This is a genomic window from Agromyces salentinus (assembly GCF_009749395.1).
GTDB lineage: Bacteria > Actinomycetota > Actinomycetes > Actinomycetales > Microbacteriaceae > Agromyces > Agromyces salentinus.
This window is the reverse complement of the sequence record NZ_WBIR01000008.1, coordinates 54,528-169,870: the sequence shown is the minus strand read 5'-3', so window position 1 is coordinate 169,870 and position 115,343 is coordinate 54,528. Positions and strand designations below refer to the sequence as shown.

Annotated in this window: 96 protein-coding genes and 1 pseudogene (2 of these 97 cut by a window edge); 54 read left to right on the top strand and 43 right to left on the bottom strand. The window is 71.2% G+C overall.

From position 1 onward, the window contains the following. The 4 genes from GQQ95_RS10380 to GQQ95_RS10365 all read left to right on the top strand — a co-directional run. A protein-coding gene (locus tag GQQ95_RS10380) for an extracellular solute-binding protein (protein WP_246205376.1) crosses the window boundary here: on the top strand, positions 1–591 show its 3' portion. 579 nt of this gene lie to the left of the window's left edge; the window shows 591 of its 1,170 coding nt (coding positions 580–1,170); its start codon lies off the left edge, out of view; the stop codon is at positions 589–591. A 73-nt stretch (positions 592–664) separates the two neighbouring features. Next, positions 665–1,612, top strand: a complete 948-nt coding sequence (locus GQQ95_RS10375) for a carbohydrate ABC transporter permease (RefSeq protein ID WP_157427593.1) — start codon at positions 665–667, stop codon at positions 1,610–1,612. A gap of 5 nt (positions 1,613–1,617) precedes the next feature. Further along, positions 1,618–2,553, top strand: a complete 936-nt coding sequence (locus tag GQQ95_RS10370; RefSeq protein ID WP_425482568.1) for a carbohydrate ABC transporter permease — start codon at positions 1,618–1,620, stop codon at positions 2,551–2,553. Continuing rightward, complete coding sequence (locus tag GQQ95_RS10365; RefSeq protein ID WP_157427592.1) at positions 2,553–3,554, top strand: glycoside hydrolase family protein; 1,002 nt, start codon at positions 2,553–2,555, stop codon at positions 3,552–3,554. The genes GQQ95_RS10370 and GQQ95_RS10365 overlap by 1 nt, the downstream gene beginning before the upstream one ends. Positions 3,555–3,565: 11 nt before the next feature. Here the strand turns inward: GQQ95_RS10365 and GQQ95_RS10360 are convergent, their stop codons facing one another. Both GQQ95_RS10360 and GQQ95_RS10355 read right to left on the bottom strand, forming a co-directional pair. Beyond that, complete coding sequence (locus GQQ95_RS10360; RefSeq protein WP_157427591.1) at positions 3,566–4,303, bottom strand: aspartate/glutamate racemase family protein; 738 nt, start codon at positions 4,301–4,303, stop codon at positions 3,566–3,568. Positions 4,304–4,448: 145 nt separating this feature from the next. Then, positions 4,449–5,474 (bottom strand): SDR family NAD(P)-dependent oxidoreductase, encoded by a 1,026-nt coding sequence (locus tag GQQ95_RS10355; protein ID WP_157427590.1) that lies wholly within the window; start codon positions 5,472–5,474, stop codon positions 4,449–4,451. A 48-nt stretch (positions 5,475–5,522) separates the two neighbouring features. Between GQQ95_RS10355 and GQQ95_RS10350 the strand changes: the two genes are divergently transcribed. Then, positions 5,523–5,870 carry a MerR family transcriptional regulator gene (locus GQQ95_RS10350; RefSeq protein WP_157427589.1) on the top strand — a complete coding sequence of 116 codons (348 nt, stop codon included), beginning with the start codon at positions 5,523–5,525 and terminating at the stop codon, positions 5,868–5,870. 91 nt (positions 5,871–5,961) lie between these two features. Here GQQ95_RS10350 and GQQ95_RS10345 read toward each other — a convergent pair whose 3' ends face one another. From GQQ95_RS10345 to GQQ95_RS10320, 6 genes are all read right to left on the bottom strand, one after another. Then, positions 5,962–6,231 (bottom strand): hypothetical protein, encoded by a 270-nt coding sequence (locus GQQ95_RS10345; RefSeq protein WP_157427588.1) that lies wholly within the window; start codon positions 6,229–6,231, stop codon positions 5,962–5,964. Between the two features lie 57 nt (positions 6,232–6,288). Further along, positions 6,289–7,914 carry an AMP-binding protein gene (locus GQQ95_RS10340; RefSeq protein ID WP_157427587.1) on the bottom strand — a complete coding sequence of 542 codons (1,626 nt, stop codon included), beginning with the start codon at positions 7,912–7,914 and terminating at the stop codon, positions 6,289–6,291. Positions 7,915–7,999: 85 nt separating this feature from the next. Next, complete coding sequence (locus tag GQQ95_RS10335; RefSeq protein ID WP_157427586.1) at positions 8,000–9,211, bottom strand: acyl-CoA dehydrogenase family protein; 1,212 nt, start codon at positions 9,209–9,211, stop codon at positions 8,000–8,002. A 3-nt stretch (positions 9,212–9,214) separates the two neighbouring features. Beyond that, positions 9,215–10,288 carry a phosphotransferase family protein gene (locus GQQ95_RS10330; RefSeq protein ID WP_157427585.1) on the bottom strand — a complete coding sequence of 358 codons (1,074 nt, stop codon included), beginning with the start codon at positions 10,286–10,288 and terminating at the stop codon, positions 9,215–9,217. A 142-nt stretch (positions 10,289–10,430) separates the two neighbouring features. Continuing rightward, a complete protein-coding gene (locus tag GQQ95_RS10325) occupies positions 10,431–10,892 on the bottom strand; it encodes an acyl-CoA thioesterase (protein ID WP_157427584.1) in 462 nt (153 codons plus the stop codon). A gap of 104 nt (positions 10,893–10,996) precedes the next feature. Next, a complete protein-coding gene (locus GQQ95_RS10320) occupies positions 10,997–11,641 on the bottom strand; it encodes a QsdR family transcriptional regulator (RefSeq protein ID WP_157427583.1) in 645 nt (214 codons plus the stop codon). Positions 11,642–11,731: 90 nt separating this feature from the next. Between GQQ95_RS10320 and GQQ95_RS10315 the strand changes: the two genes are divergently transcribed. The 3 genes from GQQ95_RS10315 to GQQ95_RS10305 all read left to right on the top strand — a co-directional run bounded on the left by GQQ95_RS10315 (position 11,732) and on the right by GQQ95_RS10305 (position 15,851). Beyond that, positions 11,732–12,991 carry an acyl-CoA dehydrogenase family protein gene (locus GQQ95_RS10315; RefSeq protein WP_157427582.1) on the top strand — a complete coding sequence of 420 codons (1,260 nt, stop codon included), beginning with the start codon at positions 11,732–11,734 and terminating at the stop codon, positions 12,989–12,991. A 288-nt stretch (positions 12,992–13,279) separates the two neighbouring features. Then, positions 13,280–14,518, top strand: a complete 1,239-nt coding sequence (locus tag GQQ95_RS10310) for an acetyl-CoA C-acetyltransferase (protein WP_157427581.1) — start codon at positions 13,280–13,282, stop codon at positions 14,516–14,518. A gap of 67 nt (positions 14,519–14,585) precedes the next feature. Next, positions 14,586–15,851 carry an acyl-CoA thioesterase/bile acid-CoA:amino acid N-acyltransferase family protein gene (locus GQQ95_RS10305; protein WP_170297038.1) on the top strand — a complete coding sequence of 422 codons (1,266 nt, stop codon included), beginning with the start codon at positions 14,586–14,588 and terminating at the stop codon, positions 15,849–15,851. Positions 15,852–15,899: 48 nt separating this feature from the next. On the opposite strand, the gene GQQ95_RS10300 is transcribed toward GQQ95_RS10305, so the two are convergent. The 3 genes from GQQ95_RS10300 to GQQ95_RS10290 form a co-directional block, all read right to left on the bottom strand. After that, a complete protein-coding gene (locus tag GQQ95_RS10300; RefSeq protein ID WP_157427579.1) occupies positions 15,900–16,379 on the bottom strand; it encodes a MaoC family dehydratase in 480 nt (159 codons plus the stop codon). After that, a complete protein-coding gene (locus GQQ95_RS10295; protein ID WP_157427578.1) occupies positions 16,376–17,125 on the bottom strand; it encodes an SDR family oxidoreductase in 750 nt (249 codons plus the stop codon). Before GQQ95_RS10295 ends, GQQ95_RS10300 begins: the two co-directional genes overlap by 4 nt. 90 nt (positions 17,126–17,215) lie before the next feature. Next, positions 17,216–18,421, bottom strand: coding sequence for an alcohol dehydrogenase catalytic domain-containing protein (locus tag GQQ95_RS10290; RefSeq protein ID WP_157427577.1), 1,206 nt, complete (start codon positions 18,419–18,421; stop codon positions 17,216–17,218). A gap of 253 nt (positions 18,422–18,674) precedes the next feature. On the opposite strand from GQQ95_RS10290, the gene GQQ95_RS10285 reads away from it, so the two are divergent. Then, a complete protein-coding gene (locus tag GQQ95_RS10285; protein ID WP_157427576.1) occupies positions 18,675–19,856 on the top strand; it encodes a serine hydrolase domain-containing protein in 1,182 nt (393 codons plus the stop codon). Between the two features lie 545 nt (positions 19,857–20,401). On the opposite strand, the gene GQQ95_RS10280 is transcribed toward GQQ95_RS10285, so the two are convergent. The 3 genes from GQQ95_RS10280 to GQQ95_RS10270 all read right to left on the bottom strand — a co-directional run bounded on the left by GQQ95_RS10280 (position 20,402) and on the right by GQQ95_RS10270 (position 25,052). After that, a complete protein-coding gene (locus tag GQQ95_RS10280) occupies positions 20,402–22,549 on the bottom strand; it encodes an ABC transporter ATP-binding protein (protein ID WP_157427575.1) in 2,148 nt (715 codons plus the stop codon). Continuing rightward, positions 22,546–24,279 (bottom strand): ABC transporter ATP-binding protein, encoded by a 1,734-nt coding sequence (locus tag GQQ95_RS10275; RefSeq protein WP_157427574.1) that lies wholly within the window; start codon positions 24,277–24,279, stop codon positions 22,546–22,548. Before GQQ95_RS10275 ends, GQQ95_RS10280 begins: the two co-directional genes overlap by 4 nt. Positions 24,280–24,563: 284 nt before the next feature. Then, entirely contained in the window at positions 24,564–25,052 is a 489-nt protein-coding gene (locus GQQ95_RS10270; RefSeq protein WP_157427573.1) for an NUDIX hydrolase, read from the bottom strand. Positions 25,053–25,156: 104 nt separating this feature from the next. Between GQQ95_RS10270 and GQQ95_RS10265 the strand changes: the two genes are divergently transcribed. Continuing rightward, complete coding sequence (locus GQQ95_RS10265; RefSeq protein WP_157427572.1) at positions 25,157–26,893, top strand: acyl-CoA dehydrogenase family protein; 1,737 nt, start codon at positions 25,157–25,159, stop codon at positions 26,891–26,893. Positions 26,894–27,011: 118 nt separating this feature from the next. Here GQQ95_RS10265 and GQQ95_RS10260 read toward each other — a convergent pair whose 3' ends face one another. After that, positions 27,012–28,064, bottom strand: coding sequence for an N-acetylglucosamine kinase (locus GQQ95_RS10260; RefSeq protein ID WP_246205374.1), 1,053 nt, complete (start codon positions 28,062–28,064; stop codon positions 27,012–27,014). A gap of 171 nt (positions 28,065–28,235) precedes the next feature. On the opposite strand from GQQ95_RS10260, the gene GQQ95_RS10255 reads away from it, so the two are divergent. The 10 genes from GQQ95_RS10255 to GQQ95_RS10210 all read left to right on the top strand — a co-directional run bounded on the left by GQQ95_RS10255 (position 28,236) and on the right by GQQ95_RS10210 (position 38,120). Further along, on the top strand, positions 28,236–29,525 hold the full coding sequence (locus GQQ95_RS10255; protein ID WP_157427571.1) for a sugar ABC transporter substrate-binding protein: 1,290 nt from the start codon (positions 28,236–28,238) through the stop codon (positions 29,523–29,525). A 73-nt stretch (positions 29,526–29,598) separates the two neighbouring features. After that, entirely contained in the window at positions 29,599–30,501 is a 903-nt protein-coding gene (locus tag GQQ95_RS10250; protein ID WP_246205380.1) for a carbohydrate ABC transporter permease, read from the top strand. Between the two features lie 134 nt (positions 30,502–30,635). After that, on the top strand, positions 30,636–31,427 hold the full coding sequence (locus GQQ95_RS10245; RefSeq protein ID WP_246205379.1) for a carbohydrate ABC transporter permease: 792 nt from the start codon (positions 30,636–30,638) through the stop codon (positions 31,425–31,427). A 5-nt stretch (positions 31,428–31,432) separates the two neighbouring features. Then, positions 31,433–33,091, top strand: coding sequence for a glycoside hydrolase family 3 N-terminal domain-containing protein (locus tag GQQ95_RS19455; RefSeq protein WP_246205372.1), 1,659 nt, complete (start codon positions 31,433–31,435; stop codon positions 33,089–33,091). Then, positions 33,088–34,428 carry an anhydro-N-acetylmuramic acid kinase gene (locus GQQ95_RS10235; protein ID WP_157427570.1) on the top strand — a complete coding sequence of 447 codons (1,341 nt, stop codon included), beginning with the start codon at positions 33,088–33,090 and terminating at the stop codon, positions 34,426–34,428. The genes GQQ95_RS19455 and GQQ95_RS10235 overlap by 4 nt, the downstream gene beginning before the upstream one ends. Further along, entirely contained in the window at positions 34,425–35,405 is a 981-nt protein-coding gene (gene murQ, locus GQQ95_RS10230; RefSeq protein ID WP_157427569.1) for an N-acetylmuramic acid 6-phosphate etherase, read from the top strand. Before GQQ95_RS10235 ends, murQ begins: the two co-directional genes overlap by 4 nt. Before the next feature lie 16 nt (positions 35,406–35,421). After that, the gene (locus GQQ95_RS10225; RefSeq protein WP_157427568.1) at positions 35,422–36,306 is read left to right on the top strand and encodes a MurR/RpiR family transcriptional regulator; all 885 of its coding nucleotides are present in this window, start codon (positions 35,422–35,424) and stop codon (positions 36,304–36,306) included. Positions 36,307–36,403: 97 nt separating this feature from the next. Continuing rightward, positions 36,404–36,580: a hypothetical protein gene (locus tag GQQ95_RS10220; protein WP_157427567.1), complete on the top strand. Its 177-nt coding sequence runs from the start codon at positions 36,404–36,406 to the stop codon at positions 36,578–36,580. A gap of 122 nt (positions 36,581–36,702) precedes the next feature. Next, the gene (locus tag GQQ95_RS10215) at positions 36,703–37,293 is read left to right on the top strand and encodes a hypothetical protein (protein ID WP_157427566.1); all 591 of its coding nucleotides are present in this window, start codon (positions 36,703–36,705) and stop codon (positions 37,291–37,293) included. A gap of 323 nt (positions 37,294–37,616) precedes the next feature. After that, positions 37,617–38,120 carry a hypothetical protein gene (locus GQQ95_RS10210; protein ID WP_157427565.1) on the top strand — a complete coding sequence of 168 codons (504 nt, stop codon included), beginning with the start codon at positions 37,617–37,619 and terminating at the stop codon, positions 38,118–38,120. Positions 38,121–38,210: 90 nt separating this feature from the next. Here the strand turns inward: GQQ95_RS10210 and GQQ95_RS10205 are convergent, their stop codons facing one another. From GQQ95_RS10205 to GQQ95_RS10190, 4 genes are read right to left on the bottom strand one after another with little or no spacing between them, the layout of a single operon-like run. Beyond that, entirely contained in the window at positions 38,211–38,504 is a 294-nt protein-coding gene (locus GQQ95_RS10205; RefSeq protein WP_157427564.1) for a DUF1905 domain-containing protein, read from the bottom strand. Positions 38,505–38,513: 9 nt separating this feature from the next. Beyond that, positions 38,514–39,485 carry an NINE protein gene (locus GQQ95_RS10200; RefSeq protein ID WP_157427563.1) on the bottom strand — a complete coding sequence of 324 codons (972 nt, stop codon included), beginning with the start codon at positions 39,483–39,485 and terminating at the stop codon, positions 38,514–38,516. After that, positions 39,482–40,312, bottom strand: a complete 831-nt coding sequence (locus tag GQQ95_RS10195) for a sulfite exporter TauE/SafE family protein (protein WP_246205371.1) — start codon at positions 40,310–40,312, stop codon at positions 39,482–39,484. Before GQQ95_RS10195 ends, GQQ95_RS10200 begins: the two co-directional genes overlap by 4 nt. A 37-nt stretch (positions 40,313–40,349) precedes the next feature. Next, on the bottom strand, positions 40,350–40,925 hold the full coding sequence (locus GQQ95_RS10190; protein WP_157427562.1) for a VanZ family protein: 576 nt from the start codon (positions 40,923–40,925) through the stop codon (positions 40,350–40,352). A gap of 347 nt (positions 40,926–41,272) precedes the next feature. Here GQQ95_RS10190 and GQQ95_RS10185 point away from each other — a divergent pair, with 347 nt between their 5' ends. After that, entirely contained in the window at positions 41,273–41,476 is a 204-nt protein-coding gene (locus GQQ95_RS10185; RefSeq protein ID WP_129520071.1) for a cold-shock protein, read from the top strand. 159 nt (positions 41,477–41,635) lie between these two features. Here the strand turns inward: GQQ95_RS10185 and GQQ95_RS10180 are convergent, their stop codons facing one another. Continuing rightward, positions 41,636–42,502 carry an NAD-dependent epimerase/dehydratase family protein gene (locus GQQ95_RS10180; protein ID WP_157427561.1) on the bottom strand — a complete coding sequence of 289 codons (867 nt, stop codon included), beginning with the start codon at positions 42,500–42,502 and terminating at the stop codon, positions 41,636–41,638. A 65-nt stretch (positions 42,503–42,567) separates the two neighbouring features. On the opposite strand from GQQ95_RS10180, the gene GQQ95_RS10175 reads away from it, so the two are divergent. From GQQ95_RS10175 to GQQ95_RS10160, 4 genes are all read left to right on the top strand, one after another. Further along, a complete protein-coding gene (locus GQQ95_RS10175; protein ID WP_157427560.1) occupies positions 42,568–43,224 on the top strand; it encodes a UdgX family uracil-DNA binding protein in 657 nt (218 codons plus the stop codon). A gap of 167 nt (positions 43,225–43,391) precedes the next feature. Continuing rightward, the gene (locus GQQ95_RS10170; protein ID WP_425482569.1) at positions 43,392–44,498 is read left to right on the top strand and encodes a fatty acid desaturase family protein; all 1,107 of its coding nucleotides are present in this window, start codon (positions 43,392–43,394) and stop codon (positions 44,496–44,498) included. Positions 44,499–44,625: 127 nt separating this feature from the next. After that, the gene (locus GQQ95_RS10165) at positions 44,626–44,832 is read left to right on the top strand and encodes a cold-shock protein (RefSeq protein WP_157427558.1); all 207 of its coding nucleotides are present in this window, start codon (positions 44,626–44,628) and stop codon (positions 44,830–44,832) included. A gap of 176 nt (positions 44,833–45,008) precedes the next feature. After that, positions 45,009–45,374 (top strand): TFIIB-type zinc ribbon-containing protein, encoded by a 366-nt coding sequence (locus tag GQQ95_RS10160; RefSeq protein ID WP_157427557.1) that lies wholly within the window; start codon positions 45,009–45,011, stop codon positions 45,372–45,374. A gap of 336 nt (positions 45,375–45,710) precedes the next feature. Here GQQ95_RS10160 and GQQ95_RS10155 read toward each other — a convergent pair whose 3' ends face one another. The 3 genes from GQQ95_RS10155 to GQQ95_RS10145 all read right to left on the bottom strand — a co-directional run bounded on the left by GQQ95_RS10155 (position 45,711) and on the right by GQQ95_RS10145 (position 48,614). Next, positions 45,711–46,418, bottom strand: coding sequence for a type 1 glutamine amidotransferase domain-containing protein (locus GQQ95_RS10155; protein WP_157427556.1), 708 nt, complete (start codon positions 46,416–46,418; stop codon positions 45,711–45,713). Between the two features lie 61 nt (positions 46,419–46,479). Further along, positions 46,480–47,310 (bottom strand): aldo/keto reductase, encoded by an 831-nt coding sequence (locus tag GQQ95_RS10150; RefSeq protein ID WP_157427555.1) that lies wholly within the window; start codon positions 47,308–47,310, stop codon positions 46,480–46,482. A 41-nt stretch (positions 47,311–47,351) separates the two neighbouring features. Then, the gene (locus GQQ95_RS10145; RefSeq protein ID WP_157427554.1) at positions 47,352–48,614 is read right to left on the bottom strand and encodes an MFS transporter; all 1,263 of its coding nucleotides are present in this window, start codon (positions 48,612–48,614) and stop codon (positions 47,352–47,354) included. A gap of 175 nt (positions 48,615–48,789) precedes the next feature. Between GQQ95_RS10145 and GQQ95_RS10140 the strand changes: the two genes are divergently transcribed. After that, entirely contained in the window at positions 48,790–49,248 is a 459-nt protein-coding gene (locus GQQ95_RS10140; RefSeq protein ID WP_157427553.1) for a MarR family winged helix-turn-helix transcriptional regulator, read from the top strand. A 194-nt stretch (positions 49,249–49,442) separates the two neighbouring features. On the opposite strand, the gene GQQ95_RS10135 is transcribed toward GQQ95_RS10140, so the two are convergent. After that, positions 49,443–49,859, bottom strand: a complete 417-nt coding sequence (locus tag GQQ95_RS10135) for a VOC family protein (RefSeq protein ID WP_157427552.1) — start codon at positions 49,857–49,859, stop codon at positions 49,443–49,445. A 172-nt stretch (positions 49,860–50,031) separates the two neighbouring features. Here GQQ95_RS10135 and GQQ95_RS10130 point away from each other — a divergent pair, with 172 nt between their 5' ends. The 9 genes from GQQ95_RS10130 to GQQ95_RS10090 all read left to right on the top strand — a co-directional run bounded on the left by GQQ95_RS10130 (position 50,032) and on the right by GQQ95_RS10090 (position 57,370). Next, a complete protein-coding gene (locus GQQ95_RS10130) occupies positions 50,032–50,433 on the top strand; it encodes an ArsR/SmtB family transcription factor (protein WP_157427551.1) in 402 nt (133 codons plus the stop codon). Next, on the top strand, positions 50,430–50,912 hold the full coding sequence (locus GQQ95_RS10125) for an SRPBCC family protein (RefSeq protein WP_157427550.1): 483 nt from the start codon (positions 50,430–50,432) through the stop codon (positions 50,910–50,912). The genes GQQ95_RS10130 and GQQ95_RS10125 overlap by 4 nt, the downstream gene beginning before the upstream one ends. 38 nt (positions 50,913–50,950) lie before the next feature. Next, complete coding sequence (locus GQQ95_RS10120) at positions 50,951–51,391, top strand: VOC family protein (protein WP_157427549.1); 441 nt, start codon at positions 50,951–50,953, stop codon at positions 51,389–51,391. Between the two features lie 189 nt (positions 51,392–51,580). Further along, a complete protein-coding gene (locus GQQ95_RS10115; protein ID WP_157427548.1) occupies positions 51,581–52,465 on the top strand; it encodes a PhzF family phenazine biosynthesis protein in 885 nt (294 codons plus the stop codon). A 62-nt stretch (positions 52,466–52,527) separates the two neighbouring features. Beyond that, positions 52,528–53,130: a hypothetical protein gene (locus GQQ95_RS10110; protein ID WP_157427547.1), complete on the top strand. Its 603-nt coding sequence runs from the start codon at positions 52,528–52,530 to the stop codon at positions 53,128–53,130. A gap of 182 nt (positions 53,131–53,312) precedes the next feature. Then, a complete protein-coding gene (locus tag GQQ95_RS10105) occupies positions 53,313–54,302 on the top strand; it encodes an aldo/keto reductase (RefSeq protein ID WP_157427546.1) in 990 nt (329 codons plus the stop codon). A 333-nt stretch (positions 54,303–54,635) separates the two neighbouring features. Then, positions 54,636–55,412: a hypothetical protein gene (locus GQQ95_RS10100; RefSeq protein ID WP_157427545.1), complete on the top strand. Its 777-nt coding sequence runs from the start codon at positions 54,636–54,638 to the stop codon at positions 55,410–55,412. A 207-nt stretch (positions 55,413–55,619) separates the two neighbouring features. Then, positions 55,620–56,540 carry an AEC family transporter gene (locus GQQ95_RS10095; protein ID WP_157427544.1) on the top strand — a complete coding sequence of 307 codons (921 nt, stop codon included), beginning with the start codon at positions 55,620–55,622 and terminating at the stop codon, positions 56,538–56,540. Between the two features lie 41 nt (positions 56,541–56,581). After that, the gene (locus GQQ95_RS10090; RefSeq protein WP_170297037.1) at positions 56,582–57,370 is read left to right on the top strand and encodes a DUF1353 domain-containing protein; all 789 of its coding nucleotides are present in this window, start codon (positions 56,582–56,584) and stop codon (positions 57,368–57,370) included. Positions 57,371–57,389: 19 nt separating this feature from the next. Here GQQ95_RS10090 and GQQ95_RS10085 read toward each other — a convergent pair whose 3' ends face one another. After that, on the bottom strand, positions 57,390–59,450 hold the full coding sequence (locus tag GQQ95_RS10085) for a hypothetical protein (protein ID WP_157427542.1): 2,061 nt from the start codon (positions 59,448–59,450) through the stop codon (positions 57,390–57,392). A gap of 409 nt (positions 59,451–59,859) precedes the next feature. Here GQQ95_RS10085 and GQQ95_RS10080 point away from each other — a divergent pair, with 409 nt between their 5' ends. Next, positions 59,860–62,400 (top strand): DEAD/DEAH box helicase, encoded by a 2,541-nt coding sequence (locus GQQ95_RS10080; RefSeq protein ID WP_425482567.1) that lies wholly within the window; start codon positions 59,860–59,862, stop codon positions 62,398–62,400. Between the two features lie 23 nt (positions 62,401–62,423). On the opposite strand, the gene GQQ95_RS10075 is transcribed toward GQQ95_RS10080, so the two are convergent. Next, on the bottom strand, positions 62,424–63,350 hold the full coding sequence (locus GQQ95_RS10075) for an EamA family transporter (protein ID WP_246205369.1): 927 nt from the start codon (positions 63,348–63,350) through the stop codon (positions 62,424–62,426). Positions 63,351–63,722: 372 nt separating this feature from the next. Between GQQ95_RS10075 and GQQ95_RS10070 the strand changes: the two genes are divergently transcribed. From GQQ95_RS10070 to GQQ95_RS10040, 7 genes are all read left to right on the top strand, one after another. Further along, positions 63,723–68,234, top strand: coding sequence for an ExeM/NucH family extracellular endonuclease (locus GQQ95_RS10070; protein ID WP_246205368.1), 4,512 nt, complete (start codon positions 63,723–63,725; stop codon positions 68,232–68,234). Between the two features lie 71 nt (positions 68,235–68,305). Next, positions 68,306–68,917 carry a hypothetical protein gene (locus tag GQQ95_RS10065; protein WP_157427539.1) on the top strand — a complete coding sequence of 204 codons (612 nt, stop codon included), beginning with the start codon at positions 68,306–68,308 and terminating at the stop codon, positions 68,915–68,917. Positions 68,918–69,041: 124 nt separating this feature from the next. Next, a complete protein-coding gene (locus GQQ95_RS10060) occupies positions 69,042–69,740 on the top strand; it encodes a YcnI family copper-binding membrane protein (protein ID WP_157427538.1) in 699 nt (232 codons plus the stop codon). After that, positions 69,740–70,387 (top strand): copper resistance CopC family protein, encoded by a 648-nt coding sequence (locus GQQ95_RS10055; RefSeq protein ID WP_157427537.1) that lies wholly within the window; start codon positions 69,740–69,742, stop codon positions 70,385–70,387. The genes GQQ95_RS10060 and GQQ95_RS10055 overlap by 1 nt, the downstream gene beginning before the upstream one ends. A gap of 45 nt (positions 70,388–70,432) precedes the next feature. Further along, positions 70,433–72,463, top strand: coding sequence for a DNA helicase RecQ (gene recQ / locus GQQ95_RS10050; protein WP_157427536.1), 2,031 nt, complete (start codon positions 70,433–70,435; stop codon positions 72,461–72,463). Positions 72,464–72,599: 136 nt separating this feature from the next. Continuing rightward, positions 72,600–73,001 carry a DUF7144 family membrane protein gene (locus GQQ95_RS10045; protein WP_157427535.1) on the top strand — a complete coding sequence of 134 codons (402 nt, stop codon included), beginning with the start codon at positions 72,600–72,602 and terminating at the stop codon, positions 72,999–73,001. A gap of 203 nt (positions 73,002–73,204) precedes the next feature. After that, positions 73,205–75,346: an acyl-CoA dehydrogenase family protein gene (locus tag GQQ95_RS10040; protein WP_157427534.1), complete on the top strand. Its 2,142-nt coding sequence runs from the start codon at positions 73,205–73,207 to the stop codon at positions 75,344–75,346. A gap of 77 nt (positions 75,347–75,423) precedes the next feature. On the opposite strand, the gene GQQ95_RS10035 is transcribed toward GQQ95_RS10040, so the two are convergent. Further along, positions 75,424–76,257, bottom strand: a complete 834-nt coding sequence (locus GQQ95_RS10035; protein WP_157427533.1) for an ABC transporter permease — start codon at positions 76,255–76,257, stop codon at positions 75,424–75,426. Beyond that, positions 76,254–77,354: an ATP-binding cassette domain-containing protein gene (locus tag GQQ95_RS10030; protein WP_157427532.1), complete on the bottom strand. Its 1,101-nt coding sequence runs from the start codon at positions 77,352–77,354 to the stop codon at positions 76,254–76,256. Before GQQ95_RS10030 ends, GQQ95_RS10035 begins: the two co-directional genes overlap by 4 nt. Before the next feature lie 76 nt (positions 77,355–77,430). Between GQQ95_RS10030 and GQQ95_RS10025 the strand changes: the two genes are divergently transcribed. Then, complete coding sequence (locus GQQ95_RS10025; protein ID WP_157427531.1) at positions 77,431–78,216, top strand: TetR/AcrR family transcriptional regulator; 786 nt, start codon at positions 77,431–77,433, stop codon at positions 78,214–78,216. Here the strand turns inward: GQQ95_RS10025 and GQQ95_RS10020 are convergent. After that, positions 78,194–78,364 carry an HPP family protein gene (locus GQQ95_RS10020; protein ID WP_157427530.1) on the bottom strand — a complete coding sequence of 57 codons (171 nt, stop codon included), beginning with the start codon at positions 78,362–78,364 and terminating at the stop codon, positions 78,194–78,196. The two genes, GQQ95_RS10025 and GQQ95_RS10020, sit on opposite strands and share 23 nt — an antisense overlap. Before the next feature lie 47 nt (positions 78,365–78,411). After that, positions 78,412–79,422 (bottom strand): malate dehydrogenase, encoded by a 1,011-nt coding sequence (locus GQQ95_RS10015; RefSeq protein WP_157427529.1) that lies wholly within the window; start codon positions 79,420–79,422, stop codon positions 78,412–78,414. Positions 79,423–79,566: 144 nt separating this feature from the next. Between GQQ95_RS10015 and pip the strand changes: the two are divergent. Together pip and GQQ95_RS10005 are read left to right on the top strand one after the other, a co-directional pair. After that, a pseudogene (gene pip / locus GQQ95_RS10010) lies at positions 79,567–80,517 on the top strand (prolyl aminopeptidase); the annotation flags it as partial. A gap of 309 nt (positions 80,518–80,826) precedes the next feature. Next, positions 80,827–82,041, top strand: a complete 1,215-nt coding sequence (locus tag GQQ95_RS10005; protein ID WP_170297036.1) for a CDP-glycerol glycerophosphotransferase family protein — start codon at positions 80,827–80,829, stop codon at positions 82,039–82,041. A gap of 31 nt (positions 82,042–82,072) precedes the next feature. On the opposite strand, the gene GQQ95_RS10000 is transcribed toward GQQ95_RS10005, so the two are convergent. Both GQQ95_RS10000 and GQQ95_RS09995 read right to left on the bottom strand, forming a co-directional pair. Beyond that, entirely contained in the window at positions 82,073–83,332 is a 1,260-nt protein-coding gene (locus GQQ95_RS10000; RefSeq protein WP_157427527.1) for an O-antigen ligase family protein, read from the bottom strand. Further along, positions 83,332–84,783 carry a hypothetical protein gene (locus GQQ95_RS09995; RefSeq protein ID WP_157427526.1) on the bottom strand — a complete coding sequence of 484 codons (1,452 nt, stop codon included), beginning with the start codon at positions 84,781–84,783 and terminating at the stop codon, positions 83,332–83,334. Before GQQ95_RS09995 ends, GQQ95_RS10000 begins: the two co-directional genes overlap by 1 nt. A gap of 167 nt (positions 84,784–84,950) precedes the next feature. Between GQQ95_RS09995 and GQQ95_RS09990 the strand changes: the two genes are divergently transcribed. Continuing rightward, entirely contained in the window at positions 84,951–86,786 is a 1,836-nt protein-coding gene (locus GQQ95_RS09990) for a right-handed parallel beta-helix repeat-containing protein (protein WP_157427525.1), read from the top strand. On the opposite strand, the gene GQQ95_RS09985 is transcribed toward GQQ95_RS09990, so the two are convergent. The 6 genes from GQQ95_RS09985 to GQQ95_RS09960 all read right to left on the bottom strand — a co-directional run bounded on the left by GQQ95_RS09985 (position 86,783) and on the right by GQQ95_RS09960 (position 102,202). Next, a complete protein-coding gene (locus GQQ95_RS09985; protein ID WP_157427524.1) occupies positions 86,783–88,168 on the bottom strand; it encodes an MATE family efflux transporter in 1,386 nt (461 codons plus the stop codon). The two genes, GQQ95_RS09990 and GQQ95_RS09985, sit on opposite strands and share 4 nt — an antisense overlap. A gap of 7 nt (positions 88,169–88,175) precedes the next feature. After that, the gene (locus GQQ95_RS09980) at positions 88,176–92,123 is read right to left on the bottom strand and encodes a LamG-like jellyroll fold domain-containing protein (protein WP_157427523.1); all 3,948 of its coding nucleotides are present in this window, start codon (positions 92,121–92,123) and stop codon (positions 88,176–88,178) included. 221 nt (positions 92,124–92,344) lie between these two features. Further along, positions 92,345–97,441: a PKD domain-containing protein gene (locus GQQ95_RS09975; protein WP_157427522.1), complete on the bottom strand. Its 5,097-nt coding sequence runs from the start codon at positions 97,439–97,441 to the stop codon at positions 92,345–92,347. Positions 97,442–97,566: 125 nt separating this feature from the next. After that, positions 97,567–100,827 (bottom strand): LamG-like jellyroll fold domain-containing protein, encoded by a 3,261-nt coding sequence (locus tag GQQ95_RS09970; RefSeq protein ID WP_157427521.1) that lies wholly within the window; start codon positions 100,825–100,827, stop codon positions 97,567–97,569. Between the two features lie 133 nt (positions 100,828–100,960). Next, entirely contained in the window at positions 100,961–101,674 is a 714-nt protein-coding gene (locus GQQ95_RS09965; RefSeq protein WP_157427520.1) for a hypothetical protein, read from the bottom strand. A 72-nt stretch (positions 101,675–101,746) separates the two neighbouring features. Next, entirely contained in the window at positions 101,747–102,202 is a 456-nt protein-coding gene (locus GQQ95_RS09960) for an FAD synthase family protein (protein WP_157427519.1), read from the bottom strand. A gap of 235 nt (positions 102,203–102,437) precedes the next feature. Between GQQ95_RS09960 and GQQ95_RS09955 the strand changes: the two genes are divergently transcribed. From GQQ95_RS09955 to GQQ95_RS09940, 4 genes are read left to right on the top strand one after another with little or no spacing between them, the layout of a single operon-like run. Then, positions 102,438–103,604 (top strand): DUF1972 domain-containing protein, encoded by a 1,167-nt coding sequence (locus GQQ95_RS09955; protein WP_157427518.1) that lies wholly within the window; start codon positions 102,438–102,440, stop codon positions 103,602–103,604. After that, positions 103,601–104,698: a Gfo/Idh/MocA family protein gene (locus GQQ95_RS09950; protein ID WP_157427517.1), complete on the top strand. Its 1,098-nt coding sequence runs from the start codon at positions 103,601–103,603 to the stop codon at positions 104,696–104,698. The genes GQQ95_RS09955 and GQQ95_RS09950 overlap by 4 nt, the downstream gene beginning before the upstream one ends. After that, positions 104,695–105,597, top strand: a complete 903-nt coding sequence (locus tag GQQ95_RS09945; RefSeq protein WP_157427516.1) for a hypothetical protein — start codon at positions 104,695–104,697, stop codon at positions 105,595–105,597. The genes GQQ95_RS09950 and GQQ95_RS09945 overlap by 4 nt, the downstream gene beginning before the upstream one ends. Before the next feature lie 8 nt (positions 105,598–105,605). Continuing rightward, the gene (locus GQQ95_RS09940) at positions 105,606–106,688 is read left to right on the top strand and encodes a glycosyltransferase family 4 protein (protein WP_170297035.1); all 1,083 of its coding nucleotides are present in this window, start codon (positions 105,606–105,608) and stop codon (positions 106,686–106,688) included. Here the strand turns inward: GQQ95_RS09940 and GQQ95_RS09935 are convergent. From GQQ95_RS09935 to GQQ95_RS09925, 3 genes are all read right to left on the bottom strand, one after another. Next, positions 106,682–108,139 carry a sugar transferase gene (locus GQQ95_RS09935; RefSeq protein ID WP_246205365.1) on the bottom strand — a complete coding sequence of 486 codons (1,458 nt, stop codon included), beginning with the start codon at positions 108,137–108,139 and terminating at the stop codon, positions 106,682–106,684. The genes GQQ95_RS09940 and GQQ95_RS09935 overlap by 7 nt on opposite strands. A 598-nt stretch (positions 108,140–108,737) precedes the next feature. Further along, positions 108,738–109,433: an alpha/beta fold hydrolase gene (locus GQQ95_RS09930; RefSeq protein WP_157427513.1), complete on the bottom strand. Its 696-nt coding sequence runs from the start codon at positions 109,431–109,433 to the stop codon at positions 108,738–108,740. Then, a complete protein-coding gene (locus GQQ95_RS09925) occupies positions 109,418–110,371 on the bottom strand; it encodes an EamA family transporter (RefSeq protein WP_157427512.1) in 954 nt (317 codons plus the stop codon). The genes GQQ95_RS09930 and GQQ95_RS09925 overlap by 16 nt, the downstream gene beginning before the upstream one ends. A gap of 182 nt (positions 110,372–110,553) precedes the next feature. Here GQQ95_RS09925 and GQQ95_RS09920 point away from each other — a divergent pair, with 182 nt between their 5' ends. Beyond that, positions 110,554–111,594: a zinc-dependent alcohol dehydrogenase family protein gene (locus tag GQQ95_RS09920; protein ID WP_157427511.1), complete on the top strand. Its 1,041-nt coding sequence runs from the start codon at positions 110,554–110,556 to the stop codon at positions 111,592–111,594. Positions 111,595–111,654: 60 nt separating this feature from the next. Here GQQ95_RS09920 and ypfJ read toward each other — a convergent pair whose 3' ends face one another. Further along, positions 111,655–112,542, bottom strand: a complete 888-nt coding sequence (ypfJ, locus tag GQQ95_RS09915; protein ID WP_157427510.1) for a KPN_02809 family neutral zinc metallopeptidase — start codon at positions 112,540–112,542, stop codon at positions 111,655–111,657. Positions 112,543–112,629: 87 nt separating this feature from the next. Between ypfJ and GQQ95_RS09910 the strand changes: the two genes are divergently transcribed. Beyond that, complete coding sequence (locus GQQ95_RS09910; protein WP_157427509.1) at positions 112,630–113,643, top strand: PHP domain-containing protein; 1,014 nt, start codon at positions 112,630–112,632, stop codon at positions 113,641–113,643. Positions 113,644–113,781: 138 nt separating this feature from the next. On the opposite strand, the gene GQQ95_RS09905 is transcribed toward GQQ95_RS09910, so the two are convergent. Beyond that, entirely contained in the window at positions 113,782–114,042 is a 261-nt protein-coding gene (locus GQQ95_RS09905) for a hypothetical protein (protein WP_157427508.1), read from the bottom strand. A gap of 401 nt (positions 114,043–114,443) precedes the next feature. Between GQQ95_RS09905 and GQQ95_RS09900 the strand changes: the two genes are divergently transcribed. Then, positions 114,444–115,343, top strand: partial view of an ABC transporter substrate-binding protein gene (locus GQQ95_RS09900; RefSeq protein WP_157427507.1) — the 5' portion only. 741 nt of this gene lie beyond the right edge of the window; 900 of the gene's 1,641 nt are visible here — the first part of the coding sequence; it begins with the start codon at positions 114,444–114,446; its stop codon lies off the right edge, out of view.

The window sequence follows — 115,343 nt, the reverse complement described above, 5'->3', positions numbered from 1 at the left end:
AACGGGCCGGAAGCGCTCGAGTGGGCCCAGTGGTTCCGTGGACTCGTCGACAGCGGCTACATGGCGCAGACCTCCGGGGAGGACGCCACGGCCGACTTCGTCAACGGGACCAGCGGCATCCTGTACACCGGCAACTGGGCCGACGCCACGGTTCGCGATGCGTTCGACGACGCCGTCGTGCTGCCGCCGCCCAACTTCGGCGACGGCCCCAAGATCGGTGCCGGCTCCTGGCAGTGGGGGCTCACGACCGGCTGCGACGAGGTCGACGGCGCCCGCGCCTACCTCGAGTTCGCCCACGACACGAAGTACTTCGTGGAGTACGGCGAAGCCACCGGCCTCATTCCCGCGACGCTCGACGCAGCCGAGGAGATCCCGGCGTTCGCCGAGGGTGGCGACAGCCGCATCTACCTCGAACTCGCGAACCAGTTCGCCGTCGTGCGCCCCGAGACGGCCGCGTACCCGTTCATCTCCTCGGTGTTCCAGAAGGCCACGCAGGACATCCTGTCCGGCGGCGACCCGCAGGCCATCCTCGACAAGGCGGTCTCGGACATCGATCGTGACATCGAGCAGAACGGCGGCTACACGTTCTGATTCGGAACGTCGCCGCTCGTGGGCGCGGCGCCGGCCACCGTGCGCCGCGCCCACTGACATCACAGAGGCAACCATGACCACTCGCACCACTGCACCCCCACGCCAGGCAGCCGCATCCGACGGCACCGGGCAGCACCGGCCGTCCCGCACGCTGAAGGGCGAACGCACCGCGGCCGCGTGGATGATCAGTCCGGCACTGGTGCTGTTCATCCTGTTCCTGATCATCCCCATCGTGCTGGCGTTCGGGCTGGCCTTCACGAACACCCGCCTGATCTCGCCCCGCCCGGGTGAATTCGTCGGCCTGGACAACTTCGCCTACCTGTTCACGGATCCGGTGTTCTGGGCGTCCGTTCGGAACACCTTCGCCTTCGCCCTGGTCGTCGTCCCGGTGCAGGCCGGCTCGGCGCTGCTCCTCGCCCTCCTCGTGAATGCGAAGGTCCGCGGCACGAACTTCTTCCGAACCGTGTACTTCCTCCCGGTGGTGACCTCGATGGTCGTCGTCTCGCTCCTCTGGCGGTTCATGTACGAGAAGGACGGGTTGATCAACCAGTTCCTCGGCCGCGTCACCGGCGGGGCATACGACCCGATCGACTGGCTGAACGACCCGGTCTGGGCCCTGCCCGCGATCATGTTCATGTCCATCTGGCAGGGCGTCGCCTTCCACATGGTGATCTGGCTGGCCGGGCTGCAGACCATTCCGGCCGAGCTGTACGAGGCGTCCGAGATCGACGGGGCGAACAAGCTCCAGCAGTTCCGATACGTCACCTGGCCAGGACTCCGGCAGACCGCGACGCTGATCCTCGTCACCATCACGATCGCGTCGTTCAGCCTGTTCACGCAGATCGCCGTGATGACCCAGGGCGGCCCGCTCGACAGCACGACCACCGTCGTCTACCAAGCGGTCCGAACCGGGTACCAACAGCTCCAGACCGGGCTGGCCTCGGCCATCTCCCTCGTCTTCTTCGCCATGGTGCTCGTCATCTCGGGCATCCAGCGCTACCTCACCCGCGAAAGGAGCTGAGGCTCGTGACCGCCACCGAAGCCCTCGTCCTCCCGGACGTCGACACCCCCGACCGCGCGACCAGGAGCCGGCCGCCCGCGAGGAGGCGAGTGGGCATCACGGTCGTCCGCGGCGCACTCGCCGTGTTCTTCGCACTCCCGATCGTCTTCATGCTCATCTCGTCGCTCAAGCCCGACCTGCAGATCTTCGCCGACCTGGGATCCTGGCGTGCGCTCGCGCCGGTCGGCGACGTGTCGCTCGACAACTACACCGGCGTCTTCGACCGGGTGCCGTTCTGGCAGTTCCTCCTCAACTCGGTGGTCATCTCCTGCGCGACCGTGGTCCTCGGCGTGCTCATCAACAGCATGGCCGCCTTCGCCCTGTCGCGGTTGCGGTGGCGAGGACGGGGATTCGTCCTCACCGTCATCCTCGCGACCCTGATCGTGCCGTTCGAGACGCTCGCGCTGCCGCTGCTGTGGTGGGTCAACAAGCTCCCCGCATTGGAGGCCGACGGGTTCAGCCTCGCGTTCACCCAGGGCTGGCTGAACACGTACCACGTGCAGATCGTCCCGTTCATCGCCAACGCGTTCTCGGTGTACCTCTTCTACCAGTTCTTCTCCTCGATTCCGCGGGAACTGGACGAAGCGGCACGGGTCGACGGCGCCGGCTGGTTCACCATCTACTCCCGCATCGTGATGCCGCTCTCGGGGCCGGCCATCGCGACGGTGTCGATCCTGACCTTCCTCCCGGCCTGGAACTCCTACCTGTGGCCGCTGATGGTCATCCAGAGCGAGGAGTTGCGGCCCGTCATGGTGGGGCTCCAGTACTTCTTCCAGCTCAACGTGTCGTGGGGTCAGGTCATGGCGTACTCCTCACTCATCACGGTGCCCGTCGTGGCGCTCTTCATCGCGTTCCAACGTTCCTTCATCAACTCGATCGCATCCTCAGGAGTCAAAGGCTGATGCCGTACACGCTTCCCGACGTCTGGACCTGGGACATGTGGTTCGCAGACGACGGAACGAACCACCACGTGTTCTACCTCAAGGCCTCACGGGCGCTCGGCGACCCGAACCGGCGCCACTTCCACGTGACCATCGGGCATGCCGTCTCCGACGACCTCCGGACCTGGCGCGAAGTACGTGATGCGCTCATCGTCTCGGACGAGCCGGCGTTCGACGACTGCACGACCTGGACCGGCTCCATCGTCCGTGATGCGGATGGCGCCTGGCGGCTGTTCTACACCGGCACCTCGAAGGCCGAAGGCGGCCTCGTCCAACGCGTGGGGACGGCGACCTCGACCGACCTCTCCACGTGGCGGAAACAGCCGGGCGCCGTCACCGAGGCAGACCCCCGGTGGTACGAGAAGTACGGGACCGGTCAGTGGTTCGACGAGGCCTGGCGCGACCCGTGGGTCTCTCCCGCCCCGGACGGACCGGGATGGCGCATGCTCGTCACGGCTCGCGCGAACACGGGCGACGCCGACGACCGCGGGGTCATCGGCGTCGCGACCTCGGACGACCTCGTCACGTGGTCGGTGCAGCCACCGGCCTCGACGCCCGGGGCCGGATTCGGGCAGCTGGAAGTCCCCCAGGTGGCGTGGATCGACGGTCGCGGCGTGCTCATCTTCAGCTGTCTCGCGAACGAGATGAGCGCGTCGCGCCGGTCCCCGGGCGGAGGGGGTGTCTGGGCCGTCCCCCTCACGGACGGGGAGGCGCTCTTCCCGATCGAGCGCGCGGTCCGCCTGACCGACGAGACGCTCTACGCGGGACGCCTGGTTCAGGATCGGGACGGCGGGTGGGTCCTCTTCGCCTTCCACCACGTCGACGCCGGCGGCAACTTCGTCGGGTCCCTCTCCGATCCGATGCCCGTGTCATGGGCGCCCGACGGTCGACTCCGAGTGAGCGACGGGCGGTTCGATCATCTCCTCGACCACGAGGAGGTCATCCAGCCGACGGGCGGGTAGCCCCGCAGCCGTCAGATGAAGCCGTCGTAGGCGCGCCTGACGACGCTCGAATGGATCCAGTCGATCAGGGTGACGAAGTCCCACACCGGAAGGCCCGTGGCATCCTGGATCTGCTTGGCGTACGGGGGCATGTCGCTGCATTCGAGGAGCAGGGCGCCGATGTCGGGGTTGGCCCTCACGAGCTCCACGGCCGCCCCGACGACCTCGTCGCGCACCTGATCGAGGTCCATCCAGCCCTGGTCCTCGAGGATCGCTCCGCGGAAGCCGGGACTGTGCTCCATGCCCGCCACGACGATCGGTGCGTCCTCGCGGATGCCGACCGCGGCCAGCATCCGCTCGTCGAGGCTGCTCCGCTTCGCGCAGAGGATGCCCAACCGTTGCCGCGGCTGCAGCGCTGCGAGCACCATCGGCACCTGGCAGAGGCTGGACAGGAACACCGGCACCGGCAACGCCTCGGCGAGCTCGCGCTGGAAGCGGGCGAAGTACCCGCACGCGCCCACGATCGCACGGCAGCCGTCTGCGACGAGCTCTCGCGCGGCGGCGAGGATCGGCTCGAGCAGGGTCGGATCGCCACCGATGAGCCGCGGGCTGTCGGCGCCTTCGACGACCTTGAACCGGACGGGGTAGCCATAGGTCGACGCGTTCGCGACGTTGCCGGGGATGATGGGGTAGCCGGTGTTCAGCAGCAGGATGCCGACCGCGTGCCCCGCCATCACCTGTGCGGCGGGCTGGTGGATGATCGTGCCCATGCTGCTCCTCACCACGCGTCGGCCATTGACGAATGAAGCCAGACCTCACGGTACCGCGGGGCGCGCCGAGGTGGGCATGTCCCGGCGGCATCCGGGTCGCGTGCCCGGTGACGGTGACCGCCACCCGGCGTCGACCCGCGAGCGCTCAGCCTGCGCGCGAGGCCTGCGGGCCCGAGTGGGACGTTCCGGAGGCCGGTGCCGTTCCGGAGGCAGGCGACGTTCCGGAGGCCGGTGCCGTTCTGGAGAGGTACCGGACTCCGGTCAGTCGTTCGGATGCGTCCCACAGCTCGACGGCCGACCGAAGGTCCGTGGCTCGGCGGGCGTACGGGACGCCGACGGCATACGGGTTCGCCTTCGATCCGCCCGGGCCCCAGAAGAGCTGCGGCGAGACGCCGTCGCTCAGGGCGGCGGCCAGGACGCCGATGTCCGCAGGCTCGGGCTCCCGACCGATCACGCGGGCGAGGATGCCGGTCGCCGCCCGCGTCGCGCGCGACGGATACGTGGTGTGGAGGGGCGTGCGCGCCATGCCGGGGTGCGCACCGAAGCTCCTGGCTGCGCTGCCGGTCGCCTCGAGTCGCCGGTTCAGCTCGACGGCGAACATCGCATTGGCGAGCTTGGACCGGATGTACGCGCGGCCGGGCGAGTAGCCCGACGCGTCTGCCAGACGGTCCAGGTCCAGCTTCCCGCTCGGGTAGAGCGACGAGGAGACGGTGATGATCCGTGCGCTCGCCGCTGACCGGAGCGCGGGAAGCAGCCGCCCGGTCAGGGCGAAGTGGCCCAGGTGGTTCGTGGCGAACTGGCGTTCCGTGCCGTTCCGATCCCGTCCGAACGGGACGCTGCTCATGGCGGCGTTCAGGACGAGCGTGTCGAGGGGGTCGCGTCCGACGAGATCGGCGAATCGATGGATGGAATCGGGGTCGATCAGGTCGAGCGGGAGGACCCGGATGCGGTCCTGCGGAAGTCGGTGCTCGGCGAGGAGCGCCTGCCGCACCTGCTCGCCGCGCTCGGTGCCGCGGGCCCCGACGATCACGGTCGCGCCCCGGGCGGCGAGGGTGCGCGTGGTGATGGCGCCGAGGCCGCCGGTGCCGCCGGTCACGACCGCCCGGTGCCCGGTCAGGTCCCTCGTGGTGGACAACGGATCGGTCAGCCGTACGCGCATGTTGTTCGTCATGTCGGCAGCGTAAAGTCTGACATCAACGTCAAGGTCAAGGGGAGCGGCATGAGGATCGGCGAACTGAGCGAGCGCACCCGGACCAGCCCCCGATCGCTGCGATACTACGAACAGCAGGGACTGCTGACGTCCGACCGCGAGCACAACGGATACCGGGACTACGGCGCGAACGCCGTCGCCACGGTGCAGACCATCCGCTCGCTCATCGAGATCGGGCTGCCCACGGCACTCGTGAAGGAGGTGCTGCCCTGCACGGTCGGCGAGAAGTCCGAGGCGGCCTGCCCCGAGCTGCTCGCTCGGATCGCCGCACTCCGCGAGGACGTGCGTTCGAGGGCCGAGCGGTTGAAGGACGTCGAGACGGCGTTGGGCTCCTACCTGGAAGCCAACTCGCGCTGACGCGCTGACGTGGGTGCTCGCGCTGACGCGGTGCACCCACGGACGGTCGCGCCCGCTCGAGGGTCCTCGAGCGCCCGGGCGACCCGGTCCGCTACCAGATGGTGCCGCCGCCGATCGAGATGCCGCCCCACGTGAGCGCGATGAAGATCGCGGCGAACACGACCGGTGCGATGCCCTTGCCGCTGCGCGACAGCCCCTTCAGGAGGGCGATGACGGCGAGGACGGCCGCGATGATCGAGAGGCCACCGCCGAGGATCAGGCCGATGAACAGCGGGATGGGCATGAGCACGAGGCCCGCCAGTGCGACCCAGAATGCGGCCCAGGCAGTCGGATTGGAGCGACGTTCGACAGAGGAGGACATACTCCAGTATCTCGTGTCCGGGGCCCGCGGGGCTCATCGCATCGCGGCGCCCGGGGCTCACCGCGTCCCGGCGCCGGGAGCGGGCACCGTCTCGGGGGCGTACTGCTCGACGAGCTGGCGCTTGAGCACCTTGCCGCTGCCGCCGAGCGGAAGCGACTCGACGACGTGCACGACGCGTGGGTACTTGTACGCCGCGATGCGCTCCTTCGTGAACGCGACGAGCGCCTCGGGCTCGACCTCGTGCCCGTCGAGGGCGACGACCGCGGCGTGCACCTCCTGCCCGTGCGTGTCGTCGGCGATGCCGAAGACGGCGGCGAGCGCGACATCCGGATGCCGCATCATGACGGCCTCGACCTCGGTGGGGTACACGTTGTAGCCGTTGCGCACGATCATGTCCTTCTTGCGGTCGACGATCGTGATGATGCCGTCGACGATCGTGCCGAGGTCGCCCGTGCGGAACCAGCCGTCGACGACGGCCTCGGCCGAGGCGTCCGGTCGCCCGAGGTAGCCCTTGAAGAGGTTGTGGCCGCGCACGACGATCTCACCCAGCGCGCCGGGTTCGTCGAGCATGGCGATGCGGCCCTCGACCTCGGAGTCGGCGATGGCGGCGTCGATGCCCCAGTAGGTGCGGCCGACGGTACCCGGTCGGATCGGCTCGCCGACCATGTTGAACGACACCGTCGGCGAGGTCTCGGTGAGGCCGTAGCCCTCGTGCACCTCGGCGCCGTACGCGCGCTCGAAGGCCTCGAGCAGCGCGACCGGCAGCGCGGCGCCGCCCGAGACGGCGTAGCGCAGCGGCGGCCGTTCCTCCGCGCGGGCCGCGGCTTCGACCATGCCGACGAACATGGTCGGCACGGCCGTGAAGACGGTCGCCCCATGCGCGTTCATGAGCGCGAGCGCCTCGTCGGGGTCGAACTTCGGCAGCAGGATCACGGAGGCGCCCTTGCGGAACGAGATGTTCATGACCGCGGTCTGCCCGAACGTGTGGAAGAGCGGCAGTCCGCCGAACACGACGTCGTCGGCGCGCATGTCGAACGCGTCGATGAGCGCGCAGTGCACCTGCTCGACGATCGCGAGGTGCGAGCCGACGGCGCCCTTCGGCGTGCCCGTCGTGCCGCTCGTGTAGAGGATGGTCGCGGCATCCGTCGGGCGCACCGACACATGCCGTTCGATGGGGTCGGATGCCGCGGCCTCCGCCTCGAGCCGCGGCAGGTCGGGTCCGCCCGACTCGACGGGCGGCGTCAGCACGGTGACGAGCGGGACGCCGGCGGAGGTCGCGGCGGGCACGGCCTCGGCGAGCATCGGCCCGGCGGCGACGAGCACGTCGGCGCCGGAGTCCCGCAGCACGTACTCGATCTCCTCGGCCTTGAAGAGCAGGTGCACGGGCACGACGATCGCGCCGAGTGCGAGGGCGGCGTAGTAGACGCGCGCGAAGTCGGGCACGTTCGGCACGAGCATCGCGACCCGGTCGCCGCGACCGATTCCGCGGTCCCGGAGGGCGCCGGCGTAGGCGCGGCTCTGGTCCCACAGCGTGCCGTAGTCGATCGTCTGTCCCATGAAGTGCAGCGCGGGCCTGGTCGGCATGCGTGCCGCCGACTCGGCGAGCATGCTCGCGACCGAGAGAGTGCCGAAGCCGTCGCCGTCGACGGCGGGGTCGGCGGGGTGGGAGTGCGTGGGGGTCATGCTGGGGTTCCTTTCATCGTCGTTGATGGAGCAGGGAGGGCCGGTCGGGCGGTTGGCCGGTCGCCGTGAGGGGCAGCAGCGGCCGTCAGCGCCGTGGCGCCTTCAGCTCGGCACGGCCGAGGGCGTTCAGGTGCACCTCGTCGGGCCCGTCGGCCAAGCGCAGCGAGCGGGCGCCGGCGAACATCTCGGCGAGCGGCTGGTCGCCCGAGACGCCGGCGGCGCCGAAGAGCTGGATGGCGCGGTCGAGGATCTGCTGCACGGCCCGCGGCACGGCGATCTTGATGGCCTGGATCTCGGTCATCGCCCTGCGGTTGCCGACCGTGTCCATGAGCCACGCGGTCTTCAGCACGAGCAGGCGCAGCGACTCGACCTGGATGCGGGACTCCGCGACCCATTCGCGCACGACGCCCTGCTCGGCGAGCGGCCGTCCGAACGCGACCCGGGCGTTCGCACGCTCCTGCACGAGGGAGAGGGCGCGCTCGGCCATGCCGATGGCGCGCATGCAGTGGTGGATGCGGCCGGGCCCGAGCCGAGCCTGCGCGATCGCGAACCCCTCGCCCTCGCCGGCGATGAGGTTCGCGGCCGGCACGCGCACGTCGTCGAAGGCGATCTCCGCGTGACCGCCGTGGTCGCGGTCGTCGTAGCCGAACACGGTGAGCGGGCGGATGATGCGCACGCCCGGAGTGTCGCGGGGCACGAGGATCATCGACTGCTGCCGGTGCCGCTCGGCGTCGGGGTCGGTCTGGCCCATGACGATGAAGATCGCGGCATCCGGGTTCATCGCGCCCGTGGACCACCACTTGCGGCCGGTGATCACGTACGAGTCGCCGTCGCGGCGGATGCGGGTCGCGATGTTCGTCGCGTCCGACGACGCGACATCCGGCTCGGTCATGCAGAAGGACGAGCGGATGTCGCCCGCGAGCAGCGGCTCGAGCCATTCCGCCTGCTGGTCGGGGGTGCCGAAGTCGGCGAGGACCTCCATGTTGCCCGTGTCGGGCGCGGCGCAGTTGAACGCGACGGGTGCGAGCCGCGGCGACCATCCGGTGCGCTCCGCGAGCGGCGCGTACTGCACGTTCGTGAGGCCGGCGCCGCGCTCGCCGGGGAGGAAGAGGTTCCAGAGGCCCTCGGCGCGGGCGGCGTCGCGCAGTTCCCCGACCACGGGTCGGAAGCTCCACTCGCCCGGCGTCGCGGCGAGCTGCTCGTCGAGCACCCGCTCGGCCAGGATCGCCCGCTCGTGCACGAACGCCTCGACGCGGTCGATGAGGTCGAGCGTGCGCTGGTCGTGGCTGAATTCCATGCGTCAGACTCCCGTGTTCGTCGTGGTCGAGTCGGTGGCGTGCGCGAGGCCCGTGCTCGCGAGCGGCTCGACGAGTTGGCCGATACGGTCGAATCCGTCGCCGAGGGTCTGGCCCTGCCGGTAGCGGTAGTGGATGCCCTCCAGGATGACGGCGAGCTTGTACGCCGCGAACGCGCGGTACCAGGTCAGGTCGGGCGTGCGGATGCGGGCTGCCTCGGCGTAGTGGTCGACGAGCTCGTCGAACTCGGGATAGCCCGCGGCGGGGTCGACCGCGCTCCGGGTGAGGCCGACGGCGTCGGGTGCGAGCGAGGCGATGTTCCAGTACATGCCGAGCATGCCGAGGTCGACGAGCGGGTCGCCGAGCGTGGCCATCTCCCAGTCGAGGATCGCGGCGATGCGCGGCGCATCCGCGGGCCCGGCGATGATCGCGTTGTCGAGGCGGTAGTCGCCGTGGACGATGCCGCTCCGGATGTCGCCGGCCGGCGGCATCCGCTCCTCGAGCCGTTCCTGGAGGCGGTCCAGCTCCGGCAGGTCACGGCTGCGCGAGGCCTCGAGCTGGCGTCGCCAGGTGCGCAACTGCCGCTCGAGGTAGCCGTCGGGGCGACCGAAGTCGGCGAGGCCGACGGATGCCGCGTCCAGCGTGTGGAGCCGCGCGAGCGTCGCGGCGAACTCGAGCCCGAGGCCGTGCAGACCCGACGCGGTGTACTCGGCGTTCTGGCGGGGGCTCGCGAGCACGACGCCGTCGACCACGTGCATGACGAAGAACGGGGTGCCGGTGACGCGGGCGGCCTCGGTGTCGTCGACGAGGTCGACCACGGGCGGCACCGGAACGCCCGAGCCGGCGAGGGCGCCGATCACGCGGTGCTCCCGACCCATGTCGTGAGCGCTCGCGAGCACGTGGCCGAGCGGCGGGCGGCGCACGATGAGCGGTACGCGCGGGCCGTCGACGCGGTAGGTGAGGTTGCTGCGCCCGCCGGCGATGAGGGTCGCGGTCGGCGAGGCCCCGACGAGGTCGGGGTGCGCCTCGGAGAGCCACTCGGAGAAGCCCGCGAGGTTCAGCCCTGGGGTGTCGGTCATCGTCGATCGCCTTTCCGGCACCGCCGTGGTGCCCGCACCCGTGGTGCGAATGCGAGTGCCGGGAGCGACTCGCAACGACAGCATACCGCGCGGTCGGTATGTTCGTGAAACGGGAGCACGCGGCATCCGCTCGATGCGCGCGTCAGGCGAGCAGGCGGGTCTCGATCGCCGAGCGGATGCCGGTCGGGATCGGTACCGGTCGCCGCGTCGCGGCGTCGACGAAGACGTGCACGAACCGGCCCTCGGCGATCGGGCCGTCGTTGCCCCCGTTGCCCTCGCCGGCCTCGCCCTCGGCGGCGTCGCCCCCGCCGCCCGCGCGGTGGATGCCGAGCGACCACGTGATGCTCGACGTCCCCAGTCGCTCCACGCCGATCGCGACCTCGAGCGGCTCGGGGAAGCTCGCCGACGCGCGGAACTCGCAACTCGACGAGACCACGAGCCCGATCGGCGCCCCGCCGTGGGGGTCGAGGCCGGCGTGCTCGATCATCCAGGTGTTCACGGCCGTGTCCATGGCCTCGTAGTAGACCGTGTTGTTCACGTGCCCGTACTGGTCGTTGTCGTTCCAGCGGGTGGTGAAGGGGCGGCGCTCGGGTCGGTGCGTCATCGTCAGCGCTTTCGTCGGTCGGTGGCCGTCGATCGGGTGCGTCGGCCGGGGTGTCGGATGGGGCGTGTCGTCGGCCGTCGGCCGTCGGCCGTCGGTCGGCGTCGTCAGTCGGCGCGGAGCAGGATGCGGAAGGCGCGGCGGGCGCGCGCCTCGCTGGGGGTGTCGCCGGCGATGAGGTCGGCGTAGGTGAAGGACTCCGAGACGCGCACGAGGAGGTACGCGAGCTCGTCGGGGGTGATCGCGCCGCCGAGCGGGCGCTCGCCGAGTTCCCGCTCGACGAGCCAGCGCGCGGTGGCGACGTAGCGTCGCTGGATCTCGCTCTCGGTCGTGGTGAGCAGGCGCAGGGCGCGAGCCGGTTCGCGGCGCAGGAAGTCACGGAAGTACTGGGCGCTGATCAGGGCTCCGGCGAAGCTCGAGAGCTGTTCGGCCACGCGCTCGGCGCCGTGCAATGACTCGGTCGCGTGCTCGGAGAGCACGAGCGTCGGGACGGCGAGCGACCAGAGCACCTCGCTGAGCAGCGCGTCGCGGTTGCCGACCCAGCGGAAGAGCGAGGTGCGGTCGACGCCGAGCGTCGTGGCCAGCGCCCCCATGTCGATGCGGCGGCCCTCGATGAAGGTCTCGCGGGCGAGGTCGAAGGCGCGCACGGCGTCGGCGTGCCGGCCGTCGGCGAGGCGCTCGGAGAGCCAGGAGGGCGCGGCGTGCAGGCCGACCTCGGCGATCTCGTGGGTGGGGGCGCTCGTCGTCGACATGCCGGAACTCTAACCCGCGTTCGAGGATTCACATGCAACATTCTGGAAAATGATGCAGGATGGTCGTGTTCACCGACGAACGGAGAAGCGATGACGCTCACACTCGACCCGCAGTCCACTGCAGGCACCCCTTCCGACGACGCGGCCGCGGCCGGCGCGGCCGCCACCGTGCTCGACGCCGACTTCTACGGCTTCATGCGCCGGCTCACGCCCGTCGAGCAGGCCTCGGTCGCCGAGATCCGCGACTACCTCGAGCGCGAGGTGCGCCCCGGCGCCGACGACCGCTGGGAGGCGACGACGAGCCCGCGGCACCTCATCCCCGGCTTCGCGGAGCTCGGGCTCTTCGGTTCCGGCATCCCCGAGGTCGCCCACTTCGAGAACTCCGCCGTCTACCGCGGTTGGGTCGCCCTCGAGATCGCGCGCGTCGACCCGTCGACCGCGACCTTCATCGGCGTGCACTCCGGCCTCGCGATGAACGCGATCGCCGTCGGCGGCTCACCCGAGCAGAAGGCCGAGTGGCTCGAGCCCATGGCCCGCGGCGAGCTCATCGGCGCCTTCGGACTCACCGAACCGCTGCACGGCTCCGACACCGCCAAGGGCCTCGAGACCACGGCGACCCGTCGCACCGGCGCCGAAGGCACCGACGAGTGGGTGCTGAACGGGGCCAAGCGCTGGATCGGCAACGCGACCTTCGCCGACGTCGTCGTCATCTGGGCGCGCGACACCGCCGACGACCAGGTCAAGGGCTTCCTCGTGCGCCAGCCGGCCACGGGCTTCACCGCGACGAAGATCGAGCGCAAGCAGTCGCTCCGCGCCGTCGAGAACGCCGACATCGTGCTGGAAGACGTCATCGTGCCCGAGGCCGACCGGCTCCAGGAGATCCACGGCTTCCGCGACGTCGCCATCGTGCTCCGCCTCACCCGAGCGGATGTCGCGTGGCAGGCGATCGGCGTCGCCGTCGGCGCCTACGAGGCAGCCCTCGCGTACACGAAGACGCGCGTGCAGTTCGGCAAGCCGATCGCCTCCTTCCAGCTCGTGCAGCAGAAGCTCGCCGACTCGCTCGCCGACATCACGGCGTCGATCGCGCTCTGCGTGCGCGTCAGCGAGATGCTCGACGAGGACGCCCAGAAGGACCACCACTCCGCCATGGCCAAGGCCTTCGCGACGAAGAAGATGCGCGAGGTCGTCGCCCGCAGCCGCGAGCTCATGGGCGGCAACGGCATCCAGCTCGACCACGGCGCCGCGCGCTTCTTCGCCGACGCCGAGGCCGTCTACACGTTCGAGGGCACGTACGACATGAACACGCTCATCGTCGGCCGCGCCATCACCGGCATCGCGGCGTTCGTCTGATCGGTCGTCCGCCGGATCCGCCCGCTCGCGGCATCCGCTCGCCGAGACCGGCTCCGGTGGTCGAGGAGGCGCGCCAGCGCCGGCTCCGGTGGTCGAGGAGGCGCGCCGGCGCCGGCTCCGGTGGTCGAGGAGGCGCGTCGGACCGGCTGCGGCGGTCGAGTAGGCGCGCCAGCGCCGTATCGAGACCCGCGACCTCGCATGCGGCATCCGCCCCCCACGCGGCATCCGCCCGCCCTTCACCCCGTCCACACCCTTGACCCCCGCACCACCGCCCGAGAGGATCACCCCATGACCGAGGCCTACATCGTCGCCACCGCCCGCTCGCCCATCGGCCGCGCCCGCAAGGGATCGCTCGCCGGCCTCCGGGGCGACGACCTGACCGCCCGCATGGTCGAGGCGGCGCTCGCCAAGGTGCCCGCGCTCGACCCGGCACGCGTCGAAGACCTGATGCTCGGCTGCGGCATGCCGGGCGGCGAGCAGGGCATGAACATGGCCCGCATCGTCTCGGTGCTGCTCGGCCTCGACGGCGTGCCCGGCACGACCGTGAACCGCTACTGCTCGTCGAGCCTGCAGACCACGCGCATGGCGTTCCACGCGATCAAGGCGGGGGAGGGCGACGTGTTCGTCTCCGCCGGCGTGGAGTCGGTGAGCAACTCGATGCGCGGGTCGAGCGACTACATCCCCGGCGAGAAGCTCACGAACCCGCGATTCGACGAGGCGATGGCACGTACCGAGGCGCGCGCCGTCGGCGGGGCGGATGCCGCGGGCCTGCGCCCGTGGCGCGACCCGCGTGAAGACGGGCTGCTGCCCGACGCGTACATCGCGATGGGGCAGACGGCCGAGAACGTCGCGGAGCTCCGCGGCGTCACGCGCGACGAGCAGGACGCCTTCGCGGCCCGCAGCCAGCAGCGCGCCGAGGCCGCGATCGCGTCGGGGTTCTGGGCGAACGACATCACGCCGGTGACCCTCGACGACGGCACGGTCGTCTCGGCCGACGACGGCCCGCGCGCGGGCGTGACGGTGGAGGCGCTGGCCGGGCTCGACCCGGTGTTCCGTCCCGACGGCACGGTGACGGCGGGCAATTGCTGCCCCCTCAACGACGGCGCCGCGGCCGTGGTCGTCGTCTCGGACCGCATCGTCGACGAGCTCGGACTCACGCCCCTCGCGCGGATCGTCTCGACCGGGGTCAGCGGCCTCTCGCCCGAGATCATGGGTCTCGGCCCCGTCGAGGCATCGCGCCGGGCGCTCGCGCGCGCCGGCCTCTCGATCGAGGACATCGACCTCGTCGAGCTCAACGAGGCGTTCGCGGCCCAGGTGATCCCATCGGCGCGCGAGCTCGGCATCGACCCCGAGCGGCTCAACGTGCACGGGGGCGCGATCGCCGTGGGGCATCCGTTCGGCATGACCGGTGCCCGCATCACGTCGACGCTCATCAACGGGCTCGCCGCGACCGGCGGCCGCTACGGCCTCGAGACGATGTGCGTCGGCGGCGGCCAGGGCATGGCCCTCGTGCTCGAGCGCGTCTAGCCCGCGGCAGGCGCGGGTCGGCCGGCTCGTTATGCTGCGAGGAGCGATCAGACGCGAGGGAGCCCGATTGCGCCGTCCATCTGCACTCACCGCGGTCGTGCTCACCGTTGCGCTCGGCGTCGGCCTCGGCGGGTGCGTCTTGGGGGCGTCAGAGCCGGCCCCTCCGGCCGAGATCGTCGTGACCGAGCTCGACGGTCCGTTCGCGCCGCTCGGCATCCAGTTCACCGGCCTTCCCGCCGGTGAACTCGTGACGCTCACGTCGACGGCGGAGCTGCCCGCCGCGTGGTACTCCTCAGAGGCCGAGTTCCGCGTGGGCGACGACGGCACGGTCGACCTCGCAGCCGTGGCGCCCGAGTCCGGCGACTGGGCCGGCGCCGACAGCATGGCCCCGTTCTGGTCCATGCACGGCACTCGCACCGCGCGCTGGGACATCTGGGACGAGGCCTTCGACGTCGAACTCACCGTGCGAGATGCAGCGGGCGAGGAATTGGCGCAGACGGTCGTGACTCGTCCTGGGACGGCGCCGGGCGTCGCAGTCAGCGAAGTGAACGAACCGGGCATCGAGGGTGTCTTCGCGTTGCCGTCCGTGGAGCATGCCGATATGGCGGCCGACACCGCAGGCGCCGCCGTGGCGCCGCGGCCCGGCGTGCTCGTCTTCACCGGATCCGACGGCGGCCTCGACGGTGCGGCGGCAACCGCCCGCTGGGTCGCCGGCCTCGGCTACCCGGCGCTCGGGATCTCCTACTTCGGTGGGGAGGGGCAGCCGGAGGCGCTTGAGAACGTGCCCGTCGAGACCTTCGAGGCGGGCCTCGCCTGGCTTCGTGCACAGCCGGAGGTCGACCTCGACCGTGTCTTCACGTTCGGCATCTCGCGCGGCGGCGAGATGGCGCTCTGGCTCGCGACGGAGCATCCCGACCTCGTGACCGGCGCCATCGCGCCCGTCGGTGCCGGTGCGGTCGTGTGCGGCTATCCGCAGGGCATCGCCTGGACTCGCGGCGGTGAGGCTCTGGCCGGAGACTGCACGATGTCCGTCGTCGGGTCCCCGTCGACGCGGCTCGACGTTGCTGCGATCGACGGGCCTGTGGTGCTCGCGTGCGGTACGGACGACGAGCTCTGGGACTCGTGTGCTGCTCTCGACGACATCGTCGACCGGCGAAGCGCGACCGATGCCACGACCCTCGCCACTCGCGGCGAGGGTGCCATGCACGCCGTCTCGTGGCCGCCATACCTGCCGCTCTTCTTCGGAGCGTCGGTCACGCCCCAGCAGATCGCGGCGACGCGCGCGGTGCAGCAGGACTTCTGGCGCGACGTCGTCTCCGTGCTCGCCGAGTGACCGAGCGGATGCCGCGGCGAACGCCCGCGGCATCCGCCCGCCGTCTGCTCAGGCCGCGGGCACGATGAGCGTGACCCACTGCGCGATGAGCGCGGGCCGCTCGGAGCCCTCGATCTCGATCGTGAGGTCCTGCACCACCCGGATGCCGCTGCCGGTGGCCTCGGCCGATGCCAGCGTGCCGACCGCGCGGACGCGCGACCCAGCCGCGACCGGCTGCAGGAAGCGCACCTTCTCGAACCCGTAGTTGACGCCCATGGCGACGCCGTCGACCTCGAGCAGCGGGGTCGCGAGCGCGGTGAGCAGCGAGAGCGTGAGGAACCCGTGCGCGATCGGCGCGCCGAACGGGCCGGCTTCGGCGCGTTCGACGTCGACGTGGATCCACTGGTGGTCGTCCGTGGCATCCGCGAACCGCTCGATGCGCGACTGGTCGATCTCGAACCACTCGCCGGGCCCGAGCGAGGAGCCGACGGCGTCAAGCAGGTCGGCGGGCGTCCCGAGCGTGAGCGGGGAACCGGTCGTGGCGCTCATGCCTTCGGCCCTCCGGCGACGTAGAGCACCTGGCCGGACACGAACGAGGCCGCCTCGGAGCAAAAGAACGACACGGCGGCCGCGACATCCTCAGGCTGGCCGACGCGGCCCACCGGGATCTCCTTCGCGGCGCCCTCCAGCAGCTGCTCGTTGGTGATGCCCATGCGCTCGGCGGTCTGGCGGAGCATGTCGGTGGCGATGAAGCCGGGCGCGACCGAGTTCGCGGTCACGTTGTAGCGGCCGAGCTCGATCGCGAGGGTCTTCGTGAAGCCCTGCATGCCCGCCTTCGCCGCCGCGTAGTTGGCCTGGCCGCGGTTGCCGAGGGCGGAGGTGCTCGAGAGGTTGACGATGCGGCCCCACTTCGCCTCGACCTGGTGCGCCTGCACCGCCCGCGTCATGAGGAACGCTCCGCGGAGGTGCACGGCGAGGACGGCGTCCCAATCGTCGTCGGTCATCTTGAAGAGCAGGTTGTCGCGGAGGATCCCGGCGTTGTTCACGAGGACCGTGGGCGCACCGAGCTCGTCGGCGACGCGGGCGACGGCGTCGGTGACGGCGGCCGAATCGGCGACGTTCGCACCGATGGCGATCGCGCGGCCGCCGGCCTCCTCGATGGCGGCGACGGTGTCGGTGCAGGATGTCGCGTCGAGGTCGAGCACGGCGACGGCGTATCCGTCGGCGGCGAGGCGGATGGCGGTCGCGGCTCCGATGCCGCGGGCGGCTCCGGTGACGATGGCGGTGCGGGTCATGCGTCGTTCCTTTCGTGGAGTGGATGGTGCTGGGTCGGCGGGTGTCCTGTCGAGGCCGTCGGGCGAGGGTGCCGTCGGGCCTCGCCCGCGTCAGTCGAGGGTGATCAGTTGGCGGAGCTCCCCGCCGGCGGCGAGTCGGTCCATCGCCGTGTCGAGTTCGTCGAGGCGGATGCGCGAGGACACGAGCCGCTCGAGCGGCAGGCGACCCGCTCGCCACAGCTCGACGTACCGCGGGATGTCGCGCGCCGGCACCGCCGATCCGAGGTAGCTGCCGATGACGGTGCGCGCCTCGGCGGTGAGCGTCAGGGGCGAGAGGTCGGCCCGCGCATCGGGCGCCGGGAGGCCGACGGTCACGGTCGTGCCGCCCGGTGCGGTCAGCGCGAACGCGGTCTCGAACGCCCGGGCCGAGCCGGCGGCCTCGATGACGAGGGGCGCTCGCGCCGCGGCATCCGCCGGGTCGGTGCCGCTGGTCGAGCTGCTCGTGTCGTTGCCGGTGGTGCCGGTGTTGCCGGTGGTGTTGCCGCTGCCGGTGCGGGCGTCGGATGCCGCGCGCAGCGCCTCGTCGGGCGCGTAGGCCGCGGCCGCGCCCAGGCTGAGGGCCGCCTCGAGCTTGGCCGGGAGCGCGTCGACGCCGATCACCTCGTGGCCGAGCGCGACCGCGACGAGCAGGGCCGCCATGCCGACGCCGCCGAGGCCGACGATGGTGACGCGACTGCCGGGCGCCGGCCGGCCGGCGTTGATGATCGCGCCGCCGCCCGTGAGCACGGCGCAGCCGAGCAGCGCCGCGATCTCGGCCGGCACGTCGTCGTCGACGGGCACGACCGAGGTGCGGCTGACGACCGCATGGCTCGCGAACGCCGAGACGCCGAGGTGGTGGTGCACGGGCAGTCCGTCGCGATGCAGTCGGATGCCCCCGCCGACGAGCGTGCCCGCTCCGTTGGCCGCGCTGCCGGTGCGGCAGGGCAGCCGCCCGTCGCTCGCGCACTCGGGGCAGTCACCGCAGCGGGGGAGGAAGGTCATGACGACGCGCGTGCCGGGAGCGACATCCGTGACGCCGTCGCCGACCTGCTCGACGATGCCGGATGCCTCGTGGCCGAGGAGCATCGGGGTAGGCCTGCGGCGATTGCCGTCGACGACGCTGAGGTCGGAGTGGCAGACGCCGGCGGCCTCGATGCGCACGAGCAGCTCACCCGGGCCGGGCGGGTCGAGCTCGAGCGGGCCGACCGTGAACGGGCGCGATCGGGCGAAGGGCGCTTCGGCCCCGGATGTCTCGAGCACCGCTCCCGTGATCTGCATGCGCGTCCTCCTCGACGTGCCGGGCGGGTCGTCGCGACCCGCACGTGACAAGCATACCGACCGCGCGGTATGCTCGCGAATCAAAGCGTCCGTGCCGTGCGCTGCTGGGTGATCAGGTCGTTTCGATGGGTGTCTCGCAGGCGCGTTCCGAGACCGCCATCCGTCCTCCGCCAGCCGCAGTGCGAACTCGCAGCCCCCATCCCACATCAACGATCCGCAATCCCAATCGACACTCGACCGAGGAGCCTCGACGATGAGCCTTCCCCTTCCCACCGACGGGCCCGTCCCGATCCATGGACACGCGCACGACGACTTCGCCGTCCTCCGCGACGAGTTCGAGCGACAGCTCGCCTCCGGCGAGGAGCTCGGCGCCTCGCTCGCGGTGATCGTCGACGGCGAACCGGTGGTCGATCTCTGGGGCGGCTGGGCCGACCCCGAGCGCGCGACCGAGTGGCAGCGGGACACGATCACGAACGTCTGGTCCATCTCGAAGACCGTGACCGCACTTGCCGCGCTCGTGCTCATCGACCGCGGCGAACTCGACCCCGAGCAGCCCGTCGCCCACTACTGGCCGGAGTTCGCCGCCGCAGGCAAGCAGGGGGTGCTCGTAAAGCACGTGCTCATGCACACCTCCGGGGTCTCGGGATGGGCGGCCCCGATCGTTGGTGCCGACATCCTCGATGCGGATGCCGCGGCCGCACGCCTCGCGGCCCAACCCTCGTGGTGGCCGGCCGGCACCATGTCGGGCTACCACCTGCTCGGATACGGGCACCTCGTCGGCGAGCTCGTGCGACGCATCACCGGGCTCTCGCTCGGCGAGTTCGTCGCCCAGGAGCTCGCGGGCCCGCTCGGCGCGGACTTCTGGCTCGGGCTGCCCGAGTCCGAGGACCACCGCGTGAGCAATGTCGTGCCGCCACCGCACATGACGCTGGACTTCTCGGCGATCCCGCCGGAGTCGCCGGCCTTCAAGACCTACACGGGGCCGGCGCTCGGCGCCGAGTTCACGTGGACGCGCGAGTGGCGCGCCGCCGGCATGGGCGGGGCCGGCGGCCAGGGTAACGCTCGCTCGGTGGCGCGCCTCAACGCGCTCGTCTCCAACGGCGGCGAGCTCGACGGCGTGCGACTGCTCTCACCCAGGACGATCGACCGGATCTTCGCCGAGCACACCGACAACGTCGACCTCGTGCTGGGGCTGCCGCTGCGCTTCGGGCTCGGCTTCGCGGTCGCGAACCCCGTGAGCACGCCCGCGATCCCCGACGGTCGCGTCGCCTACTGGGGTGGATGGGGCGGCTCGATCGTCATCGACGACGTCGACCGTCGAACGACCTTCGCCTACGTCATGAACCGGATGTCGCCGGGCATCATCGGCTCGCCGCGGAGCGAGGCCTACACCCGCGCGGTCTACGCCGCGCTCGGCGTGCCCGCCCGGGGCTGAACGTCGCCGGCCTACGGCCTACGCGCCCGGGCGGCTCCCGGCTCCCGCGACGCTGTGCGGGTTCACGGTACCCGGGCAAGCGTCGCGTACCCGCAAGAGGTCGCGGGAGGAGCGGGCGACTGAGGATGCCACGCGCGCGGTGCCGACGGTTCCTGAGTGCTGAATCGGCGGTGGAGTGCCCGAACGGCGGGGCCGTATGCGCACTCCCACGCCGATTCGGCACTCCCGGGGGCGGCGGGACGGCGGCAGCGATCGTCGGCGGGGCGGGCCAGCACACCGGTCCGGATGCTGCGCGGCGTCCGGGCGGACGGGCGGGACCGCATGCGCACTCCCGCGCCGATTCGGCACTCCGGGTGAGGAAGCGCGGCACGCTGAGCCGCGCAACGAGAGAGCCCGCGGATGGGCACTCCCACGCCGATTCGGCACTCCGGGTGAGGAGGCGCGGCGCGCTGAGCTGCGCGAACGAGAGAGCCCGGGTGCGACATCCGAAGATGTCGCACCCGGGCTCGAACCCGTGAAGCCAGGCGAGGCCGGCCGGCGGTGACTCAGGCGCCGGGCGCCGAGCCCGCCCCAGAGCCGGAGCCCGAGCCGGAGCCCGCGCTGCCACCGGCCGGCTCGTCGCCGGAACCGTCGACGGCCGCGAACGAGCCGGTCTGCGAACCGACGAGCGCCGGGTCGAGACCCTGGCCCTCCGCGATCGCCGCCTCGGCGTCGACGTCGGCCGCGGCCTGCTCGAACTGCGAGTTGTACAGGCGCCAGTACGCACCCTCGCGAGCGATGAGCTCGTCGTGGCTGCCCTGCTCGACGATGTCGCCGTGCTCCATCACGAGGATGAGGTCGGCGTCGCGGATGGTCGACAGTCGGTGTGCGATCACGAACGACGTACGTCCTTCACGCAGCGCGGCCATCGCGTTCTGCAGCAGCAGCTCGGTGCGGGTGTCGACCGAGGAGGTCGCCTCGTCGAGGATCAGCACCGACGGCTGGGCGACGAACGCCCTGGCGATGGTGATGAGCTGCTTCTCGCCCGCCGAGACGTTGGACGCCTCCTCGTCGAGCACGGTCTCGTACCCGTCGGGCAGCGAGTGCACGAACCGGTCGACGTAGGTCGCCCGTGCCGCGGCCATGATCTCCTCGTCGGTGGCCGTCTCGCGTCCGTAGCGGATGTTCTCCAGGATGGATCCGGCGAACAGCCACGGGTCCTGCAGCACCATGCCGGTCTTCGCCCGCATGTCGCGACGCGTGAGCTCGGCGATGTCCTGGCCGTTCAGCAGGATGCGCCCGCCGTCGAGCTCGTAGAACCGCATGATGAGGTTCACGAGCGTCGTCTTGCCGGCACCGGTCGGCCCGACGATCGCGACCGTCTGGCCGGGCTCGACGCGGAACGACAGGTCGCGGATCAGCGGGTGCTCGGGCGCGTACGAGAACGACACGTGGTCGAACTCGATCGTGCCGTCGCCGTCGACCGGCTTGGGGGCGTCGACCGCGTCGGGGTCCTGCTCGTCGGCGTCGAGCAGCTGGAACACGCGCTCGGCGGAGGCCGTGCCGGACTGCACGACCGCGGCCATGCCGCCCAGCTCCGAGAGGGGCTGCGTGAACTGCTGCGAGTACTGGATGAACGCCTGCACGTCGCCGAGTCGCAGCTGGCCGCTCGCGACCATGAGGCCGCCGAGCACCGCGATGCCCACGTAGGTGAGGTTTCCGATGAACATCATGCCCGGCATGATGATGCCCGAGAGGAACTGCGCCTTGAACGAGGCCTCGTAGAGTTCCTGGTTCTCGGCCTTGAACTTCTCGTGCGCGTCCTTCTCGCGACCGAAGACCTTGACGAGCGCGTGACCGGAGAAGGACTCCTCGACGCGGGCGTTCAGCCGCCCGACCTTGCGCCACTGGATGCCGAACGCCTTCTGCGACTTCGGGCCGATGACGCCGAAGATCACGCCCATGAGGGGCAGCGACACGAGTGCGACGATGGCGAGCTGCCAGGAGATCGAGAACATCATGATGAGCACGCCGACGACGGTGAGCACCGCCGTGATGGCACCCGACAGCGACTGCTGCATCGTCTGCGTGATGTTGTCGATGTCGTTCGTCACGCGCGAGATGAGCTCGCCGCGCTGGACCTTGTCGAAGTAGCTGAGGGGCAGGCGGTTGAGCTTGGCCTCGACGTCTTCGCGGAGCTTCCACATGGTGCGCACCATGATGACGTTGACGACGTAGCCCTGCACCCAGGTGAGGATGGCCGAGACCACGTAGAGCAGCAGCACGACGATGAGGATCTGGCTGAGCTTGACGAAGTCGATGCCCTCGCCGGGAACGGCCCCGGCCGTCTCGACGATGTTGGCCAGGTCGTTCTGTCCATCGGCGCGGAGGAACTCGACCGCCTGCGCGTTGGTCATGCCCGCGGGGAGCTGGGAGCCGATGACGCCGGCGAACAGCACGTTCGTCGCATCGCCGAGGATCCTCGGGGCGATGACGGCGAGCACGACGCCGGCCGCGCCGAGGAGCGAGACGAAGGTGAAGGCGACGGCGTGCGGCTTCAGCAGGCCGATCAGTCGCCGGAAGCTCGGGCCGAACTGCGCGGCCTTGCCGGGCGCGACGCTGTCCCAGTCGCCGGAGTTCAGGCGCGCCTGCTCGGCGAGCTCGAGCTCGTACTTCTCCTCTTCGGAGATCGGGGTGGTGGATTCGGTGGTCATCGGGCTGCCTCCGCGCCGAGCTGGGATTCGACGATCTCGCGATAGGTGTCGGATGTCTCGAGCAACTGCTCGTGGGTGCCGATGCCGACCATCGCGCCATCGTCGAGCACGACGATGCGGTCGGCGTCGGTGATGCTCGAGACGCGCTGGGCGACGACGATCTTGGTCACCTCGGGCAGCTCGCGCCAGAGTGCGTGCCGCAGGTTCGCATCGGTCGTGAGGTCGAGCGCCGAGAACGAGTCGTCGAACACGAGGATGTCGGGACGGTGCACGATCGCACGGGCGATCGCGAGGCGCTGGCGCTGGCCGCCGGACACGTTGGTGCCGCCCTGCGCGATGCGCGCGTCGAGGCCGCCCTCCATCTCCGCCACGAAGTCGCGACCCTGCGCGATCTCGAGTGCGTGCCACAGGTCTTCGTCGGTCGCCTCCTCGCGGCCGAACCGGAGGTTCGAGGCCACGGTGCCGCTGAAGAGGAACGGGCGCTGGGGCACGAGGCCGATCGACTGCCAGAGCACGTCGAGGTCGGCCTGGCGCACGTCGACGCCTCCGACCGCGACGGAGCCGCCGGTGGTGTCGAACAGTCGCGGGATCAGCGAGACGAGCGTGGTCTTGCCCGCACCGGTGGAGCCCACGATGGCCACGGTCTCGCCGCGGCCGGCGCGGAAGCTGATGCCGTCGAGCACCGGGTGCTCCGCGCCCGGGTACGTGAACGAGACATCCGTCATCTCGATCGTGCCCGGAGCGGGCAGCGCGGTCACGGGGTTGGACGGCCGCTCGAGGGTCGACTCGCTGCCGAGCACCTCGGCGATGCGATCGGCCGAGACCGCCGCGCGCGGGATCATGATCGTCATGAAGCTCGCCATGAGCACGCCGGTGAGGATCAGCCCGACGTACTGCATGAACGCGAAGAGCGTGCCGATCTCGACGTCGCCGGCGTCGACGGCGAACGAGCCGAACCACACCACGCCCACGATCGTGACGTTGAGGACGAGCATGAAGAGCGGGAACAGCAGCACGAAGAGCGACCCGACCCGGCGGCCGACCACCATGATGTCGGTGTTCGCGGTGCGGAAGCGCTCCTCCTCGATGGGCTCGCGCACGAACGCGCGCACCACGCGGACGCCCGTGAGCTGCTCGCGCATGATGCGGTTCACGTTGTCGAGCTTGTGCTGGAAGCTGCGGAACAGCGGCACCATGCGGCTGACGATGAGGATCGCGATGACGAGGAGCACCGTGACCGCGACGGCGATGATCCACCCGAGCCCGACGTCCTGCTGCAGGGCGAAGATGATGCCGCCGATCGCGAGGATCGGTGCGGTGACGAGCATGGTCGCGCCCATCATCGCGAGCATCTGCACCTGCTGCACGTCGTTCGTGTTGCGCGTGATGAGCGAGCCGGGGCCGAACTTCGAGACCTCGCGCTCGGAGAAGGCGCTCACCTTCTCGAAGACGTCGTTGCGGATGTCGCGGCCGGCGCCCATCGCAGCCTTCGCCGCGAAGAAGGTGGCGATGATCGAGGCGACGATCTGCCCGAGGGAGATCACGAGCATGAGCCCGCCCGTCGACCAGATGTACTCGGTGTCGCCCTTGGCGACGCCGTTGTTGATGATGTCGGCGTTCAGATCTGGAAGGAGGAAGGTGGCGATCGCGGAGAGGATCTGGAAGACCAGCACTCCCGCGAGGAGCCACGCGTACGGCTTGAGATAACGGACGAGGAGTTTTCCGAGCATGGCATCTCCGGTGCAGGGTGGGGCGGATGAGCCGACGGATGTCGCGGCACGACGAGTCGTGCCTCAGCGGAGTCGGCGGATGGCACGCGCCAAGCCCACCCCCGGGCCTCGCGCAGCGCTACAGCCTCGCACGCGAGTGGCTCGGAGGCAAGCGCAGGAGGCGCTTCGTTCGGCTCGTTCTCGGAGGGCGAACACCGGCCGGATTCGCCACCCGATCAGGGCCAGCCCAGTCTCGCCGAGGCCACCGACATTCCTCCGCGGCATCCGCTCGCCGTCGGCCCTGCCTAGCCCTCGCCGGCGGCCGACAGGTGCGCGAGCAGCGCGTCGAGCGCGGGGCGCTGGCCCTTCACGAGCTTCACGCCCGCCTCGGCGATGGGCACCCACGCCGCGGCATCCAGTTCGGGGAACGCCTGCCGCCGGCCCGACCGAGGCGGCCACTCGATCTCGAAGAGGTTGCTCGTGATCGACGAGGCGTCGAAGTCGGCCTCGCCCGCGAACACGGCGACGGTCTTGCCCGAGGTGTAGCGGAAGACGCCGAGCTCGACGTACGCGACGTCGGGCGCCGGGCTGCCCAGCTCCTCGGCGAACTCGCGCCTGGCCGCGTCGATCGGAGCCTCGTCGGTGAACGCGCCCTTCGGGATCGACCAGGCCGCCTCGTCCCGCCCTCGCCAGAACGGGCCGCCCATGTGCCCGAGCAGCACCTCGACGTCACGGGGGTCGGATGCCGCGCCGCGGCGTCGGTGCAACAGGATCCCCGCGCTGGTCTCGGCCATGCGCACACGCTACCGGTGCCCGCCCACGCGGGCGGCCGGCCCTCCGCGTCGCGGCACTCGTCGCCGACCACGCGCTCGACGAGAATGTGCCGTGGAGGTCGAAGATGATCAGCACCCACGAGGTCGCCAACCAGGTCCCGCCGCGCACCGACGTCGACGAGTTCGCCGCGAACGCCCCGCTCGTCGAGGCGGTCGCCAGATGGGGTCGCGCCGCCCACGGGGCATCCGCCGACGCTGCGCCAGCCGATGGCAGCGGGGCATCCGCCGACGCTGCGCCAGCCGAGGGCAGCGGGGCATCCGCCGACCTGCACGCGATCGGCAGACTCGTCGGCTCGCCCGACTTCCAGCGCGACGCCGAGCGCGCGAACACCCGCCCGCCGGTGCTGCACTCGCATGACCGCTGGGGCCGCCGCATCGACGAGGTCGAGTACGACGACGCCTACCACCGGGTCATCGCGGCGGCGGTCGGGGCCGGCGCGCACACCTCGGCGGCGGCCGATCCGGGGCCGGGTGCCAATGTCGACCGCGCCGCCGCGTTCCTCCTCTTCGCGCAGGTCGAGCCGGGGCACGCATGCCCGGTGTCGATGACCCATGCCGCTGCGCCGGTGCTCGAGCACGCGGCATCCGGCCTCCGAGACGAGTGGATGCCGCGCCTGTTGAGTCGTGCGTACGAGCCCGATCTCGTCGCCGGCAAGGCGAGCGCGCTGGTCGGCATGGCGATGACCGAGAAGCAGGGCGGGTCCGACGTGCGCGCGAACACGACGCGCGCCGAGCGCCGTGGCGGCGAGGGCGACGGCGGCAGCGGCAGCTGGGGCGCCGAGTACGGCCTCACCGGTCACAAGTGGTTCTGCAGTGCTCCGATGAGCGACGCGTTCCTCGTGCTCGCGCAGGCGCCGAGCGGCCTCAGCTGCTTCTTCGTGCCGCGCGTGCTGCCGGGCGGCGAGCGCAACGCGTTCCGCATCCAGCGGCTGAAGGACAAGCTCGGCAACCGGTCGAACGCGTCGAGCGAGATCGAGCTCGAGGGCACAGGCGGATGGCTCGTCGGCGAGGAGGGGCGGGGCGTCGCCACCATCGTGCAGATGGTCACGCGCACGCGCCTCGACTGCGTGATCGGCACGGCGGCGGGCATGCGCCAGGCGGTCGCGGAGGCGGCGTGGCACGTCCGGCATCGGCGCGCGTTCGGCGCGCTGCTCGTCGACCAGCCGGCGATGGCGGCGGTGGTCGCCGACCTCGCCTTCGAGTCGGAGGCCGCGACCCTGACCGCCATGCGGCTGGCTCGCGCGTACGACGACGACGCAGGCGAGGGCGAGCAGGCGTTCCGGCGCCTCGCGACCGCCGTGGCGAAGTACCAGGTCTGCAAGCGCGGCGCGTCCCATGCCGCCGAGGCGCTCGAATGCCTCGGCGGCAACGGCTACACCGAGGCGTTCCCGCTCGCCCGCCGCTACCGCGAGCAGCCGCTCCTGGCGATCTGGGAGGGCTCGGGAAACGTCATCGCGCTCGACGTGCTGCGCGTGCTGGCCCGCGAGCCCCGGGCGTTCGAGGCGTTCTTCGATGAAGTCGGCGCCGCCGCGGGCGCGAGCCGAGCGTTCGACGCGGCGCTCGCCGAGGCCGTCGCGCTCGTGCGCGAGGTCGCGACCATGGACCCGGATGCCGCGGCCGGCGTCGCCCGCGAGCTCACCGAGCGGCTGGCCCTCGTGCTGCAGGCGTCCCTCCTGTTGCAGTACTCGCCCGCGCCGGTCGCCGAGGCGTTCGTGCGCTCGCGGCTCGGACGGGAGGGCGGGTCGCAGGTCGGGGCGCTGCCGCGCGGGGTCGACGTCGCGGCCCTGCTCGCCCGGGCCTGACGGGCGCCCCGCACGGCGCCCGGAAGCGGGGCGCGCGGGGCGCGGTGCCCGAGATGCGGGGGCCGCAAGCGGACGGGTCCGCGGCGCAACGTGCCGCAAGCCGCGGCTCCCGCGTCGCTCAGCGCCAGACGAACGGCGGATGCGCCGCGGGCCGGCCGCCGGTCGCGATGAGACGTGCGAGCCGCACGGCGCCGTCGAGCGGCGAGCCCAGCGGCGCCCGCAGCGAGGCATCGGGCGCGAGCCGCGCGAACTCGGCCTCGAAGCCCTCGCGGTAGGCCCCGTCGGCGGAGAACACGCCGCCGGTCCACGAGGCGAGGCGGGGCAGGTCGGGGTCGAGGGCGGCGACGAGCGTGGCCGCCACCTCGGTGCCCGCGGTGCGCATGATGACGGATGCCGCGGGGTCGCCGCCGGCCGCCAGGGCGGCGACCTCTGGCGCGAAGCCGGCGATCACGCCCGCCCGGTCGGCGCGGGTCAGGAGTTCGCCCGGCCAGGTCGGCGCCGGCCCGAATCTCGCCTCGGCCGCGTGCAGCAGCGCGGTGGCGTCCGCCGTCACGCCGTCGTGCGTGCGGATGGCAGCCTTCAGCGCCTCGATGCCGATCCACACGCCGGAGCCGCGGTCGTCCCAGAGGTGCCCCCAGCCGCCGACGCGGCGCCAGACGGCATCGAGGTCGGTGCCGAGCGCGATGGCGCCGGTGCCGACGGCGACGACGGCGCCCGCCCGGCCGCCGAGGGCGCCGAGGTGCGCGGTGAGCGCGTCGACGGCGAGCGCGACGGGGACGCGGGCCGGAGTCGTGGAACCGGTCGGCGCGGCGGCCCCGCCGACGACCGCCGACAGGCGCCGCGCCGCGGCATCCGGATCCGGAACGAGTGAGGCGAGCCCCGTCGCGCCGATGCCGACGGCCGTGATCGCAGCATCCGGCCACTCGCTCCGCGCCGCGTCGATGAGCGAGGCGGCGACGTCGATCACGGTCGAGCCGGCGGATGCCACGGCCACGCGACCGCCCTCGAGGACGCGTCGCCGCTGCCCGAAGGGCAGGCCCAGGGGCTCGAGCGCGGCCCGCGAGCCCGTGCCGCCGAGGTCGATGCCGAGCACCCAGCCGCCGTGCCCGGGCTCGGCCCCGGGCAGGGACTCGGGCACCCCGGCGGGGTCCCCGTTCGCGGCGCTGGTCACGAGGCGAGCCTACGGCTGCGGCATCCGTGACGCGGAGGTTTCGAACCGGTCACGACTTTGGAAAGAACTTGCAAACAATGCATCGCTCACGAATACTACTTCCAGAGTCAGGTTCCAGGACGCCGGGTGTGGCGGTTCGTCCGAGACAGATCCATCAACGAGGAGGCATCTATGAAGAAGCGACTGCTGCCCGTCGCCGTGCTCGCCACGGCCGTGTTCGGGCTCAGCGCCTGCGCGGGCGGTTCGAACGGCGACGAGAACGGGTCCAACGCCGAGGGCCAGACGCTCGACGTCTGGATCATGGAGGGGACGAACCCCGACTCCGAGGCGTTCTTCGACGAGGTCGGCGCGGCGTTCACCGAGGAGACCGGCGCCGAGCTCAACGTCGAGTTCGTGCAGTGGGCCGACGCGCACGACCGCTTCGTCACGTCGATCGCCGGCGGTACGACGCCCGACGTCGCCGAGACCGGCACCACGTGGACCGCCGAGTTCGCCGACTCCGGTGCGCTCGAGCCGATCGGCGACTTCGTCGCGGACGAGAACCTGGGCGACGACCTGGTCGAAGGCCTCGTCGAGGCCGGCACCTACGACGACGAGCTCTACGGCATGCCCTGGTACGCCGGCGTGCGCTCGCTCGTCTACCGCTCCGACATCTTCGAGGAGCTCGGCCTGTCGGCCCCCACCAGCTGGGACGAGATCGTCGCCGCGGGCGAGGCCATCAAGGCCGCGCACCCCGAGATGCTCGCCTTCGCCGTTCCCGGCGACGCCGAGTTCGGGGTCTACCCCTGGGTCTGGGGCGCGGGCGGCGAGGTCTCCGAGAAGAACGGCGACACCTGGGAGTCCGGCATGGCCAGCCCCGAGTCGCAGGAGGGCATCGGCTTCTACACGGGCCTCGCGACCGAGCACGGCTTCTCGTCGGCCGGTGCGACCACGTGGAAGGAGACCGACGTCCTCGACAACTTCGCGCAGGGCAACGTCGCCATGGCCCTCATGGGTTCGTGGACCCCGTCGGCGATCATCGAGAAGAACGCCGAGCTCGAGGGCAAGTTCGCCGCGACCCCGATCCCGGGCAAGGACGGCGGCATCGCCCCGTCGGTGCTCGGCGGCTCCCACCTGTCGATGTTCAGCACCGCCGAGAACACCGATCTCGCGTGGGAGTTCATCAAGATGATGACGACGGGCGAGTTCGCTGAGCAGTGGGGCGAGCAGTCGGGCTACTTCCCGGGCCAGCAGTCGCTGCTGACCGAGACGATGGGCTCCGACGACCCGCTCGTCGCGCCCTTCGCCACGCAGCTCGTCGACGGCGGCGGCACGGTCCCCGTGACGCCCTCGTTCGGCGCCGTGCAGGCCAAGAAGACGACGAACACCGCCATCCAGGCGATCCTCTCCGGGCAGAAGACGGTCGAACAGGCCACCTCCGATGCCGCCGAGGAGATGGACGAGATCATGAACGGCAACTGACCAGGTGTCGACCACGATCCAGGCTCCGACGCCCGCGCCGGGGGGCACCACCCCCCGGCCGGGCGCCGGCCCCGTGCACCGAAACCGGCTGATCGCCTCGTCGCGGCCGTGGCTGCTGCTCGCGCCCGCGCTCGCCGTGCTGGCGGTGCTGCTGCTCTGGCCGCTCGTCCGGGTGTTCCTCTTCTCACTGCAGGACTACGGCCTGCGCCAGATCGTCTCGGGGGAACCGAACTGGATCGGCCTCGCCAACTACGGCGAGATCCTCGCCGATCCGACGCTCTGGGGCGTCGTACTGCCGAACACCGTCGGGTTCGCGGTGCTCGCCGTGACCTTCACCGTCGCCCTCGGCACGGGCGTCGCGGTGCTCATGGCCTCGCTCGGCGGCTTCTGGCGCACCGTCGTCGGCAGCGCCATCATGATCGCCTGGGCCATGCCCGCCGTGACCGGGACCTACGTCTGGGTCTGGATCTTCGACGCCGACCGCGGCATCTTCAACCAGACCCTGCAGGCGCTCGGCCTCCAGGACGAGCCGGTCAACTGGTTCACGAACCGCTACAGCTTCTACGCGATCGTGCTCCTCAACGTGGTCCACCACGGATTCCCGTTCGTCGCGATCACCATCCTCGCGGGGCTGCTCGGCGTGCCGAAGGAGATGCTCGAGGCCGCCGAGATGGACGGCGCAGGCCCGTGGCGACGCTTCTTCCAGGTCATCGTGCCGAACCTCCGCCAGGTCTTCAGCGTCGTCATCATCCTGTCGACCATCTGGGACTTCAAGGTGTTCGCGCAGGTGTACCTCATGCCCGGCGGCAACGGCACGAATCGCGAGGCGTTGAATCTCGGGGTTTGGTCGTACGTCGAGTCGTTCGGGCAGAACCGGTACGGATTCGGCTCGGCCATCGCGGTGCTCCTCACGGTGCTGCTGCTCATCATCACCGTCATCTACGTGCGCACGATGCTGAAGGAGGACGAGCTGTGAGCACCTTCACGCCCGCCCCGACCACCACGCCCGCGGCATCCGGAGCCGTGCCGCCCGAGAGCCCGGAGGCGCCGCGCGCCATTCCCGCCTCGCGCCGCTCGGCCCGCAAGACCCGTTCGGCGGCCGGCAAGGCCGTGCTCGTCGTGCTGCTGCTCGCCTTCACGCTCTTCCCGGCCTTCTGGATGCTCTCGAGCGCGTTCGACGCGAAGGCCGGCGCGGGCGGGCAGACGCTCCTGCCGCGCGAGTGGTCGCTGGAGAACTTCCAGTACGTGCTCACCGACGGCGGCTTCGATGTCTACCTGCGCAACTCGGCGATCGTCGCGGTGGTCACGGTGCTCGCGAGCGCCGTGCTCGCGCTGCTCGCCTCGGTCGCCGTGGCGCGCTTCCGCTTCAGGTTCCGCACGTCGATGCTCCTCATGATCCTCGTCGTGCAGATGGTGCCCCTCGAGGCCCTCGTCATCCCGCTCTTCGTGCAGGTGCGCGACCTGCAGCTGCTGAACACGCTGCTCGGCCTCATGGTCGTCTACGTCGCCCTCTCGCTGCCCTTCGGCATCTGGATGCTGCGCGGCTTCGTCGCCGCCGTGCCGGTCGAGCTCGAGGAGGCCGCCTACCTCGACGGTGCGAGCTGGGGCCGGATGTTCCGCTCGGTGCTGCTCCCGCTCGTGATGCCCGGCCTCGTCGCGACCTCCGTCTTCTCGTTCATCACCGCGTGGAACGAGTTCATCTTCGCCATGACCCTGCTGGGCGGCGCGTCCGAGAACTACACGGTGGCCATCGGCCTCAAGCAGTTCTTCGGCGAGCACACCAACGAGTGGGGCTACATCATGGCCGCGTCCACGATCATCACCGTCCCGGTCATGATCTTCTTCGTCATCGTCCAACGTCGCCTGTCGAGCGGCCTGGTTGCCGGCGCGGTCAAGGGGTGACCGCCGTGGACGATCCCACCATCAGGGGACTGGTGGGCGGGGTGCTCTGGCCGGGATTCCTCGGCCGGAGCATCCCGGATCCCTTCCGTCGCGAGCTCGACGAGGGAGGGCTCGCGGGTCTCGTGCTCTTCGCGCACAACCTCGGCGATGACGGCGAGCGGATGTCGCTCGCGAGCGCCCTCCGCGATCGTGATCGGCCGCTCGTGGTGGGCATCGACGAGGAGGGCGGCAACGTCACCCGCGCCGAGTCCGCCACCGGGTCGACGCTGCCGGGGGCCGCGCAGCTCGGATTCGTCGACGACCTCGCGATCACCGAGGCCGTCGGCGCAGAACTCGGCCGCCGCTCGCTCGAGGTCGGCGCGAACATCGTGCTCGCCCCCGTCGCCGACGTGAACACCGACCCGCGCAATCCGGTCATCGGCGTGCGGTCCTTCGGCGCTCGGCCCGACCTCGTGGCGCGGCACGCGATCGTTCAGGCCCGCGGCATCCGCCTGGCCGGTGCCGCTGCCGCCGCCAAGCACTTCCCGGGTCACGGCGACACCCACCTCGACTCCCACCACGCCATGCCGACCCTCGAGATCGGCCTCGACGAGCTCGAGCGCACGCACCTGCCGCCGTTCCAGGCGCTGGTCGACGCCGGCGTTCCCGCGATCATGACCGCGCACGTCGTCGTCCCGGCCTGGGGGCCTTCGCCGTCGACCCTGAACCCGGTCGCCCTCGGGCGCCTGCGCGCGATGGGGTTCGAGGGCGTCATCATCACCGACGCCCTCGACATGGCCGCCGTGCGGGAATCAGTGGGGGCGGGACCCGGCGCCGTGCAGGCGCTGCTCGCCGGCGCCGACCTGCTCTGCATCAGCAACCCCACGAACCTCGGCGCGGCGGCGGCACCCGACCAGGACGCCCGCGACTTCCTCGAGGTGCAGCACGCACTGCTGGCGGCGGTCGAGGACGGCACCCTGCCGGTCCCGGTGCTCGAGCGCGCCGCCGCGCGGGTGCGGACGCTCGCGGCGTCGCTCTCGACGGCCGGTGGGGCGGAGACGGCCGAGGCCCGTGGCGCGGGGGTTCGCGCCGCGGGCCTCGGCGACCGCGACGGAGCGGGCCGGGTCGACCGCGGCGGAGCGGGCCTCATCGACCGCTTCGAACCGGTGGATGCCGCGGCCGTCGCCCGGGCGGCGATCACGCTCGACGGCGTGGTGCCCCCGACGCCGGCCCCACGCACGGTGTTCGACCTCCGGGGCAGGTCGACGCTCGCCGTCGCGAGCGACCGGGACTTCTTCGAGACCGCACTCGCCGCGGGCGGGGCCGTGCTGCGCGGTGACGCCGCCGTCCCGGGTTCCGGGCCGCTCGTGGTGCTCGTCGACCGCGTGGGCAGCGACGATGGCGAGCAGCGCGGCCGGGTCGCGAACATCGCCCGCATCCGGCCCGATGCCGTGGTCGTCGACGTCGGGGTTCCTGGTGCCCCCCTGCCGCTGCCGACCGCGCACACACGGGCGGCGAGCCGACTCGCGGCGGATGCCGCGGCGGTCGTCCTCGCGGAGGGCGCCGAGCGCGTCGACCCCGCAGAGGGCGCCCAGGGCGCGGAGCGCGTCGACGGCGCGCCGGGCGCCGACGCCCCGCAGTCCCGGAGCGCCGCGGCCGCTCCGGCACCGGAGGCCTCCCCGTGATCGTGCTCTCGCTGCAGTCCGGCACCTCCGCCGACGGGATCGATGTCGCCGTCGTCGAGGTCGTCGCGCGTGACGCGACGCTCCTGCTCGACTCCGGCTCACCCATCGATCCGTCGATTCCTGCCCTTCCGACCGGCGTGCAGGGCGAAGATCGACGGATCGAGCCACCGATGGAGGCCGGGGCAGGACCCGGACCCACGTCCGGGCCCGTGGACCTCGTCATGACGCCGCTCCACACCGCCACGCACGACTTCGACCCCGGTCTCCGCGCGCTGTTGCTCGACGTCATCGGGGGCCGGCCGGCGACGGCGGGCGAGTTCACGGAGCTCACCACGCGGCTCGGCCAGGCGTTCGCCGAGGCGGCGGCGCGCGGCATCCGCGATGCCGGTGCGACGCCCGACCTCATCGTGTCGCACGGCCAGACCGTCTTCCACTGGGCCGAGCACGGCCACGCGCTCGGGACCCTGCAGCTCGGCGAGCCCGCCTGGATCGCCGAGCTCACGGGCACGCCGGTGCTGTCGGACCTGCGTGCCGCCGACATCGCCGCGGGAGGCGAGGGCGCACCGCTCATGGCCCTCTTCGACCGGGCCTGGCTCGCCGCCGAGGCCACGACCTCGGGCCGCGTGATCGCGACCGTGAACCTCGGCGGCATCGCGAACGTGCAGCTCGTGCATCCGGGCGGCGACGTGCTCGCGTTCGACAGCGGGCCCGGCAACGGGCTCATCGACGCGGTCGTCGCGAGGGGCACCCGCGGAGCGGAGGCGTTCGACCGCGACGGCGTCCTCGCGTCGGCCGGGCACGTGGACCACGCCGTCCTCGACGCGCTGCTGCGGCATCCGTACCTCGCGGCCGCCCTGCCCAAGTCGACCGGTCGCGAGACGTTCGACCTCGGCGTCGTGGACGACGCGCTGGCGACGGCCGATGCGGGCGGGCTCCCGCTCGAGGACCTCGTCGCGACCCTCACAGAGTTCACCGCGCGCACCGTCGTCGATGCGATCCCGGATGCCACGGCCGAGGCCGTCTGCTCGGGAGGCGGCGCCCGCAACCCGGTGCTTCTCGAACGCCTGCGCGAACTCGCCGCCGAGCGCGGCATCCGCCTGACCTCGAGCGCCGACCGCGGCGTCGACCCGGCGTTCAAGGAGTCGCTCATGTTCGCGCTGCTGGGCTTCTTCAGCTGGCACGGCGTGCCCGTCGCGCTCTCGACCGTCGGCGCACGCATCGCCGGGCGCCTGACGCCCGGCCGCGGACCGCTCGACCTGCCCGCGCCGCTCGCCGGCGTGGCATCCGTCACCATCGCGTCGCCTGACGCACGCACCGAAACCGGGGGAGCACCATGACCTGGTCCGCACCGAAGCCCACGCGCGAGCACGTCGAACTGCGCGACCTGCTCGACGGCCTCTCGACCGAGGAGGTCAACGACGCGCACGCCGAGTTCGACCTGATGCCCACCGAGGCGCAGGTCGGCGCAATGCTCGAGGAGAGCAGCGTGGCCGTCGCCGCGGTGGCCGAGGTCATGCCGCAGATCGCGGTGGCGGTCGACGCGATCGTCGCGCGCCTGCGCTCGGGCGGGCGGCTCGTGTACCTCGGTGCCGGCACTGCTGGGCGGATGGGCGTGCTCGACGCGAGCGAGATCCCGCCGACGTTCGGCACCGACCCCGCCCTCGTCGTCGGCGTCATCGCCGGCGGCGATACCGCGCTCCGCTCCGCGGTCGAGAACGCCGAGGACGACGCCCGACGCGGCGCCGCCGACCTCGCCGCGATCGGACTCACCGCCGCCGACGCGCTCGTGGGCATCTCGGCCTCCGGCCGCACCCCCTACGTCGTCGGCGCCATCGAGCACGCGCGCGGCCTCGGCGCCTTCACCGTCGGCCTCGCCTGCAACCGAGACTCGGAGATCGGCCGCGCCGCCGACCTCGCGATCGAGACCGTCGTGGGCCCGGAGATCGTCGCCGGGTCCACGAGGCTCAAGGGCGGCACTGCCCAGAAGCTCGTGCTCAACGCCATCTCGACCATCGCGATGGTCCGCCTCGGGAAGGTGCACGGCAACCTCATGGTCGACGTGCAGGCCACGAATGCGAAGCTGCGCGCGCGCGCCGAGCGCATCGTCATGCAGGCGACCGGGGCGGATGCCGCCGCGGCATCCGCTGCCCTCGAATCAGTCCGCGGCAACGTGAAGGCCGCCATCCTCGTCACCCTCACTGGGGTCGCGCCGGAGGTCGCCCTCGCGCGCCTCGCCGCGGAGGATGGAGTGCTGCGCGATGCTATCTCCAGCGTGAACGGCGGCTCGGCGCATGTCGACTCAGCCTCGGAGTGAGAAGGGTCCCCACCGGATGTCGGCGAACGTGCTCTCGGAGGTCCGCCAGGCCCTACCCAACCTCAGCTCGGCCGAGGCGCGCGTCGCCGACGCGATCATCGCCGACCCGGGCATCGTCGTCGACCTCACGATCACCGAGCTCGCGATCGTCTGCAACACGTCGCTCTCCACCGTGGCCCGCTTCTGCCAGACGCTCGGCTACAGCGGGTACCGGGAGTTCCGCATGGAGGTCGCCGGAGCCCTCAGCCGGGAGGCGGCCGAACGCGATCGATTCGGGCTCGCCGACTCCGACATCGGCGCCGACGACTCGGCCGAGGACGTCGTGGCCAAGATCGCCTTCCACGAGGTCCTCGCGATCGAGCAGACCGTGAAGGGCCTCGACACGGTCGTGCTCGACGGCGTCGTCGACGCCATCATCGGCGCGGGTCACGTCGACCTCTACGGGTTCGGCGCGAGCGGGCTCACCGCGCAGGACCTGCAGCAGAAGCTCGGGCGCATCGGCATCTCGGCGGCCTGCTCCGTCGACGTGCACCTGGCCCTCGTCAGCGCGGCCCTTCGGAAGCCGACGGATGTCGCGATCGGCATCTCGCACTCCGGCCTGACGGCCGAGACCCACCACACGCTCGAGGTCGCCCGCGACGCCGGCGCCACGACCGTGGCGATCACGAACTCGCCGGACTCTCCGCTCGCCGAGCTCGCCGACTTCGTGCTCACCACCCGGGCCCGCGAATCGACCTACCGCATGGGCGCGATGTCGAGCAGGATCGCGCAGCTCGCGCTCGTCGACTTCCTGTTCGTGCGGGTCGCCCAGCGCCGTGAGGACGTCGCCGTCCCGCTCCGGCGCACGCGCGAGGTGACCGCGAGCCACCGCATCCCGTCCCGGCGCCGCACGGCGGGCTGACGGCCCGATTCGCTTCGCGGCAGCGCTGAGCGGCCCGGGGACCGCGCGAGGGCGTGTGCAACGAAGGATGTCGGATGTCGCGCGTACCGTGTGTGCCATGACGAAGCAGATGCAGCAGACCCTCGTGCCCGAGATGGCCGACGAACTCTGCCCGCGCTGCGGCTCGGAGGCCGTGCGCGTGGCCGACCTGATCACCCTGAGCGGCGACCCGCTGTTCGACTGCCGTGAGTGCGGCTTCGAATGGGGCGAACTCCTCCGCGACCTCATGGCCTGAGACGGGCGGGGGGCGGGGGTTCGCCCCGCCACCTGTCCTCAACGGGCGGAGGTGCTGCGCGGGGCGTTCCCCTTGTGGACAACGACGTGAACCGGGTCCGGCCCTCGCCTAGGGTGTTCCGCATGCCCTCGACGAGTCCGACCCGCAGCCGGGCCCGAGCCCGAGCGGTCGCGCTCGGCGCCTCGGCACTGCTCGCCCTGACGCTCGCCGGCTGCGCCCCCGGCTCGGAGCCGGCGCCGACTCCGTCTCCCGCGCCGGGTACGACGGATGCCGCGGAGCCGATCTTCGCCTCCGACGAGGAGGCGCTGGCAGCGGCCGAGAAGGCCTACGAGGCGTACGAGTATTTATCGCTTGAGATCGGCCAGGATGGTTCCTTCGACGTCGAGCGGATTCTTCCACTCGTCACTGAAAAGTACGCGGCAGAAGTGATTGAGGGGTTCGAAGCGTTCCGCGAAGCCGGACTTCGGACGACCGGCAGGAACGTGATCGACTCGGTCTCCTTGGTTGAAACCAACAACCAGTCGGGAGATGTCTCGATATACCTCTGTCGAGATGTCTCGGGGACTGCCGTGATCAATAGTGCCAATGAAGACGTCACGCCGGCGGATCGAGATCTTCGCATGCCGATGGTGGCGAAGTTGACCTTCGATCCGGAGTCGGAGGCCCTTTTGGTGGATGGATCTGAGCTGTGGCCCGGCGACGACTTCTGCTGAGCGCCGCCACAATCATTGGCTTCGCGGCGGCGCTTGTGTTGGGCGGTGGCTCGGCTCTGGCCGCTGGGTGTACACCGATTCTTGCGGCGGCGGGATGCCCCCCGATTGGCGCCGAGAATTCCGGATCAGAAACCATCCTCGACGGGACCATCACCGGCGGTGGCGATGCCAGCGGAGCTGAGCCCGATCGACCGAACGACGAAGCCGGCTCAGAGAACGGTGCCGATGCCGACTCCAGGCCCACCCCGCCACCACCGCCCGTCCCCGACTTCTGCAGCCCGATCGACCCGGTCGCGCCCTGTGTCGTCGATCCGACGGCGCCGGTGGAGCCGGCCGCACCCGTGGTCGTCACCCTGCGCGACATCGCCTCGTTCCGGCCCGCGGTTCCGGACAACGGCATGGAACCCGATGGGTGGGCGGTCGTCGGACTTCCGGCGAACTTCGTGGCCGCGGCATCCGCTCACGTGATCTCGGGCACCCTGCTCGGCCGGCCGGCGGATGTCCGATTCACGCCGGTCGGGTACCGCTGGACGCACTCCGACGGAGGCATTGTCGACTCGGCAACGCCCGGCGCGTCCTGGTCCGACCTCGGGCAGTCGGAGTTCTCGGCGACGTCGACGAGCCACGTCTACGAGATGTCGGGCGAGCACACCGTGCGACTCGACGTGGAGTTGAGCGCGGAGTACCGCTTCGCCGGATCGGGCTGGCTGCCGATCGACGGCACCCTGAGCGTCGCCGGCGAGGACCAGCGAGTGCTGGTCGGCGATTTCGACACGGTTCTCACGAACGGCGACTGCGAGTCGAACCCGTCCGGCCCCGGCTGCTGAACGAGTCGCGAACTCGCACGTCGGGATCGGATTCGCGCGAGCACGACAGCCAGCGCGGCCATCGGCGCGTGCAGGCGCTCGGGCTCGGCCTCAGAGGTCGAGCACGGTGAGCGACACGGGCACGTCGCCGCCCTCGACGAGGCCCTCGGCGACGCGCACGGCCTTCTTCATGGGCAGGATGTAGCAGCCGACCTTCGAATCGGGGAAGACCGAGGTCGTCCAGGTCGAACCGCCGACGCTCACGCGCACCCGCACGGAGCCGAAGCCCCTCGGCGGGCGGGGGATCTCGCGGATGTCCTCCGACGCCTCCTCGGGAACGGTGACGAAGTACCACCCGCCCTGCGACGCCCATTCCCAGAGCGGGGCGGTGAACTCGAAGCGCATGGGGGCAGGCTAGCCGAGGCCGCCGACGGCGCCGAGGCTCGCGGCCAGGTTCGCGATCGCGAGGGCGGTGCCGATGCCCGCCAGCATGCCGAAGGCGACGAGCACGCCGCTGACGATCCACGCGATGCGCCGATGCTCGTCGAAGCCGGCGAGGGCGCGTCCCTCGGAATCGCGCTGCAGGCCGAGGAGCACGAGCACGAGGTCGACCAGCGTCCACACGCCCAGGCCGCCGGCCGTCAGCAGCTTGGCCACCGCAGTGCCGATCTTGCCGAGGTAGAACCGGTCGACGCCGAGCGACCCGATCAGCATCGCGAACAGCCAGGTCAGCAGGAACGACTTGTCGCCGGGGGCGGCATCCGATCCGTTCGAGCCGGCGGATGCCGCGGGCCGCCCGTCGTTCGGCGGGAGTGGCGCGGTCGTGTGCTCGCTGGGCTGAGCGGAGTGGGTGATCTGCTGTGGCGCGGCGAACGGCATCCGAAGGGTCGCGGACTCGACCTCCGCTGCCGTGGCCGGTCGCACGCTCGTCGCCTCCGACACGGTGTCCTCCGAGACGGCGTCCCGGGCGACGGCCTCCTGCGGGGCAGCCTTCTGCGGGGCCGGAGCCGAGCCGGTCATCGGCGACGGCTGGAAGACGGGGGCCGGTGCGAACGAGGGCACCGAGGTGAACGACGGCGGGGACGCGAATGCCGGGATGGATGCGGAGGTCACGGCAGCAGCCGGCCGCCGCGGCTGGACGAAGGGTTCGCCGAGTGGACCCGCGCCCGTGCCGGTGCGTGCGTCGGCGTTCGAGCCCGTGGCCCGGGTCGCCCCGCTGTCCCCGACGGATGCCACGACCGCGTCGACGCCGTTGCCCGCGTCGACGGCTTCGTTGGCCTGACGAGGTGTGGTGTGCGGGGTCCACGCCCTGCCGTCCCAGTAGCGCAGCGCCGCGGCGTCCGCTTCGTCGTCGTACCAGCCGGCTGCGCGTCGCACCTCGGTCATCGTTCACCTTCCGGGGGAGTGCTGGAGTGTTGGAGCCGGATCGCCCGCACCGCGAGCTGCACGGCCGCGATCACGACGAATGCGGCGAAGAGTCGTGCCGACCACTCGGGGGACAGGAGGAACGCGATCGCCACGCCGCCGAACGACGCGATGGTGGCTGCGAGACCGATCACGATCGCCTCGCGAAGGTCGACGAGCTTCGCGCGGGAGTTCGCGACCGTGCCGCTGATGGCGGTCGGGATCATCACGGCGAGCGACGTGCCCTTGGCCATGAGGTCGCCCATGCCGAAGAAGGCGATGAACGCCGGCACCATGATCACGCCGCCGCCGATGCCGAAGAGACCGGACGCGATGCCCACCGCGATGCCGAGACCGAACAGGGCGAGGTCGGGCAGCAGTTCGAACCCGACCTGTCCGCCGCCGCGCTCGGGGACGACCAGCAGCATCCGCACGGCGACGCCGACGAGCAGCGCGATGAAGAGCCAGCGCAGCCAGACGAGCGGCAGGCGCCGCAGTAGCCAGGCGCCGACCCAGGAGCCGAGCACGCCGCCGACGGCGACGAACAGGGCGGCGACCAGGTCGACCTCGCCGTTCACGAGGTACGTGATCGAGCCGGCGATCGACGCCGGGACGATGGCCGCGAGCGAGGTCGCCGTCGCGCGCCGCTGGCCCATGCCCGCGAACACGATGAGGAGGGGCACCATGAGGATGCCGCCGCCGACGCCGAACGCCCCGGAGAGCAGTCCGCCCGCGGCGCCCACGAGCGCCAGCCGCATCCATCGCCCGCGATGCGCCGAGGGTGCGTCGGGCGTGGTCGGGGAGGGCACCAGCCCACTGTAGTCGCCGGGCGAGCGGGGACGAAGGTCAGGCCACGTGCTCGTTCGCGGGCACGAGTTCGCCCGCGTGCGCCGGGTCGGCGGCCGTCGGCTGCGTGTCGACCGCCGGGCCGGTCGGCGGGAACGAGCTCGAACTCGTGGACGTCGGATGCGAAGTCGACATGTGGCTCGCCGGAGCGACGGAGATCACCGCCGTCGCGCGGCGAACGCCGCGCGACGCCAGGACGAGCCCGACGCCGACGGTGGCGCCCAACGTGTTGAGCAGGAGGTCGCGGGGGTCGGAGACCCGATCGGGGAGCACGAGTTGCCCGAGCTCGATGAACGCGGTGAATCCGAAGCCGGCCAGCAGTGCCAACGGCCAGCGCCGTCTGGGGATGAGCAGCGCCGCCAGCAGCCCGACCGGGATGAACAGCATCACGTTGAACGCGATCTCGCTGATGTACCCGGTCGACCAGGTCGCGGGCGAGGTCCAGGCGTCGAGGTTCACGATGCCGCCGTCGAGCTCATGTCCCTCGGTGCTGCTCCAGGGGGCGGGGCCGATGGTCAGCCAGAGCACGCCGATGGCGTAGGCGGCGGCGGCGAATCGCAGGGGGCGGCGGTTCATCCGACGATTCTCCACCGAAACGGGTCGTTCCGTCCCCCATCCCGAGCATGTTCCCAGACCGGGCACAGGGTTCGCATATCACGAACTCATCACGTAGTCTGTACAGCCGCGAGGAAACCGATAGGCTAGCCGGACGATTCCTCCATCAAGCGGGCGCTCGCCCGTAGCTCAAACTGATTGCCCGGAGGCGGACTGTTCCGCGTGGCATGACCCGATACGAGAAGGCGGATGCCGGTGTGCACCCCCGCCCCTCGCCCCGCTCTGACGGCACCGTGTCGTCGGGGTCGCGATCGGCAACGATCGCATCGGGTCCGCAAGTGCGGCCCGCAAGACAGAAGGACAGCAGTATGGCAACCGGAACCGTCAAGTGGTTCAACGCCGAAAAGGGCTTCGGCTTCATCGCTCCCGACGACGGCTCGGCCGACGTCTTCGCGCACTTCAGCGCCATCACGGGCAACGGCTACCGTTCGCTCGAAGAGGGCCAGAAGGTCGAGTTCGAGGTCGCCCAGGGCCCCAAGGGTCTGCAGGCGGAGAACATCCGCGGTCTCTGACCCGCGACGTTCGTAGTTTCGAACGCCGCCGCTCCACTTCGGTGGGCGGCGGCGTTCGTCATTTCACGGGCGAGTCGGAGCCGCCGCGGTCACGGATGCCGATCACGGATGCCGCTCGCGGCATCCACTCGGTTCGACCGGTTCTGCCCGATGCGTCGATCACGGTTGCGCCGCGGCATCCGCCTCGACGTGATCGCGCCAGGAGTGACGCGGCTCGTACCCGAGCAGTCGCCGCGCCTTGTCGATCGAGAGCAGCGTGGTGTTGGCGCCGAGGTCGCCGCGGACTTCGACCCCCGGGAACACCTCGGCCACGAGCTCGGCGTTCGGCCGCGACATGACGGTGTCCGCCGCGGCGACGATGAACCGGTCGAATCCGGGTGACGCGACCTCGAGCGCCCGGCTGACGGCCTGTGCACCGTCGCGCGCGTCGATGTAGCCCCAGAGGTTCCACTTGCGCAGCGTCGCGTCCGCGTCGAACGACGGGAAGGCGGCGTAGTCCTCGGGGTCCATGACGTTCGAGAACCGGAGCGCGGTGATCGAGAGCTCGGGGTCTCGCCGTACGAGCTCGATGGCCATGGTCTCCTCGAGGTGCTTCACGAGCGAGTACGTCGACTCCGGCCTGGCCGGGTACTCCTCGTCGACCGGGATGTACGGCGGCGGCACGTCGAACGGCAGGCCGAGCACGGTCTCGCTCGACGCCGTGACGATGCGGGTGACGCCGAGGCGCTTCGCCGCCTGCAGCACGTTGAACGTGGCGAGCATGTTGTTGCGGAACGTCGCGGCGTCGCTCGCGAGTCCGGGAGCCGGAATGGCGGCGAGGTGCACGATCGCGTCGGCGCCGCCGTGCACGTCGTCGACGCCGGCGATGGCGTCGATCACCTGCCCGTAGTCGGTCAGGTCCACCCTGACGACCGTTCCGCGTTCGCCCTGCTGGTCGAGGTTCACGACCTCGTGACCCTCCTCGCGGAGCGTCGAGACGACGGTGCGGCCGAGCTTGCCGGATCCTCCGGTGACGATGATGCGCATCGCCCCAGTCTCGCAGCCGCGCAAGCCCCTTGTCCTGCCCTTGCGCCGGTCGTACGCTCCCGGGCATGAGCGACGACGTGGAACGGCCGGGCGCCGATGCATGGGTTCCCGAGGGCGGCTCGGTCGACGAACTGCGCCGCGCGGCTCCCGAGTGCCGCGGCTGCGAGCTCTGGCGGGATGCCACGCAGGTGGTGTTCTCCAAGGGACGCGAGTCGGCGCGGCTCATGCTGGTCGGCGAGCAGCCAGGCGATCGGGAGGACCTCGCGGGCGAACCCTTCGTCGGGCCCGCCGGCCGCCTGCTCGCGGACGCCGTCGACGCGGCCGGCATCGCCCGCGATCGCGTGTACGTGACGAACGCCGTGAAGCACTTCCGCTTCGAGCTCCGCGGCAAGCGCCGCATCCACGACAAGCCGGGCGTGGCGCACATCCTCGCCTGCCGGCCGTGGCTCGAGGCCGAGTTCGACGCCGTCGCCCCCTCGGTGGTCGTCGCGCTCGGGGCCACGGCCGCACGATCGGTGCTCGGGCGCACGGTCCGCATCGGCGAGGTCCGGGGCCGGGTCATGCCCCCGGATGCCGCGGGCGCGCCGTCCGCACTGCCGGCACCGGTGCTCGTGACGACGCATCCGTCGGCGCTGCTGCGCATCGAGGACCCGGCCGATCGGGCCGCGGCCTTCGAGGCGCTCGTCGACGACCTCCGCACCGCGGCCGACGCGGCCGGATGAGGGCCGGACGGGTCCATCGTCTGAGCCGCATCCATGCACAGAAGAGATGCCGGACGGGGCATATTTCCGGCGTTTTTTCCCAGCCGGTTCCCATGGAAAAGCCATAGCGTTCGAGCATCTTCAGCGGGCAGTCGCCCGCGACCAACGGCTGGGAAGTCGATGACCAGCTGGGAACGATCATCACTCACACCGAAACACTCGGTGCGATTCGGGCTACGAAGCCCCGCACCGGTTCTGCGGATGTCACGCGCAGCTTCACCGCCCTTTCCCGAGTCGTCCGAGAGTCCGGCCTGCTGAACCGCGCACGCTGGTTCTACGCCGGTCTGGTGACGGCTCTCCTGCTCGCGCTGGGCGGGGTGATCACCGGGTTCATCCTGCTCGGCGACTCCTGGTTCCAGCTGCTCATGGCCGGCGCGCTCGGCCTGATCCTCACCCAGTTCGCCTTCCTCGCGCACGAGGCCTCGCACCGCCAGGTGCTCGAGTCCGGGCCGGCGAACGACCGCGTCGGCCGCATCCTCGCCGCCGGCGTCGTCGGCATCAGCTACTCGTGGTGGATGACGAAGCACACGCGTCACCACGCCAACCCGAACAAGATCGGCAAGGACCCCGACATCGAGTGGGACACGATCTCGTTCACCGAGGCCGATGCCGCCAAGCAGAAGGGCCTGCTCGCCGCGATCACGCGCAAGCAGGGCTACCTGTTCTTCCCGCTGCTCACCCTCGAGGGACTGAACCTGCACGGCCGCTCCATCGCCACGCTGCTCGAGCGCCGCCCGGTGAAGGGCCGCTGGATCGAGCTCAGCCTCATCGCCGTGCACTTCATCGTGTACTTCGGCGCCCTCTTCTGGGTGCTGCCGCTCGGCATGGCCTTCGCCTTCATCGGCGTGCAGATGGCCGTGTTCGGCGTCTACATGGGCGCCTCGTTCGCGCCCAACCACAAGGGCATGGCCCTGATCCCCGAGGACTCCAAGCTCGACTTCTTCTCCAAGCAGGTCCTGACCTCGCGCAACATCTCGGGCGGCCTGTGGGCGAGCACGCTCCTCGGCGGCCTGAACTACCAGGTCGAGCACCACCTCTTCCCGAACATGCCGCGTCCGCACCTGGCGAAGGCCCGTGAGATCGTGCGTGAGCACTGCGCGACGATGGGCGTTCCGTACACTGAGACCACACTCGTGCAGTCGTATGGCATCGTCATCCGCTATCTGAACGAGGTCGGGCTCGCTGCTCGCGACCCGTTCGACTGCCCCATGGTCAACCAGTTCCGTCGGGCCTGACCACATCATTCGGGCCGATCGGCCCGATCCAGAAACTTCCGGCTGCGGACATCGCGACCGGAACCCGCGCGGCAAGCCGCGCACACCGCATCACCTCGGTGAGGCGGGATGAATGAAGGAATGCATTATGGCTACCGGAACCGTCAAGTGGTTCAACGCCGACAAGGGCTTCGGCTTCATCGCTCCCGACGACGGCAGTGCTGACGTCTTCGCGCACTTCAGCGCGATCGCGTCAGGCGGCTACCGTTCGCTCGACGAGAACCAGAAGGTCGAATTCGAGACCGCCCAGGGACCCAAGGGCCCCCAGGCCGAGAACATCCGCGTCATCGCGTAGTTCTCGACGAACGTGATCGGCGCCTCGCGCCGGTCGACGAGCGGATGCCACGGTCGCCCGCCTCCTCGTGAGGCGTGCGCCGGGGCATCCGCTCGTCGTGTTTTCGGGCGTCTTCGAAGGTTCGCTCCCTAGGCTCGCCCTCGAGACCCCGTGCAACCCCGACCGAGGAGCCCCCAATGCAGTGCCCCAATGACGGAGCCGTGCTCGTGATGAGCGAGCGCAGCGGCATCGAGATCGACTACTGCCCCACGTGCCGCGGAGTGTGGCTCGACCGAGGCGAGCTCGACAAGATCATCGAGCGCGCCGCCGGCGACCTCGGCGCAGCGCCCGCCGCACCTGCGGCCCCGACCGCCCCCGCAGCGCCGGCGCAGCCCGGCTACCGCCAGCCGCAGCAGCCCCAGTACCAGCAGCCCCAGTACCAGCAGCCCGCCTACGGGCAGCAGTCGTACGACGCCAACCGCGGGTACGACAACCGCGGCTACGGCGACCAGGGCTACCGCAAGAAGAAGAAGGACAACTGGCTCTCCGAGCTCTTCGACTGAGTCGGGGCCCGGCAGGTCCGACCAGACGAACGGATGCCGCGGCGCGGCGCTCATCACGAGCGCGGCGTCGCGGCATCCGTCGTTTCGGCCTCGGTGGCACCGCCGAAGTCGGGGCATCCGCCGCACAGAATCTGACGCCGGGTACCAGTCGTCCGGAATTCAGGCGAACGGCGACGGCATCCGTCGTCCGGAATTCAGGCGAACGGCGCCGGCTCAGGACGGTTCCGCGGGATTTCGTCCTGAGCTGCGCGCGTCCGCCTGAATCCAGCGAGTCACCCAACCGGGCACGGCTCAGACAGAGGCGACCCAGCCGCGCGCGACAGCAGCGTGGGCGACTCAGCCGCGCGCGGCAAGGGCCTCGACGACGCGGCCGGCGACCGACGCGCTCGACTGCGGGTTCTGGCCGGTGATGAGGTTGCCGTCGACGACGACGTGGTCGCTCCAGGGCGCCGCCGACTCGATGACCGCCCCGCGCTCGCGCAGGCGCGACTCGACGAACCACGGCGTGTTCTCGCCGGTGCCGCCCGTGCGCTCCTCCTCGTCGGTGAAGACGGTGAGGCGGCGACCCGCGAAGGCGAAGGATCCGTCGGGCCGGGTCGCCGACAGCAGGGCGGCCGGGCCGTGGCAGAACGGGGCGATGACGGCGCCGGCCTCGTCCGCGGCGACGAGCACGCGGCCGACCTCGGCGTCGAACGCGAGGTCCGTCATGGGGCCATGGCCGCCGGGCAGCACGACCGCGTCGTAGCCGGCCGGATCCACCTCGGCGATCGCGACGGGTGAGCCCAGTTCGGCCGAGATCGAGCCGAGGTAGGCGGTGAACTCGCGGGCACGCTCCTCGCCACCGGTCTGCGACGGGTCGAGGCTCCCGGCGTCGACGGTGGGCGCAACGCCGCCGGGCGTCGCGAACGTGACGGTGTGGCCTGCCGCGACGAGGTCGCGGTGGGCGGTGACGAGCTCCTCGGCCCAGAAGCCGGTCGGGTGCTCGGAGCCGTCCTTCATGGTGAGGCTCGAGGCGGCGGTGACGATCATCAGGATGTTGCTCATTGACGGTTCCGTTCTGGTTGGGCGGTTGGTGGTGGTCTGGTGTGCGGGTGGATCGGCCCGGCTAGGCGGCGTTGAACTCGGCCGGGTGCGGGCCGGTGCGTCCGCCACGGTCGAGCGCGTCGATGGCGTCGAGCTCGAGTTCGGTGAGTTCGAACCCGAACACGTCGAAGTTCTCGGCGATACGGCTGGGCGTCACCGACTTCGGGATCACGATGCGGCCCTGCTGCAGGTGCCAGCGCAGGACGACCTGCGCCGGCGTTCGGCCGTGGCGTTCGGAGATCTCGACGACGGATGCCTCGTGGAGCACGGCGCCCTGCGCGAGCGGGCTCCAGGCTTCGGTGGCGATGCCATGTCGTGCGTCGGCGGCGATGACCGCGGTGTTCGTCATCGCCGGATGCAGCTCCACCTGGTTCACGGCGGGAACGACCTCGCTCGCCTCGACGAGCCGGTCGAGGTGCTCGGGCTCGAAGTTCGAGACGCCGATCGCGCGGGTGCGGCCGTCGGCGAGCAGTCGCTCGAGCGCACGCCAGGTGTCGAGGTAGCGGCCGCGTTCGGGCGTCGGCCAGTGGATCAGGTAGAGGTCCAGCTGGTCGAGTCCGAGTCGCTCGGCGCTCGCGTCGAACGCGCGGAGGGTCTGGTCGTACCCCTGGTCGGAGTTCCAGACCTTCGTCGTCACGAAGAGCTCGTCGCGGCGGATGCCCGACTCGGCCAGCGCGCGTCCGACGCCGACCTCGTTGCCGTAGACGGCCGCGGTGTCGATGCTGCGGTAGCCGACCTCGAGCGCCGCCGCGACGGCCGCGGTGGTCTGGTCGTCGGGCACCTGGAAGACGCCGAAGCCGAGCTGCGGCATCCGCACGCCGTTGTTCAGGGTGATGGTGGGCACGCTGGTCATGTGGGTCCCTTCGGGATCCGGGAGGGGACGGACGGGAGGGATCAGAGGGCGGATGCCGCGACCGAGCCGGTCGCGGTCGTCGGCCGGGGTGCGGCATCCGCTCGCTCGGGCCCCGCCGTCGGGGCTGCCACCGGCGCGGTGGCCCGGGCCGTGGCCCACGCGACGACCATGAGGACGAGTGCGGCGGCGGTGATGACGGCGCCGACCCAGATGGGCGAGGTGTAGCCGAGGCCGGCCGAGATCGCGATGCCGCCGGCGAAGGCGCCGAGCGCGTTGCCGAGGTTGAACGCGGCGATGTTCGCGCCGGAGGCGAGGGTCGGTGCCTGCTCGGCGTAGCGCATGACCCGGCTCTGCAGTGCTGGCACGGTGCCGAACCCGAAGCCGCCCATGAGCACGAGGAGCACGATGACGGCGACGGCGGATGCCGCGAGCCAGGCGAGGAGCGCCAGCACGACGACGAGCGCGGTGAGGAAGCCGAGCAGCGTGCCGTCGATCGACCGGTCGGCGAGCCGGCCCCCGAGCCAGTTGCCGACCACGAGTCCGGCACCGAAGAGCACGAGGAGCCAGGGCACGTCGGTCGCGGCGAATCCGCTGACCTCGGTGAGCGTGTAGGCGATGTACGTGAAGGCGCCGAACATGCCGCCGAAGCCGAGCACGGTGACGCCCAGCGAGAGCCAGACCTGCCCCGATCGGAAGGCGCCGAGTTCGCGGCGGAGGCTCGGGGCGGCGCCCGGGGTCGCCCCGGTACCCGAGGTCGTGGGCGTCCTCGGCACGAGCGCGGCGATGCCGATGAGGGCGAGCACGCCGATCGCCGAGATCGCCCAGAAGGTGGAGCGCCATCCGAAGTGCTGGCCGAGGAACGTGCCGAACGGCACGCCGAGCACGTTGGCGGCGGTCAGTCCGGTGAACATGATCGCGATGGCGCCCGCGCGCTTCGCGGGAGCGACGAGGTCGGCGGCGACGACCGCGCCGATGCCGAAGAACGCGCCGTGGCAGAGGGCGGCCACGATGCGCCCGGCCATCATGGCGTCGTAGGTGGGGGCGAGCGCGGAGATCGCGTTGCCGGCGATGAAGAGCCCGAGCAGACCCATGAGCACCGGCTTGCGGGGGAGGCGGGTGGCGGCGGCCGTGAGCACGAGCGCACCGACGACGACGGCGAGCGCGTAGCCCGAGATGAACCAGCCGGCCGCGGCTTCGCTGACGCCGAAGTCGGCGGCGAGGTCGGGCAGGAGGCCCATGATGACGAACTCGGTGAGGCCGATGCCGAAGGCGCCGATCGCGAGGGCGAGCAGTCCGAGTGGCATGCGAGGTTCTCCTGTACACTGGGGGAAAGTAGTTGCAAGCGCCGACTATTGCAAACGCAGGTCCAATAGTTGCACACGCATTTACCTAGCGCAAGCAACTACTTTGCACGAGACCCAGCACGAGGCCGAGCATGGACCCGTGCATCAACCCGCACACCGACCTCCTGGAGACGACATGGGCATCGCCGACGACGCCGTCGAGGTGCGCGCGCACGGATGGCGCACGCTCGCCGCACTGCACGGCCTGATCGAGAGCGAACTGGAGCGCTCGCTCGCGGCATCCGCCGATCTCTCGGTCGTCGAGTACACCGTGCTCGACGCGCTCAGCCGTCAGGACGGCTGGCACATGCGCATGCAGCAGCTCGCGCGCGCCACCGCGCTGAGCCCCAGCGCGACGACCCGCCTCGTGAACCGGCTCGAAGACCGGTCGCTGCTCACGCGCGTGCTCTGCGCCGATGATCGGCGCGGCATCTACACCGAGATGACGCAGGCCGGGCGCCGGCTCTACGAGCGGGCGAAGCCGATCCACGACCAGACGCTCGAGCGCGTGCTCGCCGAGGCGCAGGAGCAGCCCGAGCTGGCGCCGGTCGTCGAGGCGCTGCACGGCGCCGGGCTGCCGCTGCCCGCCGGCTGAGCTTCGGCAAGCCGAGGGGTGCGCGCTGAGCGTCGCGCACCGAGCGGTGCAGGCCGTGCAGGCGTGGCGTCGCCCGCCGTGCCGACGCCCGCCGTGCCGACGCCCGCCGTGTGGATGCCCGCCGTGTGATCGTCGCCACGTCAGGCATTCGATGCCGGATCAGGCAGGTGCCGAACTCCTCCCGACGCCCCCGCCTAGGCGGCGGCGCCCGAGATGTTGACCAGCCAGCTGACGCCGAACCGGTCGACGAGCATGCCGAAGGCGTCGCCCCAGGGCGCGACCTCGAGCGGCTGCTGCACGGTGCCGCCCTCGGAGAGTCGTTCCCAGTGCCCGCGGATGGTCGCGTCGTCGTCGCCGGAGATCGACACCGAGACGCCCGAGATGCCGTGGTACTCCATGCGGATCGGCACGTCGGCCGCCATGAGCGTCACGCCGTCGGCACCGTCCACCTGGCCGTGCATGATCAGGTCGGCCTCGTCGGGCGACTCGGCGGATTGGAAGTCGGCGAACGTGCTCATGTTCAGCGTGCCGCCGAAGATCGAGTGGTAGAACTCGAGCGCCTCGCGGGCCGTGCCGCGGAAGTTCAGATACGGGTTCAACGTGACGGGCATGGCGTCCTCCAGATCGACGTCGTTGGAATCTGTGCCGGGAGCCGACCCGTCGATTCTGCTCCGGATGCCGCGAAGATGCGAGGGATTCTCGATGAACGCTTGACGTGGTCGGCAGGCTCGGCCTACTCTTAGTCAACCAACAAGTTGATCAATGGAAGGGTTGGATACGCGGATGCTCCTCGACCCGAGTGCCGACGACCGGCTCGACCGGGCCTTCATGGCCCTGGCCGACCCGGTGCGACGCGGCATCATCGCGAGGCTCAGCCGCGGACCGGCGACGGTCAACGAACTCGCCGAACCCTTCCAGATCACCAAACAGGCCGTGTCCAAGCACATCCAGGTGCTCGAGCAGGCGGGGCTCGTCACGCGAACGCGCGACGCGCAGCGCAGGCCCGTGCACCTCGCGCCGGCACAGCTCGAGGCCCTCACCGCGTGGATCGACCGCTTCCGGCTGATCCACGAGCAGCAGTTCCGTTCACTCGATGCGCTGCTCGCCACCACCAGCGGCACGGACGCCGCACCCGCCGAGGCCGGCGCTACCGCCGACCCCGCACGCAAGGCAGAGAGATCATGACCACCACCACCAACCCCGTCACCATCACCGCCCCCGAAGGGCTGCCCTTCATCGACCTCGAGCGCGAGTTCGACGCCCCGGTCGCCGCGGTCTTCAACGCGCACCGCGACCCCGAGCTCGTCAAGCAGTGGCTCGGCCCGAACGGCTACGACATGCAGATCGAGCGCTGGGACTTCGTGCCCCAGGGCGGCTACCGCTACGTGCACGTGAACCCCGAGGGCGACAAGTTCGCGTTCAACGGCACCTTCCACTCGGTGCGCGAGAACGAGTTCGCGATCCAGACGTTCGAGTTCGAGGGCTACCCCGACGTCGTCGCCATCGAGGCGATCACCTTCGACGACCTTGGCGACGGCCGCACGCGCATCCGCATCCACTCGGCATACCCCACGCTCGAGGCTCGCGACGGCATGATCGCCTCCAACATGGAGCACGGCGTGCGCGAGGGCTTCGAGCGCCTCGACGCGCTGCTCGCGGCCTGACCGCCCGGTCGGCCCACTCAGAGAACGAGGAGCACACCATGGATTGGACCCTCGAAGTCGTCGTCGTCCCGGTCGGCGACCTCGACCGATCGATCGCGTTCTACCGCGACCAGGTCGGTTTCGAGCTCGACCACGACACCGTCAACGAGCACATGCACGTCGCGCAGCTGACCCCGCGAGGCTCCGGCTGCTCGATCGTCATCGGCAACCTGCCCTCGCAGAACGCGATGGCGCCGGGCAGCCTCCACGGCGTCCAGCTGGTCGTCGCCGATGCCGAGGCGGCCCGCGCCGAACTCATCGGGCGTGGCGTCGACGCCGGCCCCATCACGGTCTTCAGCGAGCAGGACGGCGGCACCTTCTTCGGATTCGCCGATCCCGACGGCAACACGTGGGCCGTGCAGCAGATCAGGGCCAGGGCCGACCGGCCGCTCATCCCGCACGACGCCAGGCAGCGGTTCGGCGCCGAGCAGGAGGCCTGACCGAGCGCGACGCCCGACCGAGCGCGACGCCTGACCGAGCGCGACGCCTGACCGAGCGCGCCTGACCGAGCACGACGCCCGAGAGGGCGGATGCCGAGACGAGCGGATGCCGCGACGATGACGCCCCCCCGGGGCCCGCGTCGCGGCATCCGCTCGTCATCGCCGGCGGCGACGTGCGAGCATCGAGGGATGTCGACCGAGATCCTCCGCTACGCCGCATTCACCGACCGCCCCGAGGGCGGCAACCCGGCCGGCGTCGTGCTCGACGCCGCGGCCCTCAGCGCGGCCGACATGCAGCGCATCGCCGCCGAGATCGACTTCGCCGAGACCGCGTTCGTCACCGGCCGCGACGGCGACGCGTACCTTGTGCGGTACTTCTCGCCCATCGCCGAGGTCCCGTTCTGCGGGCATGCGACGGTCGCGACCGCGATCGCGCTCGCCGAACGCGGCCACGACGGCCGCATCCGCTTCGGCACGCCCGTGGGCGAGATCGAGATCGAGACGACGGCGGATGCCACGGGCCCCCGCGCGTCGTTCACGAGCGTCGACACCGACCTCGCCGAACTGCCGGCCGCGAGCCTCGAGCGGCTGCTCGAGTTGCTGGGCCTCGAGCGTTCGGCGCTGTCGTGGACCCTGCCGCCGAAGCTCGCCTTCGCGGGCAACTGGCATCCCGTGCTCGTGATCGACGACCCGTCGGCCTTCGACGGCTTCACGTTCGACCCGGCCGCCGTGCGCGCCTACATGGACGAGCAGGGGTGGCCCGCGACGATCACGGTGCTGCATCCGCTGGCCGTCACGGGTGAGGAGCCGATGCGGTTCGAGGCCCGCAACCTGTTCCCCGTCGGCCGCATCACCGAGGACCCCGCCACGGGATCGGCCGCGGCATCCGTCGGCGGGTACCTGCGCGCGCTCGGGGTGGTCGTGCCGCCGGCCCGGGTGGTCATCGAGCAGGGGCGGCATGTGGGCAGGCCGGGCGAGCTCACGGTCGACATCCCCGAGCGCGGCGGCATCACGGTCGGCGGTGGGGCCGTGGCGATGGCCGCACCCGAGGCTCGCGACGTGCCGCGTGCATGACATCTGCTCGGGGGCATTGCATCGAGTGGCCCCGGCGACGATCATGAACCGGGGGGATTTGCATGGGACGACAAGCGAGAGCGACCTGGATCAGCGATGACGGGCTGGCGGCGGTGACGCTGCACCTCGAATCGGGAGGGCTGCACGTCTCGGGGGAGCGTCGTGCGCGACTCGAGCGGGCGGCGCTGTCGCATGTGCAGGCCGCCGACGGCGTGGTCTCGTTCGTCGCGGGGGGCGACACGTACCGCTTCCGCCTCGGCGCCGCCGCGTCCGCGTGGGCCGATGCGCTCACGACGGCGCCGCCGAGCCTCGCCGAGAAGCTCGGCATCGCCGCGGGCCGCACGGTCGCCGTGCGCGGCGACCTCCCCGTGGTGGAGCTCGAGGACGCCCTGTCCGACGCGACCCGCGTGCCGCCGTTCGAGGCCGAGCTCGTGGTGGTGGTCGTCCGCGACCACGATGAACTGGAGTCGCTGCCCGTCTGGTTCCGCGAATGCGGAGTGGCCTCACCGGTCTGGGTGGTGCACGGCAAGGGCCGGCAGACGACGGCGCCGGGCGACACGGCGGTGCGCAGCGCGCTCCGCGAGAGCGGCTGGCGCGACACCAAGGTGAGCGCGATCGCCGACAGCTGGTCGGCGACGCGCTTCCATCCGGCGAAGGCCGTCTGACCGATCGGCGTGCGCCCGGCCCGCCCGCCGGTTCGCACGCCTCCTGCGGATCGGGCGGATGCCGCGGCGAGCGGCTGAGCGTCGGCGGGCGGATGCCGCGGACGGCGTTAGGCTCGACGAGCGGTCGCCGCCCTCGAGGGACGCGCGGCCGCGGCATCCGTCATCGCATCTGGAGGACTCCCATGCAGCGTCGCACCCTCGGCCGCACCGGCCGCTCGGTCTCGGTCATCGGTCTCGGAACCTGGCAGCTCGGCGCCGATTGGGGCGACGTCGAGGAGGCCGACGCGCTCGCCGTGCTCGACGCCGCGCACGACGCGGGCGTCACCTTCTTCGACACCGCCGACGTCTACGGCGACGGCCGCAGCGAATCCCTCATCGGCGCCTGGCTGCGCGCGAACCCCGACGCCGGCGTCACCGTCGCGACGAAGATGGGCCGCCGCCTGCCGCAGGAGCACGAGAACTACTCCGCCGAGCACTTCCGCGCCTGGATCGACCGGTCGCGGGCCAACCTCGGCGTCGACATGGTCGACCTCGTCCAGCTGCACTGCCCGCCGACGTCGGTCTACGGCGACGACCGGGTGTTCGACGCCCTCGACGCCCTCGTCGACGACGGATCGATCGCCGCGTACGGCGTGAGCGTCGAGCGGGTCGACGAGGCGCTGACCGCGATCGCACGGCCGAACGTGGCGTCGGTGCAGATCATCCTCAACGCGTTCCGGCTGAAGCCGCTCGACGACGTGCTGCCGGCCGCCCGCGAGGCGGGCGTCGGCATCATCGCGCGCGTGCCGCTCGCGAGCGGACTGCTCTCGGGCCGGTACACGAGCGAGACGGTCTTCGCGGCGAACGACCACCGCAGCTACAACCGCCATGGCGAGGCGTTCGACGTGGGCGAGACGTTCTCGGGCGTCGACTACGAGACCGGCGTCGCCGCGGCGGCGGAGTTCACGCGGCTCGCACGCGAGGCCGCTCCCGACGCGACGGCCGCGCGGGTCGCGCTCGCGTGGGTCGCCGCCCAAGACGGCGTGAGCTCCGTCATCCCGGGCGCGCGCAACCCCGAGCAGGCGCGCGCGAACGCGGCGGCCGGGTCGCTCGAACTCCCGGCCGGGTTCGGCCGAGCGGTGCGCGAGCTCTACGACCGCGACATCCGGGCCCAGGTGCACGCCCGCTGGTAGCCGCCGGTCGCCCGCCGACCCTCGGCGGCAAACGTTCCCCCACAGGACGTCGCCGAATCGATACGCTGCACCTGTGGGTGTCGGCGGGGGGCTGACGGATGCGGATGTCGAGCGCAGGGGTGCGATGGGGCGGCATGCTCGCCCGGTCGCGCGTTCGCGACGGCGCGTCAGGGGACCCCTCCCTCTGCGCGCGATGTGGCGTGCGCCGATCTCGGCACCCCGTCCATCGATGGAAGGGAATGCCGGGTGAACGCTCTGGGGGACATCACGTCGCAACACATCGCATCGTCGGCGGGGCCGCACGAGCTATCGGGTCGAACGCAGGCACGCCGCATGGCGGCGCTCGTGGCCGCCGGCCTCATGGTCGCCGTGCTGGGTGTCGTGCACCAGGCGCAGAGCGCCGAGGCGGCGGCCTCGCTCGACCGTGCGAGATCGGCCGCGCTCGTCGCGTCGGCTGATCGCGTCGGCATCGGCGCGGCCGGCATCGACGTGGCGGCCGTCCGCCTCGGCGCGGCGACGGCACTGGCGACGGATGCCGCGACCGCCGTGGGCGCCACCGTCGACGCCGCGACCGCGGAGCTCGGCCCCGGGCGGGCGGCGACGCTCGTCGCACTCCGCTCGGAGCTGCTCACCGCGCTGCGCCTCGGGGCGTCCGCGGCGACGCTCGGGTCGGGTTCCGGCGCGCTGCGTGCGGAGGCCGCGACCGTGGCGACCGCGCTCGCGGAACACCGTGCCGCCGAGGCCGCTCGGGTCGCCGCGGAGGCCGCCGCCGCTGCCGAGGCCGCTCGCGTGGAAGCAGCAGCCGCAGCGGCCGCCGCGACCGCGGACGAGGACTTGGCGGAGTCCGCCGAGGGGTTCGCCGCGGACGAGATCGAGGCCGCCGAGGCCGCCGGTGCCGCGGGGACCGCCGGGACCACCGGGGCGGCATCCGCCGACACCGAGGTCGCCGATGCCGCAGCCGAGACCACGAGCGGGTCGAACCCCTACACCGCCGAGTTCTATCCCGGGCTGCCGCCGGCGCCACGTGATGAGGACTGCGGGCCGTGCACCGGACTCGAGATGCATCCCGTGCTCGTGGGCGACACCTACCGCTGGGGCTGCAGCGGATAGGTCCGACCGGTCGTGGCACGGCGACGGGCGTTCCCACCGCGGGACGCCCGTCGCTCCGTCCCGGCGTGGGTTCCCCGCTGCGCCGCCCGTCGCCGAGCCCGCTCGTCGCCGAGCCCGCCCGTCGCCGAGCCCGCCCGTCGCCGACCCGCCCGGTAGGGTCGAATCGATGACCCCGTCGCAGCGCACCCCGTTCGTGCGGCGTCGCCCGTGATCGAGATCCTCACCGGCTTCGCCGTCATCGCGCTCGCCGTGTTCGTCGGCTGGCTCGCCGGACGCATCGGGGTCCTCGGGCCGAGCGCCCGGCCGGTGCTCGCCCAGCTGAACTTCAACGTGCTCGCGCCCTTCCTGCTCTTCTCGGTGCTCGCGACGAGCGACGTCGGGGCGCTGTTCTCCGTGCTGCTGCCGGTCTCGGCCATCGCGGCGGTGGCGATGATGCTCCTCTTCGCCCTCGTCTCGCTCGCGATCTGGCGGCGCGGCGTGGCGCGCACGGTCATCGGCTCCCTTGCGTCCGGGTACGTCAACGGCAACAACTTCGGCATTCCGATCGCGGTCTACATGCTGGGCGACGCCGCCTACTCGGCCCCCGTCGTGCTCCTGCAGCTCCTGCTGTTCGCGCCGGTCGCGCTCGCCGTGCTCGGGGCGAAGGTCGAGGGGCGGACGTCGGCGTGGATGATCGTGCGCTCCACCCTGACGAATCCGATCATCGTCGGCTCGCTGCTCGGCGTGCTGGTGGCCGTCACGGGCGTCGAGCTGCCGCCGATCGTGCTCGAGCCGATCGAGCTCATCGGCCATGCCGCCGTGCCGCTCATGCTCATCGCCTACGGGCTGTCGCTCAACGGGCAGCGCCTGCTCGAGCCGGGCACCGGGCGGCGCGACGTGCTCCTCGCCTCGGGGCTGAAGCTCATCGCCATGCCGCTGGCGGCCTGGGCGCTCGGCCGGTTCGCCTTCGGGCTCGACGGGATCGAGCTCTACGCCGTCACCGTCCTCGCGGCGCTGCCGACCGCGCAGAACGTGTTCGTGTTCGCCCAGCGCTACGACACGGCCGAGGTCGTGGCGCGCGACACGGTGTTCATCACGACGATCGCATCGGTTCCGGTGCTGCTCGCGGTGGCGGTGCTGCTCGGCTGACCGCACGCGGCAGGATGGCAGACGAACGAAGGAGATCGCGCATGCCGTTCCTCACCGAAGACGGGCGACCGCTCGACGAGCTCGTCCTCGCCCAGCGACCCGCCGACGGGTACCGGTTCCACGTGCGCGCGCCGTTCGTCTACGTCGACCCCGTCACCGCGCGGCGGTACCGCGTGTCGGCCCGGCCCCCCGGCTCTCCCGATCCCGACCCGGAGAAGCACGAACCCCGCATCCCGGGCATCACCGACCTCGCGTCGGTGCCGATGTGGCTGTGGAGCTTCATCGCGAGCTACGGACGCCAGTCGGCGCCCGCGGTGCTCCACGACGAGCGATCGGTGGATGCCGCGCTGCTCGACGATCCTCGGGCGGCGCTCGCGCAGCGACGCGAGGACGATCGGGTCTTCCGGACCGCCCTGCGGGAGCAGCGCGTGCCGTTGCTCCGATCCTGGCTGATGTGGGCCTGGGTTTCCGCCGACCGCGAGCGCGAGTTCGGGGGAGTGCCCGGGGCGCTCCTCATCGCGCAGGCGATCGTCGGGGCCGTGACGGTGCTCGCGGCATCCGTCGCGGCGTTCTGGAACCCGTGGTGGCTCGTCGCGGTGCCGATCGTCGCGTTCGGGGCGGTGGCGTGGCGGGGCCTCGCACCGCTCGTGCTCGTGCTCACGGGATCCCTCGCCGTGCTCGGACCGCTGCTCCTCCTCCACCTCGCCGCCCTCGTGCCGCTTCGGCTCATCGAGGCGATCGTCGAGGTGATCGCCGGCGGTGATCCGCGCGACGTGCTGCGACCGACCGTCACGCCCGACGGGCAGCCGGAACCGCCCGTGAGCCGCTGAGTCGCGGGAAGCGGCCGGCTCAGGCCTGACGGGGCGCGCCACCGACGACCGGCGCCGCCTTGCGACCCCAACCGTGGAAGAGGTACGCCCACGACTTGGCCCAGGGTCCCCGGGGGTCGAGCGTCTTCTGCCGGTCCTTCAGGTGCTTCTTGTACGCGTCGCTGCCCCGCGTCGCATGCAGGGTCATCGGTGTCGCCGCGTTCGCCCGGACGGCCTGCACGTCGGCGGCATCCGTGCGGGCATCGACCACCACCGGAACCGGGGCGAATCGCGGTTCCAGGAAGAGGAAGATCGCGGCCGCCAGGACGATGACGCCCGTCCAGACGGCCCCCGCGGCATCCGGCGACAGCTGCTGGAGGAGGAACGCCCAGACGACGACCGCCGCCGCGGCGACGTAGAGGAAGCGCGGGATGCTCGACACGACGAGCCAGGCGCCGACCGGCAGCGGGCAGCGGTCCCAGATGAGCGTGCGCTCGGTGTAGCCGGCGAGCGTCTGGTTGAGCCAGACCAGCAGCGCGGCCAACAGTCCGGAGACGATCAGCCAGCCCCATCCGGTCAGCTGCCCCTGCTCGTGCAGGAACCCCACCGATGCGGCGGCATCGGGTGCGGCCGCACCGCCGTTGAACAGGCCGACGACCCACGAGAACCATCCGGCGACGGTCGTGATGACCGACGCGAAGAAGGCGGATGCCGCGGCGATGCCGGGCAGCAGCGCCGCGATCACGACCGCGGCGACCATGTTGACGCCGAGCGACTTCTTGTTGATCACGTTGAGGCGGTTCTCGAGGTAGGCCACCTCGGGCGGCGGCGCCGGGAAGTCGGGGCCGAGCAGGTTGCGGATCGTCGGCTCGACCACCTGCAGCGTGTTCTGGAAGTACATCGAGTGGTCCAGGAACGGCTGGCTGGTGTTGTGCACCGCGTGCTCCTCGGGACCGCACGCGTCGGTTGCGAGCCGCGGGAAGTACGAGGCCCGCCAGCGCTGCCGCGCCTTGCGGGAGTCGTCGGCGATGGGACCGGCCGAGAACGGATCCCAGATGGCCCAGTGGTTGGACCACGAGACGGGGTGGTCGGGGTCGAACGTGCGCCGGGCGAGCCAGTTCTGCACCGGCGTGTACGGGTCGGTGCGACCGCGCCACTGGTCGCGGCCGAGCAGGGTCACCGCCGCGCCGACGGTGGTCAGGTGCCGGACGTTGAAGTCCGACGGCTCCATCTCCTCGAAGAGGGCGAAGGTCGAGACGGCGGCGCCCTGCGAGTGCGCGAACACGTGCACGTCGCCGTCGCCGACGAGCGACTTCGCCCGGGAGACGGCGTCGCGCACGATGAGGCGCATCGCGCTCGCCCGCACGGGCGTCTCCTTCCAGGCCGTGACGTCGCCGATCGACTCCGCGAGCGAGTCGATGACCCCGGCGGCGAGGTCCTTGAACCACGGGATGAGCAGCAGCGGGCTGATGAGCGGGAGGATCGGTGTCAGCACCGTGGCCAGCAGCAGGATGAAGACCGCGATCGGCACGTAGAGCGCGAAGCCGAGCACCGCGCGCACGAGGTCGAGCACGAAGGTGATCGGATGCGGGAACACGAGGTACTTCCGCTCCGTACGGGTGTGCTCGACCAGGGTGTACCAGGGCACCAGGAACATGGTCGACCAGAACAGTCGCAGCATCCGCAGGAACGCGCGCCACATGAACGGGGCCGCCCACCGGAAGATCTGCGCCCGGCCGAGCGGCACGAACGCCTCCGACCAGCGCGCCTCCACGATCGCGATCTTGCGCTCCACGGTGATGGTCGGGGCGTTCTCGGGGGTGCCGGGCGGGCGCCGCTTCGGGAACCGCACGGTCGCCGTGATGACCGGCTCGTCGCCGGCGAGGTTCGACTGGTCGAGCTCGACGCCGTGATCGCCCTCGCCGTAGATCCGGTCGCGCGCCATCCAGTCCATCCGGGCGAGGAGCGGCTCGGCCCACTCGAGCAGGATCTGGCTGCGGTAGGCGGCGCCCATGCCGTGCACGAGCACGAGCGCGACGTCGTACGAACCGTCGGGGTGCTCCTCGACGGCGCCGGCCTCGGTCAACTCCGAGATCCGCATGGGGTCCTCCTGGCTTCGCATGCACGAGTGGTGCGGGGATGATGCGAACGTTAGCGCTGCGCGATCGGCGCCGACAAGCGAGATCCGCGGAATTCCGGGCCTGCACTGAGCTCGGAGCGGGTCGGATGCCGCGACCGGTCGCCCGCGGATGCCTCGAGCGGATGCCGCGCCTCGGCCCCGGCTCGTCGCGGGCGACGCATCTCAGGGCTGGCACTGAGGCGCGGCATCCGAGGTCCTCGTAGCGTTGACCTCGATCGAACGGCGCGGACCGCAGGGGGGAACTGTCACCGCGGCGACGATCGTGAGCCGGCCGGCGGCGCGACCCGAAATCGCGCCGCAGGCCGGCTCCCCCTTTTCCCGGGTTGTCCCGCGCAGGGCGCCCACGGCCGCGTAGGGCAGACTCGTACGGGTGACCCAGCCCCTGCTCGACCGCGTGCCGCGACCGTACGACGCCGATGCCATGTACGACGCGTTCGTCGGGTGGGCCGAGGACCGCGGGCTCCCGCTCTATCCGGCGCAGGACGAGGCCGTCATCGAGATCGTCTCGGGAGCGAACGTCATCCTCTCGACGCCCACGGGCACCGGCAAGTCGCTCGTCGCGGTCGCCGCGCACGCCGCCTGCGTCGCCGACGGCGGTCGCACGTACTACACGGCGCCGATCAAGGCGCTCGTGAGCGAGAAGTTCTTCCAGCTCGCCGAGATCTTCGGGGCCGCGAACGTCGGCATGGTCACGGGCGACAGCTCCGTGAACCCCGATGCCCCGATCATCTGCTGCACGGCCGAGATCCTCGCGAACCTCGCGCTCCGCCACGGCGCCGACGCCGAGGTGGACCAGGTCGTCATGGACGAGTTCCACTACTACGGCGATCCCGACCGCGGGTGGGCGTGGCAGGTGCCGCTGCTGCTCCTGCCGCGGGCGCAGTTCGTCCTGATGTCCGCCACGCTCGGCGACGTCACCGCCATCGCGGAGGACCTCGAGCGCCGCACCGGTCGGCCCACGGCCCGCGTCACGGGCGTGGAGCGCCCGGTCCCCCTGCACTACTCGTACGCCAAGACGCCCGTGCAGGAGACGGTCGAGGAGTTGCTCGAGACCCGGCAGGCGCCGGTCTACATCGTGCACTTCTCGCAGGCGGCCGCCATGGAGCGGGCGCAGGCGCTGTCCTCGATCCGGGTCGTGACGCGCGAGCAGCGCGACGAGATCGCCGAGGCGATCGGCGGGTTCCGGTTCACGACCGCGTTCGGCAAGACCCTCTCGCGCCTCGTTCGCTCGGGCATCGGCGTGCACCACGCCGGCATGCTGCCGCGGTACCGCCGCCTCGTCGAGACGCTCGCGCAGCGCGGCCTGCTTCGCGTGATCTGCGGCACCGACACCCTCGGCGTGGGCATCAACGTTCCCATCCGGTCGGTGCTCATCACGGCGCTCGCGAAGTTCGACGGTCAGAAGATGCGGCAGCTGAGCGCCCGAGAGTTCCACCAGATCGCCGGCCGGGCGGGGCGCGCCGGGTACGACACCGCCGGCACCGTGGTCGTGCTCGCACCCGAGCACGAGATCGAGAACGAGGTCTCGGTGCGCAAGGCGGGCGACGACGCGAAGAAGCTCAAGCGCATCGTGCGCAAGAAGGCCCCCGCCGGCCAGATCACGTGGGGCGAGGGCTCGTTCGACCGTCTCGTGGCCGCCGAGCCCGAGCCGCTCACCCCCCAGCTGAAGCTCACGGCGGCGATGCTCATCAACGTCATCGGTCGCGGCGGCGACGTCGTCGGCGGCATCCGCTCGCTCGTCTTCGACAACCACGAGCCGAGGCCGCGCCGGTTCGAGCTCGCCCGCCGCGCCCTCGAGATCCTGCGCACGCTCGCCGACGCCGGCGTCGTGGAGCTCACCGCCGACCGGCGCGCCGGCGGACTCGGCGTGCGCATCGCGCTCACCGTCGACCTGCAGCCGAACTTCGCCCTGAACCAGCCGCTGTCGCCGTTCGCGCTCGCCGCGATCGACCTGCTCGACCCCGAGGCGGATGCCGGCACGGGCATCGGGACCGGCCACTACGCCCTCGACGTGGTCAGCATCATCGAGTCGACGCTCGACGACCCGCGGCCGATCCTCTCGCAGCAGCAGTTCAAGGCGCGCGGTGAGGCGGTGGCGGCGATGAAGCAGGAGGGCATCGAGTACGACCAGCGCATGGAACTGCTCGAGCAGGTCACCTGGCCGAAGCCCCTCGACGAGCTGCTCGCCCAGGCGTTCGAGACCTTCGCGTCGAGCCAGCCGTGGGTTCGCGACTTCGAGCTCTCGCCCAAGTCGGTCGTGCGCGACATGTTCGAGCGCAGCATGTCCTTCGGCGAATATGTCTCGTTCTACCAGCTGGCCCGCAGCGAGGGGCTCGTGCTGCGCTACCTCTCAGACGCGTTCCGGGCGATGCGCCAGACCGTGCCGAACGACGCGAAGACCGAGGAGGTGCTCGACCTCATCGAGTGGCTCGGCGAGCTCGTGCGCCAGGTCGACTCGAGCCTCGTCGACGAGTGGAACGAGATGGTCGACCCGACCGCGCACCTGCCTGAGGACGAGGCCGCCGTCGTCCCGCCCGCGCCGCCGAGCGTCGTGTCGAACCGCCGCGCGTTCACCGTGCTCGTGCGCAACGAGCTCTTCCGCCGAGTGCAGCTGGCCGCGCTCGACCACGACGACGAGCTCCAGCTGCTCGACCCGGGCGAGCTCTGGCCCGACGCGCTGAACCGCTACTACGCCGAGCACGACGAGATCCTCACGGGCGCGGCGGCGCGCTCGCCGCGACTCGTGACCATCGACGTGACGGATGCCGCGAGCGGCATCTGGCGCGTCGAGCAGACCATCGACGACCCGGCGGGCGACCACGACTGGCGGATCCGCGCGGAGGTCGACCTCGAGGCGTCCGCCGAGGAGGGCACGGCGATCGTGCACGTGACCGAGGTCGTCCGTCTCTAGCCCGCGGATGTCGCGGCTGCCGCTCAGGCGACGGCGAGCATGGCCGCCGCGGCCAGGGCGAGCACCAGCCCGGCCCACTGCACGGGGGCGATGCGCTCGCGCAGCACGAGCGCGGCGAGCAGGATCGTGCCGGCCGGGTACATCGCCGCCAGCACGGCCGCGATCGACAGGTCGCCCGCGCGGATGCCGAGGAGCAGCAGCACGTTCGCGGTCGCGTCGACCACGCCGCAGGCGATGGCCAGTCGGATGCCGCCGGCGAGGGTCTGCCGGTCTCGCCGCGGCATCCGCTCGGCTTCGGGCGCACCGCCCGTCGGGACGCCCGCGACGGCCCGACCCCGTGCGCGCACGGCGGCGAGCACGCCGACCACGCCGAGGGCGGTGAACATGACCACGGCGCCGACGCCGCGGTTCACCACGAGCGGGACCATGCCGCTCTCGTCGGAGGTCTGGTCGATCGCGATGTAGAAGCCGCCGATGGCGGCTCCCGAGCCGACGGCCATGAGGACGCCGCGGAGCGAGGGCCGCACGGCGCCGCGCTCCGGGACGAACCCGACGAGCAGCACCGCGACCAGTGCCAGGCCGAGGCCCCAGTATCCGACCGCGCCGAAGCGCTCGCCGGCGAACACCAGTCCCCAGACGACCGGCACGATCGCCGAGGCGACCGCGGTCGTGGGGGAGAGGATGCTCATCGGCCCGATGGCGAGGCACGCGTAGAGCAGTCCGATGCCGATGCATCCGATCACGCCCGAGATCGCGCCCCAGAGCACGTCGTCGGCGGTCCACTCCCCGCCGAGCAGGGGCAGCGCGACGACCCCCAGCAGCACGAAGCCCGCCAGGCCGGCGACCGCCGTTGCGAGGAGGGCGCTCACGCGCTTGGCCGCGAGCCCGCCGAGGAAGTCCGCGGCGCCGAACACAAGCGCGCCCGTGAGCGAGAAGACGGCGGTCAGCACGAGGTCCCATCGTAGTGAGCGGGTGGCGCGGGCACGCTCGCCAGTGCACGATCCCCCTGCAGCGGGGAACGCAAGCCCCGGCCCAAATCTGCTCATGTGAGCAGGCGGATTCGGCCGTCGTGCTCGCCTGCGCGGCATCCGTGAACGGCATGTGAAATCAGGGCCCTCATTCGCCGGAACCTCTTGGCAGACGCCGAGCCGAAACATAGGCTGACGCGCGAAGTGGCCTCCGGTCGGGGGCATGTTCGCCTCGTGCAACCCGAGCGCGAACGTCACGAGCGAACGACACAGGAGAGCGTCATGCAGGGTGGTCGTACCGTCCAACGCCTGTCCGCCGTAGCGGCCACAGCCGCCGGGGCATTGATCGTCGGAATGCTGGGGGCGCCACCCGCGCTCGCCGCGACCGACGGCTCGGGCGTGGTGATCAACGAGGTGTACGCGCGCGGCGGCAGCGCCAACCAGCCGTACCTCAACAAGTTCGTCGAGCTCTACAACCCGACGAACGAGGCCGTCTCGCTCGCGGGCTGGTCGCTGCAGTACCGCTCGGCCGGGAGCACGGGCCCGTCGACCGGCGTCGTCGAGCTCAGCAAGTCCATCCCGGCGAAGGGGTACTTCCTCGTCGGGCTGAACAGCAACGGCACCACGGGCGCCGCGCTGCCCACGCCCGACGTCTCCAAGGACGTGGCCCCGAGCGGCACCGCCGGCTCGCTGTTCCTCGCGAACGTCGCGACGGCCTTCAACCCCGGCACCGGTTCCATCGTGAACGCCGCCAACGTGGTCGACTACGTCGGCTACGGCACCTCCTCGAACTTCGAGGGCGCGGTGGCCGCCTACACCGGCAGCAACTCGACCCCCGGCAGCATCTCCCGCACGGGCGGCGTCGACACCGACGTCAACTCGGCGGACTTCAGCTTCAGCGCGACCCCCACGCCGCAGAACTCCGGCGCGGTCGTCGACCCCGAGCCCGACCCCGACCCCGTCAGCGCGACGATCGCCGAGGTCCAGGGCGCCACCGGCACCAGCCCGCTGGTCGATCAGCTCGTGACCGTCGAGGGCGTCATCACCGCCGACTACCGCACTGGCGGCTACAACGGCGTGACCATCCAGACCGCCGGCGCCGACACCACGCCCGGCGTCTCCGACGGCGTCTTCGTCTTCGGCATGCCCGCGGTCGGGGCGGTCGGCGACCTCGTCCGGGTCACCGGCTCCGTCAGCGAGTACTTCGGCCTCACCGAGATCACGACGGACGCCGAGGGCGTCGAGGTCGTGACCGCGGCCGCCGGCCTCCCCGAGGCCCAGCCGCTGCCCGACACGCTCGTCGGTGACGCGCGCGAGGCGCTCGAGAGCATGCTCGTCGCTCCGACCGGCTCCTACCTGCTCTCGAGCACGCACGAGGTCTACAACTACGGATCGCTCTGGCTCGCGGCCGGGGACTCGCTGCCCGTGAAGAGCACCGAGACCCTCGACGCCGGCGCCGAGGCGAACGCCCTCGCCGTCGCCAACCGCGGCCGCCTGCTCGTGCTCGACGACGGCTGGAACAGCGCCGTCACCTCCGACGCCCACCCCGAGGACCAGCCGTACCTCACGGAGGAGCAGGTCGTCCGCAACGGCGACCGCGTGATCCTGCCCGCGACGCCGTTCGTCCTGAGCTACGGCTTCAACGCGTGGCGCCTGCAGCCGACCGCGCCGATCGACAGCGCGAGCCCGGCGTCGGTCAAGCCCACGTTCGAGATCCTGAACCCCCGCCCCGAGACCCCGCCCGCCGTCGGCGGCGACATCCAGGTCGGCGTGTTCAACGTGCTCAACTACTTCACGACGCTCTCGAGCGAGAACGCCAATGCGCGCGGCGCCGCGACGGCCGAGGAGTTCGCCCTCCAGGAGAAGAAGATCGTCGCCGCGATCACGGCACTCGATGCCGAGGTCGTGGCACTGCAGGAGATCGAGAACTCGTTCAAGCTCGGCGAGACGCGCGACGAGGCCACGGCCACGCTCGTCGCCGCGCTCAACGAGGCCGCGGGCTCCGAGGTCTGGGACTACGTCCGCACGCCGTCCGAGCTGACGGCCGCGACCACCGACTTCATCCAGAGCGCGATCATCTACCGGACCGCCGCCGTCACGCCGAAGGGCGAGGCGCAGACGGTGCTCGACGAGAGCGTCTGGGGCAATGCCCGCGAGCCCATCGGCCAGGCCTTCGAACTGCCGAACGGCAATGACTTCTCGGTCATCGCCAACCACTTCAAGTCCAAGAGCGGTTCCGGCACGCAGCCGGCCGACGGCCAGGGCTTCTTCAACGCCGACCGCGTCGCCCAGGCGAACTCGCTCCTGACGCTGGCCGACACGTTCGCCGACGAGGTGGGCGAGGTGCTCCTGCTCGGGGACTTCAACTCGTACGCCGAGGAGGACCCGATCCAGGTCCTGACGGATGCCGGCTACACCGACCTGGTGCCCGAGCTGACCGACGGGCAGTACACCTACACGTTCGACGGCGAGCTCGGCTCGCTCGACCACTCGCTCGGCAACGCCGCGGCGGTGCAGGGCGTCACGGGCGTGGGCACCTGGGCGATCAACTCGCCCGAGTGGAGCGATCGCCAGTACGACAACGGCGCTCCCGACGAGGGATCCGTCTTCCGGTCCAGCGACCACGATCCGACCGTCATCGGCCTCGACACCGATGAGCTCACCGACGTCGTCGACATCAGCGTGATGACGATCAACGACTTCCACGGGCGCATCGAGCAGGCCGCACCGGCAGCCGGCGCCGCGGTCCTCGCGGGAGCGGCGGCCGCCGTCCGCGCCGAGAACCCGAACACGGTGTTCGCCGCGGCGGGCGACCTCATCGGCGCCTCGACGTTCACCTCGTTCATCCAGCAGGACTCGCCGACCATCGAGGCGCTGAACCTCGCGGGCCTCGACGTGAGCGCGGCCGGCAACCACGAGTTCGACGCGGGCTGGGCCGATCTTCGCGATCGCGTGCAGGCCGAGGCCGACTTCGAGTACATCAGCTCGAATGTGTTCCTCAAGGGCACCGATGAGACGGCGCTCGCGCCGTACTACACCGACACCTTCGAGGGCGTCACGGTCGGCTTCATCGGAGCCGTCACCGAGGAGCTCCCGTCGCTCGTCAGCCCGACCGGCATCGCCGAGCTCGACGTGCGTCCGATCGTCGCCTCGGTGAACGCGCAGGCCGAGAACCTCACCGACGGCAATCCCGACAACGGCGAGGCCGACGTGCTCATCCTGCTCGTGCACGAGGGCGCGGCCACGGCCGATGCGGCCAGCGTGACCGACGGATCGGTGTTCGGCCAGATCGTCGCGGGTGTCTCGCCCGAGGTGAACGCGATCGTCTCGGCGCACACGCACCTCCCCTACAACCACGTCGTCGACGGCCGCCCGGTCGTCTCGGCCGGCCAGTACGGCGAGCAGTTCGGCCTCATGAAGATCGAGGTCGACGGCAAGACGAAGGAACTCGTCTCGATCACGAACGAGCTGAAGCCGCTCATGTCGCCCGCCACGACCAACCCGCCGGTGCCGGCGAAGGCGCTCTACCCGGCCGACCCCGCCGTCGCGGCGCTCGTCGCCAAGGCCAAGGCCGAGGCCGACGTGCTCGGCGCGGTGAAGGTCGGCGAGATCACCGCCGACTTCAACCGCGGCCAGATGCCGGGCAAGGATGCAGCGGGCAATCCGGTGCTCGTCGAGGCGCGCGGCGCCGAGTCGACCGTCGGCAACTTCGTCGCCGACGTCCAGCTCTGGGCCGCCCAGCAGGACGGTGCCGCCGACATCGCGTTCATGAACCCGGGCGGCATGCGGACCGACCTGAAGTTCGCGAGCACCGGTGCCGGAGATCCCGACGGCAACCTCACCTACCGTGAAGCGGCCAACGTGCAGCCGTTCGCGAACACGCTGTTCACGCTGACGCTCAAGGGCAGCCAGGTGAAGCAGGTGCTCGAGGAGCAGTGGCAGCCGGCCGGGGCGTCCCGTCCGTTCCTGAAGCTCGGCACGAACGCCGGACTGGAGGTCGTCTACGACCCGACCGCGCCGGCCGGATCGCACGTGACGCACGTGACGCTCGACGGGGTCGAGCTCGACCCCGATGCCGAGTACCGCGTCGTGGCCAACTCGTTCCTCGCGGGCGGCGGCGACAACTTCGCCACCCTGGCCAAGGGCACGAACCGGGCGGACACGGGCAAGGTCGACCTGCAGGCGATGGTCGACTGGTTCAAGGCCAACCAGGTCGCGAGCCCCGACACCGCCCAGCGGTCCGTGGGCCTCGTGCTCCCGGCCCCCGCCGACGGCGTCGCCTACGTGCCCGGTGAGACGCTGCAGCTCGCGATCAGCTCGCTCGACTTCAGCACCAACGAGGTCGCCGCGGGCGAGGTCACGGTCTCCATCGGCGACACCGTGCTCGGCACGGCTCCCGTCGACCGCACCTCGGTGCCGACCACGGATGAGGGCGGCCGGGCCTCGCTCGCCGTGACCATCCCCGAGGGTGTCGAGGGCGCCACCGCCCTGACGATCTCGGTCGCCTCGACGGGCACCAGCGTCGACGTCCCGATCACGGTCGCCGACGTGACCGAGCCCCCGGCTCCGGTCGCGACGGTCACGATCGGTGCGCCCAACTCGCTGCTCGTTCGCGCGGGAAGTTCCGTGACGTACAAGGCGCAGGTGATCGCGCTCGACGGCTCGAAGCCCATCGGCACCGTCTCGGTGTTCGACGGCTCGAAGCTCGTCGGGACCGTCGAGTTGACGGCGGAGACGAAGAACGGCCGCGTGAGCATCACGGTGCCGAAGCTGTCGCGCGGCATCCACCTGCTGCGGGCCGAGTTCGACGGCGCCGAGCCGTACACGGACTCGCGGATGTTCCAGATCCCAGTCCTGGCCTGGTGAGTCGACGGAGGGCGGTGGGCCTCGTGCCCGCCGCCCTTCGGCGTGCCTGCCGCTCGTCTAGGCTGGTGCGCATGACCTCGAGGTGGGCCCGCGTCGCACGCGGTGGCGTGATCGCCGCCTTCGCGACGTTCGTCGCCGCCCTCTCGCACACCCTCGGCGGCGGATCCGCGCCCGGGGCGCTGGCCGTCGGCCTGTCGTTCGCCTTCTCGGCGCTCCTCTGCATCGCCGTCGTGGGCGCCCGCCTGTCGGCGGTGCGCACCGTGATCGCCGTCGGCGTCACGCAGTTCGCGCTGCACGCGTTGTACTCCGTGCAGGGTGCCTCGGCCGCGCCCGCCGTGCGCGGCGCCGGGCACCACCACCTCATCGAACTGCCGCCCGTCGCGGCATCCGCGGCCCCGTTCGCCTACGACGCGTCGATGTTCGCGACCCACCTCGCGGCCGTCGTCGTCACGGTGGTCGCGATCCGGCGTGGCGATGCCGCGCTGCACGCCGCCCTGCGCGCGATGGTGCTCGCCGTGGGCGCCGTCATCCGCGGGGCTCCGGTGCTCGACGTCGAGGCGCCCGCGCGGCTCATGCCCTCGCGTTCGTCGTCGCGGTTCGCCGAGCCGCGCGCCCTTGCGGGCCTGCTCCACCTCTCCACGATGCGGCACCGTGGGCCGCCGCAGGTCGTCGCCGTCGTCTGAGGTCCTCGTGACCCCGCCTGCAGCACGCGCTCGCAACCTGCACGGACGACGGCTCCGAATCACCTGCAACGCGCACGCCGGCCGATCGGTCGTCGACGCACCCCACGAAGAGGATTCCGCTGTCATGAACTTCCGCACCCCCCGCGTACGCACCCTCGCGATGACGACCACCGCCCTCGTCGGCGGAGCCGTCCTCGCCCTCGCCGCCCCGTTGGCCGCGAGCGCCCACGTCACCGTCACGCCGAGCGACACCGCCGCCGGCAGTTACAGCGTCCTGACCTTCGCGTTCGGACACGGCTGCGAGGCGTCGCCCACGACGCAGCTCACCTTCGAGATGCCCGAGGAGATCGAGAGCGTCTCGCCGACGCTGAACCCGAACTGGACCATCGAGAAGGTGGCCGAGGGCGATCGCACGAGCCAGGTCGTCTACACCGCGGTCACGCCGGTCGCCGACGGCTACCGCGACACGATCGCGCTCCAGGTCCACCTGCCGGAGGATGCCGCGGGCACGACGCTCGAGTTCCCCGTGCTCCAGACCTGCGAGACCGGCGAGACCAATTGGAACGAGCCCACGGTCGAGGGTGAGGCCGAGCCCGAGCACCCGGCGCCGGCCATCACCGTGACCGAGGACGCGGCAGACGGCCACGGACACGGCGCCTCGACCGAGGACGCCGATGCCGCCAAGGACGAGCACGGGGCTGCGGAAGCCGCGACGGACTCGAGCGACACCGTCGCACGAGTCCTCGGCATCGGCGGTCTCGCGGTCGGCGTCGTGGGCATCGTGCTCGCGCTCGCCGCGCGTCGCCCCCGCAAGGACGCGTGATGCGCGCGCAGCGCCCTGCGCGGAGCGGGGCATCCGGACGCCGCGTCCGCGGCATCCTCGGCGCCGCGGCGGTGGTCGCGGCATCCGCCCTGCTCGTCTCCGTGCCGGCGATATCGGCGTCGGCGCACAACTCGGTCATCTCGACGACGCCCGCCGAGGGAGAGGTCGTGACCCAGCAGCCAGGTCAGGTCTCGCTCGTGACGAACGACGACCTGCTCGACCTCGGCACGGGCGCCGCGATGCTCGTGCGCGGCCCCGACGGGCTGTACTACGGCGACGGATGCGCCGTGATCGACGGCGCCTCCGCGGCGGCGGCCGTCGATCTCGGCGAACCGGGCACGTACACGGTGACCTGGCAGGTCGTCTCGACCGACGGCCACCCGATCTCGGGGGAGTGGGCCTTCGACTGGCAGCCCGCCGACGGGGTGGCCCTCGGCACCGGCACGGACGCGCCCGCCTGCGGCGGCGACGCGGCGCCCGCCACGGAACCCGACGGCGGCACGGCCGGCGACGCGGGCGACGAGGGCGGGGCCGAGACCGATGCCGCCGCCTCCGTCCCGACGGACCTGCTCTGGCTCGGCGGCGGCGTGCTCGTCGCCGTCGCGGCCGGAGTCGTCACGTGGCTGGCGGTGCGTCGCCGGGCCTGAGGATGATCCGGCTCACCTGTCGGGAGCGCTCGTTACACTCGACGGGTGAGCCGGAATCCCGAACCCTTCGACGCCTACGACGACGTCCCCTGGGATCCCGACGAGTTCGCCCCGCCGCCCGATGACGCCTGGGCGCCTCCCGCCGACGACGGGTGGCAGCCGCCGCCCGCCGTCGCCCCGACGAGTGGCGGGCCCGCCGGCGGCGCCCGAGCCGCACGCGGCTTCACGGGCCCGGCCGGCGTCGCGCCGGCCAGGTTCGACTCCGCAGCCGAGGCGTTGCACACGGTCTTCGGGTACGACGCCTTCCGCGGCGAGCAGGCCGAGATCATCGCCCAGGTCGCCGGCGGCGGCGACGCGGTGGTGCTCATGCCCACCGGCGGCGGCAAGAGCCTCTGCTACCAGATCCCGTCCCTCCTCCGCGAGGGCACGGGGGTGGTGGTCTCGCCGCTCATCGCGCTCATGCACGACCAGGTCGACGCGCTCGTGCGCAACGGCGTGCGCGCGGCCTACCTCAACTCGAGCCAGCAGGCGTTCGAGCGTGCGGAGGTCGAGCGGGCCTACCTCGCCGGTGAGCTCGACCTGCTCTACATCGCACCCGAGCGACTGAACTCCGAGGCGTCCAAGCGCTTCCTCGCCAAGGGGCGCATCGCCCTGTTCGCGATCGACGAGGCGCACTGCGTGGCCCAGTGGGGGCACGACTTCCGCCCCGACTACCTCGCGCTCTCCGAGCTCGCCGACCTGTGGCCCGACGTGCCCCGCATTGCCCTCACCGCGACCGCGACCGAGGCCACCCACCGCGAGATCACGAGCCGGCTCTCGCTCGAGGGTGCGCGGCACTTCGTCTCGAGCTTCGATCGCCCCAACATCCAGTACCGCATCGCACCCAAGGTCGAGGTGCGCAAGCAGCTCCTCGACTTCGTGCGCACCGAGGGCGTCGACGCCGAGGGCACGCCCGTCGCGGGCATCGTCTACGCCCTCTCGCGTGCGAGCACCGAGAAGCTCGCGACGTTCCTCTCGCAGAACGGCGTGAACGCGCTGCCGTACCACGCCGGCCTCGACGCGGCGGTGCGCCGTCGCACCCAGGAACGCTTCCTCCGCGAAGACGGGGTCGTCGTGGTCGCGACGATCGCGTTCGGCATGGGCATCGATAAGCCCGACGTGCGCTTCGTCGCCCACGTCGACCTTCCGAAGTCGGTCGAGGGCTACTACCAGGAGACCGGTCGAGCGGGTCGAGACGGACTCCCGGCCACGGCGTGGCTCGCCTACGGCCTGCAGGACGTCGTGCAGCAGCGCCGCATGATCGACGAGAGCCCCGGCGACCTCGCGCACCGTCGCCGCCTGGCCTCGCACCTCGATGCCATGCTCGCCCTGTGCGAGACCGTCGAGTGCCGGCGGCAGAACCTGCTCGCCTACTTCGGCCAGCCGAGCGAGGCCTGCGGCAACTGCGACACCTGCCTCGAACCGCCGACCGCGCTCGACGGCACCGTGCCGGCGCAGAAGCTCATGTCGACGATCGTGCGCCTCGAGCGCGAACGGCGGCAGCGCTTCGGAGCCGGCCACCTCATCGACATCCTGCGCGGCAAGCAGACGCCGCGGGTCACCCAGTACGGGCACGACACGATCTCGACCTGGGGCATCGGCGCCGACCTCTCCGAGCAGCAGTGGCGCGGGGTCACCCGGCAGCTGCTCGCCCAGGGCCTGCTCGCCACGCACGGCGAGTACGGCACCATCTCGGTGACGGAGGCCTCGGCCGACGTGCTCGCGGGCCGGCGCAAGGTCATGCTGCGTGCCGAGCCCGAACGGCCCACCACGCGGCGCACGGCCAAGGCCGCGGCGGTCACGGCCGACCTGAGCCCGGCCGACGTCGAGCTCTTCGAGGCGCTCCGAGCCTGGCGTGCGGCCGAGGCGCGCGAGCAGGGCGTTCCCGCCTACATCGTGTTCGGCGATGCGACCCTCAGGGCGGTCGCCACCGAGCGACCAGACTCGGTCGCCTCGCTCGACGGCATCTCGGGCATCGGCGCGAAGAAGCGCGAGGCCTACGGCGAGGCGCTCATCCGCGTCGTGACGGCGGGCTGACCTCCGCGCAGCCCATCGGCCTGCGTGGGGATGCCGCGGACGAATCGTCCGCGGCATCCCCCACTCCGGGCGTGCCGCTCGCTACGATCGTCCTGCGGGGGCCGTCCGTCGTTCCCGGTTGAGCTCGGAGGTCGTCATGGCACAACACACCGCTCGTCCGGCCGGCGTCACGATCGTCGCCGTCATCGCGTGGCTCTCGGGGGCGGTCGACATCGTGGTCGGCACGATCATGCTCCTGCAAGCCAGTGGCATCGCGATCGCGCCCGAGCTCGGCGGCGCCGGCACCGTGTACACGGCCGCGATCGTCTCGATCATCCTCGGCGTCATCACGGTGATCGTGGCGGCGGGCCTGCTCTCGGGCAACATGGCGGCGCGCCTGATCGTCACCGTGGTGCAGGTGCTGTCCATCATCTCCTCGCTGTTCATCGCCGTGGCGAACATGGGCAACCCGATCGGCGAGTGGCTCAGCATCCTGGTCTCGCTCATCGTGGTCCTGCTGCTCTGGACGAAGGCGGCGAGCCAGTTCTTCCGGGCGTGACTCCCTCGCGATCCGCGGCGGACAGCCACACCGGTGGTGTGAAGATCACAACGCGGTGGCGGCGGATTTGTAGCATCACCACAGTCGCCTGAGAGTCGTTGCGCGGCCTGTTTGTAGGCGCCGGATGCAGCGCTTCCGTCGTCGCGGGGCCCGACTTACGTTGGAATAAGCTGATCCGCTCCACACGAAGGACGAGACCGACGATGGTTGACACGGCATCCCGCACCACGAAGACCGACGCGAAGACCGAAACGACGGCCCGCGCCACGGTCCCCGCGCGGCCCGCACGCGATGCGGCCGACGCACCGATCCAGGCTCCTCCGGCGCCCGCCCGTCCGACGGCGCCGCGCATCGACGTGGAGTCGCTCGGGCGGCAGCTGCTCGGAACCTGGGCGGACATCCGCCTCGAGGCGCGCACGCGCGCCGCGCACCCCGACCTGCAGCGCATCGAGGGGCAGTCCAAGGAGGAGCACCGCGAGCGCGTGCTCGGGCAGCTGAAGATCCTCGTCGACCAGGGCGCCGTGCATCGGGCGTTCCCGAAGGCCCTCGGCGGACAGGACGACCACGGCGGCAACATCGCGGCCTTCGAGGAGCTCGTCGTCGCCGACCCGAGCCTGCAGATCAAGTCCGGCGTTCAGTGGGGCCTCTTCGGCTCCGCGGTGCTGCACCTCGGCACCGAGTACCACCACGAGACCTTCCTGCCCGACATCATGTCGCTGAAGGTGCCCGGCGCGTTCGCCATGACCGAGACCGGCCACGGCTCCGACGTCGCCTCCATCGGCACGACGGCCACGTTCGACGAGAAGAAGCAGCAGTTCGTCATCGAGACGCCGTTCCGCGGTGCGTGGAAGGACTACCTCGGCAATGCGGCCGTGCACGGCACCGCGGCGGTCGTGTTCGCGCAGCTCATCACCAAGGGCGTGAACCACGGCGTGCACGCGTTCTACGTGCCGCTCCGCAACGCCAAGGGCGCCTTCCTGAAGGGCATCGGCGGTGAGGACGACGGCCTGAAGGGCGGCCTGAACGGCATCGACAACGGCCGGCTGCACTTCACGAACGTGCGCGTGCCGCGGGAGAACCTGCTGAACCGCTACGGCTCCGTGGCCGAGGACGGCACGTACTCCAGCCCGATCGCGAGCCCCGGTCGGCGCTTCTTCACCATGCTCGGCACGCTCGTGCAGGGCCGCGTCTCCCTCGACGGCGCGGCGACCGCGGCATCCGCCATGGCCCTCGCGATCGCCGTGACCTACGGCAACCAGCGTCGCCAGTTCAACGCCGCGAGCGAGACCGACGAAGAGGTGCTGCTCGACTACCAGCGTCACCAGCGCCGTCTGCTGCCCAAGCTCGCGACGACGTATGCGCAGGTCTTCGCGCACGACGAGTTCCTCGTGAAGTTCGACGCCGTCTTCTCGGGTGCCGCCGACACCGACGACGACCGCCAGGACCTCGAGACCATCGCCGCCTCGCTGAAGCCGCTGTCGACGTGGCACGCGCTCGAGACCCTGCAGGAGGCGCGAGAGGCCTGCGGCGGTTCGGGCTTCCTCGCGGAGAACCGGCTCGTCGGCCTCCGGCATGACCTCGACGTCTACGTGACCTTCGAGGGCGACAACAACGTGCTGCTGCAGCTCGTCGCCAAGCGGCTGCTCACCGACTACTCGAAGCAGTTCGCGAAGGCGGATGTCGGGGCCATGGCCCGCTACGTCGTCTCCCAGACCGCGGAGCGCGCGTACCACGGCACCGGCCTTCGCCGCCTCGGCCAGAACATCGCCGACCTCGGCTCGACGGCCCGATCCGTCGCGGAACTCCGCGACACCGACACGCAGCGCTCGATGCTGACCGACCGCGTCGAGACGATGGTGGCCGAGATCGCCGGGCGCCTTCGCGAGGCCCGCAAGCTCTCGAAGGTCGAGGGTGCGGCGCTGTTCAACCGCAACCAGAACGAGCTCATCGAGGCTGCGCGTGCGCATGCCGAGCTCCTGCAGTGGGAGGCGTTCACGCGCGGCCTCGACAAGGTCGCCGATCCCGAGACCAAGCAGGTGCTGACCTGGGTCCGCGACCTCTTCGGCCTCGGCCTCATCGAGCAGCACGCCGCCTGGTACCTGATCAACGGCCGCCTCTCGCCGAAGCGGGCGCAGTCGGTCACGGCGTACATCGACCGGCTCATCGAGCGCCTGCGTCCGCACGCGCAGGACCTCGTCGACGCGTTCGGCTACGGCCCCGAACACCTGCGCGCGAAGATCGCCTCGGGCGCCGAGCAGGAGCGCCAGGACGAGGCACGCGCCTACTACGCGGCCAAGCGCGCCGACGGCACGCTGCCCACCGTGGAGAAGAGCCCGAAGCGCTAGTCGCCCGACGACACGAAGGCCGGGTCCCGAACGGGGCCCGGCCTTCGTCATGCGCACCGCCTGTCGGTGTCGTCCGGCTAGCGCCGGAGGTGCCGGTAGGCCGTCGCCGTGAGCGGCAGGAACACGAGGGTGATCACGAGCGGCCAGGCGGATGCCGCGAGCACGGCGTTCTCGGCCATCCATCCGCTCGTGACGCCGGTGGGGTTTCCGAACAGCTCGCGCGCCGCGGTCGCCGTGGCGGACACCGGGTTCCACGTGGTGATGACCCCGAGCCAGCCGGGCATCGTCTCGGCCGAGACGAAGACCGTGGAGAGGAATCCGACCGGCCAGACGAGCACCTGCACGGCCGTGGTCGCACCCGTGCCGCGGAAGCTCAGGCCGAGGAAGATGCCGAGCCAGAGCAGCGCGAACCGCAGCCAGAGCAGCAGCGCGATGCCGAGCGCGATCTCGGCGGGGCCGGTGGTCGGCCGCCAGCCGATCAGGAGACCGCCGACCATGAGCACGGCGAGGCTCAGCGCGGAGTTCGCGAGGTCGGCGAGGGCACGACCGAGCGCGACGGAGGCGCTGGAGATGGGCAGCGACCTGAAGCGATCGGTGATGCCGCGCTTCGCGTCCTCGGCCATGGCGGTCATCGTGCCCTCGAGCCCGAAGAGCATCGTCAGCGCGAACATGCCCGGGAGCAGGAACGCGATGTAGTCGCCGCCCCCCGGCACCTCGATGGCGCCGCCGAAGAGGAAGCCGAACAGCAGGATCAGCATGATGTTGAACGCGAGGCCGAAGACGAGGCCCCACGGCTCGCGTACCCAGTGCAGGAGATCGCGTCCGGCGATGAGCCAGCCCTCGCGCAGGGCGTTCGACCGCCTGTCGCGCAGGCCGGCGGGGGCGGTGATGGAGCTGGGAGTGGTGGTCATCGTGCCTCCAGGTCGGATGCTGCGGGGTCGGCGACGCCCGCCGGTCCGGCGGGCAGTGCGGGCTCGGCTCGGCGCTCGGCCGGCTCGGTCGGTCCGGTCGGTCCGGTCGGTCCGGTCGGTCCGGTCGGTTCGATCGGTTCGACCGGGGAGGGCGCGCCGGTCAGGTGCAGGAACACCTCGTCGAGCGTCGGCCGACGCAGCGAGAGGTCCTCGACGAGGAGCCCGTCGGCGTCGAGTGCGCGCACGATCGGTGCGAGCGCGGCCGACCCGTCGACGACCTCGACCGTGACGCTGAGCGCATCGCGATCGACGGATGCCTCCGAGTCGACGGCGGCGGCCACGACGGCGGCAGCCCGATCGAGGTCGCCGACCGCGAATCGCCCGGTGATCCGGTCGCCGCCGAGTCGTCGCTTGAGGTCGGTCGGTGTGCCCTCGGCGATGACGCGGCCGTGGTCCATCACGCTCACGCGGTCGGCGAGCTGGTCGGCCTCGTCGAGCAGCTGGGTCGTGAGGAGCACGGTGGTCCCGAGTGCGGCGACCTCGCGCACGGCCTGCCAGACGGTCGCGCGGCCCCGCGGGTCGAGTCCGGTCGTGGGCTCGTCGAGGAAGAGGATCGCCGGGGTGAGCACGAGGCTCGACGCGATGTCGAGCCGTCGACGCATCCCGCCGGAGAATCCGGAGACCGCGCGGCTCGCGGCATCCGTCAGCGCGAAGGACTCGAGCAGCTGGTCGGCTCGTGTCCGCGCACGCGGCTTCGAGAGGCCGCTGAGCCGCGCGAACAGCATGAGGTTCTGCCGCGCGGTGAGGGCCTCGTCGACCGCATGGAACTGGCCGACGAGCCCGATGCGCTCGCGCACCGCGGCAGGATCGCGGCGGACGTCGATGCCGTCGATCGCGGCGGTGCCCTCGTCGAGGTCGGTGAGGGTGGTGAGGCAGCGCACGGCGGTGGTCTTGCCGGCGCCGTTGGGGCCGAGGAGGCCGTGAACGGTGCCCGCGGCGACCCGCAGGTCGAACCCGTCGAGGGCCGTGCTCTTGCCGAAGCGCTTGCGAAGCCCGACAGCCTCGAGGGCGGGATGGGATGGAACCGGTCGAGACATCGTTCCCTTTCATCGTATGGTGTACGGCGTTGCGAGCGTTAACCGTACACCATACGGAGAATGTATGCTGGCCTGCATGTCGACCCAGTCCACCGGGCGAGGCGAGCCCGATCGCACCCTCCGCCTGCTCTGGCGCGATCGGCTCGGCGACCCGGTGGGCTCACGCGGCCCGAAGCAGCGCCTGAACGTCGACTCGGTCGTCGACGCGGCGATCGAACTCGCCGATGACGAGGGCGTCGAGGCGCTCTCGATGCGGCGCATCGCCGAGCGGCTCGGTCTGAAGACCATGTCGGTCTACACCTACGTGCCGGGCAAGGCCGAGCTCATCGACCTGATGGTCGACCGGGTCGCGGGCGAGCAGGCGCTGCCCGAACTCGAGGGCTCGCTCCGCGAGCGGCTCGCGCAGATCGCCCACCTCGCCTGGAACGAATACCTGCGGCATCCGTGGCTGCTCTCGATCGACACGAGCCGGCCGCCGCTCGGCCCGAACGTCTCGGATCGCTGGGAGTGGAGCCTCCGTGCGATCGACGGCCTTGGCCTCAGCGACCTCGACATGGACCAGGTCGTCACGCTCATCACGGGCTACGTCAGCGGGCCCGCCCGCGCCTACCTCGACGCCGAGCGGCTGCACCGCGCCGTCGCCGAGACCGACGAGCAGTGGTGGGAGCGCAATGCGCCGATCCTCGAGGAGATCATGGACTCGTCGCGCTACCCGATCTCGGGTCGGGTCGGCACCGCGGCCGGTGAGGAGTACGGCTCCGCCTCGGACCCCGAACGCAGCTTCCGATTCGGGCTCGAGCGCGTGATCGACGGCATCGAGGTCTACGTGCGGGAGCGCACTACTCCGTCGGCGGCTTCATGATGGCGCCGGTCGCGAGGCCCATGACCACGCCGGCTCCGAGCCAGAGCCAGAAGCCCGTGAACAGGCTGATGACCACGCCCACGACGATGCCCATCACGAGACCGATGATGAGCTGCTTGCGGCGTGCGGGCGTGAGGGAATTGGCCATGCCGCAAGCCTACGTCGGCGAAACGGAGCCGCCGGCACCCCGCCGGCTCAGATGAGCCCGAGCTCGCGGACCGCGTCGCGCTCCTCCGCCAGTTCGCCGACGGATGCCGCGATGCGATGCTCCGCGAAGGCGCTGAGGTCCAGGCCCTGGACGATGCGCCATTCGCCCTCGACGGACTCGACGGGGAACGAGGAGACGAGCCCCTCGGGGACGCCGTAGGACCCGTCGGAGACGACCGCCGCGCTCGTCCAGCCGTGCTGCGTGCCCTGCACCCAGTCGCGCATGTGGTCGATCGCCGCGCTCGCCGCCGAGGCGACGGACGAGGAGCCGCGCACCTCGATGATCTCGGCGCCGCGCTTGGCCACCCGCGGGATGAAGCTGTCGACGAGCCACTCGCGGGCGGCGTCGGCTCCGCCGAGGCGGGCGGAGAGCAGGTTCGGCACCGACTCGCCGTCGATGGTCGCGTGCGAGACATCCGGGAACTGCGTCGCGGAGTGGTTGCCCCAGATCGTGACGTCCCGGAGCGAGCCGACCGTCGAGCCGAGGGTCGCGGCGAGCTGCCCGAGGGCGCGATTGTGGTCGAGCCTCGTGAGCGCCGTGAATCGGCCGGCCGGGACGTCGGGGGCGTGGGATGCGGCGATGAGGGCGTTGGTGTTGGCGGGGTTGCCGACGACCACGACGCGGACGTCGTCGGCCGCGCCGGCGTTGATCGCCGCGCCCTGCGGTCCGAAGATGCCGCCGTTGGCCGCGAGCAGGTCGCCGCGTTCCATGCCGGCCGTTCGCGGACGGGCGCCGACGAGGAGCGCGAGGTTCGCGCCCGAGAAGGCCTTCGTCGCGTCGTCGTAGACCTCGACCTGGCGAAGCAGCGGGAAGGCGGCATCCTGCAGCTCGAGCGCGGCGCCCTCTGCTGCGCGCAGGCCCTGCGGGATCTCGAGGAGGTTCAGGCGAACCGGCACGTCGGGGCCGAGGATCGCGCCCGACGCGATGCGGAAGAGCAGGGCGTAGCCGATCTGTCCGCCCGCGCCCGTGATGGTGATGGTGACCGGTCTCGCACTCATGCACCGAGCCTACGCCGCGCCGCGCCTCCGCGACCGGCTGCCGAGCGGCCGCTGCCGCCGCTGCCGCTGCCGCCGCTGGTACATCGCCGGTCGCCCGCGGCGCGGCACCTGCGGGCCCGGCCGCCGCGTGGGTAACGTTGGGTCATGAGAGACCTGTATCCGGAGATCGAGCCGCTCGAGACGGGCATGCTCGACGTGGGGGACGGACAGCACATCTACTGGGAGATCTCGGGCAACCGGGAGGGCAAGCCGGTGGTCTTCCTGCACGGCGGACCTGGCGGCGGGACCAGCCCCGCGCACCGTCGGCTCTTCGATCCCGCGCTCTACCGGATCGTGCTCTTCGACCAGCGCGGCTGCGGCCTCTCGATCCCGCACGCGAGCGAACCGGACGCCGACCTCTCAGCGAACACGACCTGGCACCTCGTCGCCGACATGGAACGACTCCGGGAGCACCTCGGCGTCGATCGCTGGCAGGTGTTCGGCGGCTCCTGGGGGAGCGCCCTGGCCCTGGCCTACGCCGAGACGCATCCGGAGCGCGTGACCGAACTCGTGCTGCGGGGCATCTTCACGTTGCGCCGACAGGAGCTCGACTGGTTCTACGAGGGCGGCGCCTCGGCGATCTTCCCGGACCTGTGGGAGGACTTCCTGGCGCCCGTGCCGGTGCTCGAGCGCACGCATCTCATCGAGGCGTACGGCCGCCTGTTGAGCGACCCGAACCCCGAGGTCCATCAGTCGGCGGCCATCGCCTGGTCGCGCTGGGAGGGCACCACGATTACGCTGCTGCCGCAGATCGAGACGATCGCGAAGTTCGTCTCACCCGAGTACGCGACCGCGTTCGCGCGCATCGAGAACCACTACTTCCGGCACGGCGGATGGTGGGACGAGGGCCAGCTCATCCGTGACGCGCACCGCCTCGCCGGGATCCCGACGGTCATCGTGCAGGGCCGCTACGACATGTGCACGCCCGTGATGACCGCCTGGGACCTGCACCGCGCACTGCCGGAGGCCGAGCTCCGGATCATCAGCGACGCGGGCCACGCGTTCGACGAGCCGGGCATCCTCGACGCGCTCATCGAGGCCACCGATCGATTCGCGGGTCCGCGGTACTCGGTGGACGACGTCGACGACGTCGACGAGGCTGACGACGAGGCTGACGAAGACGACGATGTCGGCGCGGACGATGAGGCCGAGGCCGAGGCCACGGCTGCCGGCCCGCGGGGCGAGGATGCCGCGGACGACGTCGACGACGAAGCGGATCCACGCGGCGTCCACGACTCCTGAACGAGGGGGCGCCGCTGCGGGGCCGGGTGTGGAAGCATGTCAGCATTCGGCCCAGCGGCCGGGACGAGGAGGTGGCGAAGTGCCCGTCGACGTCAGGTCCTCAGGCCGGCAGCGTCGGTCCGCGTGAACACCCGGATCTCGCGTGCGGCGCGGCGGGTGCAGCGCATCGTCGTGCGAGCGATCCTCGCGGCGGCGCCGAAGCGTCAGCACCTCGTCGTGAACGGCTACCCGGTCGATGAGGGAAACGCCATCGAGATCCTGCGCGCGGCCGCCCAGCGCTACCCCGGCAGGATCGACTGGCTCGTGCCGGAGGTCGACGAGGCTCGCGCCGTGCTGGCCGCGTCCGGTGCCGACCCGGACGGACGGGTCGAGATCGTGCGGCATCGGTCCTTCGGCGGGCTGTGGCGATTCGCCACGGCCGAGGTGTCGATGTTCACGCACGGACTCTTCGGGAACCCGCGCACGGTCAAGCGGAAGACGATGGTCAACCTCTGGCACGGTGGCGGGTTCAAGGGCCACATCATGAGCGACGAGCGGGGCCGGCCGACGATCTGGTCCGATTACCTCGTGGCGAGCACCCGCAAGTTCGGGCTCGCCCGCGCGCGCGAGTGCCGACTCCCCGAGGGCGGCCTCCTCTTCACCGGCAACCCGCGGATCGACCAGTTCAGCCGCTCCGCGACGGCCCCGCTCGGACGCCTCGGCATCGACCCGACCACCCCGTTCGTGCTGTGGATGCCCACCTTCCGCAACAACAAGGGACGCGGGCTCACGGCATCGTGGTCGGATGTCGCGGACGGAGGACCGATCGACGTCAATGCGGTCATGGCGGGCTGCGTCGCCCTCCTCGAGCGGGAGTACGGCCTCCCGGTGGTCGTGAAGCCGCACCCGCAGGACGCCGAGAGCCGGGCGATCGCCGGGGCGATCGTCGTGACGAACGAGGATCTCAGGGCGGCGGGGGTGCAGCTCTACGAACTCATCGGCGCGGCCGCCGGCCTCCTCACCGACTACTCGAGCGTGTGGATCGACTACCTCGTACTCGACCGCCCGATCGCGTTCGTCGTGCCCGACGAAGCGGGGTACGCCGCAGGGAGGGGATTCGACCCGCCGGACGCGCTCGAGTGGCTGCCGGGCCCGAAGCTCCTCGACGAGGCGGACGTCCGGTCGTTCGCGGAGGACGTCCGGTCCGGAGGCGTCGCCTCGAGGCCGCGTCGTCGCGAGGTCGCGGCTGAGGTCGGCCACGTGACCGGGCCGGCCGTCGCTCACCGCATCTTCGACGAGCTGCAGGCGCGCGGCGTGTTCGCCGAGCCGATCCTGGCGCGGGCGGTGTCGGAGGCCTGACGCACGGAACTCGAGTGGTCTCGCGGGGGCGTCATGGGCGCGGGCGTCCGTCGCCCGCCCTCCACGGTTCGGGCTCCCGGAGCAGGCCGTAGGCCGTCTCACGCGGAGGACGCGGGTATTCCGAGCCCGGTTCCAGGACGAGCGAGATCGTGAGGAACAGCGCGAAGATCGCGCTGGATTCGATGAGGCCGTTCTCGAGGATGCTGCGGCCGACGATGAGCACCAGCAGCGGAAGCGTCAGGCTGCGCAGCATCCGGTCCGACCGAAGGCTGTCGAGCGTGGTCGCCACCACCCACAGCCCGACGAGGGCCATGCCGATGACGCCCGCCTGCGCGAGCACCGACACCCAACTGCTGTCCAGGACCTGGGAGTCCCACCAGCGCTGGTTGACCGTGACGGTCTTGACGGCGAGCCCCACGCCGATCCACTTCGCCCAGGTCTCGAACGGAACCTCGAGCACCGCCGTCCAGGCGATGGTCCTCGAGCTCAGGCTGGCGAGCTCCGCTGCGCTCTGGCCCCGGACCGCGAACTGCTCGACGACGTCGGTGAAGGTGAGCAGGACGTAGGCGATCGGCACGAGCACGAGGATGCCGGCCGTTGTCGAGCGAGGGATCGGCCATGCGATGACCAGGGCGAGGACGACCGCGATGCCGACCACGACGAGGGTCGTCCGCGAACCGGTCGCGAAGAGGATCCCGGCGAACACGGCGAAGAGGACGGTGTTCCCGACCCGGAGCCCGCGTCGTCCGAGATCGACGACGAGGGCGACGGCCGCCGGCGCCGCGAGGCCGGCCACCTCGTTCGGCTGCATGTCCGGGATGCCCCCGCCGAGTCGGCCTTCGCTGAGGAGCTCGGGGATGCCGGTCACCGCCGCGACGAGTGCGACGGCACCGAGTGCGCCGAGCAGTGTCGTGAGGGCGAGCATCGGCGGTCCCGACGCCACGAGCACCACCACGGTCGCCGTGACCAGGACGATCCGCGCACTCAGGACGAGCGACGAGGTCGCATCGCCCGCGGCGATGGCGCCGACGCTCGAGACCGCGACGACGATGAGCAGGAGGACGAGCGAGCGCGCGCCGACCCGGCCGTGGCGTCGGACCGTCCGCGTCACGATCACCGCGCCGATGACGGCGGTGAGCCCGACGGCCGCCTTCGCGATGACGACGGGGTCGACCCCGCCCGTGAACAGCACGCCCGGCCGCCACGACACCACGCTCACCACCAGGAGCAGCCACACAGAGAAGAACGCGGCCTGCCGCCGGCTGAACGGGGAGCGGACGGGGGCGGGCATCAGGTCCGACCGGGCGATTTCCCGTCGGCGGGCTCGGGCGGCTTCGGCCGTGCGGCCGGCGAGGTCGAGGGAACCGGCCCCGCCTCGGGAGGCCGACCCGGGCCGGCGGCGAAGTCCTCGGAACGCCAGCCCGCCGCGAGGTCCGTGTGATGGCGCTGGGGCACGTCCACGAACACCACGCCGATGGGTCGCACGCCCTCGAGCCTGAGGTCGGTCACGATCCGCGCCAGCTCTGCCTCCCTGGTCGACCCGTACCTGGCCACAACGACGACGACATCGGCGAGGGAGACGACCGTGTGGAGGTCGAGCGGTCGGGTCAGGGTCGACGCCTGCAGGATCACCACGTCGGTGTCGGCGACCATGGCCTCTGCGAGGATCGGGAACCATCGCTCGGTGACGAGTTCGGATGGCACCTCGAGGCCGCGGGGCAGTGCCCAGACCTCGCCGGCACCTGGCGACACGTCGATCGGGCGGACCGAGCCGGACAACTCGGTCGAGCCGGAGGCGATGAGTTCGCCGAGGCCGGGGCGCTCGGCGAGGTCGGCGATCGCGGGGACCGCGGAGCCCGGCTCGGAAGTGGTCTCGACGAGGAGCGCGTCGCGGCCCGTCTCCGCGTATGCCCGGGCCAACCCCAGCCTGGTCTGCGACGGGGCAGCCGTCGGCGAGGTCGGCGCGAGCACGACGAAGCTCGGGACGACGCCGCCGTTGGCCTGCCTGATGTTCAGCGCGGCCTCGATGTAGCCGTCGGCCTCTGGGTCGAGTGACGGCGAATCCCCGCCGACGCGACGTCGTCCACGACGGAACTGGCCGAACACCGGCAGTCCGGAGACCCGCCGGACATCGGCAGCCGTGCGGAGGCGCGTGTCGAGCTGCGCGAGGGTCAGCGCGAGGACAGCACCGAGTGCGAGACCCGAGACGAGGCCGAGCCCGAGGATGACGGTGCGCTGCGGTGCGCTCGGCGACCCCGGCGCCTGCGCGGGGATGCGGACGTCGAGCTCGACCGTGTAGGTCGAACCCGGCGAATTCTCGATCTCGGAGACCTCCTCGGCGAGGCCCGCCGCCGCGGCGTTCGCGAGGCCGGCGGCATCCGCACCGGTGGGACCCTCGGCCATCACCTCGATGAGCACGGTGCCGGTCGGATTGGACGCGCTCACGAGCGACGCGAGCTTGCCGGCCGAGGCATCCGTGCCGAGTTCCGCCGCCGCGTGCTCGAGGACGTCTTCGCTGTACACGAGGTCGGGATAGGAGCCGACACGCGCGAGGCTGAACTGCGAGAGTTCGGCCAGCGAGGCGACCGGCGACTGCACCGACAGGAAGAGCGTCGCCTTCGCGGTGTACGTCGGCGGGATGACCGCGGTGGCCAGCGCGGCCAGGCCCACGCACGCCACCACCGAGGTGACGATCACACCCCAGCGCTGCTGGAACACCTGAAGGTAGCCGGGAGCAGTCATGCGGACCTTCCATAGGCACGGCGTGCGAGTGCACTGAATCTACCAGCGCGCGGTCTGGGCGGCTCGTCCCCCGTCCCGGGGATGGCGGGGCATCCGCGTGAGCGGGAGAATCGAACCTGTACCGAGGGGGCTCTCCCGCCCCGCGCGAACACCCGAGGAGTTCATCGATGGACCCGCCTGCGCCGTCGCCTCCGCCACGCGAGCGGCGCGCGAGGCGTCGGGTCGTCGTGGGCGCGGTCCTCGGCCTCGTCCTCGTCGCGGGCGTCGTGGTCGCGACCGTCGGGATCGTCGGCGGAGGCGGAGGTGGATCCGGGGCGACCGCGCTTCCGCCGATTCCCGAAGGGCAGTCCGCCGGTGCGCCCGACGGGCTCGTCGACCTCGACCCGGCCGCCGGATCGTCGACGCCCGGGAGCGCCGACTACCCGGTCCCCGCCGACGCGCTCTTCGTCGATGGTGGAGCCCGCGCGGGCGAGTCCTCCCAGGAGGTCTTCCAGACGATCCGGGCCGCGGTCGAGGCCGCGGTCGACGGGGCCACGATCGTGATCAGGGGCGGTGAGTACCACGAGAGCGTCGAGGTGACGGCCACGCGCGGCCTGACGCTCCAGGCGTACCCGGGTGACGAGGTCTGGCTCGACGGCAGCGTCGTCGTCGAGGGCTGGGTCGCCGACGGTTCCCGGTGGCGGCACGACGACTGGACGGTGGCGCTCGACTCGAGTCCGACGTTCGAACGCGGCGCTCCCGAGGATCCGGAGGAGGGCTGGACCTTCGTCGACCACGACCATCCGATGGCGGCGCATCCCGATCAGATCTGGATCGACGACGTCCCGCTCGAGCAGGTCGCGGACGCGGCCCGCGTCGGCGAGGGCGAGTTCGCGGTGGACCTCGAGTCGCAGACGCTCGTCGTCGGATCGGACCCGACCGGTTCCGACGTCCGCGCGAGCGTGCTCCCGCGCGCGCTCCAGCTGCGGTCGGATGGGGTCACGGTCCGCGGCATCGGCATCAGACGGTACGCGACCTCGGTGCCGGACATGGGCTCGGTCACCCTCGAGCGGCCCGGCATCACGCTCGAGAACGTCACAGTCGTGGAGTCGGCGACCACGGGAGTCTTCGTCGGCGCCGCGGATGCGAACCTGCGCAACCTGACGGTCGAGCGCAACGGCATGATCGGGATCTCCGCCAACTTCGCCGATGGGCTGGTCGTCGACCGGGTCGCCGTGCTCGGGAACAACACCGAGTCGTTCAACCGTGCCCCGGTCGCGGGCGGGATGAAGCTCACCAGGTCGCGGGACGTGCGCATCCTGTCATCCGAGTTCACCGGCAACAATGCGACGGGGCTCTGGTTCGACCAGTCCTGCTACACGATCGGCGTCGCCGACAGCCGCTTCGACCGCAACGCCGGCCACGGCCTGTTCCTCGAGATCTCCGCACGGGCGGTCGTGGTGCGCAACGTCATGGCCCGCAATGTGCGGTACGGCGTCAAGGTGAACGACACGAGCGATGTCATCCTGCGCCACAACCTGCTGCTCGGCAACGGGTGGGGAGTCGCCGTGCTGCAGGATGAGCGTCGGGCGGATGCCTCGGGCGCGAGAGGCCTCGACCGGCGCTTCCCCCAGCCCGATCCCACGATGACCTGGGTCGGCACCGATGTCGAGATCGTCGGGAACACGCTCGTCGGCGGCGGGCCGGAGGCCCTGCTCTGGGCGGAGGACTACTCGGGGCACTCCGACGCGGAGGGACTGCGAATCGTCGCGGAGGGCAACCTCTACGTCCGTGCGGGTCCGGACGCGCCTCGTGTCGTGGTGAAGTGGCAGGTCGACCCCGGGTGGGGGCCCGCCGGTCACGAGACGCTGGCGGCCTTCCAGGAGGAGACCGGGCTCGAGGCGTCCGGCGTCGAGGTGGTCGGCTCGGCCACTGCCGGAGCGGCGCCGTCGACCTCGGCGATCCCCACGACGTTCGCGTGGCCGGACTGGGCGACGGCGGCCTTCGGCGGTCTTCTGCGCTAGCCTTCGCGCTGGGCGCCGGCCGGCTGGTCCGGATCGAGGGTTCCGCGACCTTCGAGGCGCTCGAGCCGTTCGCGGCGCGCCAAGGGCACCAGCAGGAGGTTGCGGACCACGATCCCGCCGAGGATGGGCGCGACCGCGATCACGGCGGGCACGTACGCGGGCTCGCCGCCGGCCAGCAGCAGCGCACTGGCCAGGATCACTGCGAGCCCGGTATCCGCAGCCCGGATCGCGAAGACCGAGCTCTGCCGCCCCGCCACCGAGGCCAGCGCCCCGTAGGGCGCGACCGCCGCGATCGAGGTCGAGAACGCGATCCAGCCCAGCACGGCGGCGACGTCGAGCGGCTCGCCGAACAACAGCGGGCCGAGCCATGGCAGCAGCAGCAGCATCACGGTGCCGGCCACGGTGATGAGGGCGACGAGGGCGAGCACCGCCCGATCGGCGCTTCGGAGCTTGCCGAACAGCGTCGAATCGCGATCGTGGGCGAAGTGGACGAAGAGGAATGAACCGAGCCCGCTGACCACGAGTGTCACGGGCGCGACGTACACGCGCGCGGCCTCGATCATCCCGACGGCTGCGAGGGAGGCGACGAGTGTCACCATGACGCGGATCGCCGTCAGCATGGCGGGGCGCAGGGCCTGCTGGCACGCACGCCAGAATCCGTAGGCGAAGACGGCCCCGTGGCCGCCGAGCATGAACGGGACCACTCCGCGTTCTCCCGCGGGGAGGAGCAGGACACCCACGACGCCGCCGACCAACTGCCCGGCGGCCACGGCCGCGACGAACCCCAGCAGGCTCGGAGTCGACCACCACCAGACGCCGGCCACGACCATCAGGGCGACGCCGAAGGCCACCGCATCCACCAGCACCACGCGCCAGAACACCATGGAGGTCATGAGCATCCGTCGCACGAGCTCCTCGAGCGAGAACAGGCTCATCGCGAGGAAGACGGCGATCGTCTCCGGAACGTCCGTCAGGCCGATCGCGAGGAAGACGCCCGCGCCAGCCAGCGACACGACCACGGGGATCGCGATGGCGAACTGCTCGAGCGCCGAGCGGATGCGACGCTCGTGACGGTCGAGCACGGTGTACGCGTCGCCGACGAAGCCGCCGGTGATCGCCGAGACGATCTGCATGGTCCCGTAGAGGATCGCGAAGGCACCGAGGCCGTCGAAGCCCAACGTCCGCGCGACGATCACCTGGAGCGTGAAGCTCGCGAGTGCCTGCATGCCCTGGGAGGCGACCGCGCCCATCGCCCCGCGCCGGGACGGGCGCCGAGCCGGTCCGGCCGACCCGTCGGATGTCGCGCCGTCGCCGGCGACGATGGACGGACCGCGACCGCGCGTTCGGGTATATGCGCGGCCGCGGTCCGGGGTCCCGGTCATCGGAACGTCACTGGGCCTCGACGCTGACGAAATCGTCGAAGCGGACCGTGATCGGGATATTGGTCGCCGAGCTCGAGATGTAGCTCTCGAGTCCGACGCTGCCGGCGGCCTGCATCGCAGCCGTGGCATCCGTCGTCGTCGCCTGCCAGGACGCCGGCTCGGGGGTGCCGGCCTTCCAGATCTTGCCGGCGATCGTGGTCGGGCCCGTGCCGGTGACGCCGACCTTGATGATCAGCGTGTCGCCGGCCGCGAAGGCGAGTCCGCCGACGGTGATATTCGACAGGATCACGGATGACCCGCGGACGAGCTGGAGGCCCACCGATCCGCCGGGCTGGAGGCGGATGCGGCCCTGGTAGAAGTCCGTCCCGACCTGCCGGCCGACGACTCCCGCGACGACCTGCCCGACGGCGACGTTCTTGTCCACCGTCACGGCGACCTGGGTCTCCGTCCGAGTGGCGCTGACGCCGGTGAGCAGGGCGCGACGAGTCGTACCCGCCGCCGCGTGCAGGAACACGCCGCGTCCGTCGGCGACCGAGTAGTTCGCGTTGACCGTCGACTGCCAGGCACCGCCCGTCGTCGCCGTGCCCCAGCCTGCCGGCACCGACCGCGCGAAGTCGTCCGACGCCAGGGTCACGGGGCCGACCGGCGGAGCCGTCGCGGTCACGGTCGCGGTGAACGTCGCCGTAGCCCCTTCGTCGTCGGTCACCTCGAGCGTGACGTCGTAGTCGCCCGCCTCCGCGTAGCTGTGCGCGGCCGTGACGCCGGTGCCGGTCTCGCCGTCACCGAAGTCCCACTCGTACTGTTCGATCGTGCCGTCCGGGTCCGTGGACCCCTCGGCGTCGAATTCGGCGTCGAGGAGGTCGACCGTGCTCGTGAAGAGCGCCGTCGGCGGTTCGTTCGGCACGATGGTCGAGCCCAGTGAGTAGTGCGACTGGACGGTCTCGGCGCTGAGCGCGGTCGGGTAGACCGCGAACTCGTCGATCACGCCGTCGAACCACGGGCTGGACGAGCCCCACGTGACGTCACCGCCGGCCCGCCAGTAGCCGTCGTAGGCCTGCGCCTGCGTCTGGCCGTTGGTCCCGACGAGCACGCCGTCGACGTACAGCCGCATGCCGACCGATGACGATTGGGTCGCCACGACCTGGTGCCACGCATCGTCGTTGTACGGCTGGTCCGTCGTGATGGTGTTCGTGAACCCGGTCCAGGTGCCGAAGACGAGCCGTCCGTCGTCCTGCATGTAGACGTGCCGGTCGTAGTTGTTCGACAGCCCGGAGTTGCTGTTGCCGAAGCCGGTGATCTTCCCGCCCTGGGTCGTGGCCGTCTTGAACCACGCTTCCGTCGAGTAGTTGTTGGAACCGGAGACGGGTGCCGGGGTGACGGCGAAGCCCTCGTGGAACCGGACCGCCGTGTCGCCGACGCCGACGAGTGCGCCGGCCGAGCCGGGCGACGTGGATCCGACGTAGCTGCCGTCGGCGGCCTGGGCGCTCGCGTCCTTCGCGACCGCTCCACCGGATTCACCGAGGCGGAAGTACACCAGGGGGTCCGCTGCGAAGACGGCGGCACCGTACGCGTCCGCCGGGGCGGATGGGAGCGCGCCAGGATCGCGGCCCGAGGCCGTGTAGTGCTCGAGCACCTGCTCGGTCGTCAGCGGTGCGGGATAGACCGCGACCTCGTCGATCGCTCCGTTGAAGTTGCGGTCGCCCTCCCAGGTGTTGTCGCCTCCGACTCGCCAGTAGCCCCAGTACTGCTGGCCCCACTTCACGTCGGGGTTCTGCCCGACCCGGCGGCCGTCGACGAACAACTGCATGCCCTCGGCGCCCATCGAGCCGACCACGTGGTGCCATTCGCCGTCGTTGTAGCTCTTCGGCGACTGCAGGGTCTGCACGCCGTTGGGATACACGCCGAACGTGACCTTGCCCTGCGGGGTCATGTAGACATGGCGGTCGTAGCTGTTGGAATTGCCGGACGGGTTCGACCCGTATCCGACGATCTTCCCGCCCGACGTCGAGGTCGTCTTGAACCAGGCTTCCGCGGCGAACGAGTTGTCACGCCACACCTGCTCCTGCGAGATCGCCCGGCCGTCGTCCGTGCCGTTGAAGCCCGCCGACGTGTTCTGGTCGCCGAGGATCGCACCGGGCTGGCCGTAGGTCACCCCGGTTCCGTTCACGGCGTTCGAACGACCGACGCCGTCGGTGGCGCTCGTCGTTCCCGCCGGGTCGCCGAAGCGCCAGTAGTACGTGGGCTCGTCGTCGATCACCGTGCGGGCGTAGGAGCTCAGCGCACCCGCGTTGGACGCGGTGAACGAGAGCGTCGATCCCCAGCCGCTGTTGCCGAGCGGGTCGATGGCCCGCAGCCGGTAGGTGTACGTCTGGCCGGGAGTCAGCCCGGTGTCCACGAAGGTCATCGTCGGACGGTCGTAGAAGCGGGAGTCCTGGGTCGTGACGTGGACCGGGGTCGCCGTCCTGCCGTCGCGGATCACCTGGTAGGTGAGCCGTTCGTTGTCGCGGTCGTAGTTCGCGGGCCAGCTGGCCGTGATGACGCCTGCGGCCGGCGAGGCGAGCTTCGGGACGAAGTTGTCGCCGGTGAGGCGGGGGCCGTCGAGGTTCGGCGCCGTCGAACGCGCCGCGAACCTCACGATGCCCTGGAACGCCTTGTTGTTCACCATCGTGAACTCACCGCCGTAGACGGCGTAGCGGCTGTCCGCCGCGACATCCCAAGGGCCCTGGTACTGGCCCGTGAACGTGCCCAGGTTGATGGTCGGGAACCAGTTGAGCAGCGAGGGAGCCGGTGCTCCGGCGTGGTCGGGGTACCCGTAGGGGTCGGGCAGGTTGGTGCCGGTCGCGCCCTTGGAGTACGCGATGCCGCGATAGAACGTCCACGGTTCCGTCTGCGGATACCCGCCCATGTTGCCGCAGTAGTGCGCGTGCCCGGCCGTGTAGATCGTGTCGCCGACCGGGGCGACGGAGTACGTGTCGCCGTGGCAGTCGGCGACCCAGTCGATCTCGCCGGTGGCCCAGCTGCCGCGGAAGGTGCCCTCGAGGTTGCCGCCCCCGCCGAAGTGGTATCCGGACCCGTAGAAGCTGTCGCCGTCGGATTCGAGGCTGACGATCGCCGCCTCCGTGCCCGCGTTGCGGACGGACGCGTTCGCGTTCCAGGGGACGATCGTGGCGCCGGAGGACGAGTTGACGCCGATGAGCCCGTATCCCGGGTTGTTCGTGCCGTTCGCGCTCGTGAAGTCACCGCCGATGACGACCTTCGAGGCGTCGGGCGAGACGACGAGGTCCCAGGCGCGACCGCCGGTGAGGACCGGCGCCCACGGCTGGATCGCGCCGTTCGACGCGGCCACGGCGGCCGAGAAGCCCGGCCGGGCGGTGCTGTTCACCGAGCTGAAGTGTCCGCTGAGGTAGACCGTGGTGTTCGTCGCGTCGAGAGCCCAGACGCGGTTGTTCGCGCTGACGCTGAAGGCCGTCGCGACGTTGCCGCTCGCCGTGTCGAAGGCGACGATGCGGTTGCGGGTGGCGCCGTTCACCTGGGTGAACTCGCCACCGGCGTAGAGCCGCTTGCCGTCGGGGGAGGCTGCGATGGCACGGACCTGCGCGTTCACGGTCGGCGCCCAGGGGAGGAGGACGCCGGTCGTGATGTCGAACGCGAGGAGGTGGCTGCGGTTCACCTCGTTGACGCCCGCGGCCGAGCCGGCAGGGCGTGCCTTGGTGAAGTTGCCGGCGACGTAGACCGTGTTTCCGACGATCTCCTGGTCCCAGACGACGCCGTTGATCTGCGGCGCGGGGAGCGGGTCGCTGGAGACCGTCGCCGGGACGGCGGCCTCCGGTGGAGACGTATCCGCGGCGGCTGGAGCGGCGAACGCCGCAACGGTCAGCCCGGAGGCGATAACTGCGGCGATCACGGCGCTCGAGAAGAAGCGCAGTCGCGACGACGCGGGCTCGGGTGCACCCATCGTGTCCTCATTCGATCATCGGGTAATGGGCGTTCGCACGCCCTTGTGCTGCGCAAACTTACGCCGATCCGGGCCCATCGACCTGCCCCATTCCGGGGGGCGGAAACCGCTATTGACCGGGGACTATGTCGCCGGGCGAGCGGCGAGATGGCGTGAGGGGGCCGCGGCCGCGCTCCGAGGAGGATGCGCGGCCGCGCTTCGGGGTTCGGGTCACCCGAGCGTCACTGGGCCTCGAGGCTGAGGAAGTCGTCGAAGCGGACCGTGATCGGGATATTGGTCGCCGTGCCCGAGATGTAGCTCTCGAGCCCGATGCTGCCGGCCGCCTGCATCGCGGCGGTGGCATCCGTCGTCGTCGCCTGCCAGCTGAGCGGTTCCGGGGTGCCGGCCTTCCAGATCCTGCCGGCGATCGTGGTCGGGTTCGTGCCGGTGACGCTCACCTTGATGAGCAGCGTGTCGCCTGCAGCGAAGGCGAGTCCGCTGATGGTGGTGTTCGAGAGGATGACGGATGACCCGCGCATGAGCTGCAGCGAGACCGATCCGCCGGGCTGGAGGCGGATGCGGCCCTGGTAGAAGTCCGCCCCGACCTGTCGCCCGACGATGCCCGCGACGGTCTGCCCGGCCACGACGTCCTTGTCGACCGTCACGGCGACCTGGGTCACCGATCCGGTCTGGCTGACGCCCGGGAGCAGGGCGCGACGGGTGGTTCCGGCCGTGGCGTGCACGAACACGCCCCGTCCGTCCGCGACGTTGTAGCTCGAGTTCACGCTCGACTGCCAGGCGCCGCCGACCGTCGACGCGCCCCAGCCGCTGGCGACGGTGCGCGAGAAGTCGTCCGACGCGTACCGCACGGGCTCCGGGATCGTCGGCGTCACGGTCGAGGTCGACGTCGCCGTCGCCCCGTCGTCGTCCGTCACGGTGAGCTTGACGAGGAAGTCCCCCGGTCCGGCGTACGTGTGCGACGCCGTCACGCCGGAGCCGGTCTGCCCGTCGCCGAAGTCCCAGGCGTACGCGGCGATGGTGCCGTCGGAGTCGGATGACCCGTGCGCGTCGAACTGGGCGGTCAGGTGGTCGACGGTTCCGGAGAACGCCGCCGTCGGAGCGACGTTGGGCGGCGGCACCTGGCCGTCGCCGGTCGCGACGCGGTAGTGATCGAGCGACACCGTGAGCGGAACGCTCGTGACGGCACTCGACAGGTAGCTCACGACGCCCACCTTTCCGGCGGCCTGGAGCCCGGCCGACGTCGACGTGGCCGTGAGCGACCACCCGGTGGGCTCGGTCGTGCCGGCCGTCCAGGCCTTGGCCTGCAGCGTGGTCGGCGAGGTGCCGCTCGCACGCACCTTCAGGCTGACCGCCTGGCCTGGCGTGTAGGTCAGCGGGAGCGTGGCGTTGGCGATGAGCGTCGAGTCGCCCTGCATGAACTGCACCGCGAGGACTCCGCCGGCCTGGAACCTCAACCTGGCCTGGTAGAACTCGCTGCCGACCTGGCGAACGTTCAACCCGGCATAGGCGCTGCCGCCGACGACGGCCTTGTCGACCGCGAAGTCGCCGGTGATCGTCAGGTCGTTGCCCGTCACGCTGTCGAGCGTGGCCCGACGTGTCGAGTTCGCGGAGTGCAGGAGGAGCGCCTTGCCGCCCGAGACGGTCGAGTTCGGTGCGCTGGAGACCGTCCACGCGCCGCCGACGGAGGCCGTGCCCCAGCCGCTGGTGCTCGTGCGCTCGAACTCGTCGGCGGCGAGTTCGATGGACACCGGTGACGCGACCGCGGTCACCGCGGCTGCCTCGGTCGTGCTCCCGCCGCGGTTGTCCGTGATCGTCAGCGTCACGTCGTAGGTGCCGGCCGCGCCGTACAGGTGCGAGGCGGTGGGCCCCGTCGCGGTCCTGCCGTCGCCGAAGTCCCAGGCGTACTCGGTGATCACGCCATCGGAGTCGCTCGACGTCGAGGCGTCGAAGCCCACGGTCTGGAAGTTCACGTTCGCCGTGAATCGGGCGGTCGGCGGGACGTTCGGGTCGACGGTGATCACCGAGCGCGTGGCCGTCGCGGTGGCGCCGTCGTCGTCGGTCACGGTCAGGGTGACCGCGTAGGAACCGCCGGCGGCGTACTCGTGGGTCGGATTCGCCCCCTCGCCCGTCAGCCCGTCGCCGAAGTCCCAGGCGTAGGAGGCGATCACGCCGTCCCCGTCGGATGAGGTGCCGGCGTCGAACGTCACCGTCCGATCGGTGGTCGCGAGCGTGAAGGCGGCGGTCGGAACGACATTCGGGACGATGTCCATGCCCGACTGGTAGTGCCGGAGCACGGTCTCGGCGGTCATGGCCTGGGCGTAGACCGCGAACTCGTCGATGTCGCCGTCGAGGTAGGAGCTGGTCGACCCCCAGGTCCGGTCGCCTCCGGCACGCCAGTATCCGTTGTAGGACTGGGCCGAGGCCTGCGTGTTGCCGCCCGAGAGCTCGCCGTCGACGTAGAGCCGCATGCCGCTCGATGATTGCGTCGCGACGACATGATGCCACCGGTCGTCGTTGAATGACTGCGCCGTCGTGAGGGTCGTGGTCGAGAGGGCGTTCGTGCGGACGCCGAAGACGAGCCTGCCGTCGTTCTGCATGTAGACGTGGCGGTCGTAGCTGCTCGAGAGTCCGGTCCGGCTGTTGCCGAAGCCCGTGATCCTGCCACCGCGGTTCGTACCCGTCTTGAACCAGGCCTCGGTCGAGTAGACGTTCGTGCTCGCCAGTTGGGTGGCAGCCGCAGCGAACCCCGCCGTGAACCTCGTCGCGGTGTCCGCGACGCCGACGAGGGCGCCGGTGGATCCACGCGTGTAGGTGCCCACCATGGCGCCGTTCATGCCCTGGATGCCGGCATCGTTCGCCGTCGCGCCCGACGCCTCACCGAGCCGCCAGAAGATCAGCGGGTCGGCGGCGTACACCGCGGCGCCGTAGGCATCTGCCGGGGAGGCCGGAACCGCGGCCGGCGTGCGGCCCGAATCGGTGAAGTGCTGGAGGACGCGGGCCGAGGTCAGCGGTTGCGGGTAGACGGCCACCTCGTCGATGGTGCCGTTGAAGTTCTTGCCGCCGGACCAGGTGCTGTCACCGCCCATGCGCCAGTGGCCCCAGTACGCGCCGCCGGTGGTGGAACTCGTGTTCTGGCCGACGCGCCGGCCGTCGAGGTGGAGCTGCATGCCGTCGGGGCCCATGCTGCCGACGACGTGGTGCCACTGGTCGTCGTTGTAGGTCTTGGCCGTCTGCAGGATCTGCTGGGAGCCCGCTTGCGGGATGACGCCGAAGAGGACTCGGCCCGCGGTGTTCATGTAGATGTGGCGGTCGTACTTCGAGGAGTCGCCGCTCGCGGACGAGCCGAAGCCGACGATCTTGCCGCCGGTCGTCGACGAGGTCTTGAACCACGCCTCCACGGCGAAGGAGTCGTCGCGCCACACCTTCTCCTGCGAGATCGCACGACCCGAGCTGGTGCCGCTGAATCTGGCGGCAGAGTTCGGGTCGCCGAGGATCGCGCCCGCCTGGTCGAACGTCACACCCGAGCCTCTGGTGGCGGTCGATCGTCCGACGCTGTCGGAGACGCTGGTCGCGCCCGCCGCCTCGCCGAGACGCCAGTAGTACGTCGGCTGATCGGCCATCACCGCGCTCGTGTACGCGCTGTGCGTGCCTGTGGACGCGGCCGTGATCGAGAGGGTCGAGCCCCAGGCGCTGTTGCCGAGCGCATCGATCGCGCGGAGCCGGTAGGTGTACGCCTGCCCGGGCGTGAGGCCGCTGTCGACGAAGGACATCGTCGGCTGATCGTAGAATCGCGACTTCTGCTGGGTCGTGTACGCGGGCGTGAGCGTCTTGCCGTCGCGGATGACCTGGTACGTCAGCGTCTCGTTGTCCCGATCCCAGTTCGCGAGCCAGCTGGCGGTGACGACGCCGGGCGCCGGCGAGGCGAGTTTGGGTGCGAAGGCGTCGCCGGTCAGGCGGGGGCCGTCGAGGTTCGGTGCTCCCGATCGCACCGCGAACCGCACGAGCCCCTGGAACGGCTTGTTGTTGATGTTCCGGAACTCTCCGCCGTAGACGACGTAGCGCGTGTCGGCGTCGACGCTCCAGGGGCCCTGGCCCTGGCCGGTGTAGGTGCCGGCATCCATGCCCGGGTACCAGTTGAGCTCGGCCGGGGCCGGCGTGCCGTCCCAGCTGGCGTACCCGTACGGGTCGGCGGTGTTCTTGCCCGCGACGGCGGTGCTGAACGCGAGCGCGCGCTGGAAGTTCCAGGGATCGGTCTGGGGGAACCCGCCGATGTTGCCGCAGTAGTGGGCGTGGCCGGCGACGTAGACGGTGCCGCCGACGGGGGCGGCGGAGTACGTGTCGCCGTGGCAGTCGGCGACCCACTCCACCTGGCCGGTGTCCCAGCTGGCGCGGAAGGTGCCCTCGAGGTTGCCGCCGGCACCGAAGACGTACCCGGTGCCGTAGAGGCTGGTGCCGTCGGACGCGAGGCTGTAGATCGCGGCCTCGAGGCCGCCGTTGCGGACCGTGCTGTTCACGCTCCAGGGGACGATGGATGCGCCGGTCGAGGAATCGACCGCGACGAGCCCGTACCCGGGGTCGTTCGATCCGTTCGCCGACGTGAAGTCGCCGCCGATGACGACCTTGGAGCCGTCGGGGGAGACCTTCACCGCGTAGGCGCGGCCGTTCTCGAGCACGGGCGCCCAGGGCAGCACGGTGCCGTTCGCTGCCGAGGCCGCCGCGGCGAACCCGGGTCGGGCATTGCTGCTCGCCGATGTGAAGTGGCCGCTGAAGTACACCGTGGTATCCGTGGCGTCCATCGCGTAGACGCGGTTGTTCGCTCCGACGTCGAACGCCGTCGCGACGCTGCCGCTCGCCGTGTCGAACGCGACGATCCGGTTGTGCGTCTCGCCGTTGACGAGGGTGAAGTCCCCGCCGGCATAGAGGCGGGTGCCGTCGGGCGACGAGGCCAGGACACGGACCTGCGCGTTCACCGTCGGCGCCCACGGCAGGAGCGCGCCCGTGGTGATGTCGTACGCGAGCAGGTGGGTCCGATCGACCTCGCTGACGCCGAGCGCCACGCCGGCCGGGCGTGCCTTCGTGAAGTCGCCGGCGACGTAGACCGTGTCTCCGACGATCTCCTGGTCCCAGACGACGCCGTTGATCTGCGGTGCCGCCAGTGGATCGGATGAGACGGTCGTCGGGACCGTCGTCTCCGCCGGCGCCGTGTCGGCGGCGGCAGGAGCAGCGAACGCCGTCACGGAGATTCCGGAGGCGAACAGGGCGAAGATCGCAGCGCTCGCAAGCAGGCGCAGGCGCGACGCGGGTTCGGGAGTACCCATCGTGTCCTCATTCGGGTGATCGGGGAGGATCGGGAAGCCCTCCCCGGTTAAGGCGTCAATGTACGCCCGGGATGCGTTCGCCGCCTCGCCCCATTCAGGGGTCAGTTCAGGGCCGAGGCCGTGTTTCAGGGCAGGATGCTCGCCGCGAAGTCGTCGAACAGGATCGAGTTCGGCGCATTCGTGGTCGCGCCGGAGACGTATCCCTCGACGCCCACGATGCCGGCGGCCTGCAGCGGGCCGGACGTCGACGTGGCCGTGAGCTGCCATGAGGCCGGCTCGGGCGAGCCCGCCTGCCACGCCCGCACCCGGAGCGTCGTCGGGGAGGTGCCGGTCGCCTGGACCCGCAGCCGGATCCGCTGGCCCGCCGCGCAGGACAGTCCGGCCACGGGGTCGAGATTGGCCAGCACCGTGCCGGAGCCCTCGTTGAGCTGCAGTTGGCAGGTTCCGTTGGTGAGGAAGCGGATGCGGCCCTGGTAGAACGCCGAGCCGACCTGCCGCACGACCGCGCCGGCCGCAGCGGCGCCGCCCGCGGCGGTCTTCTCGATGGAGAGGGTGACGCTCACGTCCATCGAGGCGGACGGCGTGATGGGCAGGGTCGCGCGCCGGGTGAGCCCGGGCTGGAAGACGGTCGCCCCGACCCCGCTGCCGACCAGGAAGCCGGGGGCGTCGTTGACCGCCCACGTGCCGCCGGTCGTCGCCGCGCCCCATCCGTTCGAGAGGGTCCTCGAGAAGTCGTCGAGGCCGACGGGGCCGACGGGGGGATCGGTGCCGTCATCGACGGCGACCTGGCGGGACGTGGAGGCCTGCGCACCGTCGTCGTCCGTGACGGTCAGCGTGATCGTGTACGTGCCGGGCACGGCATAGGTCCGCGAGGCGAGGATGCCGGAGCCGGTCGTCCCGTCGCCGAAGTCCCAGTGGCGGCTCGTGATCCCGCCGTCGGCGTCGGAGGAGCCGTTCGCGTCGACGCCGACGGCCATCCCGTCGACCGAGGTCGAGAACGAGGCCGACGGCGGTTGGTTCGGACCCGGACCTCCGCCCCCGGATCGCGCCTGCCAGTGCGCGGCCACTCGCGACGCGGGCAGGACGGTCTTGTAGATCGCCAGCTCGTCGAGGTCGCCGGTGAAGTTCTGGTTGCCGCCCGGGGTGGCGTCCCCACCGATCTTCCAATAGCCGTAGAAGTTGCGCCCGTAGTTCGTCGGCGCGAACGTGGAGACCTGCTGCCCGTCGACGTACAGCCGCATGCCGTCGGGGCCGAGGGTCGCGACCGCGTGATGCCAGGCGCCGTCGTTGTAGCCGGTGCCGCTCTGCAGGGTCCGGTTCTGGGTGTCGAACACGGTCCACGAGACCCTGCCGCCGTTGAGGTAGAGCGAGCGGTTGTGCGACGAGGAGGTTCCCGTGGCCGATCCGTTGTCGCCCTGCCCCAGGATCTTGCCGCTGCTGACGGTGGTCTTGAACCAGGCCTCGACGCTCATCGAGTCGTCCGGCCACATCTCGATCGCGGTCGCCGCCCTGCCGTTCGCCGTGCCGTTGAAGCGGGCCGCGGTATTCGAGTCCCCCGGGACTGCCCCGGGGACGCCCTCGGTGACGCCGGAGCCGGACGCGGCGTCGACCTGCGCCGTCGCGCCGAGCGTGCGCGTCACGGCGGCCGTCGGGCCGGCCGCGTTGGCCAGCGTCGATCCGGTGGGGTCGCCCATCCGGAAGTACCAGGTGGGGCTGTCGGCGAAGACGGCGCGTGCGTAGTCGCTCAGCGAACCGCTCGAGCCGGCGCTGGTCGAGGCCGTCTGGGACCAGGCGACGTTGCCGAACGGATCCGTCGCGTTCACGCGGTACGAGGCGGGGGCGCCAGGCGACAGCCCGGTGTCCACGTAGGTCATGGTCGGGCGGTCCCAGAACCGGGATCGGCCGGGGATCGTCGCGATCGTGCTGCCGTTCCGGACGACCTGGTAAACGAGGCGCTCGTTGTCGCGGTCGTGGTTGGCGGGCCAGCTCACGCGCACGGCGCCCGATGCGATCGGCACGGCGCTCAGCGGCCAGCCGCCGCCGCTCGCCCGGGGGCCATCGGCATCCGGGGCGATCGAACTCACCGCGAATCGGGAGAGGCCCTGTTGGCCGATGCCGTTCACCTGCGTGAATTCGCCCGCGTAGGCCACGTACTGCGCGTTCGCCTGCACGGTCCACGGGCCCTGGTACTGGCCGGTGAAGTTGCCGAGGTTCATGTCGGGGTAGAACGCGAGCGGCCTCGTCGAGGGCTTGCCGTAGTTGATGTTCTCGCGCACGACGCTGAAGGGCGCCTTCGTGAACGCGAGCGCACGCTGGAAGGACTGCGGATCGTGCTCCGGGAAGTCGCCGACCCACTCGCACTGGTGCGGATGGCCGGCGATGTACACCACGTCGCCCTGCGCGGCCGAGCCGTACTGGTCGCCGCGGCAATCCGCCATCCAGATCAGGTTCAGGGTCGCCCAGTCGATCCGGAAGGTCCCCTCGGTGTTGCCGGTGCCGCTCGAGGAGAGCAGCACGTAGCCCGATCCGTAGACGCTGTCGGCGTCAGAGCTCATGCCGTAGATGGCCGCGGAGTTGCCGGCATTGCGGATGATGTTGTTGGCCGGCGTCGGGATGCTCGCCCCGGTCGTCGTGTTCACGCCCACGAGCCCGAAGCCCGGGTTGGAACTGCCGTTCGCGGTCAGGAAGCTCCCACCCAGGACGACCTTCGAGGCATCCGGCGAGACCTCGAGGGCATAGGCGCGTCCGTCGGCGAGGACCGGGGCCCATCCGGTCGTCGCACCCGTGGTCGCGGTCGCGGCCGCAGCCCTGCCCGGCCGCGAGAGGCCGCCCGCCGAACTGAGGTTGCCGGCGAAGTACACGGTCGACGCCGACGCGCCGACCGCGAACAGCTCGCCGTTCGCCGAGGCGTTGAAGTCGGTGATGAGGCTGCCGCTCGCCGTGTCGAAGGCCGCGATCCGGCTCCTGGACCCGCCGTTCACCGTGGTGAACGCGCCGACGACGTAGAGGCGGCTCCCATCGGGCGAGGTGTCCATCGCCCGGACCTGGCCGTTCAGGTTCGGGGCCCACGACAGCAGCTGCCCGGTGCTGAGCCGGTACGAGAGCAGGTGGGTTCGCGCAACGGTGTTGGATCCCGGCGGCGAGCCCGCCGGTCGGGCCGCGGTGAAGTTGCCGCCGACGAAGACCGTGTCGCCGACGATGGCCTGGTCCCAGACGACGCCGTTGATCTGCGCGGTCGGCAGCGAGTCGGAGGAGACCGTCGCCGGCAGGCCGGGCTCAGGGGCCGTGTCGGCCTGTGCCGGTGCGGCGACGAGCATGGAGGCCAGCACGAGGGTCGCCGCGACCCATGCCGTGGCTGCCGCCGCAGTCGGGAACCTGAGACGCATGGGGGACCTCGTTTCCTGCCGACCGGGTGGTCCTCGTGTGCAGGGTTCTGAGGATGCCTCGGATTCTAGTCTCGGCGGGGGTGACTGTAAACACGCCACCGCTGCGACTGCGACGAACCCACGGCCTCCCGCGTCAGCGCGGAACCTCTCCATGGAACTGGAGCGGCGCGACGTCGAGCGAGTAGTCGACGAGGATCGTCACGGCGTCACGCTCGTCCGGCGGAACGGAGAAGACGTACACCGCATCGGCCGACTCGCCCGCAGCGACGCTGGCGGGGAACGCCCTCCCACCGGGTTCGCGGAGTTCCGCCGCCGGCGTCGAATCCGATCCGTAGTAGGCGGTGACGACCGCCGTGTCGAGGGCGGCCGCCTCCGTCGTCGCGTTGTCGATCTCCACGGTCACGCGGATCGATGGCGCCGCGACCTCGCCCGGGCCCTGCGCCTCACCGTCGACGGCCTCGATCGCGGAGATCCTCGCGGTCAGCGCCGGTGCGATCTCCGCCGGATCGCTGATCGGGACGGGTTCGGCTGCCGGCGGTTGGTCGACGGGGGTCATGTCGGGTGTGGGCTCGACCGGCGGCGCGGCCTCGGTCGGTACGGCCTCGTCCGGCGCGCTGCTCGACGGGGTCGTGTCGGATGCCGCTGCCGACGGCCCGGAACTCGGCAGCGCGGATGGCGGCGCACCGCCCGTGAGCGAGAGCCCGACGACGAGCGCGGCGATGATCGCGACGATGATGGCGCCGACGATCGCGGCGGTCCGCCAGCCTCCGCCCGCCCGCGCAGGATCCGGCAGGTCCTCGGTCTGATCGAGGTCGGCCGTCGGGGGCGGCTCGTGGTCGTTCGCCATGTCGGGTTCTCTCATCAGTAGGGTGGGCGGAACACGTCCCGGGTTGCGGGGAGACCCGCCGCCCGGCGCCGATCACTCGATCCGATCGCCGATCGCGATCGGATTCCGGGGGGTGAGTGCATCGAGCGCCAGGCGGAGGGTCGTACTCGACGTGTGAACGGTGTACGGGAAGTAGACCACCTCGACTCCGACGGCGGTGAACTCGCGTTCGAGTCGCAGCCCGGCCTCGGTGCCGCGCCAGTCGTCGCCCTTGAAGAACTGGGTGAAGCGCAGCTCGCGCCAGGTGTCGAGCTTGTCCGCGAGGACCTCGGCGTGGACCTCGTCGACGTAGTCGATGTGCTGGACGATCTCGATGCGCTCGGCCAGCGGCACGACGGGCGCGCGCCCCTTGCGCATCTCGAGCAGTTCGTCGCTCACGACCCCGGCGATCAGGTGATCGCAGCGATCCTTGGCGTGCTTGAGGATGTTGAGGTGGCCGACGTGGAACAGATCGAACGCGCCGGCGGCATAGCCGATGCGATGAGACATTCGACGTAGCTCCTGGATTCGGGTACGGCTCCGTCGAGGCGGGGCCATCAGGGTGTTTCGAGTGGCTCGACTCTAGGCCTCGGCGATCAGCCCGGGCATCCCCAAGACGGGGGGCGAGTGGCGGCCCGCGGCCCCCGCACTGGGGGAAGTGGCAGGGGTGGACGCTGAGTACCCTTTGGCATTACCCATTGAGCCGGTTACCCGCCGGCCTGCACGCGGGCTCGAAGGAGAATCCGTGAACCCGAACGAACGTCCTGTCATCGGCGCGCCCGTCGTCCGAATCCTGGGCACGCACGGCATCCCGGCCGCGTACGGCGGCTTCGAGACCGCGGCCGAGAACGTCGCGCTCCACCTCCGCGACCACGGCTGGCGCCCGATCGTCTACTGCCAGGCCGAGGGCACCGGGCCCGTCGTCGAGGACGTGTGGAACGGCATCGAGCGCGTCACCATCCCGGTCGCCCGCGATGGATGGCTCGGCACCTCCCTGTTCGACCTCCGGTCGATCCGGCATGCGACGCGGTTCCGCGACACGTGCCTGACGTTCGGCTACAACACCGCCGTCTTCAACGTCTGGCAGCGCGCGAAGCGGATCCCGAACGTCATCAACATGGACGGGATCGAGTGGTCGCGGGCGCGCTGGGGCAAGTTCCGGCAGGCAATCCTCTATGCCAACGAGCGCATCGCGTGCTGGGTCGGCGATCGGCTGATCGCCGACCACCCCGAGATCGAGGTGTACCTCGCCCGCAAGGCCCGGCGCTCGAAGCTGACGACCATCACGTACGGGGCGCACGCGGTCTCGGATGCCCCGACCACGTCGGTGCTCGCCCGCGGCCTGGTCCCGGGCGGCTACGCCACGCTCGTCTGCCGCCCCATCCCCGAGAACTCGATCCTCGAGCTCGTCGGGGCGTTCTCGGCGAGGACGCGAGGATGCCGCCTGGTCGTCGTCGGCGACTACCGCGACGACGATCCGTACCAGCGCGCGGTCATGGCGGCCGCAAGCGAGGAGGTCTCCTTCGTCGGCGCGATCTACGACCCCGTGGAGTTGGCGGCCCTGCGGTTCCACGGCGTCGCGTACCTCCACGGGCACACGGTGGGCGGGACCAATCCGTCGCTGGTCGAGGCGATGGCCGCCGGCAACCCGGTGATCGCGCACGACAACCCGTACAACCGGTGGGTCGCGGGCGACGGAGCGAAGTACTTCGACTCCGCCGCCTCCGCCGCGGCGCAGCTCGACCTGGTCCTCGGCTCCGAGCCGTTGCGGGCGCGGATGTCGGCCGCGGTTCGCGCCCGTCACGCCGCCGAGTTCACGTGGGAGCACGTCGCAGGACAGTACGAGGCGCTGCTCGACGGGATCCGCCCGCCGAGCCGCGCGGCAGCAGTCACTCGAGAGGAATTCGCATGATCCGCATGGGCGTCGTCGGACTGGGCAAGATGGGCCTCTCCCATCTCTCGATGGTCGGGGCGCACCCCGACGTCAGCGTCGACGCGGTCGTCGACTCCACGGGCTACATCCTCGACGTGCTCGGCCGGTACACGGGCATGCGGACCTTCGGCGACTACCAGGAGATGCTCGACGGCGTCGAACTGGACGCGGTCCTCATCGCGACGCCGACGCGGTTCCATGCGCCCATGGTGCGCAGCGCCCTCGAACGCGGCCTGCACGTGTTCTGCGAGAAGCCGCTGTGCCTCACCGCGGCCGAATCGCGAGAGCTCGCCGAGATGGCGTCCGAGCGGGGGCTGGTGACCCAGGTCGGATATCACAACCGGTTCGTCGGGGCGTTCAAGGAGGTCCGTCGCCTGCTCGACCTGGGCGCGATCGGCAAGGTCAGCCACGTGCTCGTCGAGGCCTACGGCCCGGTCGTGCTGCGGCCGAAGGGATCCACCTGGCGCAGCAAGCGCACCGAGGGCGGCGGGGCGCTCTACGACTACGCGGCGCATCCGATCGACCTCGCGGCGTGGTACGCGGGCGTGCCATACGGGGTGGGCGGAACGGTCCTCGGCGGCGTGTTCTCGACCGACACCGAGGACGAGGTCTTCAGCACCCTGTTCTTCGACCAGGGCACGAGTGCCCAGGTCTCGGTCAACTGGTCGGACGAGTCGTATCGCAAGATGACGACGCAGGTCACGATCACCGGTACCGGCGGTCGCATCCATGCGGACCGGCAGGAGGTGCAGGTCTACCTGCGGTCGACGGCGCCCGAGGTCGACGGGTACGAGCCCGGCTGGAACGTGAAGTACACGACCGAGCTCACCGATCCCGTCTGGTTCTACCTGCGCGGCGAGGAGTACAGCGCGCAGCTCGACCACTTCGTCCGGCGCATCGGCGACCCCGCACTCCCCGACGTCAACAGCTTCGCCAGCGCCGCGGTCACCGATCGCGTGCTCGAGATGCTCACCATCGACGCCGCGGCCGGGCCGACCACGCTCGACGCCGCCGCGGTGGCACCGCTCCCGGTGCCCCAGCATCGGCGCAGCCTATTGAGGAGGCGAGCATGACGCTCGAAAGCCAGGTCGCGGTCGCCGGCGGGACGGGGCGACTCGATCGCTTCCTGTTCGGTGACAACCAGTTCTTCGGCGTGAACCACATGTCCGAGGAGAAGGCGCGCGCGCAGTCGATGCGCTTCCAACGCGTGGACGCCGTCATGGACGTGCTCGACGACGCCTACGCGGCCGGCGTCAGGTCGTTCATGTGCACCACGCACGATCGCATCGCCGAGATCGTCGATCGAGTGCGCTCCGACCCGCAGCACTACGAGGGCTTCACGTTCCTGCCGTGCATGCCGTACGCCCACAAGTACGCCGATGCGGTCACCGAGAGCGGCATGCTCGGCGCGTTGCGGCGCTTCCTCCCGGAGGAGGGGATGCTGAACGCGATGGTGCGCGGCGGGAGGTCGGTCGCGACCAAGGACGTCGAGGGCCTCATCACGTTGCTGGTCGATGCCGAGATGGCGATGTTCCGGGGCGTTCCGACTCCGGTCGTCTGGCTGCAGAACGTCGTCGTGGACCTCCTCCTCGGGCTGGGCTTCACCGACGCCTTCGCCATCTTCGCCCGGCACGTCCGCACGAGGTACGGTGCGGAGCCGGGCTTCATCACGATGAACCTCCCGATGCTGCTGGGCGTGCTCGAGCAGGCGGGCATCGAGAACCCGCTGGTGTGCTCGAACATCAACAAGATCGGGTTCCGGATGTCGGGCGGCATCGAGGCCTACCAGGAGGCGCTCGACGCCCGCCCGTTCCGGGCCGTGGCGATGTCGGTCTTCGCGTCCGGCGCGATCCCTCCCCGGGAAGCCCTCGAATGGATCTTCGCGCAGCCGCACATCGAGTCCGTCGTGTTCGGCGCGTCGAGCCGGGCCCACATCCGACAGACCGTCGAGCTCGTGCGAGAGCTCGGCTGAGGCCTCGCATGCGCGTGCTGTTCGACGCGTTCTGGTGGGGGCGGGGGCCGGTCTCGAACCGGCAGGTGATGCGCGAGTTCATCTGGGCCTGGGCCGAGGAGTTCCCCGACGACGAGCTCGTCGTCGCCGTGCGGTCCCGCCATGTCGGGGTCGCGCGCGGGGAGGTGCCCGACGGCACCAGGATCGTCGGGACCCGGATGTCGCCGCAGGGCCTCTCCGCGATCCTCGAACTGCCGTTCGTCGCCCGGCGCGTGCGTGCCGACGTGACGCTCGTGCACAACTTCACGCCGGCCTTCGGCCGGAGCGCCGTGTTCGTGCACGACTTCATGTTCCTGCGCGCCCCGGAATGGTTCACCAGGAAGGAGCTCGCCTACTTCCGGCTGATGCCGCTCACGATCGGGCGGGCGTCCGTCGTGTTCACCTCCTCGGCAACGGAGGCCGCGGCCATCCGTCCGTCGGCGAGAGGTCGCGCCGTGGTGCCCGTCGGCCTCGCGGTCGGGCGGGTGCTCGAGGAGGCGGTGCCCACGCGACCCGGCGCGCTGGACGGAGTCGACGACTTCCTGCTCAGCGTGGGCCGCCTCAACGTGCGCAAGAACCTCACTGCGGCGCTCCAGGGCGCGCTCGCGTCGGGGATCGTCTCGCCCACCACCCCGATCGTCGTCGTCGGCGAATCGCAAGGCAGGTCCACCGACCTGCCCGACGACGTGCTCCGCGCGAGTTCCGAGGGGTCCGTGCGCTTCCTCGGGCGCGCGGACGATGCCGAGCTGTCCTGGCTGTACCGGCACACCCGAGGCCTCGTCTTCCTCAGCCTCGACGAGGGCTTCGGCATGCCCACCCTCGAGGCCGTGCGGTTCGGGGCACCCGTGGTCGCCAGCGACATCCCGGTGTTCCGCGAGATCCTCGGAGGGCATGCCGTCTACGCCGACCCGCGAGACGTCGACGCGATCGCCGAAGCCGTTCGAGCGTTGCCCGCGCGGGACGAGATCGAGCCGGTGAGCCCTGCGCAGCTCGGATACGGATGGCCGATGAGCGTGCGCGCGATGCGCGACTCGCTCACCGCCTCGACCGCACTCGTGGCCGGTCGTCAGTAGGCGCCGGCGGGGTGCAGGACGGTCTTGACCGTTCGCCACACGATCATGACGTCACCCGTGATCGACCAGTTCTCGACGTAGTAGAGGTCGAGCCGGACGCTCTCCTCCCAGGACAGGTCGGATCGCCCGCTGATCTGCCAGAGGCCGGTGAGGCCCGGCTTGATCATGAGACGACGCTTCGCGGCCGCCTCGTAGCATTCCGCCTCGGAGACGAGCGGCGGACGAGGCCCCACGACGCTCATGTCGCCGACCAGGATGTTCCAGAACTGGGGCAGTTCGTCGAGCGAGTGGGACCTCAGCATGCGGCCGATCCGGGTGACCCGCGGATCGTTGCGGATCTTGAAGAGCACACCGGCCCCCTCGTTGCGATCGAGCAGGCCGGCGAGGTCCTGCTCCGCGGTCGCGACCATCGAGCGGAACTTCAGCATCTCGAACGTGCGGCCGTCGCGACCGCACCGCACCTGCCGGAAGAACACCGGTCCGGGGCTGTCGAGCCTGATGAGCACCGCGATGACGAGCATGACCGGTGCGATCAGGAGCAGCGCGGTGCCGGCGAAGAGGATGTCGAACGACCGCTTCATGACGTGGCGCCAGCCGTCGAACGTCGGGATCTCGACGTGCAGGAGGGGGAGGCCCTCGACGGGACGGAAGTGGATGCGCGGACCGGCCACGTCGGTGAGGCGGGACGAGAGCACGAGTTCGGTCGCGGTGCCCTCGAGCGCCCAGCTCAGTCGACGGATCGGCTCGCCATCGTCGCCGAACGGCCCCGTCACGATCACGGAGTCGGCATGCTGGGCGATCGCGACCTGTGCCGCAGCCTCGAACCCCCTGAGCACGGGGATCGTGCGGCCTCCGACGACGAGGCCCGCGTGGTCTCCGTCATCGAGCACGGCGCCGACGACCATGTATCCGACGCCGGGGTCGCCCTGGATCTGGTGCGCGACGTATTCGACGTCGTGACGGAGGCCCACGATGATCGCTCGCGAGAGATAGCGTCCGCGGCGCCGTTGCAGGAAGAGCCACCGTCGCCAGAGCCACCTGGCCAGCAGCAGGGCGGCCCCGCCGACGGGCGCAGCCACGAGGTACCACCTGGCACCCGAGGTCTGGACGATGAGGAACAGGATCGCGACGAGCCCGAACGCGGTCGCCGTGGCGTTGAGGATGCGCTTGTACTCGACCGCACCCACGCCGAGGATGTGCTGGTCGCGGGTGCGGAACGCGCTCAGTGCGAGCAACCAGGCAGCCGCGATGGCCACCGGCACGCCGATGCGTTCGACCGGCCCCTCGGTTGCGATGGGGGCTCCGACCGCGACGAGACGCACGGCGACGGAGACGAGCGTGACCGCCGCGACGATGGCGGCATCGGTGCTTCGCAGCCGGTCGCGGAAATGCCTCGCCCATCGCTCGCCGGTGGCGCCGAGGTCGAACTCGCGATCGGCATCGACGGGCACGTCGACGGCGTGCAACGGAGGTCGGGTGCGCCCGGCCGGTCTCGATCGCGAGGGAAGACCGGTCATCGGCGCGTTCGATCCCGTTGGGACACCGCGCGGGTGACCAGGTGCCGACGATTACGCCGGCTGGGGGCTGGCTTCATGGCTGTACTTCGTTCGGGTTCAGGCTCGGAGGAGAGCCGGCACGGGAACCGGTACGGGCATCGATCGCATAGCGGGTAACGGAAGCGAATCGGTGTCTCTCACCTCTGCGAGACGTTGCCTGAACGTTACGGGTCTCGTGCCGTTGTCCGCGCGACCCAAAACGGGGGGTGAGTTCGCGTCATGATCGGGCGGGTTCCGCATCTCTCCAGTGAGGGCACGCGGTGGGCGTGCCGTGACCGACTGGAGTCGCAGATGCCTCGCTCGAGCACCCCTACTGCCCCGCACCGCGAGTTCTTCCAGGCCATCGGCCTGCAGGAGACCGTCGAACTGGCCTGCACCTGCAGCCGAGGCGTCGACCACTGGTACTCGCGGCCGGGCGGACCGATCGCGCCGACCGGCGAGCGGCCGACGCGCGAGCGCTCCGGGGCGGGCCCCCGGACCGACACCGGCGCGGTCAGCGCACCGCCGCGACGATCGCCTGCCCCAGCTGCACGGGCTTCGTGAACTGCGGCCAGTGCCCGGTGGGCAGGTCGATGTAGTCGACGTCGCGGATGCGCGCGAGCTCGCGCGTGAACGCGGCATCGGCCGCGATGAACTCCACGAGCATCGAACTCGGGAACTCTGAGGCGATGACCGTGACCGGCACGTCGTAGCGGCGCTCGTCGCGCAGCGCGATCCGGTCGCTCGCGACCCTCGCCGGCTGCGGCACCGCTCGGGCCCGGAACATCGCCCTCAGGTCCTCGTCGAGGTCGACGAGGTCGGCCTCGTCGAACACCTCCCATGCGGGGAGGGGGATCTCGCCGTCGACGACGGGAAGTTCGTCGTTGATGGCGTGGCCGTCGGCGAGGGGGCCGGAGTCGACGTACACGACCCGGGCGATGCGATCGGGACGCGCGTCGACGACGCCGTGCGCGACCGTGCCGCCGCCCGAATGGCCCACGAGCACGACCGGGTCGGGCAGGGAGTCGACGAGCTGGACGACGGCGTCGATGTGGTCGCGAAGCCCGATGTCGCGGCGGTCGGACTCGAGCGACTCGAGACCCGGGAGGGTCACGGGATGCGTGCGGTGCCCGGCCTCTTCGATGATGGGGGCGACGTCGTTCCATGACGAGGCGTCGAGCCAGAACCCTGGGATCAGGATGATGTCCATGCCTTCGAAGATACGTTCGACCGCCGACATCCGCCAGAGGCGAGCACGATGATGCCCAGGGCCAGGATCGCGAGGCCGAGCACGGATCCCGGAGCCAACGTCTCGCCGAGCACGACGACTCCGAGGACGCCGGCGGTGAGCGGCTCGGCGAGGGTCAGCGTCGAGACGACGGCCGGTGCGAGTCCGGAGAGGCCGAAGCCGAAGAGCACGTAGGCGAGCGTCGTGGCGACGAGGCCGAGCCAGAGGGCCATGGCGAGGCCCGGCCCGGTCGCCAGCCACGCGGCATCCGTCATCAGCAGGATCGGCAGGCTCGCGATCGCCGCGGTGCCGAAGAGGGCGCCCATGCTGCCGGTCGGGCTGAAGCCGTGGTCGAGCAGCCATTTCGCGGCGAGGGTGTAGACCGCGTACGAGGCGCCGGCGCCGAGCGAGGCGGCGAGTCCGAGCGGGCTCGCCGAGGCCTGCGTCGGGTCCGCGGCGAGGGCGAGCACCGCGACGCCCGTGGTCGCGATCGCCGTCGCGAGCAGCCACCGCGCGCCGGGGTAGCGCCGGCGCAGCGCCCAGTCGAGCGCACCGGTGATGACGGGGGCTGATCCGAGGGCGACGACCGTGCCGACGGCCACGCCGTTGGCGGCGGTGCCGGCGAAGAAGGCCGGCTGGTAGGCGAGCACGCCGAGGGCGCCGACGACGACGACCGCGAGGGTCGCGAGCGGATGCCGCGACGCGGAGGTGGGCCGCCCGGCCGGCGCCGCGGCATCCGCCCGTTCCCGGCGTCGACGGAGCAGGACGCTGCCGCCCGCGACGAGCGCGAGCGCCCCGCCGCCGATGAGGATGCGCGCCGCACCGATGGAGAACGGGTCGGCGTCGGGGCCGAGCGCCTGCGCGGCGCCCGTGGTGCCGAAGCACACGGAGGCGAGGAGGACGGCGACGACGAAACGCATGGCGACGATTGTTCCACAATTCCGTCCGGACGTCAGTGCATCCGCGCAGATGCGGGCCACGGGGCCGGTAGGCTCGCATGCGTCGCCCGCGAAGCCGCGTGGCGGAGGCGCCGCCCAGCGCTCCCGCCGACCCGACGCGTCGCCATCCCGCTGCGACATCCGTCGACCCAACGGAGGAACCCGTGCGTGCCGTGCTCTTCACCGCCTTCGGCGAGCGACCCGAACTCGCCGACGTGCCCGAACCCGAGTGCCCGCCGCGCGGCGCCGTCGTGCGGGTGCGTGCGACGGGCGTGTGCCGCAGCGACTGGCACGGGTGGATGGGCCACGACGACACGGTCGCGCTCCCGCATGTGCCGGGGCACGAGTTCGCCGGCGAGATCGCCGAGCTCGGCTCCGAGATCGACCCGGCCGCAGGGTGGGCCGTGGGCGACCGCGTCACCGCGCCGTTCATCTGCGCCTGCGGGCGCTGCGCCGAGTGCCTCGCCGGCAACGAGCAGGTCTGCGACGCGCAGTCGCAGCCCGGCTTCACAAGGTGGGGTTCGTTCGCCGAGTACGTCGTCGTCGACGAGGCCGAGCTCAACCTCATCCGCCTGCCCGACGCGCTCGGCTTCGTCGAGGCCGCCTCGCTCGGCTGCCGCTTCGCGACCGCGTACCGGGCCATCGTCTCGCGCAGCCGGCTCGCGCCCGGCGAGCAGATCGCGGTGCACGGATGCGGCGGCGTCGGCCTCTCGGCCATCATGATCTCGGTCGCCGCGGGCGTCACGGTCTACGGCGTGGACGTGTCGGATGCCGCGCTCGAGGCCGCGGAGAAGCTCGGCGCGATCCCCGTGCGCGGCGGTGAGGGGGCCGCCGAGCGGATCCTCGAGGCCTCGGGCGGCGGGGTCGACGTCTCGGTCGACGCCTACGGCAGCAGCGAGACCTCGTTCGCGTCGGTCCGCAGCCTGAAGAAGCGCGGACGCCACGTGCAGATCGGCCTCATGGTGGGCACGTCGGCGCTCGCCGCGATGCCCATGGACGCGGTCATCGCCGGGGAGCTCGAGATCCTCGGCAGCCACGGCATGGCCGCGCACGAGTACCCGTCGATGCTCGGCGCCGTCGCTGAAGAGTTCTTCCGCCCGATCGAGCTCGTCGGCCGGCGCATCACCCTCGACGAGGTGCCCGACGCGCTCGCCGCGATGGGAGCCGGCGCGGCGGGGTCGGGCATGACGGTCGTCGAGCTCTAGCCGCGCCGCGCCGCGGCGGCAGGCGGGGCGCCGGCCCGCGGCCCGCGGCCCGCCGGACGCTCAGAGCTGCGAACCGTCGATGCCGAACGTGTCGCAGGCGGCCGGCCCCTGCTCGTAGCCCGTGGTGAACCACTTCTGCCGCTGCTCGCTCGTCCCGTGCGTGAACGCGTGCGGGCTGACCTGCCCCTGCGTCGTCTCCTGGATGCGGTCGTCGCCCACCGCGGCGGCCGCGCTCAGGGCGTCGGCGACCTCGGCGGCGGTCGGCGGCTGGAGGAAGGTCACGCCGTCCTCGTCGGCGGTGTTCGCCGCCTCGCCGACCCACGCGCCCGCGAAGCAGTCGGCCTGGAGCTCGGTGCGCACGCTGTTCGAGGTCGGCCCGGTCTCGCCGTCCTGCGCGGCCTGCAGCGTCCCGGCGAGGTTCTGCACGTGGTGCCCCCACTCGTGGGCGACGACGTACATCTGGGCCAGCGGACCGTCGCTCGCCCCGAGGCGACTCTCGAGCTCGTCGAAGAACGTGACGTCCATGTAGATCGTCTGGTCGGGCGGGCAGTAGAAGGGCCCGGTCGCGCTCGTGGCCGACCCGCAGCCGGTGTTGACGGACTGGTCGAACAGGATGACGTCCTGCGGTGCCGTGTACGAGAGGCCGATCTCCGGCGACCCGGCCTCGGCCCAGTAGTCCTCGAGCGAGGCCGAGGCGCCCTTGATGCGGCAGTCGACGCGCTGGTTCGCGTCCTCGCCGGTGAGGCACTGCTCGATGCTCGAGTCGGGGGCCGCCTCCTGCGTCGTGCCGCCGCCGCCGAGCAGGCCTGTGAGGTCGACGCCGAGGAGTTGGGCGACGATCACGATCGCGACCACGCCGATGCCGCCACCGCCCAGTGCGATGCCAGTGTTTCGCCCCCGCTTGGAGGTCTTGCCGCCGCTGATGTCGGCGTTCGGGTTGAACGTCATGTCCCGACGCTACTCCAGCGACTCGCGACATCCCTGATCGGCGGAGGGGGGGTATGCGGGCGCCGCCGCGCACGTCAGAATGGGCGGATGGATCCGATCGCCGCCCTCGAGGAGATCGCCTTCCTGCTCGAGCGCGACCGGGCGTCGGCGTTCAAGTCGAAGGCGTTCCGCAAGGCGGCCGGCATCATCGGCGACGTCCCGGCGGCCGAGCTCGCCGAGCGCGTGCGCGACGGGCGGCTGAAGCGCACCGCGGGCATCGGCGACACGACGTTCGCGGTCATCGCCGACGCGGTCGAGGGGCGCGTGCCCGCCTACCTCGTCGCGCTCCGGGAGAAGAGCGGCCCGGTCTCCGGGGCGGCATCCACCGGCCTTCGCGCGAAGGTGCGCGGCGACCTGCACAGCCACACCGACTGGTCCGACGGCACGACGCCCATCTCCACGATGGCGCGCGCGGCCGAGCTCGTGGGCCTCGACTACCTCGTGATCAGCGACCACTCGCCGAACCTCACGATCGCCAACGGGCTGAGCGCCGAGCGCCTGCTCGACCAGCTCGACGTGCTCGACCGCCTGAACGCCGACGGCGGCATCCGCCTGCTCTCGGGCATCGAGGTCGACATCCTGCTCGACGGTTCGCTCGACCAGTCGCCCGAGATGCTCGACCGCCTCGACGTGGTCGTCGCGAGCGTGCACTCGAAGCTCCGCACCGAGTCGAAGGAACTGACCGAGCGGATGCTGCGCGCCGTGCGCACTCCCCGCACCAACGTGCTCGGGCACTGCACGGGCCGGCTCGTCGAGGGCTCCCGGGGCACGCGGCCGCAGTCGACCTTCGACGCCGAGGCCGTCTTCGCGGCCTGCGCCGAGCACGACGTCGCCGTCGAGATCAACTCGCGCCCCGAACGCCAGGATCCGCCCGACGACCTGATCGCGATCGCCCTCGAGGCCGGATGCCGCTTCTCGATCGACAGCGACGCGCATGCGCCCGGGCACTTCGCCTTCCTCGAGCTCGGCGCCGCTCGCGCAGAGGCCAACGGGGTGCCGGCCGAGCGCATCGTCAACACCTGGCCGGCCGAGCAGCTCGTCGAGTGGGCGGCGCAGCGCTGACTCCGGGGATCCGCCCCGCGGGACGAGAAACGGGCCGGGCCATCGCGTCGACGATGTCCCGGCCCGTCGGCTCGGATGCGGCTGCGATGCCGGAGGCGGCTGCGATGCCGGATGCGGCTGCGATGCCGCCGCGGGCGCCTAGGACGCCGACTGCACCGCCGAGACGACGGCGTCGACGTCGTTCTGCGTGGCGCTGAGGCCCGCTTGCTCGAGACGCTCGCGCGCCATGCGCTGCACGTCGTCGGCGCGCCCGGTGAGCATGTCGGCGCGGATCTGCTCGATCACGCCCTCGAGGCGGTCGCCGTCATCGGCGTCGGTGGTGCTGCCGTCCTGGATGGGGGCGTCCTGCGTGCCGGTGGTCGATTCGGTCACGACGTTCTCGTTCTCGTGCTCGCTCATGCGTCCGATCCTCGCAAGCGCGCGCCGCGCGGCCAACCCCTTGACGGTGCGCCGGATCTGGCCTAGCCAAGGCCGTGTCTGCTGGAGTGCCGGATCGGCGGCAGAGTGCGCGTTCGGCGGTACCGGATGCGCCCGCAGGCGCCGATCCTGCACTCAGGCGCGCGGGGACGGCCGTCGCGTCGAACAGGCATTCCGGCGCGAGCCCCGTGAGGCGCCGCGAGGGCCCCGATCGGCTGTCAAGCAGGCTACGAAATGTGTCCCTCACCTGCCCTTCGTGACCCATGACGACGTCTGGTGACCCCGCGTAAACGAGCGTGACACGGGCCCGTGGCGGGCGGTGCGGGAGGCCGGTAGCGTCGCCGCTCACACAGCCACCCCGCATGCCCCGAAGGAGCACGCCCATGACGCCACGACCACACTCCATCGCCGCGATCGTCGCAGCCACAGCTGCGCTGCTGGCGCTCTCGGGATGCGCCGCGACCGGCGCCGAACCGGCGCCCGCCGGCGAACTCGTCGAGGGCGGCACCATCACGTACGCCCACCAGCAGGAGCCGGCGTGCGTGTTCGGCGGCTGGATCGAGCAGGCGTACCTCAGCTACAACGTGCTCGACAGCCTCGTCTCCCTCGATGCGGACCACGAGGTCGTGCCGTGGCTGGCGGAGTCGTGGAGCGTCTCCGACGACGGACTGCAGTGGACGTTCGAGCTCAAGCCGGACGTGAAGTTCACCGATGGAAGCGACCTGACCGCCGAGGTCGTGGCCTACAACTTCGACCACTGGGTGAACCAGGGCGGCAACAGCACCGCGTTCGCCTGGCTCGGCGGCTACTACGAGTCCGCCACGGCCGTCGATGACCTGACCGTGCAGGTCGACCTCTCGTCGCCGTACCCCCGCCTCGCCGACAACCTCACGCAGGGCTACTTCGGCATCCAGTCGCAGCAGGCGCTCGAGACCCGCAGCGACGAGGAGAACTGCGCGTCGCCGATCGGCTCCGGCGCGTTCGTCGTCGACCACTGGGACCGCGGACAGGAGATCGTCCTCACGCGCAACGACGAGTACACGTCGCCGCCCGCGAACGCCGAGCACACCGGCCCCGCCTACGTCGACGAGATCGTCTGGAAGTTCGTCGCCGATGCGACGACGCGCGTGGCCGCGCTGAAGAGCGGCGAGGTCGACGCCATCTACGACGTGCCCGCCGTGCAGTGGGATGCCACCGGCGACGCCGGGTTCGAACTGCTGAAGTACGTGACGCCCGGCCGTCCGCAGCAGCTCACGTTCAACACGGCGCAGGGCGTCTTCACC

Coding starts and splice junctions, on each gene's coding strand:
- GQQ95_RS10375 (WP_157427593.1), top strand. CDS start 665: ATGACCACTCGCACCACTGCACCCCCACGCCAGGCAGCCGCATCCGAC.
- GQQ95_RS10365 (WP_157427592.1), top strand. CDS start 2,553: ATGCCGTACACGCTTCCCGACGTCTGGACCTGGGACATGTGGTTCGCA.
- GQQ95_RS10360 (WP_157427591.1), bottom strand. CDS start 4,303: ATGGGCACGATCATCCACCAGCCCGCCGCACAGGTGATGGCGGGGCAC.
- GQQ95_RS10355 (WP_157427590.1), bottom strand. CDS start 5,474: ATGACGAACAACATGCGCGTACGGCTGACCGATCCGTTGTCCACCACG.
- GQQ95_RS10350 (WP_157427589.1), top strand. CDS start 5,523: ATGAGGATCGGCGAACTGAGCGAGCGCACCCGGACCAGCCCCCGATCG.
- GQQ95_RS10345 (WP_157427588.1), bottom strand. CDS start 6,231: ATGTCCTCCTCTGTCGAACGTCGCTCCAATCCGACTGCCTGGGCCGCA.
- GQQ95_RS10340 (WP_157427587.1), bottom strand. CDS start 7,914: ATGACCCCCACGCACTCCCACCCCGCCGACCCCGCCGTCGACGGCGAC.
- GQQ95_RS10335 (WP_157427586.1), bottom strand. CDS start 9,211: ATGGAATTCAGCCACGACCAGCGCACGCTCGACCTCATCGACCGCGTC.
- GQQ95_RS10330 (WP_157427585.1), bottom strand. CDS start 10,288: ATGACCGACACCCCAGGGCTGAACCTCGCGGGCTTCTCCGAGTGGCTC.
- GQQ95_RS10325 (WP_157427584.1), bottom strand. CDS start 10,892: ATGACGCACCGACCCGAGCGCCGCCCCTTCACCACCCGCTGGAACGAC.
- GQQ95_RS10320 (WP_157427583.1), bottom strand. CDS start 11,641: ATGTCGACGACGAGCGCCCCCACCCACGAGATCGCCGAGGTCGGCCTG.
- GQQ95_RS10315 (WP_157427582.1), top strand. CDS start 11,732: ATGACGCTCACACTCGACCCGCAGTCCACTGCAGGCACCCCTTCCGAC.
- GQQ95_RS10310 (WP_157427581.1), top strand. CDS start 13,280: ATGACCGAGGCCTACATCGTCGCCACCGCCCGCTCGCCCATCGGCCGC.
- GQQ95_RS10300 (WP_157427579.1), bottom strand. CDS start 16,379: ATGAGCGCCACGACCGGTTCCCCGCTCACGCTCGGGACGCCCGCCGAC.
- GQQ95_RS10295 (WP_157427578.1), bottom strand. CDS start 17,125: ATGACCCGCACCGCCATCGTCACCGGAGCCGCCCGCGGCATCGGAGCC.
- GQQ95_RS10290 (WP_157427577.1), bottom strand. CDS start 18,421: ATGCAGATCACGGGAGCGGTGCTCGAGACATCCGGGGCCGAAGCGCCC.
- GQQ95_RS10285 (WP_157427576.1), top strand. CDS start 18,675: ATGAGCCTTCCCCTTCCCACCGACGGGCCCGTCCCGATCCATGGACAC.
- GQQ95_RS10280 (WP_157427575.1), bottom strand. CDS start 22,549: ATGACCACCGAATCCACCACCCCGATCTCCGAAGAGGAGAAGTACGAG.
- GQQ95_RS10275 (WP_157427574.1), bottom strand. CDS start 24,279: ATGCTCGGAAAACTCCTCGTCCGTTATCTCAAGCCGTACGCGTGGCTC.
- GQQ95_RS10270 (WP_157427573.1), bottom strand. CDS start 25,052: ATGGCCGAGACCAGCGCGGGGATCCTGTTGCACCGACGCCGCGGCGCG.
- GQQ95_RS10265 (WP_157427572.1), top strand. CDS start 25,157: ATGATCAGCACCCACGAGGTCGCCAACCAGGTCCCGCCGCGCACCGAC.
- GQQ95_RS10255 (WP_157427571.1), top strand. CDS start 28,236: ATGAAGAAGCGACTGCTGCCCGTCGCCGTGCTCGCCACGGCCGTGTTC.
- murQ (WP_157427569.1), top strand. CDS start 34,425: ATGACCTGGTCCGCACCGAAGCCCACGCGCGAGCACGTCGAACTGCGC.
- GQQ95_RS10225 (WP_157427568.1), top strand. CDS start 35,422: ATGTCGGCGAACGTGCTCTCGGAGGTCCGCCAGGCCCTACCCAACCTC.
- GQQ95_RS10220 (WP_157427567.1), top strand. CDS start 36,404: ATGACGAAGCAGATGCAGCAGACCCTCGTGCCCGAGATGGCCGACGAA.
- GQQ95_RS10215 (WP_157427566.1), top strand. CDS start 36,703: ATGCCCTCGACGAGTCCGACCCGCAGCCGGGCCCGAGCCCGAGCGGTC.
- GQQ95_RS10205 (WP_157427564.1), bottom strand. CDS start 38,504: ATGCGCTTCGAGTTCACCGCCCCGCTCTGGGAATGGGCGTCGCAGGGC.
- GQQ95_RS10200 (WP_157427563.1), bottom strand. CDS start 39,485: ATGACCGAGGTGCGACGCGCAGCCGGCTGGTACGACGACGAAGCGGAC.
- GQQ95_RS10190 (WP_157427562.1), bottom strand. CDS start 40,925: ATGAACCGCCGCCCCCTGCGATTCGCCGCCGCCGCCTACGCCATCGGC.
- GQQ95_RS10185 (WP_129520071.1), top strand. CDS start 41,273: ATGGCAACCGGAACCGTCAAGTGGTTCAACGCCGAAAAGGGCTTCGGC.
- GQQ95_RS10180 (WP_157427561.1), bottom strand. CDS start 42,502: ATGCGCATCATCGTCACCGGAGGATCCGGCAAGCTCGGCCGCACCGTC.
- GQQ95_RS10175 (WP_157427560.1), top strand. CDS start 42,568: ATGAGCGACGACGTGGAACGGCCGGGCGCCGATGCATGGGTTCCCGAG.
- GQQ95_RS10165 (WP_157427558.1), top strand. CDS start 44,626: ATGGCTACCGGAACCGTCAAGTGGTTCAACGCCGACAAGGGCTTCGGC.
- GQQ95_RS10160 (WP_157427557.1), top strand. CDS start 45,009: ATGCAGTGCCCCAATGACGGAGCCGTGCTCGTGATGAGCGAGCGCAGC.
- GQQ95_RS10155 (WP_157427556.1), bottom strand. CDS start 46,418: ATGAGCAACATCCTGATGATCGTCACCGCCGCCTCGAGCCTCACCATG.
- GQQ95_RS10150 (WP_157427555.1), bottom strand. CDS start 47,310: ATGACCAGCGTGCCCACCATCACCCTGAACAACGGCGTGCGGATGCCG.
- GQQ95_RS10145 (WP_157427554.1), bottom strand. CDS start 48,614: ATGCCACTCGGACTGCTCGCCCTCGCGATCGGCGCCTTCGGCATCGGC.
- GQQ95_RS10140 (WP_157427553.1), top strand. CDS start 48,790: ATGGGCATCGCCGACGACGCCGTCGAGGTGCGCGCGCACGGATGGCGC.
- GQQ95_RS10135 (WP_157427552.1), bottom strand. CDS start 49,859: ATGCCCGTCACGTTGAACCCGTATCTGAACTTCCGCGGCACGGCCCGC.
- GQQ95_RS10130 (WP_157427551.1), top strand. CDS start 50,032: ATGCTCCTCGACCCGAGTGCCGACGACCGGCTCGACCGGGCCTTCATG.
- GQQ95_RS10125 (WP_157427550.1), top strand. CDS start 50,430: ATGACCACCACCACCAACCCCGTCACCATCACCGCCCCCGAAGGGCTG.
- GQQ95_RS10120 (WP_157427549.1), top strand. CDS start 50,951: ATGGATTGGACCCTCGAAGTCGTCGTCGTCCCGGTCGGCGACCTCGAC.
- GQQ95_RS10115 (WP_157427548.1), top strand. CDS start 51,581: ATGTCGACCGAGATCCTCCGCTACGCCGCATTCACCGACCGCCCCGAG.
- GQQ95_RS10110 (WP_157427547.1), top strand. CDS start 52,528: ATGGGACGACAAGCGAGAGCGACCTGGATCAGCGATGACGGGCTGGCG.
- GQQ95_RS10105 (WP_157427546.1), top strand. CDS start 53,313: ATGCAGCGTCGCACCCTCGGCCGCACCGGCCGCTCGGTCTCGGTCATC.
- GQQ95_RS10100 (WP_157427545.1), top strand. CDS start 54,636: ATGGCGGCGCTCGTGGCCGCCGGCCTCATGGTCGCCGTGCTGGGTGTC.
- GQQ95_RS10090 (WP_170297037.1), top strand. CDS start 56,582: ATGCCGTTCCTCACCGAAGACGGGCGACCGCTCGACGAGCTCGTCCTC.
- GQQ95_RS10085 (WP_157427542.1), bottom strand. CDS start 59,450: ATGCGGATCTCGGAGTTGACCGAGGCCGGCGCCGTCGAGGAGCACCCC.
- GQQ95_RS10070 (WP_246205368.1), top strand. CDS start 63,723: ATGCTGGGGGCGCCACCCGCGCTCGCCGCGACCGACGGCTCGGGCGTG.
- GQQ95_RS10065 (WP_157427539.1), top strand. CDS start 68,306: ATGACCTCGAGGTGGGCCCGCGTCGCACGCGGTGGCGTGATCGCCGCC.
- GQQ95_RS10060 (WP_157427538.1), top strand. CDS start 69,042: ATGAACTTCCGCACCCCCCGCGTACGCACCCTCGCGATGACGACCACC.
- GQQ95_RS10055 (WP_157427537.1), top strand. CDS start 69,740: ATGCGCGCGCAGCGCCCTGCGCGGAGCGGGGCATCCGGACGCCGCGTC.
- GQQ95_RS10045 (WP_157427535.1), top strand. CDS start 72,600: ATGGCACAACACACCGCTCGTCCGGCCGGCGTCACGATCGTCGCCGTC.
- GQQ95_RS10040 (WP_157427534.1), top strand. CDS start 73,205: ATGGTTGACACGGCATCCCGCACCACGAAGACCGACGCGAAGACCGAA.
- GQQ95_RS10035 (WP_157427533.1), bottom strand. CDS start 76,257: ATGACCACCACTCCCAGCTCCATCACCGCCCCCGCCGGCCTGCGCGAC.
- GQQ95_RS10030 (WP_157427532.1), bottom strand. CDS start 77,354: ATGTCTCGACCGGTTCCATCCCATCCCGCCCTCGAGGCTGTCGGGCTT.
- GQQ95_RS10025 (WP_157427531.1), top strand. CDS start 77,431: ATGTCGACCCAGTCCACCGGGCGAGGCGAGCCCGATCGCACCCTCCGC.
- GQQ95_RS10020 (WP_157427530.1), bottom strand. CDS start 78,364: ATGGCCAATTCCCTCACGCCCGCACGCCGCAAGCAGCTCATCATCGGT.
- GQQ95_RS10015 (WP_157427529.1), bottom strand. CDS start 79,422: ATGAGTGCGAGACCGGTCACCATCACCATCACGGGCGCGGGCGGACAG.
- GQQ95_RS10000 (WP_157427527.1), bottom strand. CDS start 83,332: ATGCCCGCCCCCGTCCGCTCCCCGTTCAGCCGGCGGCAGGCCGCGTTC.
- GQQ95_RS09995 (WP_157427526.1), bottom strand. CDS start 84,783: ATGACTGCTCCCGGCTACCTTCAGGTGTTCCAGCAGCGCTGGGGTGTG.
- GQQ95_RS09990 (WP_157427525.1), top strand. CDS start 84,951: ATGGACCCGCCTGCGCCGTCGCCTCCGCCACGCGAGCGGCGCGCGAGG.
- GQQ95_RS09985 (WP_157427524.1), bottom strand. CDS start 88,168: ATGACCGGGACCCCGGACCGCGGCCGCGCATATACCCGAACGCGCGGT.
- GQQ95_RS09980 (WP_157427523.1), bottom strand. CDS start 92,123: ATGGGTGCACCCGAGCCCGCGTCGTCGCGACTGCGCTTCTTCTCGAGC.
- GQQ95_RS09975 (WP_157427522.1), bottom strand. CDS start 97,441: ATGGGTACTCCCGAACCCGCGTCGCGCCTGCGCCTGCTTGCGAGCGCT.
- GQQ95_RS09970 (WP_157427521.1), bottom strand. CDS start 100,827: ATGCGTCTCAGGTTCCCGACTGCGGCGGCAGCCACGGCATGGGTCGCG.
- GQQ95_RS09965 (WP_157427520.1), bottom strand. CDS start 101,674: ATGGCGAACGACCACGAGCCGCCCCCGACGGCCGACCTCGATCAGACC.
- GQQ95_RS09960 (WP_157427519.1), bottom strand. CDS start 102,202: ATGTCTCATCGCATCGGCTATGCCGCCGGCGCGTTCGATCTGTTCCAC.
- GQQ95_RS09950 (WP_157427517.1), top strand. CDS start 103,601: ATGATCCGCATGGGCGTCGTCGGACTGGGCAAGATGGGCCTCTCCCAT.
- GQQ95_RS09945 (WP_157427516.1), top strand. CDS start 104,695: ATGACGCTCGAAAGCCAGGTCGCGGTCGCCGGCGGGACGGGGCGACTC.
- GQQ95_RS09940 (WP_170297035.1), top strand. CDS start 105,606: ATGCGCGTGCTGTTCGACGCGTTCTGGTGGGGGCGGGGGCCGGTCTCG.
- GQQ95_RS09930 (WP_157427513.1), bottom strand. CDS start 109,433: ATGGACATCATCCTGATCCCAGGGTTCTGGCTCGACGCCTCGTCATGG.
- GQQ95_RS09925 (WP_157427512.1), bottom strand. CDS start 110,371: ATGCGTTTCGTCGTCGCCGTCCTCCTCGCCTCCGTGTGCTTCGGCACC.
- ypfJ (WP_157427510.1), bottom strand. CDS start 112,542: ATGACGTTCAACCCGAACGCCGACATCAGCGGCGGCAAGACCTCCAAG.
- GQQ95_RS09910 (WP_157427509.1), top strand. CDS start 112,630: ATGGATCCGATCGCCGCCCTCGAGGAGATCGCCTTCCTGCTCGAGCGC.
- GQQ95_RS09905 (WP_157427508.1), bottom strand. CDS start 114,042: ATGAGCGAGCACGAGAACGAGAACGTCGTGACCGAATCGACCACCGGC.